The organism is Pedobacter cryoconitis, from assembly GCF_001590605.1.
Taxonomy (GTDB): domain Bacteria; phylum Bacteroidota; class Bacteroidia; order Sphingobacteriales; family Sphingobacteriaceae; genus Pedobacter; species Pedobacter cryoconitis_A.
Genome location: NZ_CP014504.1, coordinates 2,018,332 through 2,133,674 on the forward strand (window position 1 = coordinate 2,018,332; position 115,343 = coordinate 2,133,674).

Genomic DNA, 115,343 nt, shown 5'->3' on the forward strand with positions numbered 1-115,343 from the left:
GCTAGCCATTTTTCCTGGAATCATCTTCCTATTTACACTGATCCCCTTTATCCCTAAACGAATAGGCTTTCAAGATCAGCTAATGGTCTTGTTACAACTGATCCTTCCAGCACAAGCCTATAAAGCCTTTGAAGCCACCCTATCAGAGATCATTAAAATACAAAACGGGAAATTACTATCCTTCGGTATCATACTGTCTGTGTTTTTTGCCACCAATGGCATGCATAGCCTGATGAACGCCTTCAACAAGTCATCACTAGTCGTAGAAACCAGAACATGGCTTAAACAGCGGCTTATAGCTTTAGTATTGACCTTCGTTCTTGCCGTGTCGCTGATTATTACTATTGGCGCGATGACCCTTGGAGAAATTGCACTGAACTATATCAATAAAGGCCTGCACATCAAAGGACACTTTATCGCTTATATCATTGACATATCCAGATGGGCACTGCTCGGGATTCTGTATTTCGTGACCATATCTATCCTTTACCGGTACGGCCCCGCTAACACCAAGAAATGGAGATTCTTTAGTCCCGGTTCCTGGCTAGCCACCATCCTTGCCTTTTTAACCATCTGGGGATTTTCATTTTACATCAACCACTTTGGATCATACAATAAAGTATACGGCTCTATCGGTACACTAATTGTAATTATGATCTGGTTATACCTCAACTCTCTGATACTTTTGATCGGATTTGAGCTGAATGCCAGTATGGATCTGACAAAACGCAGCGTCAGAATCATCAAACAGCCCTTTAATTTGTTCAAAAAAGGCAGTTAAAAACGTATTAAATATTTTTTTCTACCTCAGCATTAACCAGTTATCAATTTATTGTTAAAAAATCAACACCATTGTTTGCAAAATCAAGCCGTATTTGTACTTTTGTCGCGGAGAGTTGGCAGAGTGGTCGATTGCGGCAGTCTTGAAAACTGTTGACTTGTCAAAGGGTCCGCGGGTTCGAATCCCCCACTCTCCGCACTTATGGCATCTAAACCATACAAAACCCTGCAAATCGTAAGTTTGCAGGGTTTTTTGTTTTAATTGAAACCCAAATTACTCATTAAATCCCAAAAGAATGGGGAGTGATTCGGTGAGTAAATTTTGAACAGGTAACAACTCACCAAGTTTCATATATCATTATGATATTGAACAGGTTATAGGATTGAACATCTTGATTCACAGTAACTGCAAAGCTAAATTTGTTTACTCTTTAATGTTTAACATTATGAAAACCAATTTCAGCCTGCTCTTCTACATGAAGAAGCCAAAAAACTACTTAAAAGGCGTTGCCCCTATTTATCTGCGCATTACCGTGAACGGACTTCGTTCTGAAATTACTACCGGCCGGAGCTGTGAACCTTTACGCTGGAATTCTGGTGTAGGAAGGGCTAATGGTAATAAAGAAGAGATTAAGTCTCTGAATACTTATCTAGATCATTTACAAATCAAAGTTTATGAAGCCCACAGTCAACTAATTGAAGCAGATGAAGTCATTACTGCTGAACATCTAAGGAATAAATTTCAGGGCAAGACTGAGAAGCAGATTACGCTTATTGAAGTTTTCAAGGATCATAATTACAAAATGGAGTCGCTAGTAGGTAGCGAGTTTAGTAAAGGTACAGCAGAACGTTATCCCACTTCATTAAAGCATACCTTAGATTTTTTGAAATGGAAATATGATGTTGAGGATATTGAAATCAGGAAAATAGATTACACATTCATTTCAGAGTATGACTATTATTTACGTTCTGTTCGTAAATGCGCTAATAATTCTACTGTAAAATACCTCAAAAACTTTGGTAAGATTATCCGAATTGGCCTTTCCAATGGATGGCTAACCGTAAATCCTTTTTTAAATTATAAGCCCAAAATTAAAAAGATTGATCGGGTTTATCTTAATCCAGAAGAGATTCAACTGATAACTGAAAAGAAGATGGCTACTGAAAGACTTACCTATGTCAGAGATATTTTCCTATTCTCCTGTTATACAGGGTTGTCATATATAGATGTCAAAAATCTAAGGAAAACAGATATTATAAATGGTATAGATGGAGAGAAATGGATTTCTATAAAAAGGCAAAAGACCAATGTGCCTTCCCGTATCCCATTATTGCTTACTGCCTCTACCCTATTAAATCAATATCATGATAACCCAATCTGCTTAAATAACGGGATGATATTCCCTGTATTAAGTAATCAGAAGATGGATAGTTATTGTGCGCCCGTAAAGGTTGCGTAATGAATGTCTCTTTAGCAAGAGACTAGACTAGGTTCCAAGTCTACTCCCGACCGACTTATCTGGAGGGGAAACCTGATAGGGAGTGTAGCATGTCGGTTTACAGCATGGCCGCTTTAATTGCCAAAGGCGAGTGCATTGCTGGGGAGAAAGACAGACACGAGGATGAAGCCTATACTGGTTGAATGATAGTTCAGTGGGGCATGTTGAACCTGTGACGAAAGGCAGTTGTATTGTCACACCGTAGCTATCTCAATTGACAGGTAGCCTTTGAGAGCATAGAACACCGCTACGGCACAACCGCAATAAGCGGAGAAAAGAACGAAAGTCGCATCCGACAGTCTGTCGCGCTAACAGTCATTACGAAGCTAAACGGGGATTTCCTAAGTCGGGATGCCCATATATAAAAAAAAAAGGGCTATGTATAAAGATACTGAATACCCGATATGGAAACGGAGCTTCCGTAGTAGTCCGAGCAGGGTAATACCCTGTACATGGCGAAGGGAAGCAGTTGTCAACTTAATACAAACTAAGGAAAACGTGTGAGACGTATGAGAGATCCAGTGCAAGTATTAAACGCTTTATGCGAACATAGCAAAGATTCGGGCTACCGTTACCAAAGGCTCTACCGAATTCTGTTTAATGAGGAAATGTTTTTCATCGCCTATCAGCGTAAATATGCCAATCAAGGTAATATGACGCCGGGCACCGACGGCAGAACCGTCGACAGAATGAGCATTCACCGCATTCAGAAACTTGTGGCAAGTCTGAGAGACGAATCGTATCAGCCTCATCCTGCCCGCCGGGTGTATATACCCAAGAAGAATGGAACGAAACGCCCGTTGGGTATTCCCTCTTTTGAGGATAAACTCGTGCAGGAAGTGGTACATATGATTCTGAAAGCCATCTATGAGGGGCAATTTGAAGACACCTCACATGGCTTCCGTCCCAACAGAAGCTGCCACACGGCATTAAGGGACATTAAGGTTACATTCAAGGGAACACGATGGTTTATTGAGGGCGATATCAAAGGTTTCTTTGATAATATCAACCATAATGTAATGATCGATATCCTCAGAGAACGTATCTCTGATGATCGTTTCCTGCGTTTAATCCGTAAGTTCCTGAATGCTGGCTATATGGAGAACTGGACATACAACAATACCTACTCAGGAACACCGCAAGGCGGAATCATTAGTCCTATCCTGGCTAACATCTACCTTGACAAGTTCGATAAGTATGTAAAACAGTATGCAGAAAGTTTCAATAAAGGCAAATCACGTAGACTAACCACTGAGTATCAGCGTAACCGGAATCAGAGAAATGCATTACGATGGAAACTGGAAGCGGAAACGGATGAAAACAGCAAAGCTGAACTGAAATTGAAAATGGCCGAAATGCGTACGGAAATGCTGGATATTCCAGCAACAAGGGACATGGATGACACGTTCAAAAGATTGAAGTACATAAGGTATGCTGATGACTTCCTCATCGGAGTAATCGGCAGCAAGGGAGAATGTGAAAAAATCAAAGCTGATATTACCACTTTCATGAGTGAAAAACTCAAATTGGAAATGTCTGAAGAGAAGACTTTGATTACCAGCGCACAAGAACCCGCAAAATTCCTTGGATACGAAATCACTGCACGCCGGTCCATGGACCACACGCGTACACGATGTGGACTACAGCGCCGTCCGTGGTCAGGAACAATTGTCTTAAATTTATCTTACGAAACCGTACTTAAGCGACTTCAGTCCTATAACGCTGTGCTTATCACACAAGTAGACAGGAAACAAACGCTTAAGCCATCGTCTCGCAAGTATATGGTGAATAGGCAAGATGCAGATATCATGGCGCAATACAATCTTGAATTGCGGGGATTCTACAACTACTATTCCATCGCAGACAACATCGGCTATCGGGGATGGAAGTTCAATTACTTCATGAAATATAGCATGCTCAAAACGCTCGGCCGTAAGCACAAAAGAACTGTCGGACAAATACTTGAGAAGTATAGAGACGGGACGGATGTGGTCATCCCCTATAGGGATAATAAAGGCAACGCGAAACAAAGAGTGTGGTATAATGGGGGATTCAGATGTAAACGCTTCAAAGACATCTACGAGGATAATTATTACGACAAGGCTCCCAATACCATGTATCTTCCTGCCCCCACACTTGTGGAAAGGCTCAGAGAGAGAAAGTGTGAACTTTGCGGTGTAATGGGAGACCTCGTGATGCATCACGTACGTAACATTAATCAGCTTAAAGCTGATACCAAATGGAATGCAGTGATGATCAAACGCCATCGTAAAACACTCGCAGTCTGTCAAGGCTGTGATGCATTAATCCATAAAAGCTATGATAAGTAAAGTTATGTTGACAATGGAGAGCCGTATACATGGAGACATGTACGTACGGTTCGGGGGCGGGTTAGCAGAGACTTACCACCGCAAGGTGGCAAAGCGCTGTTGGCCTAGCCCACTGAAGGAGATAGCAGATTTTTGTGGTATTGACAAGCCAGTAACCTTTCATACTGCCAGACATACTTTTGCTACAACGATAACTTTACTAAATGGGGTTCCAATAGAAAGCGTGTCTAAAATGCTAGGACATACGAATATTCAGACCACGCAGCATTACGCTAAAATACTTGATATAAAGGTTGGAGCTGATATGGCGCTATTGAAAAAGAAATATGCTGTGATTTAATTTCCTAACTACACAATATATAGTCCCAATTAGCGCTTTAGTATATGAGAGCGTTAATTTAGATGAGCGGAAATGGTCGGATTGATCATTTCCGCTTTCTTATTTAAAAAATTCTTTGTTACTCCTTCGAGTGAACTCAATTAAGGGTTATTTAGTAATAGTCTTTTTCTTAAGGATTTCACCTGATATAGGCTTATCAGGGAAAAAATCTTTAATCGAGCATTGGAGTATTTCAGCAATTTTATTCAAATGGTTGATATTATATTTATCCGGGGTCTTACTACTCTCCACGTTTCCTACAAATTTTGAACTTAATTCCATACCCGCAGATAAATTACTCTGACTAATTTCTGCCTTCATTCTTATCTCCCGCACTTTATCTATCACGTATTGCTCTATTTTGGATATTTCGCTCATATTCTACGAGCTAAGTAAACTATAAAAGAAAAATAAATCACCCTGATATAGCAGGGTTTGTTCTTTTTTTTATCTATATTCGATTATGAATTAAACATAACAATAATATATTTTTAAGAGTCTTACGGTTACAAAATCTGACGCCGTTAACGTAGGACAGCAGAGTAATGCCATATCTATGCGAAGATGTGCTATATTTGCGCATTGAGATAGATGTGGGATCTGCTGTAAATCCATGTTAACGTAAGGCGTCAGAAACTTTAATGTAACCATGGTTGGCGGATTCCACATTTATCATTTTCGCCAATTTCAGACTCATTTGAATAGTTTATTAACTATAAATGAGATGATATATGGAAATGTACCCCCTATCCCCGGCAGATGAACATGCTTTCTATTTTAAGACATTCGTCAAATCACTAGTCCAAAAATTCGAACCCCAACAAGTTTTCTGCTTTTCAAAAAAGAGCCTATTAACGCAAACCGATGGTTGTTTTTTAGACTTTAGGACTGATCACAGTAGCAATTACTGCTTACTGATCGTAACAGCGACCAATACCCGGATTGATCATGAAATCCAGGAATTTGCCAATGTTCATTATAAGTATGGCGTAATTACTATTCTTTGCCACGGCAAAGAAACTATTCTAGAGGCGATCAAGGCCAATAACAGGTTCTTCATTACGGTATATAGTACCGGACATCTGTTGTACAGCCATGACGGTATGACCGCGCCAGATTTCCCGGTTAGGTTTACCCCTACACAGGCCGGGGTAAAAGCTAAGAAACAGTTAAGTCATCGCATACCTTTAATTGAAGGCTTCCTGACTGGCGCCAACCAATGTCTGATCAACGGGCAATACAATGTTGGTATTTTCATGCTCCATCAGGCCGTAGAACAATCCTGCATTGTACTGATCAGGGTTCAAATGGCATACCGTTCAGAAATCCATAATTTAAAACGTCTTTTAAACCTCTGTAAATGCTTTTCCAACAAGCCTTTTAAAACATTACTATCAGGAACCTCTGAGGATGAAAGGTTATTTGAAATTTTGATTAAAAGCTATTCGGAGGCACGTTATGGTGATCATTTCTTTGTTATAGCCGAAGATGCACGGCAGTTGTATGATAAGGTTACCGCTTTTGTAATCCTTGTCAAAGCGATGTGTAAAGCGAAAATCCAGAAACTGGAAAACGATGCCGCTTTATATAAAAGCATAGCGCAGGAAAGTGAGGCTATACATGGATAAGCCGGATATAGAAGTTTCACTTTGCAATAAGCAGTTCTTAATGCTCCCTTTTGAAAAAGGAACCAGAATCCTGCTGCGTAAAACAGTTGATCGGTATGCAAATTTAGATTCATTGCGGTTACCTAAAAATCAAGATCAGGTGCGTGTAGTCTCTTATAAAGGTGGGATCTTATTACTGGCTGTAATTGTACCGAAGGCAATAGAACAGCGTGTATCTATCAAGGTTACAGAAGATTTTCTACTGGTCAGTTATAGTTCACATCAGGGTGAAAAATATCTCAGCTATTATGCCAGTTTATCGTTGAACTACCTGCTGTGCAAGGGTGATTCGGCAGATTTCCAAGAATTTTATTAAAAGCCACCCGTTATGAAAATTAAGAAAATTAAAAAACAATTGAACTATCAGCCTAGTGGCCTGACAGCCGATCAAATGGAAAATCCATTACGATTGATGTCTTATTTTTTTGCAGACTTTCCCATCCATGAGACAAGAGACAATTTATGGGAACTATACAAAGCCTGGATTTATCATTCCGCAGCATATAGAGATGAAGACTTAACAAAAAATATGATGTGCTTTTATACCCAGTTCCTGGAAATGGTCAATGCCTGTTATGTCTATGCTGAAATGACAAAACCTAAAAAATGATTGATGAAACGAATTAACAAGCAACAAATCATAGTCCCTTTAGAATTTAGCGTGGCATGTGCGATATATAAAGTGGAGATGGTGGAAGTATTACAGGTTTTCGCCGACCATGTAACCCTATATGATACCATGCGTGAGGATTATTGTGAAGGGTTTTCAGAGGCCACCAGAACCGTTGGTTCTTATGTAAGGACAAAAAGGAAACGGCCTGTGCAAAGTAAAGCCATGAAGAATTGCGGCGCATTACTCATATCCTGTCTATCAAATATTAAAGTATTGGCCACAAAAAAGGCTGGCATGACCGTTGTTAAAAGAGAGAAAACCCGCCCCCTTGTCAACGTGATTTTTGAAGCAATGGAACGGGTTTATACCATTTCAGATACCTTATACCTTGATGAATATTCCGCTATCAAATTGAACAAAGATTTTTGCGTACTCTGTGAAGCTCATAATTGTTATCCCAAGGAATTTCTGGAATATTTTATGGGCAGAATTTCAGCAGCAGATGCCCATGCCCATAAAGGGTTAAAGATCAACTATGATAATTTTACTTTCTCTTTGTTCTCCAATATAGCAGAAGGTTTTGGAGGAAATGAGCCGAAAGCCTATCGATTAACAGAACCCGAACTCAATTTCTTTGGGAGAATGGAGGAATTACATTTAGGACTCTACATCATACGTGATCTGGAGGAACGCACAAATATTTTAAGAGAGATTTACCTCGCACACTATCTGGCTACCACTCAAAACTAAACTCACCTTTATGGAAACAGCAATTAACGTTACCCTACCAGAAGACTTTTACATACTTTGTAGTATTTACCAGATCAAACCAGAGGTGTTTATACAGCAATTCATCAATCAGGTTTCTTTTCCTTCTTATTTTAGTAATCCGACTGGAAGCGATTGCTGGGCAACCCTCTGCTTCCTCAATTTCATTGATGTGGAGAGTCCAAAATTTCAGGTGAATGAAGATTTGGAAATTCACTACCTAACTTTATTCAAGAAAGCGATCAGGTACAACCTTGTTACTAGCCCAGAGGACAAAGTTAAAGCTGTAAATAGTGGAAGAAAAGTTATCAGGCATTGGTTAAAAGCAGTATTAGCCGACCGCACCAAATATATAACTGATAATTTATAACAGAACAATCATATGAGAACGAGAAATAAAACAAGGGACATTTTTTCCATAGAAGCAAAGCGAAAACCATCGGCTATGTGCAGAGGGGTTTTCGCAGGCCGCATTGAGCGGGGGATTTTTCACAAATAAACTCATCAACTATCGGCTTATTCCCTGACTTTTCTTTTTCTTTTTTCTTCTTTTAGCTGCTTCATCGGCTGGGTTAATATTTAAACCCGGATCAAAAACTGGTTGCATCAATATTTCAAGAAAGTTTGTTACAGTTTGACCTATACTGTTAATCATTTCCGGTATGCTATGAAAATGGCCATCTGACACCCTGTTAGCCAATTCACCTGCTAAAGATTTTGAGTTAATATTCGACTCTGCCCCAAGCATTAATGTATCTAGTTGTTCACGTTGTGCCAAAGTACCATTCTTATGGATATTTGCATAGGCCATAGTATCGTTTAATTTGCGATCAAAGCCAAAATGCTGATCAAAAACACGTTCTCCTGATTGTTTAAAAGCAACACGGTCAAATTGGCCTAATTTTTTAGAATGCTCAATATTCTTCCCTTTTGATGTGTTCATAGGACTTAATTTGATACGATTGCTTATATCCTTTCGACTTACAATAACCTGAATGTGCATCTGTTCACCCACTTTAAGTTCACCCCGCTTTTTAAGCCCCTGTACAACTTCTTTGTCTTTGTAGCTATAGTGACGGTGGTTTTCTAGTTTTGCGTACCACAGCAGATCTTTTGAACTTTCTATTCCCGACCGTTTGAAGTTTCGGGCATATTCATCCATGATTTTAATAGTATAAGCTTTTAATTGTTCTTTAGCTCCCAACTCTCCATACTGCTCTTTCAAATACCGGATTTCTTTCTGGCTGGGACTAATATTGATCAAGAAGAACTTAGCATCAACCTTACTCAATTTGGCAATGTTATTATCCAATTTCCGGCAGACTTCATAGGGTTCAATATTCTGATGATTATGATTAAACCAATATTCTGCCTGGTCATTAGGATAAAATCTATTCTCCTTTTCCAGGTAATTAACCAACCCGCTACTGCTTCCTTTATTGTTAGCTATAGCACTATCGGTGATATTCAGGTACATAGTTATAGCGTTATAGGGATGAAATTTGTTTATTTATTTTAAGGATCAGCTCTTCCTTCTCTTTGCCAGAAGTCATCAAACCAAAAGAGTCTCTGACTTTTACATAGCTTTCAAAAATATAAACAAACTCTTTTTTCAATTTCTCTTTATTGTCCAGCCTGACATGAATTAGCCTGATAAGTTCATCCAGTTCTAAAAATTTGTTTATTTGCTTTTGCTGGTTGCCTAAAAGCGTGGTGTTATGATTTATTATATGAGTATTAAAAAAGTCTATTAATGTCTTTTGAGAGGTAATCATCTGCCTCACATCTGTTTTAATTGGAATCAGTAGTTCAGTTTCTTGAGTTTTGATAAAACCGATATATTCTTTATGACTCTTTAGAAGAGTATTTTTCAATATTTCATCATTCAAGTCTAAAGGATCTTTTTTGCTCTTATAAAAATAATCGACCATTTGTATGAACAGCAATCGTTTAGGTCTTCCTAGCTTTAAGGCTGTTGTCAAAAATTTAGCATCTACGGATGCTGGGTATCTTACGGATTTTGTATTTAGATCTTCCATAGTTCGTAATTTATATCTGTTGATCAATATTGCTGTTGATCGGGATAGCCATCTAACTGTTTGTATCGATAGTCAGGATACTCACGAGTATCCTATTTTCTTTTGTTTTAGTACAGCCGGTAGGCAAAAGGATACCCGGAGTATCCTTTAAATACTGTTTACAGCGCAAACAGCAAGCAAAGTTGGGCACTGCCCAACTTCCGCTTGCTCCTTTTCCCGAAGAAGGGAAAGGACATAACTTGCAAGGAGCTTACCCCTCATGATCTGCATCAAACTCATTTAATAAAGTAACCTGACTAGCCAGTCTGGGATGATACGAAGGCTGGTAGTCAATATATCCATGGCTGACCAGGGCTTTCATACACTTGTGATAAGTAGCAAAAGAATGAATTGCGGAATGCTTCATTAGCTCCCTCCTGGAAACCCGGAATGGATTTTGGCACAATCCTTTGGTATAACACATGAGTATGGCCGAATAAAGGCTGAAGTGTGATTGGTGGAAACGATTGTTCCTGCTGGCCAGTTTTAAAAAGCTGGTGAGTTGTTTTCCTGTATCCATCATGAGTTCCCGATTTCACCTAGCAACTGAACAATATCTGTGTAGGCATAATACAATATACCACCTACCTTTTCGTACCGTAGTATTCCCTTAATGCGTAAGTTTTGAAGTGTACCGGATGAAATCTTTAGCAGATCTCTGACTTCGGAACTGCGAAGCCATTGTTTGGGTTGCACATCCTCTGATTTGATGGCCTGTTTAATTTCCTGAATAAGTTCGGTCTTGAACTTTAACAGTTCTTCCTTTGTTAGAATCTCGATTTGCATATTACCTCCGTATTAAGTTTACGAAGCAAATGTGGGCCATACAGCACCCGAAACCATGACCACACGTCTAGCCTGGTCATGTGCAAACTCTGAACCAGTTGTTATTTTTTCGTTCCTTTTACAGGTACGATTTTGAAAAGCTTACGTTCTAATTGAATAGAAGTCCCTTTTACTGGCTCATCATCCTTTTTGCTCACGTAATAATTACGCAAAGTTTCAACGGATATATCATTACCTCCATGAGAGAAATATTTACTGATCATTCTGGGATAAGCAACTTGATGATCGTACTTTAAAAGATTTCCACCACTAGGCACTTCCAACTTTTCTATTTTTTGGAATAAGTCAATCACTGTGGTCAAGTAACCTTCTTTGATCCAAATCTTTTGAGATACTTCATACAACTTAATTTTATCCCATCGAGCTTGAAGTTCTTCAATCTCTTTCTTTTGCCTCTGAATGATCTCTTCTTTTTCAGCAAGAACAATATGGGCTGGCCTGGCATTCCATTGATCAATGCTATTTAGGTATTTCTGGAACTGCAGTAATTTTTCGATCCTAAATATATGTCTATCATGATAATACGAGAAAGGATCTTCACCTTTCAGCTTATTAATTCTATTTTCAACAATTCCCCATACTTTAACAAAGAACGTCTCTTCATTACAAACATTGTTTTCTAATGCATGCGACAAGTGATACTTATAAAACGCTTCAAACTCATCTTCATTAACCACCAATAATTTGTTCAAAAAATGATTGTCTTCATATTTCTGCCAAAATCCAATTGGATTACCTATATCATAGGGATGGGGTGAGAAATCAAAAAAATTACGGGGTTTGAAATTGCTAGTTTTCATTGGAGAAATTCTGATTAAAACGAAATTAAGATTTTTCAAAAAAAATAAATTATAATTATTCCCTTACAATCGACGACTTGAGGCTTAATTGATGCGATTTTTAATCAAATAAGTTCTGTTGATGTTTTTTTGATATTATAAATAATCTTTAAACCAATATAATAACATTTTACCTTGGGAAGGTAAGAAAGTGTGTTACGAGAAGTTGTTATAGATATATTGTATTTTTAGCGCTGACCAGAATTAACTCAAATCAATGAATGTAATACTAAATAAAGGACAGAAATTCTCCCACGCCTTTGAGCTGAATTATCTTGCTCAGGAAGGAAACATCTATATAATGGATAACCATTTAGCAGCATTTTGGTGCTGGAGCAGAGAACTTGACCCCATAAAAAGCTACACATTGATGCATATAGACAGGCACAATGACTTAAACGATGCTTTGGTAAAAGAAGCATTTCATCTCTATAAAAACGAAAAGTTTAAATCCATGCCAATTGAAAAAGCAGTGGCCTTGAGAGTAAATGATGATCAGATGTTAATGTGGAATAACTTTATTGAACTATATAACGTATTTAATCCATACACGTTAAAAAATTTCGAGTTTGTAACTCCAGTAAAGTTGCCAACAAAATACAGGCATTTAAAAAACATCCCACTAAAAAGCTGGATAAATAAAGAATTTACGGTACAAGAGCTTTTTGACCAGCAAAATCGAAAGGCACAGCCTAAAGTAATCAATTTGGATATAGATGTCTTTTTTGTCGAAAGAAGCGGAAAGCATAAAAAAATACTGACCGATAATGAACTGAAGTCCTTTGCGGAGAAGATCAGACCATTGATTGATAGAGCCGCATTGGTAACGATAGCGTTAAGTCCAGAATGTTGTGGTGGTTGGGAAAACAGCATTTCTATGTACAATAGCTTAAATAAATATCTTAAATTAAGCCGCAATCCATTATCAATTTAACCGAACAGAAGCATAATTTAGTACAAGTATAAGTAATAGAAAGACAATTTAAATGAGCATAAACGAAGAAAATCCAAACCAAACTTGGATTAGGAAGCCTGATCTAAATAAGGTTGTGGATGGTATTTGGGAATTAGGTTTTATATATCAATCCGGAAAAGTTTACATTATGGATAATCACTCAGGTGCAGGCTGGTGCTGGCTCCACCATTTAGACAGTCAACAAAAATATGGTTTCTTCCATATTGATACTCACGACGACTTAGTGAGTAATGAAGCTCCAGCATATATGCGGTCTCTTTTGCTCAACAAAGAAATGACGATTGACGAATACTGCTCTATTCCGACTGATATGAAAGGAAGTGCTGATGTAAAACCCTTATTTCGATTTGATAATTTCATTGCGAATCTAAATCACGTATTTCCTGCTTTCTTCAATACAAATATATTCAGCATAAATGAACCACGACAAAAGGTCCCTCCTGGATTTAAAGTCAATCGTTTCATTGAGCCAGAAGTCCTTTTGGATTTATTTCCAGCCATTTTAAAAAGCGAAGCGCAATGGATTATTGACTTAGATATCGACTATTTTTTCCAGGAAAAAGAGAACAACGATTATGTTCAGTTTCTAGATAATGATTACATCGACGAACTATGCGAAAAAATCTGCATGGCAAAAGATAGCATTGCAGTAATTACGATTGCAATGAGCCAGTATTTTTGTGGCGGATGGAAAAATTCAAAACGAGTAACAGAAAGAGTAGCAAAAAACCTTGACATTTCAATTGACCTCCCCGAAGATTATGATGAATGAGTTTGCCCCCTCTTTCACTTCTTCTCAACAAGTTAGTCTTTCACCCCAAGGATTTTTCTGAAATCATCTTTTATCTTCGATATGATTGATGGAAACTCCTTAATAACTCTTTCTGAAATAGCATTAATCTTGTCCAAATGTATTTTGTAACCTTCACCAGATGCACGATCCAGTTTTAGGAAACGTCGGTTGGAGTCGAAATCATAAGCCTCAGACCAATACTTTTCTAAAATTTCATCCAATTGCGAAGTGGACTCCTTTGAAAAATATAACTTCTTGGGAAGATAGAAGTTTTTAAACTCGTCAAAGGCCTTGTTAAACCGCTCTACTCTAGCGACTTCTTCCTTTTCAGCATCGCTATAAATCATATGAAAAGTCCTCGTGTAATCCACCATCGCGCTATGAAGCTCAACAAGGTGTGCATATAAGTCTCTTATGACACCTGCTCTTTCAAGGTGTAAATGTGAAAACTGAACCTGAGATTCCTGCTTAATGCTATCAAGCTTGGCTTTATGTGCTTCCAGATCCTGAGCTAGTAAATGTGTATAGGCGATATTTTCCTGCACAAGGTCTTTCTTTACGACCTCAATTTCTTTGCTCAGATCGCGATCTATAACATATTTAATTAGGCTTTTAATTAGAAAGAGCACAACTCCGACTATTATAACGAAAGCGCCGTTGGTAATTGCAAGTTCAATGAGTTTTTCTTCCATGCTAGATTAAATTGATATAATATATTTCTAAAGTGAGACAATTAAAGTACTAAAGAAGTTAATGCCTCAGTTATTATCTTTGATTCTTTAAAGTCTAACTGATCAAGGCTTTCGTAGTGGTCAAAAAAAAGCACACATGCATTTAATCTCCTATTTTTTGATGATGGATAAATGATGCCATCAATTTTTCCATCGGGTGTCTTTGCAAAAGCAAACCTGAAATACTCTGTAATTACCTGCGTCGGCACGTATTCGATATGCTGGAGTCCGTCATGTGCAATGGGTTTTGCAAAATCATCTAAAAATTTGTGCAAAAACTGAACTTTATCGAACAACTCCCACCTATCTTGATCAAAAGCACTTACATAGGGGATTTTACTCAAATCGATCAACTTAAGGTTATCTTTCGGACAAAACTCCGCTAGTGTAAAGTATGGCCGGGATACATCGTCAATCTGCAAAGTTTCCAACTTCGATATTTTAGGATCAAAAGCACCATAAAACATCGACACTCCTGCTGGGCTCATTCTATTTGGAAAAGTAGCATATTTTATATCAGGAGAACAGATGTGCCTAGCTTCAGTAACATCATCTATATTAATGTGTTGGCGACATCTGTAGATTGGTGTGCCTGCTTCAACTATAGTCAACATTCGTTGTTTACGTATGTCAATTGCCAACTCCATTAAAAAACTTGCCACACTTATCGCTCTGCCTCCCACCCTAAGACTATCTGCAGAATTGAACAAAAACCGAGATTGATGTTTTACGATATGTTTAAAGTGGAGCCACCCTTCGTATTTAAAGTCTGACCGTGCCACTCCTTCATCTGCCCATGCACTAGAATGGTCAAGGCTATTGAAAATATCATCCTGTAATTGATCATCTTCTACAGAAAGGCCCAGGTTCTCCAGCATTTCCCATGGTCCATCATAATCCCCCAAATAACCTCCTTCGGCTGATACATAAGACATAAAATTGGCTGGGTCGGTATAAAAGTGGGTCAATGCATCAGTTAAAAACTCCATTAACGCATCCAGGTCGACAACGTTCTTCTGTCTGCCACAATAATCACATTTATCCTTTTCTCCATTACGTTTAATGAAGCGTGAAATGGCGTAGTCATCAACATGCGAAGCGCAAACCTTTTTATCAGGCACACTGGATAAGCCTCGTGACCAGTATTCCATCGCTTGTTCCATGACTCCGCTCATATTTCAATTTTTGCCGTTTCCATTTGGTGTAAAAATCTTAAGTCCTTCTTATTTGAAATTCATAGTTGCCTCTTAATAGCTAAATCTTCTGCACTTCAATCATGTCATTACTTTCATCAAAGCGAAGTTGTCTAAATTGTTTAATGTACCCTTCAACTCAAGTTGTCAAGTGCAAAATATCCGCTAAAGGCGATAAAGAGATTTCATTTGCCGCTGCCAATGTTGGAACATTAATAAATAAACGCTCCCTTGATCGGCTTGCTCCAACATAATAAACCCTTTGTTCTTCACTACTTAAATTGGGGTTTAATAAAAATGACAGATTACTTTCATGGTTAATCACCATCAATACATTATCGAATTCATCGCCCTTTGCCTTATGTATCGTCCTGCTCCATGAATCATCCTCCGGAATATTAATAAAATCTGCTACCTGATCATAAGTATAGCTGTCATAAAAGTCTTTAATCGCGCCAGCCCTCATCCCACTTAAACTAATGTCTACTGCTGATTTAACAAGTTCATAAAACGCGAAAAGGGGCTGGCCTCTAAAATTACTGTAACTAGAGAGCAGTAAGCTAATTTTAGCTAAGGCAACTTTTTTTTGTTCATTTCGATCCTTGATTGAATAGTAGTTTTTAGACATCTCCTGGATCGATTCCTTAAATCTCTTCTGTCTGCCCAATTCAAGAGCCTTCATGCTCCTTAATGCTGTATTTCTCCTATCGCCATTACTATCTTTTATATTCCATGCATCCAACAAGTTAATCGCGAGCAAGCCACTGTTCGACTGCCTTCGCAGTATGTTCGATGTGGTGTTATCGCGACTGAGTGACACAAATTCTTCACCAGCACAAACCTCAATTACGTGATTAAATGCATCTTCAACGCTGCCAACAAGTATTTTTACTGACGCACCATCTACATTTCGAACTGGATCCTGCTTTATATCTGTTCTGATCCTATTCAGCAGGCCAACCACTTGGTTAGAGCTTCTGCGATTATCCTTAATCAAATAGTTTACCATGCTTGGCGTTGAGAAGCCAGTAAAAAGATCTGGATTAGCACCTTGAAAGCTGAAAATTGATTGCGCACGATCTCCGATAACGCCAATCACAGTACCTGTTGTACTTATCATCTTAACGATCTCCGTCTGAATTGGACTAGTATCCTGAAATTCATCTATGAAAAAGTACGGAAACTTCGCCCTTAGAACAGTAAGTATAAAAGGAAACTTTTTAAGTAACAAAAATGTGAAATACAGAACATCATCATGATGCAGTATTCCCTTCTCCCAAAATGTTTTTTTATACCCAAAAAGATCAGTAGCGAGTTTGTCCAGGCAATTGGTTTTGGAAAGATTCACTCTACTGCCAGTTTCAAGGTGAAATGCCTTGCCGTTATCAATTGATATTGCTATACCACTTTCTTCAAGTTTATACCCTAACGACTGCAGCCAATTTCCTATGGCAATTAGATTTTGATTTAGTTGTGTTAGCTGGTTGACTGTATAGGGATGTCTCAGGCTCGAAACATTAGGATGTCTCTTTATCCAGTCTACAATTCTGCCTCTACTAATGTTGTGATCATCATGCCCATCCATTTTTTTAACATTGAACCCATAATAGTCTGCAATAAAGGCCATATATGGTCTAATTATGTGCTTATATAAAAAGCCATGTATCGTACTGACCTCAACGCGATCCGCAACGAAATCCAAACGTTTCACAATAGTGTCAACCGCAACATTGGTATAAGTGATACAGGCAATTTTTTTATAGGATCCAAGTTTATCTGAGTGCTGCAAAACATTTTTGATATGATTTACAAGCCAATGGGTCTTACCAGCTCCTGGGCCGGCTGAAATCTTAAAATCTTCGTTAATCGGAATTAAGGAATCTGAAGCTATGCCGATCATACGCAAAGGTGTGTTAGACTGTCAAAAATATATTTAGGCACGACAAATTTCTGCTTTAACGGAGTTGGGTTGGTTACATCATCATCAGCTGGAGCATGTTCAGGAAGCATTAGATTTTGTTCAAGAATATTTGCAAGTTCTAATGCATTTTCTCCTTTTCCTACTGAATTCAGATACCTTGATGCACAAATAGCTTTCTTTTTATCATCATCCGACCAACTTGTGGTTATTTGTGCTTTTAGCGATTTTTCGACACGATCGTTTTCATCACTTTTTCGCAACTCATCATACATTAAATCAATTGAAACGCCACCTTTGTATAGCTCTGATAAATTGATTAGCTCATCTCTATTTTGTAGCCTTTCCGTAAATAAAATGTTGTTTTCTAAATTTTCCAGACAGAGTTCATACTCGAATGTTTTACCTTTTTCGTGATTCTGCCCAAAAAAGCGGATATTACCATGGGTTGCATATAATGTACATTTATCATCAATATGATTTTTATATTGATAGTTGGCAGAATCTAAATCCATTTCATAGGGGTAGCAACTTGTGAAACTCCCACCTGAGAGCCTTTTACGCTCGGGATCCCTGTCTTTCAAACAAACAATTTGCTTTGGCGCGGTAAAAGGTTTATTCGCATCAAACATGTATAAAAAGTAGTCGAAGAAACGACCACCCACCGGAATTATTGCGGTATGATAGTCCTCTAAATTCTTCCCACAATACTTTGCAAGTGTAGGCAGAAGTACTTGTTCAGCAAGCCCCTCTACAAATACAATATTCTGGGCGAAGAGCATGTCAGACCTTGTTGCATCTAAAAATCGTTGCACGTAGGCTTTCGCTGTCCTACCTTCAGCGGTATCAGGAAAAGTCTTACCTGGGTAACCAACGGATACAACACCTTTTTCATTATGTAAACAGATAATCTCATCCAAAGAAACGGCCGAAGTTATTTGAGTAGAATGAGTCGTAACAAATATTTGCCTTACTTTTCTCTTGTCTTTATTTTCTTTTAAAAATTTGAGAAACTTATATTGCATAGCTGGGTGCAAATGTGCTTCCGGCTCCTCGATTGCCAAAACAGGAAATATCTTTGCGTTACTCCCTAAATAATTTCCGTCAGAATTTACCTGCATTTTGGCCAGCAACAAAGACATAAAGATTAAGTTGTTATATCCTAATCCATTATGGGAAGCTGGAATTTTGATATCCAATGCATCATAGCCTATTATTAATCTCAAGGCGGAATACATGTCAACGTCAGAAATTGCGCCGTCAAAATCTGGCTTTGCATTGTTAAAAGTTGCACCCGTTTGGTGGGCATAAGCTAGAATGTGCTCTTTACCAGCGTGCATTCTTCGTTGTAATTCACCTATCAAAGCATCTGCATTTGAAGAGAAAATTTTCTTTAAATCTTTAATCTCTTTTTGCTTCTCGGTCAAACTTTTTTCTGTTTCACTAGCAGATTTGATTTCATAATCCATAAAGAAATCAAGCACATCTCTCAGCATTGTATTTCTACCAGTAAACATGTCCCGTTCCACATCTCGTATTGCATTCAAAAACTGAAAATCGAATTTATTGAGTGATTCACTATCAGCAACAACCTGCAAAGTTGGGTCACCACCAAAAATTTTATATGTGTAAAAACGCAAAAATTCATGCTTGATCATCGACCAAGCTTGATCCTTAGTGGTCGCATGGACAAGCTCTTCTTTATAGTCAATAAATTTCTCAACAGGAAGATAAAATCTATAAGTCAGCTTTGCCTCGTAGGGGGCTTCCAGCTTTGTAAGCCAATTGGCAACCGTTACCAGATCATCACTCGCTAAGTCCTCATTCACACTCTGAACAATATCAAGTGAAATCGTGACAGATGGAGGATTGGCCTGTAGGTCAGCTAGAGAAAAATCTTTTGAAAAATCATCTACTTCAAGTCTACGGGAATCTTCACTACTAATCAACAAGCCTATTGCTCTTAGTAAACTTGTCTTTCCGGCATTGTTGTGACCAATAATCACATTGATTCCATCGTTGAAAAGAATTTCATTTTCAGGAAAATTACGAAACCCATTTAAGGTTATTTTAGAAATGTACATTTTATGAGCGTCTATTTGATTGCGACTAATCTACAATTTTCATCTCTAAAAAAAACAAGAAAAAAACCGTAAAATTTCATCAGGCTACAAGTTCCATCGAACATCTTCCTAAATCCAAATATCAAGAAGAAATACACTTTCTGCGATACGATTATTGAGTTGTATCTGAAGTTACGGTCTTACAATTCCCTGTCTACTAAGGCTCATCAGAGTTTCCACTGAGAGAAATGACCTCCAATGCATTTTTCAATTCTTTTAAAGTTCCAAGGGATAGGTAGTTAAAGTCTGCTTCCACCTTTAACGAAGGCAGAGGTGGCAACCAAGTTATATTATCCCCTATTTGAAGACCATCAATTGCTAAAGGAACACTTGTATTTGCATTTACTTTCCAATTATTTATGGCATTTTGCCTAGCCACTGTCATATCATGAATGATAGGAAAATTTCGATCACTAAACAAAGAGGAAATTACCTTGGATTCAGGAAGCTCGACAATATTAAAGACTTTCAAAATTTTAGTAACATAGTCCCAACCTTCTGAAAGATATTTTTTGTCCTTAATAAAACGACCAATTTGACGTAGTTTAACTAATGCCCCCTCTCTATTTTCCGGTAAAATTAAATCAGCAATTTGAGAAGAAAACTCCAAATAACTTTTATCATTTAACAAATTATCAAATAACGCAACCATTTCGTGCGGAGTTTGTTGCTTAGGAGATTGCAAACCGGTTACCTGAAGATCAACATATTGATTTAAAACACCTTCTATTTCAGAAAGCACAATCCTAGTATTGGAATCTTTAGCTATCTTTTTCAAACTCTGCAACTTCTTTTTGAAGAGTGGTAGATTCAGATTGACCTGAACTCCATGATTAAAGCCAAATGCAAGTTTTTTGAGTTCTGAATGAACATGTTTAATAGCAGTGATTAGTGCTTTTGGAGTTCCATTAAGAAATTTCAATTCTTCATTTTGATCATCATAGGTCACTCTAAAATCATTACGCAAATGATATAAAATCCGATTAACATTTTCAATTTCATTTTGATCATCTATTACTACAATGCGTTTTTGCAATAACAATGGCATTCTGTCCAAAAAATTAACCTCTGCGGCTGATTTTGGCATTACTATTTTTACAACACCATAAGAAATATATTCCTCAAGCATATAGCCAAGACAGGAATAATCATTGGCTATTACAACTCTTTCTGTGGTATTTTCCACACCAATCCTAGCTATTGGCAAGCGTTCAAAAAGTATCATTCCCTGTTTCATTCTTTCCAGTTTCTATATGTTTTTGATTAAAAAATATTTTTTTAGGAGTTCTAGCCTTCATCACCCCACTCAAATATTGGATCTTTTCCGTGAGTTTCACTTTTGATTTCCCAAATTCTTTTTTGAAAATGTTTACGAGGGGCTTCAACAAACTTAATTTTATGTATCGGTAAATTGTGCAACATGCGATATTTAGAAAGAAATCTGTTACTCGTTTTCTCCCAATCTTCACCTAATCCTGAAATATAGTTGTGGTAAAGTAATATCTGTTCATCGTTTGACATCTGTGCACGAAGTATTTTAAGATATTCTCTAGCTTTTCGATAGTCAAAAATGCCTTTTTTCTGTTTTTTGACAACAAATTTTACGGTACTAAACAAATGCCTGTAGTAATGAGCTAACCTAGACTCATGGCCTGTAAATGGAGCGTACTTTATGTGCAGATCAATTGTTTTCCATCAATTGTAAAGTCTTTTTTGCCACCAAAAGTTTCCTTATGCTCTTCCCTTATAGCCTTGAGCTCTGTTTTGCAATGTTGAATATAATCTTTGTGTTGATCATATCCTGGCAATGATGAGAAAGATCCAAAAAAGAAAAGACGATAGGCAATTTCATAAACATCTTGATATGGTACATTAAATTTCACTGCATAGCTCACACAAAAATTGAAACAAGCATTCAGCTCTTTTACCATTGCAACAAATACCTTTCGTCCATCAACAACTCTTTCTATCTGTGTTCGTGTAATGGTTTCGGTTGCTTTTGCATCTCCTTTTACAACTGAAGTAGCCATTAGGTAACTATAGCCGGAAATTTTCATTTCATTGATATTTTCCTTGTGCAGTCGTATCATCTCAAAATATTGTGACTCAAATTGCTGAATCCGAAACTGCTCCCTTACTTGATTATTAGCTCTTAGTTGCGCCCAAAAGGCTATGAAGGTAAGAAATCCGGCCATAAGGGCTATGAAGGGTGCTGTTGTTCCCCCAATGGCATCTCCAATTTGACCTGTTGTTTCAGAGTTAAAGTGTTTTGGATGATGGATATTTCCATAGTATTCGAAAATTGTCCATAGTGAGAGGTTTTTAATCCAGAGCCCTGCACACACAAATAGGCAGAACACGGCTATCGGGATACCCCAATAGTATAATAGCTTTTTCATTTTCCGTTTTTATATGTGATAATATAATTAATACTAGAATAGAAAATTAAACGACTTGATTAAAATCAATTCCTACGTTTATCTAGAGATTAAAAAGTTTAATTTGGGTATACCTTAAAAATGCTCTCCATATTCTAAAATATCTGTTGATCATATTGTGGCCCAAATCACAACGATGAGATATTCCATCCAGCAGAAAAGAACACTTACACTTGAAAAACTGACAGAAATACTTAAAAAAGATCACCGCTGTGTGAAGCCTTTTGAAAATTATTCATTTGCCTCAGCAAGCACGCAGGAGGATTTCACGAATACTAAATCAGTTTTTTTTATATAAATTGGAACAAATAGCTTTTTAGTTTCCATTTTTTTTGATTTTTAATCGTTATTGATTGGGTTCATAAGTATTAGATATATTGGTTTGTAGGCGCCTCCAAAAAAACTCCGCATTGGAGCATTATATCTGACTTCCTCCAAAATTTTCTGAAAAGAAAACCAGTCCATCTTTTTTGCTCGCTTCAGGGTGGTCTGCGCATCTAAATTCAAACTGCCAACAAATAGAGGGTTTTTCAAATCGTCAGGTGAGTCAATATCCAGCTTAACAATAACTTCAGACCCGATTGATGACAATGCAGTCCAATATGTCTTCGAAGATTCAGCTATGTCAACAATAGTATGTATCAATGGAACTCCCGTTAAAACAGGTATTCCTTTTGGGATTAGTATTGTGGATTTTTCAAATAACTCCTGGTTGATCTTGAAGATAATATGCTCATTGTCCTTCGAATTGACCTTCGGTCTTCTTGGATAAAATGAGATGATATTGAATTCTTTTCCTTCAAACCTTTTCCCTGTCAACTGCCCACCTTCCCTCGTTATCCAATAATAGAACGGAATAACAATGGCATAATGCTCCTTCAAAATGTTTATAAGCTTAGGCAACAGCAGGTATTCCACTGTCCTCTCGTTCATAAAGCTTACATATCCCTTTGTATTAAAATCAATCCCAGTCATATTCCAAACTTTTAACAATATGATGAGTAGCCTCTATACAATTCAATCTCGTGTCATCAAATATTGCAAGATTAAACCCTCCAAAATTCATAGCACTTCTATATTCTACTGCATGAAATCCTAATGATTTTATAAACTCGCAGAGAAATTGGGTTGGTAAATAGTCCAGATGTACGTCTTGCTTTCTCACGGGCCTGGAAAGCTCACTTTCCAACCTTTGAAGATATGGTCGAAATTTAATGAATTCCTCTAAAGAAAAGCCTCTGTCCATGACCTCAAAAGGGCCGAAATCAGCTATATTCTTTAACGAAACAAGACTAATAGGTTCTGTAAGGACAAACTTGCCTATGGATATCCCTTCGTGCAATGCTACTCTAGTTTCATAAAGGGTAGTCTTGGCCGTATCAGACACATATAGGTATGGAATACCAACCGGATTTGCACGACCAGGCGTAGCACTTTTCTGAGGGGGCTTACCCAATTCTTCTACATGTAGAAGTTCATCTGATATTCTAGCACGATAAAATTCCTGACCAACAGGATAGGTAATCGCTAGTCTTTCAAATATCGATTGCAATTCGTCTGTATCAATTTTTTCGCTTAAGAAAAACCTATTTTTTTCCTTGATCTCCTTGGAAAAAGACTCCCATCTAATGCCAAAATCAGTTGTTGGATCATCATCAGATACAAGAGCTAAAAACTCAACTGGCTTTTCTAGATATTCTTCTGAAAAAAAAATCCCTTTCTGACCTATCTGATTTAGAAGGAGTTTTATTTCTTTGCTTTTAAGTACTTGTAAATCAAAAAGCTTGTTCCAATAAGCAGACATATGTTCATGCAGTCGATAGGTTTGGCCATTTTCAAGAGATCTACTTGGCTTGTTGGAGGTGGTATACAAAGCAAAAAGTTCATCAAAATCTGCTTCGAGTTCCTCGCATTTAACCAAAGCCACGTTCTTAGTCTCACAGAAATCACAAGTGCCAACAAAAGTTGAGATTGCCACAATCCTGTTTTTCAATCCTTGATCTGAAAAACAATTTACGCAACAATTCATACTGTCTAATGTAAAAGGGTTTGCACAAGCTCGATATGGTGCATTATTGATAGCTTTTTTATAATCCCAAGACCAGGAAATGCTCCTCTATCAAAATAATCCCTAAACTGCATGACAGCAAGAGAATTAATGTTATTTATGTCTACAAAATCGATTAGTTTAGAAAGAGCTTCGTAGAATTTTCCGGCAGTATCACTTGCATCTTGGTTGCTATCGGAAATAAAGCGTCTGATCCTGATATCTTCACTGCCGGGATCCTTGTAAGTCAAATGTATAACTACAGCATACGGCAGCATACCACCTAAGATATAATCCGCTCCTATTGTTAAGTAATCTGAAAATGCAGTAAATCCTTCATTGATATAATGGAAATAATCATTTGAAAAAAACTCATCCTCAAAATCTTCATAATCGACATTTCGTTTTTGCTTAACAAACGGATCGCTAATAAACCCGATACTTCCAGCGGGAAATCCTCTCCGCATTGAAATTACATGATTAACGTGCACGATATTGTGGACAAGGTTTGTGGAGTTTGCTATCTGTTTCAATTCAACGCTGCTAGCAATCTGATTTAGATGTACCAGACTATAACCATCGTCAAGAAAATTAGTCGCCTGAGCTTTTTTTAGCAGTTGGAAATCTCTTTCTGTCGATATTAAGAAAGTAGGATTGACATTGCTAATACCTTCGGTCTTCAGTTTCTTTATGAAATCCACGATTGGTTGTGGTACCTTGCTGAGGTCCCCATGTTCCGGATTCACGATGAGCTGTACATCCACTTGTGTCCGAGATAATGATTTTATTGCTGTCTCTACAGTTTTAAGATCTTTTTTTACCGGCTCTATAATTGGCGAAATCGTATTGGCATTAATGGGCAGTTCGTTTAGTTCCCTGAGAGCGAGAAGTTCAAATTGCTTGCCCCTTAAAAAGGGTAAGTACATAACATTAATTTAGATAAAACAATTTAATCTTTTGGTTAATGCAATATAGTGATTTTGATCGAGATCTGCGTTATAACAACAAAATTTCAGATACGAGGGGATTGCCTCGTCTAAGGTAATTTCATTGCTTTCTTTACAGATACGCTGTTTGATTATCTTTAGGAATTCGATATGAACCGTTTGGACAGGAAATGATTTTGCTATTCTACAGCATTCAGTAAACATGTGAACGGGTTTGGCTATTGGTATTGAACCGTTAAGATTTCTTACAAGATTAAGATATTCGTCTTTTCGAAGCGACTTAAGCATTATTGTTGAGTCGAGTCTTGAATGGTCAGGTGTTGCCGTATATATTGTGTCTATATTCCCATTCTCCGAGAACACCATAATGCCAACATGTCGATCTACTCGACCCAAATATTTTGCAAGCATAGAATGATGCACCACTAAGTAAACTTCAGTAAAAGCTTTGAAATAATCATTCACTTGATTTTGAAGGCGTTCTGGAGTATCAAGTTCTGTCTTGATTTCAAAAACTTTGTTTGTACCGTTAACAACAATCACATCAGCCTTAGAAGTTCCAATCTTAAATTCATTGAGCAAAATAGTTTCAGCCAATGAATGCTCCCTCAAAACATAAGAATTTAAAATTGCAGTCTTGTAGATATATTCGTGACGATAATGAGCTAGGAGTTGTTGATACCCCAAAGAAAGCATTTCTGAAAAACTGGCCCTGCCTTGAACAGTAACACCGTTTTTATTCAAAAGTTTTTTTAATTGTCTGCCATATACTTTGGAAGTATCATTATCCATCAATCTTTGAAGGCCCGCATTCGAGATCAACTTGGACAAGGCATTCAAGTTTGACAATGAAATAGTGCTTACGTTAGACATCTTACAAAGATAACAACTGTTTAATATAATTGAAATATTTTAATTGACCAATTTGTTATTTTTTACTGAAATCGTACCGATCTCTTACAGCATTCTCCCTTTTGTAACGAGTTGTATCCGATTCATTAACCTACCAATCCTAAGGTGACTGATTTACGCCTCCTGTTTTTTGACAGAGTTAAATATGCGTTTGTACGGATTTCACGTCTGTATAATAAATGTTAGCCTAAAACTTTGATTTTACTGAAAATACTTCTAAATTTATTTTATAGCATTTGCAGCTACAAAAAGAAACAAGACTGGTGAGTGATTCGGTGAGTCGCCAATTACAAACCCCTCCGAAACCATATTAAAGCGGGATTTTAACTCTGGGTACAATTCCCCCACTCTCCGCCAAACAAAAAATGTCATTGAGCGAAGCGAAAAGCATTTTTGGTTGAAGCCTCCCCCAAAAGGGATCAGCGAGAGTAACGAGCTAATCCACATTTGAGAAAGACCTTTGGAAAAAGCATCCCACCCTGCGAACGGAGCGATAAAAACACCAGACATATTAGTAATACTATCTCTATTACAACAAGAATTTCATTAAACTCAGGACTCATTGATTCATGAAATGTATAGCGTGTTCGAATCTCTTTTCCCCCCGCTGAATGGGATTCCATTAAAACGAAATGAGGCTGCTCCTGAAAAGCAGCCTCATTTCGTTTAATAATCATCTAATAAAATTAAATTCAGTTTTCCTAAGTGTTCAAAGTATCTTTTGATTAGATAGGGTATTAGGTTAGAACACCCTGTTTTAAAGTGAATATAGGTCATGACAAGACTAAAAATTCATACACCCATTGATCAACCAATTTGCCTAATTCTTATTATGCGAAAGACAGTTGCGGTTTTTTAAATTATGCTCCATAAAAACCCCAAGTGGCATCCACAAACTTACTCCTGCAAAGTATTTCTAGATAAATAAAGTTAAAGTGTTATGCAAAGAAGCAATTAATCACAGATATTGGTCATAATAGCTCCCCCGCAATTTAATATAATTATTTCCTATCATGTTTAAATGTATTATTGGAATAATGTGTGATATAATAGTATTCTACTGAAAAATACATTCAACATGCAATCATTAATAAACCCAAGACCGTATTTCGGTGGGTGCTGCTATCGGTAGCTTATAGAAAAGCCATACCATGTTTGCAATATTGTGTAATGATTAAAATGTAACAGTTGCATCAATATAAGCATGGTAAGCATTTTAACCTTTTATACTTGATAAATTAAATATCAGAGTCAAACCTTGTTTAAGCGCTCGATCTTTCAAATGGCAAGTTCGAATTGTCCGGTCTGAATAAAAAAATAGTGAATTTGGAAAAAATGCAAAAAGATGGATGGTTTGAGGTTAACTCTGGGTTATAGTATATCTGCCTCCAATACATCTTTATATTTCAGCGTAAAAGTCATTGACCTTGCTGTAGGAACGTTATTGGAAGTCCAAATTGTTCCTCTGTACCATGAGTTTTTTACGGCAATTCACAACGGATTACGTTCACCCTATAGAACCAGGGATGCCAATTAGTATGCGATGACTACAGATAGTATTGTCAACAGCTCCCGGTAATCGTAGCCACTAACCATTGTTTCTGTTAAAAGCTGAACAGTATGCTGGTCACGGGTGTCCGAAAGGGCAGATTCTAAATGCTTACTTAAAATCCCTTCCTCCTCATTTATGGTATACAAAACGATCAGTGTTGATAATATTCTGCTATTCACGTCAGTTTGCCAAACATTTGTTCTCTTTAATTTGCCGTACCGTCTTATCAGCAAATTCTTGGCAATCAGATAGCGGTAATAAAAAATTCTTATCTGTCTTGGAGTTGCCCCTTTGTATTTAGCAACACTAACTCTTAAAATATCGATTTCCTCATCGCTGAGGGATTTTGCGGTTTCAGGCTCAGCGAAAGGAGTCGGACTGGTACTGGTTTCTGTATCCTGTAAGACATCCGAATTCTCTAAATATTCTGTGTGGTAATCGGGTTCATCATAACTGGTGTAGTCTTCATTTTGCATTTGCTCAATCTGATAGTCTAAGGCGTCCTGCAAGTGTTGTGCGGTTCTAGCACTCATCATCTTTGATTCGGCATCCAGAATATCTTGCAGTTTAGAAACCGCTTCTTTTTCACGATCTAGTCTAGTCAATTCCACAAGAAATTCATCAGAATCCAACTTGGATAAGTCACCTAGTTTAAAACCTGCAATGAAAAGTTTGTCTATATATTCATCTGTGATTTTATTAAGTGATTTTGTATGTTCAGCATCTTTTTTTTCAATCGCAATAAGCGAATTATACTTCATCTTGATTGCCAGCTTTAACATTCGTTCGTCTATTGCCGCCACTACTATTATTCGTTTAGCAACTTCTGGATCCTCCAAAAGCATCCTTAATGAATCTATAATTTGGATTATTTTGGCTTCACTACAACGGTCTATATCTTCAACAAAAAGCACAATCTTTCGAACTTTTAGATCGTTTTCGGGTATCCAGGATTTTAGTAAGGTTAATGTCTCCTTCTGGATTTCAGCTTGGACTCCCAGATGTTCTTTAAAAGATTGTTTCACCGCATATTTCAAAAATAGATCTTTCGCCTTTACACTATATTCTTTTTTAATTGTAGTGTAAAGGGCATATAAGGTAACCGAGCCGGTGAAGATAGCACCTAATGAATTAAAGCTAGCCTGCGCTTTGCCTTCTATCAGTCCTAATAACTGTTTTCCTAAGACAAAGCTGAATATTCCTGCCGAGAGAATAGCGATGAATTTGAAAATAGGCCAAACACCCTTTCTCTCAAAATTTAGGCAAATCAGCCTCTTACCACTCACAACCTTCGACCAGAATTTCCATTTGCATTCGGGTTTGAAATAGGCATCAGAAATACATTCATATAAATATGCCCAGGTCGCAGGGGTGTCCTGATATTTCCAGGCATGGAACTCAACTCGGACAAATGTTTTTTTAGCCGCAAGTTTTTTCCATGTGTGCTCTATAAGGAATGTTTTACCACGTCCCCATTTCCCGAATATTCCAATCATTGAACCCTGCTCAGCTGGCATAATTTGAATGATTTCTGCTAGCTCTTCAGCTAAATCGTCAATACCCAAAACCCCTTCAATTTCCTTCTTGTCCCTAAATGAGATGTTTGATTTCTGGAAATATTGTTTAGCTGCTGAACTTTGTATTACAGAATCAGGTTCTGAAGGAATTTCTGCTTTTATGATTGGAATACCACCGAGTACATCAAATAAATCTTTCAGTCCGACAAAATCTAGTACATCCAACTCCTTCTTGCCGGGAAAATGCCTTAGGCCCGGAACTAGCATGCTCTGGAGCAACGAAACCTTTGTCGTTTTACGGAAAATAGCGACAGTTTTTGTGATGTTGAAATGATTTGTGTGGACGTTGGGGCTGACCATACATAAAATATTGGGGTCACCGGGATTGTCTTTATAGGATACCACATTTTGCAGCCTAACTGCTTCATCCATATTATTTGAAATCGTTGATGCATAAGCTCCATTGCCTCTCTGCTCATTTATGATTTTAGCAAATTCTTCAGCGAAAAAGATATTTGGACAATAAACAATCGTTTTACCGCCCTTGATCTCGCCTAACATAATTTTTGCCGCGTTCTCCATATAGCTTTTGGAATTGATGATTGCCTTCTCTGTTACCTCCGGGCTAAATAGACTTATTTCTTGTTTGAGGTCTGAAGGAAGTACAGACATCTGCTTTACCACAAAGGGCTTAAAAAAATAATCATCCTCAATAGCAGTCTTGAGTGTATACTCATAAATTGGAACACCGAACCGCTCATTATTTTCTTCTGCGTGGTCCAAAATTAAAATCTGGATCGCATCTGGATAAATATCAAAGAGTTCATTCAGACTTGAAGAATTTGCTCCGCCACCCATTACAATGATCAAACCGAAGTTTTTCCCACTCGCTTTTAGTGGGGGCTCTACTTTTGATAATCCCAGGAGTGATAAAATGGTGATTTGGGCGTGGTCGGCTGTATCAGGCTTTACAAGTAAATTGATTCCAATGGGAAGGTCATCGAATTTAAATGCAGATGAAAGGTCATACTGTGAATCCTTTGATCTGGTAACCACGAGCACATTACCCGGAGCCTTATTGTGACGGCCCTTTAAATAATCATGTACGATATTTACAGAAACACCGGTTTTTCCGGTTGCTGGCGGCATTACAAAAGCAAAATGCTTTTCGCCTTTTTGTATTGCTTCTAGTGCTTTGAAGACAGCTTGCTTTTGATATGGATGTAAGTTTGAGACGTTCATTTTAGATATTTACTAACTACGAGTATAAATATTTGGCAGGTCAAAGGTGGCGATTAACTGGAATATTTTCTTTTGTTATTCAGAAAAAAGAAAATTTTCAATGCCTTTAGGATTAGCCAGAACCTTATTAGCTGAAACCAGTCTATGAATATGTGATAAAAATTGAATGGCAATTTCGTTGGTCTCTATTATTTCGCCAGCTATGATCTCAATTTTGCGACTTGCCAATTGCCTTTTTTTATCACTATGAACGACAGAACTCCTAAAGTCATTGATTTTTTTACAAAGCGCAAAAATCTGTGAAGCGGAATAGTTTAAAAATGGTTCTTGTTTGACTAGCAACGCAGCGCGGGTAGCCAAGCGATAACCAATCTCCTATTTACTATCTGTAGTAAGAATACTTTCCAGAGTAATTGCAATATCAATAATAGCATCGTCATGCCGTATGTTTAGGCACTCCTTGTTTAATCTATTACTTGCCAGATCAAGGTTAGGAGATACTTTAGCTGCGTGAAGCATGTTTGAATCAAAAAATCTTTTGATGAACTAATAGGTTCTGATGCTTTTTCCCAACCATAGTTTTCAAAATATGCAGGGTAATTTTTTTCGCTTGTGACAAAAGTTTGGGTGATATCCTGAGAACTGGAACCATGATGGAAAGTATTCCTGATTTCATGCAGCAATATATTCATATGGATCTAAGTAATGACTTAACCTTTGATACAAGCTATACTGATCTACTTCGGGAGATATATAATGAACCTGCGATAACCATACCTAAAATCGGTAAACGCCCAACTTTTTAATCAATGGAAATTGCAAAAGAATCTCGTATGAATATCTTATAAATTTAGGCCTATCAGCCTCTGACAAGGATTTGCATTAAGTTAATTACCTCCAGCAGCAGCTGATTAATGACCGTTTCATAGAACGGGCAGATACCCGTAAGTTTAATTGAAAATTTTATAGCGAATTAAAGACCTTTTTTACAAAATTTAAATAAGTTAAATTGCTTGAAATCATCAGGAAGATTATTGTCAATAGTTAGAAGATTTATGTTGTTTTTTATCGATAATCTATTCTGCCCCTTAGGTCTTGCTACAAGATGAAAAAATCGATTATCAAATGAACCAAGTTGTGTTTTATCATAAGAATAAAAACCCTTTTTTGCCATTTTTACAAAATCAGCAAGGTACATATCAACATCGTTGGGATTAAGATCTATTAAATCAACCAAGTTTGGATTAATTTCTATTTCAAATAATGATGGCAGACTCTCCACAAAAATAGAAAATGCATTATTATTAATGTCGTTTTCGGAAATAACCTTTGGAAGCGAACCACCAGCCGATGCTACATGAATATATTTTACTCTATCCTTGAAAAACACATCAATATCTAGTGTTTGTTGTTCAATTATTGAATATGCCATCAATTGAAAGTTTTTTTACAATTTTTACATTTAGGTACAACCTGCATTGTTCTAGGTCTCAGCGCTTTTGAGAAATTAATTTTATAAATTTCGAGAGACGGTCGCTTCTCTAGAATTTTATTAGCAGAATTTACTTCTGCGCAACAACCTAGGGTATTTCCATTTACTATTGTATATAATGTCCCTAGTGATGTTAGCCTATTCCTAAGGGATTTCACTAGTACACCTGGTGAAATTGGTCCGGATTTATCAACTACTTTGATATGAGAAAATTCGGCTCCCACAACTACAGAAGGATATTGGCCCATCCCTCTTAAACTTAAAGCATAATTTTTATTTTTATTTTCTAAAAAAGATGATGTCATATTAAATTGTAAAACATAATATAGTTCTTGAAATTAAGAAAGCTAAATTTAATTATTTACAACCATATAGAAGCCTTTTCAATAAAATCTAGAAAGTATTAAACCAGTTTTCTCCAATATAATAAAAATAGCAAAAAGCGGCTTATTGAAACATATTTATACTCTCTTTTATTTAAAAATTTGACCTAAGCCGAACTCGTGAAAACAACATGCGGCTTTGTAACCCTCCCTTTTCCGAACCGGTTTAGGATGCGAGAATTCAAATTTATATATTAATTTTCGTTTTTATATGGGACAAATTAGCATTTTGAGTAGAGTCGCGGGAGTATGACCGTATTGAAGATATCCAGCACGCGGTATGTAAAATAAAAGCGTTTGAGAAAAAATGGGAATAGCAAAGCTAAGATATACAAATCCAAATAGAGCTATCGCAATTCGTTCCCCATTTTAAAGAAGGGGAACGATTACTATGGAGCTGATCTCAGAATGACTTTTTATGTCTGGTCTAAAAATCTACATTTACTAAATTCCTATATTGATTCTGACTGGTTTAATAGAAACACAATTGCACACATATAATTAACACTAGGCTTCAGAAATGATAATTTTAAAACTTTTTTCATTTCCAAGGTAAAATGTTTTAAAATTCAAATCGTCAAATATTTTGTCTCCATCGACTGAAAATATAGAACGAAGTACACTGTCATCATGTGTAAAATAGAAATTGTACTGCTGTATTTTGGGTTGTTGTCTAGCTTTCAGAATATTGACTAGTGCAGCCTTATTAGGCAGACCATGTGCATTTTCGCCTGTCACTGAAATCACATAGTTGGAACACCGGATCATTCGATATAGAGCCGGACTGTTATTGGCAGCACTACCATGATGGCTAATCTTAACCCAGTCACAAACCAGCGGATTTTTTTCAGAGTAACCTAATGAAATTAGACTTTCAGATACTACGTCCGGATGTGAGTCCGCCAACCAAAGAATTTTGCAATTGGGATAGTCTGTAAGTATACCAATACTACTGCCGTTTTCAATATTATTATCCTCTTTAGTACTTACCTGCAGCAACTCTGCTACCGTTAAGTGGTAATCCCTCATTGGGGAAGCCGTTGCCTCGCTCGTCTGCTGCTCCTCGTTCCATTCCAAAGGTACGCTAGTATGTTTGTATTTTTCTTGCAGCCGTCTCAAGCTTTCCGCTCCCGGAGAAAGCACTTTGATCTTAAGCCCGCTAATTTCAAAAAGCTGACTTCCGCTTACCACAGGGGTAGGACCCCAAGTAGTATGTGCATTTAGATATTCGGTCAATTGATCACCTTGCCGGATACTGGATGGATAGCCGACCAGCTTATTAATCGAATCGCTTACCTTCGGTAATAGTCTTGGAGAGTTGTACCACCACTTTTCTACAATGTCAGGAAGCAGGTTTGCTTTGATCGCATTCACATAACCGATGGCACCGCCAATATGGTCGTCATGGATATGCGAAATGATCCATAAACTTATCCTTTCTCCCCGCGAAGCAATGGCGGAAATCTCGTCACTTAGTACCTGCCTGAAGCTGCGCTCCACACCCGCATCTATAAAAACATGGCAGGGCTTGTGCCGCTCGTCTAGAAAGCTGATCCTTGCCGCATCAGCACAACCACATCTGTAGAAATGAACCTCCATGTTACCAGTTCCTCATCTTCATACTGCCACTGAGGTTTTGTCCTTCAAAACAGTAAACGCCGCTCAACGATTTACGATAATCTTTCAAGTGGTCACCTTTTGCAAAAGAATTCTTCTCCCCCAAGAACACCCAAAAAATCTCCAGTTTGTTCCGCTCCAGATAATTTAAAAAATCAACTTTTCGGATCATGACCCCGTTCACGCTTTTATTGGTCATGATAACTTCGCCGTCCGAATTCACAAAATCTCCATCCATGCGGCCGAAACGCAGATTCATTCCTTCCATAATCATCTTACAGGGCATCTGAAAATAAAAATGAGCGCTGGACTGATCCTGGCTCAATTCACCGACAGCATATTTGTTGGTCAGCACCACCTTACAGCCCGCTTCTTTAAATTCTATCCATTCCTTACTGCCTTTTGCATTTTGTTTACTGATCGGTGACCAATATTGTTCCCTTGCTAACATATCTGTGGTCGCATGATCCTCCGGAAACCTGCGTCCATGAAAGTTCTCATCTTTTAAGGCTGAAACCACCTTTTGCCTATCTTTTTTGCGTACCAGGTAAGCCTGAAACATATACCAGATCTCTCTGCGTTCAGATCGGTAGTTGTCCTGACCGACTTGTTTGGGTTGTTTCCATGTATAACTTAAATTAAGGTGCAACCAGTCCGTCCCGACTGGATCTGTTTTCTGTATACATTTCGCCATATCAGGCAGATCGGCAGTGCTCCTCGCCCAATCGGCAGGTAACCTGTTCCAATATACGTATTTTTCCATGGCCCACCATATCGCTTTATGTTCTTTCAGCCCGAAGTCTTTATCTGGGTATTTCTCTCTTTTATCCCTCAAAATAAAAGAAGGATCAATGTTCCTTAGCATGAATTCCCATGGTCCCTGATAATAGTTTCCCTCATCGTCATTAGCCCAACTTTCCCGAAATTTATAATTGTCAGTGAGCATCGCCAGAAGTTCAAAGAAAGCAATCCATTGATATTTCTTGCCAATCCGGTCTACACGTGTATTGGTACGGTGATCAGTATAGTCATCATGTATTATATCATAATTTCCATGAATTTCCGAATCATAACCCAGTTCAAAAACACGCTGAACAATCCAGCATTTGTAAGGGGTCTTTTTCAGATGATTGGTCGTTCTGCCTTTTATCTTAAGCTCCATGTCCCAGTGAGGAAGTACAGTACTTTCAAGAAAGGTCACCTGTTGCTCATTCATCAGTCCATATAGCTTGTCACGGAATTCTTTATGCCAATGATCAAAGTCATCCCAAAGCTCTTTTGCCTTTTCAGGACCTAAACTGGTAAAAAAATTTTTTTTATGATCTTCAGTGGTATGTACGATATCGTAAAACTTCTTCATGTTGGTCAGTGTCGATTTCCCTCCACGTGGCAGACTTTTTTTGAAAGCTTCCAGCTCTGTTTTAAAGGTAAAGCGGACAGGTACCAGATTCTCTAATGCGCTGTCAATTGTATAGCGCGAAAAATCCCAGGACATTACCGAAAAATGAATTTTGTTATTGGCCCTGCCATACCCTTGCTTGTAATTTTCACCTTCCCGGTCCAGCTCATACTGTTTGATATCTTCCTTAGTCGGTAGCCGATCAGGAAGTTTACTGCGGTAAGGTGGACGTATGAGTCTGATGTCCACTTCCAGAGGCACTTTTTTATAAATTGCATATTCTACGATATTGCGGGCATAATCGCGTAAAAGCAAATGTTCAGGAGGATTGCCACCTGAAAAAATGATTTGATAGGTGTAAGCTGCCAAAGCGGACAAGGTATCCGCATCTTCCGAACGCAGCGCACAACCGTAAGCTACTGCATAAATACGTTCAAGAATATACATGTCGTCAATATCCTGAAAGGCCTTCATTGTAGCCAGCATGGCCTGCGGGTGATCCTGTAACAAGTTAACCAGTGCTTTTGTAGCCTGGTCGCGCAAGCCATGATGCGTAGAGGCCAGTACCCAGCAAAGTGTTTGTCCAACCAGTCTCGCGGTTTCATGATCGGTTTCTTCGGAAATGCCATCCTGCCAAGCCCATTCAATCAAGCGCGTAAGCGGGAAGGCCACATTCTGATCATTAGTTCCATAATACCCTTGCATGTGATCCTGCCAGTAACCATCACGAGTCGCCATGTTGTTTCGGGACATCACCAGATGAAAACGATCACTGTTAAATGGATGACCCTTAACTGCGGTGACTTCCATCACAAAATGAAACCAATTGCCCAAGTCCATATCAAAATGACCGGAATCATTCACCCAGCTGACAATCTTTTCCGCATTGATGCTGCTAATGTCACGCCACTTCAAACTATCTACCACCCATTGATTGAACCAGTTATAAATATTATCTCTTCGTGATTCTTTTTCATCAAATACCCAGCCGAACACTTCGGTCAGTTCCAACCCGAAGGTTTCCGGCATCAGTACAGCCAAAGCTTCTAGTAGACCCTGGTAAGACCAAATCCCATCCTCGGTCAGTTTTCCCAAAGTATTTTCTTTTCTGCCCGCTACCATCACCTCCTCAGCAGATCCATAACCGGAAAGTAATTGACGTGCCACATGGTAGTCGCCGAAGCGCTCAAAGGCGAAATACACCACTTCATACTCCTGTTCATCCCCATATCTTTTGATCATCGAGCGGATCAATACGCTTTCTTCGATCAAATCTTCCAGTAATTGCGGAAATAAGGGGAAATGTTCATTAACAAGCGAATACGCTTCTTCCAGCGTCAAGTGCCGGTAATTTTCTTTTTCAAAGGATCTCAGCGCATACAACTCCAGCGCCTCTCTGATCAGATTGGGACGCATCCCATACGCACTCCGTTTCCGCGTGAAGGTTTCGCTCAACGACTTGGTGTAATACTGGAATATTTTCGTTAAACCCTGGAATCCCTGAGGAAATGTTTTATCTGCTGTGCTTTGGATGCTCCTGCAAATGAGCTGAAGAAAAAGAGGATTACTGTATTCCGGTGCCAGGATTGGAAAATTAGGTTGGTGGATTTTGTAGTGCTGGCAAAATAATTTCAACGCAGCATACTCATTGCCTTTAAAGCCTTCATGCTTTAATATCCGGATTTGGGTATTGTCCTTAACACTAGCAGGGATCACCACATTCCAGTAGGTACTCCTCACGGTCAGTGCCAGACCAATGAATGGATAATCCTTAAAATCGTGGACAAACCCCGCCAACTCATCAAACCACAAATCTTTCCCCGCCCCCTCATTTAACGCATCAATCATGAACAGCACTCGGGATCCAAGCTGTTCACCGATATGGTTCAGCGTAGTCAGCAATTCATTTTTAGAACAACTAAGCTCCAGTTGACCCAAGATATTGGTCCACACGTTCTGGTTTGGCTTAAACAATTGGCCTAGTAATAAAATAGTTGGCAAACGCAGTTGAATCCTGCTTTTAGCCACATCACCTAATAAGTGCGACTTACCTGATCCCGCCTCACCTTTGATTAGTAGTACAGCATTAATAGAAAGCATCAGGTCAAGTTCGTAAAGTCCATTCAAAAGTTCACGATTGGTTTTTTGCATCTGCCGCAAACCTGAAATTTCCGACTGAAAGGGTTCATTATAGTCGTATTTAGCCTGAGATCCTTTCTCGGCGGCCTTTACTTCAGACCGTAACTTGTAAAAATCAATGATGGTTTCCTGTGCTTTCTTATCGAACCCTTCCACCAATACCTCAACATGTTCGGTCTCTATTTTGCCCGTAGGAGTCCAGTCAATACTAGCAAACCAGCTGCGTATCTCTTGATCTATTTCCTGGTATTCCTGATCAATCACTATAAACTGCTGGTGCGCGGCTGTATGATAATGCGATGCGGTCAGGTAACTGTCGATCACTGCGGAAAGCCTTCGCCGAAAATCCAAATCCTTTGCCAAGTCACTGAAACGCATGGCAATTGGCAGTCTGAAATTCATTTCTTCGCTAAATCGGGGGCCCAGGTTGCGAATAGCCTTGTCCACATGCACTTGGAAATATTCACTGCTCAGTCCATGCTCCCCTAAAAACGTAAATTGAATTACCGGAAGAAAAGCATGTTCCAGCATCGCATTCATCACATTCAGGTATTGGCAATAAATCACTTTTCCTGCTTCCAAAAACCTGCTGAATATTCCCAGCAGGTATATACGCCCGTGGTTTACCAGAAAGACACCACTGCCGGAAAATCCATCTACCCTCGAACGTGCAGATTCCGGTGTACTGAAGTCCTGCTGCAAATGGAGCTGGAATTTCCTCACCACCGGCATATCCTGAATCCAGATAGGACTGATTGCCACCAGTTCCTGTCCTAAAGTTGCGCTGGGAAACCCCTTGATGAGAAAATTTTCCGCAGAATTCCGTTCATAAATCGGCTGTATCTCAGCCAAAATGCCTGTAATTGAAAATACGTCGGCTTTGTCCAACACCAGAATGGCCAGATCCAGATCAGCATCTGCCGAAACAAGCTCATAATTAATGGTATGAACCACGCTCTTGTACTGATTTTCAGCCTGACTGTATAGCTCTATTGTGATATCTCGCCTGGATTCTGTAAAATGATCCTTATCTTGATACAGACAGTGCGCTGCGGTCAATACGTACAATTTGTCCTGTAAAGATTTCGCTGTGTATATTATTCCGCTACCTACATAATAACCATGATCAGTATCCTTTAACCTGACGGTATGATTCGTTAATAATTTATCCTGTTCCTTGGTCATTGTCTTTTTTATAAAATGAACCAATCTTTACTTCAAAGTGGTAAGATACATCCCATTTGATTTTGGTATATATAATAAGATCCTATGGATTTGCTATCGTTTCTATATTCGCCGATCAGTTCTTGCCTGAGACCAGCAGCAGCGATACCATAAATAAGCAATATAGAAAGTAATGGTATTTTCATTTTGGCAGGAATTTACATCAAATTGCAAAGTTACGTTTTGGTGCTCTACGTTTATAATAGACTAATATAAGTATTAAAAAACTTCTGATTCAATTAGAGCTTCATAACATCAGTTCAAATAAAATCTCCCACTGCGTGTACTTTACATGGTATGCTAGGCCGAGACTGAAATTTATAACTTGTTACGCATAATAACCTACTCGAAGTCATAAACCGCATCATCCAGCTTTAAACCACTGTATAATTTCAGTTTGTCGATATAATAATCCAACTCACGGGTTAGGTTTGACGCCCCCAGCTTCATTTCCATTTCAGCTTTGATCTGTCATAAGCTCCCAATAACCACATTCATTTTCTCTCTTTGCTTAACAATTTCATCGTAGGTGATTCCCGAATAGGTTTCTGTAAGTATTACCTTTTTGTACTTGGCAAGTTTTTGGCAGCATTCAATTTTGTCCTTCATTTCCCTAACAATTTTGAAACCCGCCAGATTCGCAGTTTTTAACGATGCTTCAAAGTTATCATCCCCAATATCATCTCTGTTAATAGTTATGATTTGTTCTTTTCTGATCCGCGACAAGTTAGGTAGAATAACCTGTAATAACGCATTCGTAAAAACCCTTTTTTATTGGCGGCCTGTGTAATGTAACAGTGCAAGTCTATGCTCATATCGAGTACAGCCCCAATACATTTCCTGTTTTCGTTCTTTATGAAATAGAGCCGATAGCGAGATACATCCCCAAGTTTTTTGAATTCATTTCCTTCCACACAACTCTATACTCAATATTTCCCGCGATAGGATGTGATGCAATAAATGCTTGTGAGTTTTTTCAGTTGAAGTGATCAATGGTCGACTGGATTGTTTTATCTGTCATGTCTATATATTATGTTTAGCGCCCGAATAATCAGAACAAAGGTTTGAAGGAAGCCAATTAGTGAGATTGCGGACGCCAGTCCTTTTTTTCTCCTGGCCAATCCGCAGGTAAACCGAGTATTTCGGCGATTCGGCGGCCTTCCGTAACGGCTATGCCGTCTGGGCCGATGCGGTTCGCATGTAGGCCGAGCGCCTTTAGATATAGCGGGTATTCAGCAAGCGGATGAAAATAGATCCAGTATTTTGCCCATACGAGGTTCGTTGGTGTCAAATTACTGACCAGCACTGCGCTCACCCGAGTATGGATCGCCTTTCCTTTCCAGAAAAAGGAACTCTCTGCAGCAGCAGGTATCGCTCTTTCACCATTTAGGATCGCCGGGATATAATTCCGGTACACATTGCCGAAAAGAGCATCCTCAATATCATATTCATCTACCGGCAGTGCCGTCAACGCATTAATGGCGATCAGGAACGGTGCGGTGATCTTGCCATATTTGGCTGCTTTGCGGCGGAGCGCATCCGCGATGACATGCCCGAAGCCACCTATATGGAAACCTGTGGTGGTGACGCCGATCGCTCTTGCCTTTTTTTCGCGTGTTTGAGGCGGCTTAGGGATAAGTTGCAGTACCAGCCTGAACTTAGGGTCCTCATAGCTGAGCCCCGGCAAATCGCGGAACTCCCGGATCGTTCCTGCCGGCATTGTATCAGGGTCGATCTGATTGATCTCAATTTCCAGCTGTGCCCTGATCTTGGTCAGGGGTGGATAGCTGCTTCCTTTGAAATGCACTTCTACCAGTTTAAGATAAAAACTGGGGCAGTCCATCTGGTTGAGAACATCGTAGAAATAATGAACTGTATTTTGCCTGTTTTCTTCCTTGGCCGATAAGCCGTTCGTATTGATACATTCCAAAAAAAACTCCGCGGCACCGGACACCCGGAAATCACAGCGCTTAGTACTATGCGATAAGATCGGATGAGGCTCAAGGCTGCAACCCAAGGCCGCAAATATAGTGTACAGGGCCAATTCATAAAAAGCCGCATAGAACTCGCTACGAAAGCGCCTCGAAAGTTCTTGACGCTCGGATTCGGGATAAGCTTCCAGCCAGCAGTTAAGCAGTAGCCGTACATTTTCAAAGGCCGGCCCGTCACAGCGGTCGTAAAACACAAACGGGTCTTCAGTATAATGCATCGGCGTGGCGTCCGTGCGGTACTTTTCAACAAATAGTGGTTCAGTCATGGCAGGATAGTTAATTACTGGCAAAATAAACGAATACGGCAATGGTTGTTAAAGAAGTCGCGTGCGACCGACAACAGCACGTAAGCTTCGTTGAGTTGGACAGCATAACCGCTAAACATCGCAGAATAACCAGAATGGCTTGCTTCCCATTGCCGGAAAGTGATCTTCAGTTCCTCGGCTGCGGAGGTCAGGCCGCCGATCACCGGGTCATCAGAACCGTTGGCATGAATAAAGTTTTTCAGCAGTAAGATGATCGGCTCAACGATGCGGGTATAAGACACCTTAGTATCGCCGGGGTGTTCCTTCATCGCAGCACCCCAGTCCCGCCTGATCGCTTCGGCATCCCGGTCCAATTTTAGCCAAGCTTCCCCTCTACTTGCTGCTTGCTGGTGCAGCGCCAGGTTCAGTTCTGAGAACTTGATAAATTTCTCATTCCATTCGTGCAGTAGGTCGCCTGCCGAACTGTAATGCTCCTCATACTTGGCTGTGATCTCTGACTCCTTTTTATCCAGAAACTCTAAGGTGCTGACCATTTGGTACAGGTATTTGTTTTTCAGTTTGTCATCCCCCGAAGCATTTGTGATAAAAGTTTTGATCATAAGCCTTAATTCAACAGACGAAAGTTTTTCCGCGAAGATGTGGTTGAATTTAAAGCCCTGCGCGCCGATATCATTCGCCGTGGTCAGCCTCGCGCTAAGGTCGTCACAAGCCCCGGCTAGCAGTTCAACCGGGCGCTTCAGGTGTGGGATCCAGGCCATAAAAACTGCTTTAAGGTGTCGTGTTTCCCGCCGGCGTTCCGAATTTCCTTTTAGCCAGTTCGCCAGCAAGCCCAGCATAAATACGGTCAAAGTGACTACGGTAGGAATCAAATACTTCAGGATCGCGTCATTATGCAATAAGTCAGGTGCGGAAAAATGAGCAAGAGCAGTGGTTATCATGACAGTTTTTATATTAAATTGTAAATGTGCTTATTTTGTAATCTACAAGTTAACAAAAAAACTAAGCCTATTAAATTACAACCACCCAGGTTGCAGCAAAAGACGTTTCTCCATAATTACTCCGCTTTGAGAAACCGGAAAGTGATAATAATAATCATCAAGAATCATCTCAATAGTTAACCTGGTTCTATGATTTGTGAAATTTATCCAATTCAGCATTGCGTAAAGGCTCTTAGTTGTTTGAAAATCATTCCCTTTGGGTGGTCTTATTTTCTTGATATCAGCAATATTATTAGCAACCCGCTCTTGAAAGTGATTTCTCACATTGCCTGATATTTGTGGAGAATCCAGCAACCTGACAATTGTTTGTGCAAAGAATTCAATACTCTTCATTTCCGATACTTTAAGCCCAGACAAGTCACTGCTTCCTAATATCCGAAGTACCGTTTCATGAAAAACACATATATCATTGTAATTGTATTTAGCATTGATTGAATCAATTGCTTTTAGCTCATTAACAGAGCCCGGCTTATTTAACTTTTTCATACTCGTTTTGATTTTAAAATTTAAATGAATCTTTAAAAATTGAGCATCGCTGATTACAAAAACTTAAACCAAGCATCTTATTACAAAACCCAACTTTCCATTAATAATATTTTCGACGAACTATTTATCTATAAATTCATAAGTATCCCTTAGCTGATCTACAAAACAGCTGAAATAAGCTTCATAATGAACTTTAAGAAATAACATTCGATAGTTTGTTTCACCAAATAAAGCCAGAATTTCACAATCCATCAGAGAGTTTAGCAAGTGCATTTTCCTGGGATTCATACATGATGCTACAAAAAAAGACGCATTAAAATAAGAAGGTAATTCATACAACTTACCACCTATCCTAAAACGAAGTTCAAGTTTATAGTAATCTGATTTCTCTTTCCACAAAAAACATAATTCAGCCTCTTCATTGCTAAATGTACAAGGTGACATACCCGATTTTACAGGTTTTCCTTTGATGTTTCTCATACCATAAGTAAAGTGATAATGCGTATATCGCCTACTCTGTAACAATGGAAACGCTTCATGCCATAAGGTAAAAACCTTACTAAAATTAGCCTTATTTAGTTTCTTGAATTCAACTCTCCTACTTTCGCTATCCTTCTGTTTTGGATATTGAACAGGCGATAATTCTCCCATTAAAAAACAAATATCTTTTAAAGCTTGCTGTTCAGCAGTAAGCTCCCGATCTGGTAAATCCTCTGGTTTTAAAATATAGTTATTAAACCATTTTACAGATATTTTATCCTTACTTGGAATCCCAGTATAAGATATTAGAGATGGAACGTGATTCGTATGCCACTTAGAACTGCGCGTATCCAGTAAACAGTAACCCATCAACTGCTCCTCTGTTGTTAATGCTTCCGGTATTATATCAGCAGTTTTCCTCCTGATCATAACTTTATCCCGTTTAACCGCCGGCAGATACTTCACCGGTTTACACAATCCACGATATATAGTCTTTAAAATGACCTTTATCCCTCCTTTAGATTTTGATGTTGTTAAAAACTTATTTTGCATTTTGTCATCAAAAAAGTCCGGCCAATAATATTCATCAAAATCACATTCATCAGATGCCCCTAATAAATCGCAGAGTGCGAAATAAGCATAACGACCTAAATAATTTTCATCAGTATCTACGCTGCAACTAACTAATAATTCCAGAGGCTTTACCTTGATGTAAACCATTTCTTCCGCTTCCTCTCCTACTATTACACCTACTACCAGCAACTCATTCACAAAAGAGATTTTTCTTGTCTGTATGCGTAAATACGGATGTTTAGGTTTTCTGAAATCTGAGAACTTGTTTAACGTATTAATATCCAATTTAAAACTGTCATGCTGAAAAGGCAATCTGAAAAAAATCCCTCCTTTTTTGGACAAGGTGTTTGTGCTAATCATGGTTTGCGCGTACATATAATCCGGTTTTAGTTTCTATTACCAAATCTCGGGTTATCGAATGCCGTAACCTACCAATCTAAATTGTACTTTACCCATATCTAAGTGTAACTTACCATCTGGAAATTAATTATATTTGTTCTATGGAAACAGCTACAAAATCCAACAAAGTGCATATAGGAAGAAAGATTAGTCGCATTCGTGAAATCAGGGGTATAAAACAAGATTTTCTTGCTGGTGAGCTGGGCTTAAGTCAACAAACTATTTCAAAAATTGAGCAAAGCGAAGAGATCGAAGATTCAATGCTTGAGAAAATTGCGGATGTTTTAGGCGTGAGTGCTGAAGCTATAAAAAACTTCAGTGAGGAAGTTTTGATTTTCCATATTCAGAATATGAATGACAATTCAACCGCTTATGCTTATAACTACCAATGCTCATACAACCCATTAGATAAAGTTGTTGAGCTTTACGAACGCTTACTAAAAAGCGAACAAGACAAAGTAGAAATATTGAAAAACAGCAAATAGTTAAACCCTTTTTAAAAAATGCATAAAACCTAATTTTTGACGGTTCTTTTATTGATATTCTAAAGTTGGTTTTTGAAATTTCCCCAAATATGGAACGAGTAAAACAATCAATTGATTTTGGAAGTTCCAAAATATTCTTTTTATAGAGTTTGGTAATACTGCTTGAATTTAGCTTTCTTATTGTGTATTTCTGGTTAAGAACTTAGTAAATATGGCAAATACAGCAATTAGCGACAGACTATACGATTACATTAGTTATGCCGATGAAAAGAAGGTGAAAGCGATATATACGATGGTGGAAGAAGAGATTAATGAGCAAATAAACTTTTGGGAAGATAAAAATTTCTTAAAGGAAATTAATATGCGCCTTGGTGAGTATGAGTCTGGTAATGTTAAGACATCAACCTGGGAACAGGTAAAACAAAAAGCTAAAATGTCAAAGAAAGGTTAATGGGATATAATATCCTGTTCCATCCTGCTGCCAAAAGTGAATACACAAAAGCTTATCAATGGTACTAAAAGCACTTAGAGGGCTTAGGAGACCGTCTTAGTCGAGCCGTCGAAAAGCAGATTAAAGTCATTTCAAATAATCCAGAACACTATCAGATTAAAAAGCGCAATTGTCGAGAAAGCAAGGTAGATGTCTTTCCATACATTATTGTGTATAAAATTTATCAGAAAACTAACGATATTTTAATCGTAGCTGTATTTCACACAAGCAGGAAACCCGTTAAAAAATCTCGTAAATAGACTAAGTAGCGCTAAATTTAATAAAACAACTTGCATCTGTAATGACTACAACGCGCTCAAAGGGTTAGACATTTATGAAAAGCAAAGTCCACATTAACCACATTATTTCTATATTGAACTTTCAGAAAAAGCGTGAATGCCTTCCTAATCCCTATTATTTATCAAAAACATTCCATTTATTCTCAGACAATTTCATTTTAGGAGCTTCCTCAAAAACCCCGTCAAACAAACTCAGTAAAACTTCAGTTTTACAACTCGAAATCTCATCAAGCTTTTCCAAAATATTAACATGCGCGTTTAATACTTTGCCATTAACCACACTTATCTCATATGATGCTTCAATTCTAAAAGAATAACTCTGAGGATTAAGTTTTACACCATTTATACTTAACGTACTTAAATGACTACTATTAGTGATTCGGCTATTCATCTTCAAATTTACAACATCTTTGTTCCTGGAAATTGCAGAACCCAACATAACATACTCAATAGTCACATTTGAGGACAGTCCAGATTTGCAGCTATGCCCCGAAGTCTGAGAACCTTTTCCAGAATCAGCAAAATGCTTAAAACTGTAAACCTCTGGCAACATAAGCAGGTAATTCCAATTATTTCTTAATGCTTCATGAGTATTCAATAATCCTTTTTCATAACTAACTGTAAATCCTATCCGCTCACTATCCGTAATAAAAAGATTAGGTACCAGATCAGTCTTCGCCTTTTCCCAGTCACTCAGCAATACCTCCTTATTACGTATATCGAATAGCTCTCCGTTAAACCTGCGTGCAACCTTATAAAAAGGAGAAATTTTAGCAATTGCAGTAAGATCTTCGACAGAATTTTCAAGCGACTTATTTGCCGTCTTAATTAAAACATCCTTCAGCTCTATAGTATTTATAATTTCATCAGATTTTATTGACTGATCAAACAGATATCTGCACTCCATCGTATAACCAGATGGATCTTCATCCTGAACAGATAACATTTCAGTCTTGACCTCTACTTTATATTCAGCACTAAAGCTTTTCAAGTTTAAGAGCTCTTTATTATAAGGTTCACCAAACAGCAAGGATCTTATTGACATATTAAATTATTTATATAAATAAAACGTATTTCATATCAATCACCTTTCCCCCTAAGTCTTTCAATCAGATCTTGCTGGACACTAACCCATTGCTCATATTCATCACTTTCCAACCATAACTCCCTCAATTCAGAATGTCCTGGAAAATGTAGAATTTTATCAACTACTTTAATTGCCAATTGAGTTAATAATTCCCAGTCTATAACTTTAGAAAATTTGTTATCTGCAATCTCCTTTGGAAAATCTTCACTCTTAGCACCTTTCTGTGCGGCAACAATTTCAGCTGCAGCCAGGGCTTCAAAGCTTTCATCACTGTCAATAAACTCTTCCTGATCCACAATAAAGTGAAACACTTCTTTTAACCTATTTTCAGATGGCTTAGCTAAGAAATCATTTAGCCAATCAATTGCACCGTCATTTTCAAAATTTCTATTGCCCCAGGCTCCCATTCTATCAAACAGCTATGTTATCATAAAAACGCGCTAAATCAAAACCTTTTGACTTAGCTAACTCATAATAGCTCAAATTCGGATCAAGATCAATCTGTGCATATATTTTATTTCTTAAGTCAGGAAAGTACATCAAATCACGATCTTTTATGTAGACCGGTCTTCTAAATTCCACATCAATCAAATCTGCCCTATCTTGCAAGAACAAACATGCATCTCCAATTATAGCAGGCACGGAAATAGAAGATTTTAAATTTACACCTAAGGCGGCTTCATTTGCTATTTTCGTATGGACTGACAATTCGCCTCTGTCGAGTACCATACCACCATTTTTATTGTTAATATGTTCTGGAAACTCCACTTTTGTGTAATCAACTTTTTCATGTCCAATAATGCCCCAGGGTAAAATATTCATATCACCATTGATATTTCTCGTAAAAACTCTTGGGATGAGAACTTCGGTAGAAGATAATTCAGGTTTGTCATTGATTCCGGTATACATTTCAATCAATTGACAACCATTATGGCTCATGGCTAAATATGGATAATAGTCATCCTGATGACTATTAATATCCACTACCTTATGATATTGATTATTAACATCAAACAGAACTCTACCAAAAACAAATTTATTCTTGGTCCGTGTTTCCAAATAGAAAATATCTCCTGGTTTTAATTGTGTTTTCTTCATCCTTATGGACATTTTATAAGTTTACTAAAATATTCAAATTTCGCCTTGCTTAAAGCATTTATTTTATTCCAGATTGGCATTCCTTTTTGCAGTTTGGAATTAAGTAATTTAATATAATGCTGCTCCATTGTGGCAGTTTGAAATGCGTTCCATTTTTTTCCACCTTCAATCACCTCATAATCTAACTTACCTTCTTTAATTAATTGATTTAATCCCTTTTCAACAGCGTGCTGTGAAGCTCTCTTCTCCATCCCCTGAACAGTCTTACCAACATAATAGGTTTCATCTGTCACCGGATCGAAGTATCTATAAATATCTGTAGTACGAATTGTTGGATCATTATAAACCGAATTTGGGAACTTAGGTCCAGGGCCATTATGAACCAGAATACCTATTTCTCCGACAAAATAATTATGAACCTCTTCAACTTCAAAGTTAAAAGTATCACATTCTTCTTCTATAAGAAAAATACTATTTATACTATATTCCTTGTTATTTAAGCCAAGCACCTTCATTCCCACTGCTAAATCGCCAGCTTCTACCCACTCATTTTCACTTTCTACCCATATCCTGTGCTTACTTGTACAGCGGATAAACTCATTTTCTATTCCAATCTGAAGGATTCGTTCTGTTGAATTTTTAAAGACAGCAGGCACCTTACGTACTACCACTTCTCTGCTTTCAAAACTGTAAGCGAATACCTCATCCCCTTTCTCAAGTAATTCAATTGGAATATCTCCCAAAGGTGTTTTAACCTTTGTTCCAGCAACAAAGCAATAAATAAATTTGCCAAGATCATCCCAGGTTTTTGCTACTCCCTTAGCCGCATTTTCCATTAATTCTTTTACACAAACAACATTGTGCACAAGAAAGCTCTTCTCTCCAATAAAGTAAGTATTCCAGCCCTCTACTTCTATATTAAAAACAGTAACTAACTCATAAGATCGCTCGTCACCCTCACTATTAACAATTTCCGGTTGCAGTATTTTATCAAATTTATAGACAACCTGCTGTACAACTGCTGCTTTACCATTAAACAACTGAACCGTATCTCCTTGTTTTAGTAAACCAGCTTCCTTCCATTCACTATTGGCATAAAAAGGATGTTCAGGAGTGGTATTAATAATTTCTCCGTCTATTGTCAACTCTACAATCGTATCTGCCTGCTGTTCAAAAACATTCAGTATGCTTTTTAAGCCGGTTTCGCCAGTTTCCTCGTTGTATGACCAAACCTCATCACCACTCACAAGCTCTTCTATATTTTTTGTTCCATTCGCTGTCTGGACTGGTGTACCGGCCACAAAACATGCCTTAGCAATACAAAGTCCAGCCTCTCTTAATGAAAACTCAGATACGGTAGTCGCAAATTTTTTCACCAGTAATAAAGCTGCTTCTTTTGCTGCTATAATTCCTGCTATTTTTTTCAGGGTCATCTTGCTCCCAGCTTCAGCTACTCCTTTTGCTCCACCTTTCATTGCGCCTATAATAAGCTCATCAGCACCTAACGTACATACATCAAGTACAACCAAACCAAGATTCCCGGCAGCTTTCCAATAATGTTTAGTTTGAATCGAATGAACATAATCCCTTCCACTGCCCCAGACCGGTATAAATCCTTCCCAAAATCCAGATTCTCCTACAGATTTCCTTTCCAGATCATATTCGTCGGAGGCTTCATTTGCTGCTTGATTAGCTTTACTGATTTCATCAAGCGATTCTTTTGATAAGCTCCAGGACAATGGAAGTTGACCGCTTGTTATAAATTTGATTTCACTCGAAGGATCAATGGCACAGTGGAGACAGCTTTTACCAATCAATGGATGGGATCCGTTAACTTTCACCTTATCATAAGTATCTGTCCAAACTGTTGGAATGGGATGACATGGTTTTTGAGTTGTAGTACACATTCCATAGTTAGGGATATTCACCATATAGGTTTTATCACTATCTGTTGCTACTAATAATTTTTGTACATGGGTCGTGGTGTTAGAAGTAACATTAATTGGCATTACGCCCGCTCCTTTGTTACAGTGAGTAAGCGCACCAGTCACTATATATTCTAAATCGTCCATAGAATAATTTTGAGAGTGTTAAAATATCTGAGTATCGTGAGAATGGATATTAATCTGGGTATCTGCCTCTGCATTGATGGTTCCCGAAGTTGCCTTTAAAATGATATCCTTAGCTAATGCCTGAAGCTCAACATTACTCTCCAAAGCTTTAATTATAATATCTTTTAAATTTGCAGTAAGCAGGATATTACGCTCAGCTGCTATTAAACTAATATCCTCAGTATCAGCTGTAGCTTCAATACTCTTTTTGGCACTAACTACAATCTTACCCTCTCCACTTCCTTCTTTTCCGTTTTCATCTACGCCTGGTTGTGCATTCAAAGTAATGCTGTTCCCTGCATTAACAACTAAATCTGTGGTATTAATGGTAAACGTATTCGGAACAGAAAGAGTTGCACTTCCATTACCATGCATCTTTAAAATATTCCCGCTTGGATCTTTAACAGTAACACTTCCCTTACTATCATCCAATCGAACCATACAGCCACTTCTGGTGATCAGACTTTTAATTTTATTTCCTTCATTACCGCCGCTTCCATTTTTACCATGAAAAATACTTCCTATAACAATAGGTCTGGCTATATTACCTTCTTCAAATGCAATGAGTACCTGATCTCCTTTTTCAGGAATAAAGACAAAACCCCTGTTTTTATTAACCTTATCACTGCTTCCGGCATCGGGCGTAATGACTCTCAACCATTCTGTATCATTATTTGTCTGACAAGCCCATTTAAATTTCACTTTTACACGTCCTTGACCTTTAGGATCATTATTATCCACCACATTAGCCAATTGCAGATCAGGATTAGGCCTTATATAATCTTTAAATAATAAACGATCAGTTGTAGAAACCAGCCCTTCAAAAGAATTAGCATAGCGCCCACGCTCATCAATTGTGTGATTAACAGAAGTGATTAGAAATTTACCAAGACTTTCAGTGGCAAAAGAAATCCCTTGTTTTAAACTCATGGTAATTTCTACAATTGACCCCAAAGCTACCTGTGGATTATCGCCAGAACCGCTTATTTTCAGGAGTTTACTGATATTTGCTTTCTCTTCATTATCAACGTGATTTTTAATATCACTCCCACTATCAACCCTGATAGATGTTGGCTGATTAAAAGTTTTACTGTATATCTTATTAGAGGCATTTATTGCATGGATCAAATCTGCTCTCCCGCTAGCATTTCCGGTACTCTCACTTTGCAGCATTTCATCCTGCTTGGGATTATAAGCGAATCTTTTATTTTTAATTGGTGCTACTTCCATTCCATATTGCAGGCTATGGACATCTCTTCCATAAAACAGGGGAATTTCCTTTTGCTGATCGGGCTTACCGAAATTAAGGTTCATACCATCATAGAAAAACCATTCGTAATATTCACCACTCAAACGGTTCAGGAATTCAAAATCACTCTCCCGATATTGGATTACATAATCAATAGGATTTTTACGGGTTGCGTTGGTTATAATCCTCAAATCATTTACTGGCGTATCATGAGTAGCCATGGAAACAATTTCATTTAGTGATTTGTCCAAATAAGAGCCCAGATCAGGGCCCCTGTCAATCAATATAGTTGGACTATACCCACTGACTACTAAAATACCATGATAACCGTTGCTTTGCGTAAGTTCTACTTTAGTGACTATCCCAACAAAGTTTTGCAGAGGTTGCATGATATACCCTATTGATGCACTTAGAGTTTCTCCTACAAAGTCACGACTATCATCCAAAGTAATCAGCCCAGGTAAACCCAGCTGATCATGGTTAAACTTAAGTTCAAAATAATGATGAGCGTTAAATTTTTGTTTAAGCGAAAAAGAAGTAAAATGCGTAATAGCTTTATTACCTATGTGTATTTCCTTTATTAGATTTATTTCCATGATAATAAAATTTACCATGAATATATTTGTTTATTGCTTAAAATTATTTTTATTACGTCAACCGGGTTATTATACTGGTATACAGTACTATTATCGATGTATTTTACATTAAGAAAGCATAAAAATAACTACCAATTCTATGGAATGAAAAGGAAAAATAAATCAAAACACATTGAAAAAGAAGGCATTACTGCTATAATTGATATTAGTCACTTATTACTCCTGTAAAAAAAGTCAGAGCAGATTCATTATCAATCGGCTTCCAATTAGTAAGTTCAATGTGTTTATTCTTCCCTTCTTCAGTATGATTGATTTATGGAAGTCAGATTATGCGTAACAATAAAACTGGCAAATACTATTCACAACCACTTGAAGATCCAAAAAATGCAGATAAAAGACGTGCAAAGGTAGGTCTACCTCCCGTTGAAGAATATGTAAGCCAATGGGGCATTAAGAGGAGTATTGAACAGTATGGTAAGAACCTGTCTGAAGATCAGACAATAGTGGTTTAATAATGAAATTCCGCATTTCAATGTGACGGAGGAAGTTTTATATAATCCTCAATCGGTGGCTGAGGTTTCTTGGGCTCAGATAAATAAGCCCTTGTGACTTTCATAGTCTTTCCATCAGGCTCTATGAAAAAAAACTTGTGCCTATCAATCTTTTCTTTACCGTATTGAGCAACAATATCTATCAACTGAGTGATTGAAATAGTGTTGATTTTACTAAATGACTCAATAGAAATGTTTTTTACATCACCAGAACGATCACGGCGTGAGAAAAAGACTACATCAGTATTCCATGGGTAACACTTACACTGTAATATATATCCTTTATATTTTACGTCTGTTTCAATTTTAAACATTCTATCTTGTATAGGCACATTAGATGTATCTAATTTATAATATACGGTATCTAATTTTTCTTTCTTGTTTTGTGCTCCAACCCTTTGAAATGAAACTAGCATCAGGCCAAAAAATAATATAATATATTTCATCATTTTAAAAATTACGACCAGGATTAGGCAGGTTAACAATCGAAACTAGCTGAAATTTATTAAAGTCATTTAATTCAGTCTCAGAATCTGTCCAATGAGCTAACTCATGAATGCTATTGAACAATAAACTTCTTGTAGCACTACAAACTTATGTATAGATACCTCCTACACCATAATTCTAGACATAATTGCCATTAACTATGGCATTATGACTAAAGATATGCCAGTATCCTGATTAATAAATGTATTAGCAGATGTGAAAGTTCCTGCTGATGCACCATCATTATAAATTACAAAGTCCTCTAATTTCATGTTATCAATTTGTGAAATTCCTAAACTTGCATATCCACTTTGCTCTAATGAGAAATTAACGCTGTATTGATGATATTGACTTCCGTAATATGGAAGTCCATCCGCACTTTCAACATCATAAGCAGTTGTCGTTTTTGTATTAGCATTTGAAATTTCTTTTAAATTATCTGATTTTACAGTATCAAAGAAGTCTTTAAAGACTTTGATTCCATGAATATTTGAAATTCAGCTAAAGTCAAAAAAGTTTTTGTGTTATTAGATGTGTATTTATTTGTTAATTTAAATTGTATTTCGAAGCAATTCTTTGTGCATCTAAATCTTATTTTTTTGACAATTTGGCTTTTTTGACAAGAAAATAAAAATATAATCATGCCGAAGGCAATGATAATTGTAATTTCATATAAAGAAATTTGGATATTTCTCTATATGAAATTATTAGTAATTGAACCTCTTAGAGAAAAAGTAAACTACTCTTAAAAAGATTAGTATGAAATTAACTAACAAGAGACCTTCAAATAAATATAGACAGAATTGGTAAGGAAACATTAAATGATTAGCCTTTGCTACATTCAAAGCCACAACAGATACAAATAGTAACACCAAAGTTAACGGTAAATAGGTTAAGAGCCTGCGAAATTTTGAGATGTTCATGATTTATAATTTAGCATTTCTCCAAGTTATACATTAACTTCCAATAACCAAATAGTAATTAAGGTTAAGAGTTAAAATTTCATACTATTCACGTAAAAACATTAAAGCAGATTTATTATCAATTGGCTTCCAATTAACAAGTTTAATATGCTTATTATCCCCTAATTCGTTATCATTAATTATCTCAATATTAATGCCTTTTAATTGATCTCCTTTTTTATCATCGAACATTTCAGAAAAAGGTTTAACAGCCCCATTATTTGAAATATAAGTAGGATTGCTAATTGCATAATCCATCGTTTTAAGGAATTCCATAAATTTATAAACCAGCTCTTTTTCTTCTTCTTTACTCCTGGCCCTCTTAATCTGATCCCATTGATCATTTAAAATTCCATTCATATTTTTTTTATTTGAAATGGAGCCAGACTCTTTCTGAACACAAGAAGCTGTGAAAAATAAAACAATTATATAAACGAATACTGTCTTCATTTTAATTGATATTTTTTCTCTTAGTCCTTTTTACATTCATTGTATAAACACAGAACGATGTGAGATCCTTAATTTTAACTGATCAATTTTTTAGCCACTGACCGAAAGCATATCCTTTTTGCATCAGAAATATTAGAACAAAAAGAACAACTATTACTGATAATGTGTTTCTTGCGAAATCGGACTTAATAAATGGAAATAAGTTCATATTTAGGATTAATTATGTTTAAAAACAACTAAAATTGCGGTAGTTACGAATGCTATAACGCGGCTACCTAAGCACTAATAAAGTAGCCATGTGAAGCAACTAATGCTGGTGTACTGCTACCATTTGCATCAACTAATTCACTGCCGCTAAGTTCTACAGTATTAAATTTTTGAACATTGAGCTTACAGATGACATAGTTTCATTCTGACAGCCATCAAAGAGTTTATTGTTTTTGTCTTCATAATGATTGAATTGTTAAACATTGCTTACTCTATAATCAGTTTTTCAGCGACCACTGTTAAATCAAATTTTAGCGATTATCTTAACCATTGACCAATTTATAACCCCAATTGTCCCATTTGCACAACACTATATACTAAAGATATAGATAATATAGCAGCCAGTGTAATCCCACCGTTTACATTAACCAGTCACCTTCGTTCAGTTTTACGATAATACGTTTTACAAACCGGAATCGCAATATTTAAGTTGACATTTAGTTAAGCTGCAATATTTTAATATTAGTCACCTATTACTCCTGTAAAAAAGCAAAGTAGAAAACTTTGTTCATAAAATTCTATTTACCAGTAATCACCTTACGGTGTTCTATTCCCCATTCCGATAGATTATTAATGATGGTCTTTAACGTTAAACCATATTCCGTTAATTGATATTGAACAGATATAGGCTGCGTATCTAATACGATTCGCGTCACCAGTTTATTTATCTCCAGCTCCTTTAATTCTTTACTCAACATTTTGTTTGATATCCCCTGTACATCATTCAAAATATCAGAAAATCTTCTTTTGTTATAATAGCAAATAGAGGAAATGATGGAAATTTTCCATTTTCCACTCAACACGTCCATCGCATCATGAACGGCCATGATCTCTTTTTTATGCCCTAATTGGCATTCATTTTCTGTCATAAGTTACTTGGTTACTCAAAAGTTACTGTTACTTTTCGTTACAAAGTAACCTAAATAAACTTACCTATTCTAACTTTGCACTATAAAACTTTAAAAATTTAATCATGGACTTTACAAATAAAAACGTTGTTATTACAGGTGGAACAACCGGAATAGGGCTGGCAACAGCAAAAGCATTTATCAACGCAGGCGCGAATGTTTGGATTACGGGTAGAAATGCCGCCAATCTGCAAAAAGCAACTGAAGAAATAAACAACCCGAAATTGTTTACTGTAGTATCGGACACTTCAAAACCCGAAGAAATTTCTATCCTGGAAAAAGCAGTTGCAGAAAGTGGAAACAAATTAGATGTTCTTTTCCTGAATGCGGGAATTGCAACATTTGAGCCAATAGAACAAGTAACTGAAGCAAATTTTGACGCACAATTCAATACTAATGTTAAAGGGCATTTCTTCACATTGCAAAAGTTACTTCCCCATCTGGCAGATGGAGCATCGGTAGTCTTCACTTCTTCATCGGTTGCCTCAGCTGCAAATTTGGGAACAAGCGTATATTCTGCAACTAAAGGAGCATTGAATAAAATTGCTCAAATTGCAGCAAATGAACTGGCGGGAAGAAAGATCCGTGTAAACATCGTTAGCCCGGGACCTATTCTAACCCCAGGTTTAGAAAATGCCCTAACCCCAGAAGCAAAAGAATATTTAACTAATGCTACAGCAATGCAACGGATTGGTGATCCTGATGAGATTGCAAAAACAGTGTTATTCGTGGCTTCTGATGCTGCAAGTTTCATTACAGGAACAGAGATCACTGTAGATGGTGGTTATCATAACTACTCATTAAAATAAGTGATAATAACAGTATTCAAAATATAAAGGGCAGACAAAATGTCTTTGTGGGAGTGTAAAGCGAACTGTGTCAACATCACTTCTTCTTAGGTGGGGGCTTCTTCAGCCCCCACCTAAGAAGAAGTCGCCGAAGGCTTTCAATCGATCCCCAAATTTAATATACAATTGTGACATTGTCAATCCCCAGTTATGCATCGGCATTGTCCATTTTTTGGACAGGTCTTTAAAGGCCAGATACACGAGTTTTAGTAGCGCCTGGTCAGATGTAAATGCGCCCTTTGTTTTGGTGACTTTGCGGATCTGGCGATGCATTCCTTCGATTGCATTGGTAGTGTAGATCACTTTTCTGATATCCGCCGAATACTCGAAATAAGTGGATAAATTAGTCCAATTTTCCATCCATCCTTTTACCGATAGCGGATATTTTTTACCCCATTTATCTTCAAACTCCAGTAGTTTTTCATATCCCTGTTCTTGGTTGTTGGCTTTGTAGATCGGTTTTAGATCAGCTACTACCGCCTTTTTGTCTTTTTCTGGCACATAGCGTAAACTAGTGCGGATTTGGTGCACAATGCATAACTGAATCTGGGTTTTAGGGAAGACGGCTTCTATAGCCTCGGGGAAGCCTTTTAGACCGTCAATACAGGCGACTAGAATATCTTCCACACCGCGTTGTTTCAGATCGGTGAGTACAGAGAGCCAGAATTTAGCACCCTCATTTTCTGAGAGATAAATACCGATCAGATCCTTTTTGCCATCGCGGTTGACACCTAGGATATTGTAAACTGCCCGGGATTCGACACCACCACTACCACGCACCTTATAATGCATACAGTCCAGAAATACAAAAGGATAGACAGCCTCCAATGGTCGATTTCTCCACTCATTCATTGCGGGAATGATCTTGTCCGTAATGTTGGATATCTCGGTTGCAGAGATATCCATTGCATACATTTCTTTCACATAATCAGAAATATTGCGGGTACTCATGCCACGGGCATACATAGCGATCACGTTATCTTCCAGTTCTTCGGTAATGATTAATTGCCGTTTAGGAACGATCTTAGGCTCAAAAGTCCCGTTACGATCCCGACTGCTTTCCAGTTCGAAATGGCCGGACTGAAGACTGCGTACAGTCTTCTTGGTCTTTCCATTTTTGCGGTTGCTTTCTCCAGAAGATTTACTTTCTTCCAGATGATTATCAAGCTCACCCTCAAGCATCGATTCCAATAGGTGTTTCAACATTGGAGCGAATACACCGTCGGTGCCACCCATCTTTTTGCCTTGATAAAGGCCTTCCATTGCTTCTTCTTTGAAGCGTTCAAAATCAAATGGTTTTTTACTTTTTCCTGTGTCCATAAGTTGGTACTAAATTACTTATTCTTACTCTTTATTATCAAGAGTTGACACAGTTCAGTTTACAGTCTCAGGACAGAGATTGTTTAAAGTCAATCAAAGCCTACCTACTTTTTTTTATAATGTGTAATCCTCTCAGAATATTGGACTTTATATATAACATCAACTATAATTTGTTCAATTTACTAAGATTCTTTGTTGGTGGAAATCTATTCTTCATTTTATCTCATCCCTGAATTTACTTTCCATTAAGCTCATCACATCTTCTCTTCTGTAATAAAGACAGCCAACAATAATCACAGACTTCAATAACCCTCTGCTTCGCCATCTTCTTAAAGTACGGTCGCTAATTCGGAACATAGATTTCACATCATTGGTATCTAACAAATTTCTTTCATGAGCAACAAATTTCTCCTGCTTTTTCGTACACATCATTTCAGCCAGGACATTTATCAACAGATTCACTTTATCGTTCATTTCCATATTCACATGATTAAATTTTAAACTATTTGAATTATTCAACGATTGTTAAATAGTCACGTTAGGGAGGAATAATCAAAAAAGTATTTATAACTCTTTTGCAGAATAAATTTGCGTTTTTCAAAAGAAATAGGCTTAATAATACAGTAATTCAATAAATATTATTTATCAAAAGGAAAACACAATATCTTATTTAACAAAAATTAACACTAATCAACTTTTACCCAATCAGCAATTCTATAAATAGTCTTGATATGTCTCTTTTTTCTATAAACCCCATCACCTTCTCTGCTGCCCAGAATATTCGTATTACCTTCTACACTATTTACCCAATCTCCTTTTTGATTAACGATCAACCAAACATGGGCTATTCTTTTTAATTTAACAAAGTATATACCCAGCAAATTACCTGGTAAGGCAGAACGTGCTAAACGGGATGAAGGGAAAAGATCTGGTGTCCATCCTGATCGTGGTTTATCATATCCAGCCTGTGCAAAAACCCAGCTTACAAAACCTGCGCACCAGGGCTGCCCTTTTTTCAAACTTACACTGGTCAAATAAGTCTCTACACGAAATCCGTCATTGTTTCCAGTTATTTCCCTCACCCCTATTTCTTTTTCCGCAATACGAACAAGAAGCTCTCTTTTTTGACACTCCAGAACATTGAAGCTACATTTGTTATTTAACAGATTGCGATCAAGCAAGCCGAAGCCGCTAATAATAACAAAGCAAAGGATGCCCAGTAAAAGCCTAATTGTTGCCATGACGGTAGAAAATTAAATTGTGAAACCATAAATGTTAGAGCAGGTAATTTCATCAGTAGCCAAAACCATTGTAATAACCACCACGATAAAGCGGTTATTAAAAGAAAGCTAATCATGCTCAATAAAATCAATAGCCAGATACTCTGATCTATGCTACCTACCCTTTCATCAAACAAGTTGAGAAACCTGGGCGCAAAGCACCATATTAACAGCAAAACTGCGAGTATCATTCTGGTTTCCGATCTTTTTAAGGAGGTATTGACAACCGGTAATAATTTAATTATCCCCGGTAATTCTATAGTTTTTATATTCATCACATTCTAAATTTTAAGAATTTATCAGTTATTAGCAGTCTTATTATATAAACCGGCAAACTCGTCAGCTTGCCGGTTTATTCAAATCCTAGGCAATAGCTTTGATAGGCCCCAGATAAACACTAGTACTTACCTTTTTACCATCTAAAGAAGAAAAGTAAAACCAGCAATGTAATGTGTTACCGACGATAGTTTTAGACAGCATACGTCCTTCTAATTTACCAGCGGTTCTGACCACGGTTGATGGAATTAGAAAATAATCCTTCGTTTCATCGTAAATTATTATAGTAGCTCTATCCGTAGAACGCTCCAAACGTTCATCTTCTGTGTTAAAATCCAAAGGATCATAGGCCCAGCTGATGGCTACTTTACGGCCTGAAACTGGCACTGCTAAAAGGTCTTGTGGACTGTCCAACTTTCCAAGAGTCAATTTTAACTTAGCATAATTGATCGTAAATAATGGAGAAACACCTGAGATAGCTTCCATCAGATTGAATTTAACCGCTTCATTCATCGGGCCAGACAGTTTGTTGCCAGATTGGTATCCTTTACTCACAACCTCACTAACAGCCCCTAAAAAACGGGTTATTAAGCCAAATTTATTACGTTGATCAATTTGTGATCTGACTGGTGGCTTACTGGTTTTTTTGGGCAAACTTTTCATTACATCCAACGTACGCCACCTGGCACCGATTACTGTTCCTACTTTTCCTGAGAATCCACCAAGGACCCCTGTTCTAATCTTTCCCATTTTCTTTAATTTTAAATAATGAATTATTCTATTAATTCAAGTCAATCGCATGCCGGCCGCTTAAACTCGTTAAACGAAAGTATATCAATAAATTAGCTAAAAAATAAATTGACCGCAATAGTCCGTTATTGTCCGCAATTGACCGGATTTGACCGGATTTGTCCAGTACTGAAAAAGCATTATTTATCAAAAACAGGATTAAAACAAGAAAGGCCCTCCGGTTAAGGAGAGCCTTTGGTAATAGCTTTTGCAAGATTAACCAAAATTCAAACCCATAAAAGCTATGATAAGTAAAAGTATGTTGACAATGGAGAGCCGTATACATGGAGACATGTACGTAGGGTTCGGGGGCGGATTAGCAGAGACATACCACCGCAAGGTGGCAAAGCGCTGTTGGCCTGGCCCACTCGTCTTCTATTAACAGTATCTTCATCTTAAATCCCCTATTGTACTCGTTATCCCTTGGTTGCAAATTTACTGAAAAACCGTCAGCGCAAATTTACATGGGAGAAAAAATACATTAAAACAATAATCTTTTACTGGAAACATCAGCGTATTGGTAATTATAAATAAAATTGTTATTTTTACGTAAAGCACTGCTCTCAAATCAGATAAGGCTTATGCTTCTTGTTTATTAAATTAAAAAACTATGAACATCATCCAGCTTAGCCTGCTCAAAAACTCCGGTTGCGGAGGTGGTTGTAAATTTTGTGGATTGAGTAAAACTGAAGCCACTGGCCGGGAAGCCATCGTGACAGCATCAGATTTCCAAAAGGTATATGATCAGGCCAGTGCCGCAGAAGCCCGGGTCGAACTGGTCTTTCAAACGGCCGGAGCCAATGTGATTGAAGTCCTGAATTTCCTGCTGGAAATGGCGGAAGTGATCAAAAGAAATTCTCATGTGGATTTAGCCATCAACCCCGGCATTTGTACACGCCCGGATTTTTTCGACCAGATTGCCAATCTCGGCATAAAAAGATATAGAAACAATTTAGAATGCTCCAGAAAACTGTTTGCTGAAATGGTTCCTAAACGACCATTGGCCCAGGACGAGAAGTTAAAATCGCTATTACTCGCAGCAGAGGCTGGACTAGCTGTAGATACCGGATGGCTTTGTGGCCTTGGTGAAACGGAATCAGATGTAGCAGATATGATGAACCTGCTGGAAATGGCCAGGCCAGATGCCATCACCCTCAACTATTTTGATCCTGGAGAAAGCGCAGAGATATTCGTCCATACGATCCCTGCTCCGGAACGCGGACTCGCATACATCGAGCTGCTACGTGGCCGCTTTCCTGATGTGGAGTTGACTTTAGGAGGTGCCTATGATTTGTGGCTTGGCAATCATCTGAATAGGATTTCTAATATCGACGGTCTTTATCTGGGCACTTTCTTAGACCATGGGCTGCGCTCAAAATCCTGGAACGCCAAAGAAAACCTAGGATTTGTTAAAGCCGGATAATGCCTGGTACATCTACTTTTCCTATAGCCGTTGATGTCCTGATCATTGGTGCCGGACAGGCGGGACTGGCCATGAGCTATTGCCTGAAGCAAAGAAACATCCATCATATTTTACTGGAGCGTGGGGAGATTGCCCAACGCTGGCGCTCAGAAAGCTGGGAGTCATTACGGCTCCTGACCCCTAACGACCAGACAAATCTACCCTCCTGGCCTTATCAGGGGGATCAGCCGGAAGGTTTTATGCGGGTTTCAGAATACATCTCATTTCTGGAAGACTATGCCCGATCATTTGATGCCCCGATTCTTAGTGGAACCGCCGTTGAATCGGTCAGTAAATCAGGTGATCAATTTTATATTCAATCCGCAGCGCATTGCTGGGCCGCAAAAGCAGTCGTCATCGCCACTGGCCATTGCTGTACGCCCATTATTCCTGAATATTCAAAGCGATTAAATCGGGACATCCATCAATTTACTGCTGGGCAATACTTAAATCCAGGACAGCTTCCAGCAGGCGGAATTTTGGTGGTGGGTGCAGGTGCTTCAGGGGTGCAAATTGCAGAAGAACTGCGCCTTTCCGGACGGGAGGTGACGCTTTCTGTTGGCAAACACCGTCGCCTGCCAAGAAGGTACAAAGGAAAAGATATTCTCTGCTGGGTAAAAGAACTCGGTATTTTCGACAAGCTCATTGATTCCAGCTGCGTTCCTGACATCCCTGCGCCCCAGTTGATTGGTTCGGAAGATGCTCATACCATTGGCCTGGACACGCTGCAAAATCTAGGTGTAAAGCTGACTGGTCGGATTGCAGGGATTGCCGATTCCCTGGTCTCTTTTGAAAACAATCTGGCAAGCGTGGCGAATCAGGCAGATCGGGATATGTATGTGATGCTAGAAAAAATAGACAGTTATGTAAATGATGATCAGCCGGGTTTTCAAAAGATATCCCCTGTTTCGGTGCCTGATGCTTCCTTACATCTGGACCTTAAATCTGCGGGAATTAACAACATCATCTGGGCAACGGGGTACCGTAGGAACTATTCCTGGTTAAATCTAAATGTATTCGATCCGCAGGGGGATATTAAACACCTGGGCGGGATAACAGAAGAACCTGGATTGGTGCTGATTGGCATGCGTCGTCAGATTCGATACAACTCAAACTTTATTGAGGGTGTTGGAAAAGATGCAGAATTGCTAGCTGATCACCTAAAAAAACACTTATCGTGATGAGGAAAAACCTGCGTAGATGTAGCATTGCTGAGCTCGGACAAGCGCTTCGCACAGGTCGGCTGAGCTGTGTTGCGCTTGTAGAAAGTGTATTGAGCAATATAAAGGCACAAAATCCTTACCACAAAGCATTTATATTGATCTTAGAAGATCGGGCGTTGAAAGAGGCTATGAAAGCACAGGCTGAGCTGGATAATGGCCTGGATAGAGGTCCCTTGCATGGGATTCCTTATGCAGTAAAGGGGATTTTTGAGGTAGAAGGTGTAGCAAATACTGCCGGAATGGACTACTCATTTGAACACATCGCCTTATCAGATGCAGCATCAATAACCTTGTTAAAAGAAGCAGGCGCTGTGCTGGTCGGCATTACAAACACCAGTCCTTTAGCCGCTACGATACTCGGAATCAACCATGTTTTTGGTACGCCACATAATCCCTGGAAAAGCGCTGCTTATATCCCTGGAGGGTCATCTAGCGGCGCTGCGGTTGCAGTCTCCGCAGGAATGGTTCCTTTTGCATTAGGCAGCGACACTGGAGGTTCTATTCGGGTACCCGCCTCACTATGCGGAGTAGTTGGGTTTAAGCCTACAAAAGGCTGGCTTAGTACTAAAGGCGTATGGCCTTTGGCACCAAGTCTGGATACGATTGGCCTGATTGGCCGTACTGTAGAAGATGTAAAGATGGTTTATTCTTGTCTTCACAACAAAAATACCGGGAATGGTTCCTTAAAAAACGACGCCCAGATTCACAAAACAGCGCAGCAAAAACCAGTTAACCACGATATACGTATTGGCTGCTGCTCAACTATTTTCCTGGATGATACGGAACCCGAAGTCATTACAGCGCTGGAAAAGTCTATAAAAATCCTTTCCAATCTAGTCTTTACAGAGCCAATCCTAGCAGCTCTTAAACCGCGTGTTTCAACTATTGAGATCCCTGCTATACGAGCATTGCGGAAAATGATGAAGGAAACGAGTTTCATCGCCTCAGAAGCCTATCCTTTACACCAGCGAATCATTGAGGATCCCAACATCGATTGGGTATTAAATTGGCTGCAATCAGCAGCCAAACATTCAAAAGAAGACACTCTGAACATTAAAAAACAATACAGAAAGATTGCAAAGCAGTTGTCGCTCAGTCAGTATGATCTGGAGATTCTGGTTGTGCCTGCTACGCCAATTCCTGCAACATTACTAGCCGATTGTGACGCCCCAACCCCGCATGCACAGCTATCAGCCATTTATTCAAGAAATACATTGATGGCAAATCTTGCGGGATGGTGCAGTATTTCTGTACCCTGCGGATTGACTAAGGATGGCTTGCCAATAGGTCTCATGCTTTGTGCTGATGCTCAAAATGAAGCGCTCTTGATCAGTGTTGCAGCAGCTTTCGAACAAGCTTCAGGATACCAATCAATGGTACCAAGTACAAAAACCTATCTTACATCAGGCAATACATTTCAATAAAAAAAATAGATAAATTATCACAACCATTAGAAAACAAAAGAACTATGTCTATTAAAATATCGGAAAACAGCGCAAAAGCAAAAGCAGAATACGAACAGTATCTTGGCCTATTTCTTCGGGAGAGTCCGGTCACCAAACGTCGTGGCGAACCTGGTGTTGCCGATCTTTTATTCGGAGATCCTCATGGACATTCCTTCCCGGAGATAGCGGAAATACTACATGCCCAGGTCGACATGAGCCATAGTCAGGGGTTCAAATATGTGCATCATATCGAAAGCTCCAGAGCAGCTGCTGCAAATGCGCTATCCCAGCGGTCAGGAATTAACTATGCGGCCAAGGACTTGTTTTTTACAACCGGCGCTTTTGCTGGTTTATCCTGCTGCCTTCAGGCCTTATGTGATCCTTTAACAGAAGTGGTTTACCTGGGACCACCTTGGTTTTACTATGAACCTATGATCAAATCGGTCGGTGCAATCCCTAAAGCAGTAGATTTAAATCCGGAGGACTGGAGTATTACCATGACTCAGTTTGAAGCTTCTATTGGACCTAAAACCAGTGCGATACTTCTAAATTCCCCTCATAACCCAACAGGAAAGGTGTTTTCCGTTCAGGAGCTTTTAGAACTGACTAATATTGTGGCGGCTGCGAGCAGAAAACTCGGCAGAACCATCCCGATCCTTTCGGATGAAGCTTATGCCCGTATTGTTTTTGAATGCAGTCATGCACCTAGTCCGGCAGCGTTCTACCCGACTACAATTAGTATTTACACCTATGGAAAGACACTTTTAGCGCCAAGTTTGAGAATTGGCTATATGGCACTTGCCCCTGGTTTCCCGGAAGCAGAGCAAATGCGCAGGGTACTTGATGCGCTTCAACCCATCTCCGGATGGCAGCTTCCAGGTTGTATTTTACAACGTGCAGTACCACATTTGGAAAGCTTATGCGTAGATATTGCACAGCTTAAAAGAAGACGTGATCGTTTAGTCGAGGCTTTAAGGGAAGGAGGCTTCAAAGTGATCCCTTCGGAAGGCACTTTTTATATGCTGATAGATAGTCCGGACCCTTCTGACGAACACTATTCCAGAGTGCTGGAAAGTCGGAATGTACTGGTTTTACCCGGTTCCACGATGAGGATTCCAGGCAAATTCCGGGTTTCTTTAACCGCCTCAGATCAGATGATCGCACAGGCATGCGAAGTATTCAGATCCGGATATTAAAATAGCCGTAAAGCTTAAAATATTCAGGCTTTACGGCTATACTTTAACAGAGCTATAGTTTAACAGTTTTATGCGGATCCCGATCCTTATTTCTTCTGATCTATTTTATTTCTTTTGATAGGCTTTCACCACCTGGTCTATTTTTCCAAATATCGAATGGCCTTCTTTATCATTCATTTCAATCTCAATTCTGTCTCCAAAAGACATGAAAGGTGTGGTGGCTTTACCATCTTTAATGATTTCCAGGCACCTTACCTCTGCTAAACAACTGGAACCGGTTGGGCTTCCCTGATTGGCTACTGTTCCCGATCCGATGATCGTTCCAGCGATCAATGACCGTGTTTTAGCGGCATGCGCGATTAATTGTCCGAAATCGAATACCATATCGACACCCGCATCCGGCGAACCAATCAATTTTCCATTTAAGGTAGAGCGCAATGGAAGGTGTAATTTCCCATCACTCCATACGCCTTCTAATTCATCTGGCGTCACCACTACCGGTGCAAAGGAAGTCCATGGTTTCGATTGATAAAAACCAAATTGTTTCGCCAATTCATCAGGAATCAGGTTTCTCAGGGTAACATCATTAAGGATCGTGATCAGTTTAATATGGTCGAGTGCGGATTTCGCGTCTGTTCCGGCAGGAACATCATCTGTAATCACTGCGACTTCTGATTCAAAATCAATACCCCAGGCTTCATTCTCGACTTCTATATCATCATTTGGGCCGATAAAAGCATCGGAAGCGCCCATATACATGAGCGGGTCTGTCCAGAATGTTTCAGGAAGGGCGGCATTTCTAGCCTTTCTTACCAGCTCCACATGGGTAACGTAAGCGCTTCCATCTGCCCAATGATAGGCTCTTGGAATTGGCGCCATCACTACTTTAGATGAAATATCAAAAACAGCTGAATCACTGCTATTTGCGTTTAAGGAATCATAGACATTTTTAAGCTTCGGTGCTGTTTCTTTCCAGTTGTCGATGGCGGCTTGCATGGTGGCTGCGATCTCAGGAACGGCGACTGCTTTGGTGACTGCTTTGTTCACCACGACCAGTTGTCCATCCCTGGTCTCATTAAATATGGATGCTAATTTCATTTATAGGTTTTATCAAGAATTTACAATCTTTATTATCGGAGGATAAATATCATAAAAGATTGTCAAATAGCATAATTACCAAACTCGACAGGATTAGAGCGTTGCCAGAATTTGGTAATTACAGGGATGTTTTGCGGGATTTAGGCAATGAGAGCGGCTAAGTTTTCAACTTTTACTATCGCTCCTTCTGTTCTCCATACCTCATCAAATTTAAACTTGTAATTTGCAGTGTTTTGGTTCTTCCCATCCAGTGCGATTAAAATAGAACCAATCAGGGTATCCCATTCATAAACACGAAGAGAAATAATGATTTGGCCATTCAGGTTGTGGATGGATCCATTTACGATAAAATCTTTGAGGGCTCGTTTGCCTGCAGCAAAGGTTCCTGTACCTGCTACCCGGCCACGTTCGCCAGCAAGATGTAAAACAATAACAGGGGCATCACTAGTTTCAGGCTCCTGAACACTTCCAGCAGAAACTACTAAGCGTTGTTGATAAGGTTGTTCTAAAAATTTCATAGTGTTAATTTGTTAAATTATTTATACTCTAATATATGGATAATTAACTTCCAATAAAAATAAACACAATTACCTGTATTTAAACTTTTTGAATACAGATACATGATATTTTATTTTAAGATAAAGACATCGCAGAACGAGCGCCGTAAAATCCGTCGCTTCTCTCGCTTCCAGGAGAAAATCCGCTTTATATTTGCTCTTGCTCGCGGATGTCGTCTATTAAAAAAAGTAAGCCTCCGTACTTGGTACTGAGGTTCGATTTAATGGTGATTATGATTTTCTTTACCATGTGTTTTATGTTTAAATCTACGTTCAAATTATATGTTTTATTTTACGCTCATTTCTAGTTTATGATCTACTCATTCAGGCCTCACATAAGATCCCTGCATTCATCAGACTCAGTCTGATATGTACTGCCTTTTCCACTGGCATCCTCGATGACCAGCTATTCACCATGTCCCCAAACACCTGTTGATGACCGATCCCAAGCAGTAATGGCGATATTTCCACTTCAGCATGAAGGCAATTGATACAGTGATACCTGCCTTTAAAATGACACAGGTTAGAAGACCGATCCAATGCGTAACAATAAAACTGGTAAATACTATGTACAACCACTTGAAGATCCAAAAAATGTAGATAAAAGACGTCCAGAGGCAGGCTTACCTCCCATTGAAGAATATGTAAGCCGATGGGGGCATTAACAGGAATATTGAACATTATAATAAGGACCTGTATCTCTATCAATTGACATACCTGAGATAGCTTCTTTCAGATTGAATTTAACCGCTTCTTCATCGGGCCATACAGTTTGTTGACAGATTGGTACCCTTTACTCACAACCTCACTAATAGCACCTAAAAACTGGTTATTAAGCAAAATTTATTAACGTTGATCAATTTGTGATCTGACTGGTGGCTTACTGGTTTTTTTGGGCAAATTTTTCATTACATCCAACGTACGCCACCTGGCACCGATTACTGTTCCTGCTTTTTCTGAGAATTCACCAAGGATTCCAGCTGCTGCAAAATTAACCGAAGTTCAAACCTGGCATTTCCATCCATGAATGATTATCCTGATTGGTAAAAGTGCCGGGACTTAAGATTGCATCGCATATGACTGCGGGATTAAATGATTTACTATTTAACAAGGTAATACCATTATAGAAACTGAAAAAAAGTACAGCGATACTTAGACAACCGTCTGGAATTTTAAAAGAAAAATCAATCAGATTTATTAATTCTTCGTTTTTTTTAAGGGTAATGCTATATTTTTCCGGATTAAGAATTCTTTTACCATCTTTCAGCCGGATTAATCCGACTACGAATGTTAGTTTGCATTGAGTTGCATGCTTTGGAAAACGCAATTTTGGCGCGTTATCTGACTCATCATAAACAATCTTCATAATTCCCTGATTGAGTTCGATTTTCGGTTTTAAATTCAAAATCTTTTTTACAGGAGATTTAATATTAAATTCAAAACCGGCTAAATTACCAAAACTGTTTCGCTTAAAAAGGTATCCCTTTTTTGTGGGATTCTCACATGCTTTAAGGGCTGTAGTCAGCGCACTGGTGAATCGAAAAGCATAACTTGTTTCGTTCATTCCACCAAGCGTATTATGAAATATGCCTCTAACATGTTTTCCAAGCATGCTACTTTTACCAAAATTCTCTGATGCCTTTTTGGTTTCCACTGTTTGTTTCATTGTGCCTGGCACAGGTCTTTTTGAAACAACCTGTACCCCATTTACTACTCTAAAAATGAAATCGCCCAGGATTCCCTTTAAAAATTTACCGTCGAAAGTTGCCATAAATATTTGTTTTTTCATCAATGTAAAGCATTTTTGCTAAAGAGTATCATCCTAAGCAGGCAATGTCCATAATTGTCCGCAGCTGTCTGCAATTGTCCGTAGTTGTCCATGTTCTGGTCAAAGGAAAAATTATAAAGTTCATCAGTCTTCAACTAGTCATGCTTTGTTTGTGCCTGAGTGGTGGTCGGTGTAAGACCAGGCTTTAAACAGCTTTTAAGCGTAGGTACTCCAAGTCTTTTCAACTAGTTGTTTTTACTTGGACTTGCCATGCTCTCACGTTACTTCAGCATTGCTCTTACCCTAACGAGTACCCGACCAGTACTCAGGCAGTACCCGGATGTTGCAGGTCAAAAACATTAGTTTGATCAGGATGACTTATATCAAGTGTGAGGGTTTGAAAACTGGCTTTCCTGAAGTTGTCGACTTCAATAAATTTTAAAATTAATGTTCTTCGATTGCCCGCGTTTTTGGCCTTTTAAATTTTAAGGTTTTTGGGAGGAGCTCACATTTGAATTCTCGTCTTCTAAATCAGTTCGAAAAAAAGGGAGGGTTATAAAACTAACATAGCGGTTTTTACTCATTTGCTTTCTGCCGCCTTTAATTAAACGAATGTCTGAACTCCAAAGGCGAAAAATTTGTCTTTGTCTTGAAAAGCTTGCTAAACGATTGTGAATGTTCAAAGCCCAATTCATAAGCAATTTCCGAAACGGAAAGATTTGTGGTTGATAATTTTTCTTTAGCTTTTTCTATGATTGCGTTCTGAATGTATTGTTGTGTATTTAGCCCTGTCAATGAACTCAACATGTCACTCAAATAGCGTTGCGATAGCTTTAATTCTGTACTGATATATTTCACTGATGGCAAGCCGTTCTTCAGACTGTTTTCTGCTTCAAAATAGCTGTTTAAAAGTTCATCCAAAGAAGTTATGATGTCGTGATTGATTGCTTTCCTGGTGATGAATTGCCTATTGTAAAAGCGATTGCTGTAATTCAATAACAATTCTATTTGTGAAACCAACACATCCTGGCTGAAATTGTCAATATTGTTTTCTAACTCGTTGGCTATAGTAGCAAATAAATTGGCTATGATTTCTTTTTCTTTTGCCGATAGCAATAAGGCCTCTGAAACATCATAAGAGAAAAATCCGTATTGATTTATTGTTTTTCCTAATGGATAATTCCGGATAAAGTCCGGATGAAAATACAAAGCGATACCTTCATAGCTTTCTATGTCTTCCGGTGGAAAAACAATTTGTTTTGGCTTCAAAAATGCTAGTCCGCCCTCTTCAAAATCGTAATATCCCTGTCCGTATTTTATGTGTCCTGTGAATGTAGGCTTAAAGGAAATCTTGTAAAAATCAAGACTTACTTTTTGCCCTTTTGGAAACATTTCAATCGAAACATTATTATAATTAACCAATGTAATCAGTGGGTGCAATGGCGCAGGAAATCCCAACACCCGCACCAATTGTGATATACTTTTAATGTGACTGATGTTAGCTTGTTGTTGCATTTTTCGTTTACGAATTTAATCAATTTTGTTTTGACGGACGAATAACAATATCGCCAATTTCAACATCGTCAGGTTGACTTATTGCATAAATTACAGCATTGGCAATGGCTACGGGATCTATGGCAATCTGTTCCATTCCTCTTTGAATAGCTGTTTTCATTTCTTCGTTTTTTATATTGTCAGCAAAATCTGTTTTCACAAATCCGGGCGAAATGCCTGTAATACGTATGTTTCCGTCTGACTCCTGGCGAAACGCTTCTGCAATAGTTCGAATGGCATTTTTAGTTCCTGCATAAACGCCCTGCATTGGGACAATCTTTATTCCTGAAGTTGAAATAATATTGACGATATGTCCGGATTGTTGTTGTTTGAAAATCGGAATTGCAGCCGCCATCCCGTACAAAACACCTTTGAGGTTAATGTCAATCATTTCTTCCCAATCATCAATATCCAACTCGTCAATACGGCTTAATTGACTGACACCTGCGTTGTTTACAATGACATCTAGTGCTCCGTATCTCTCAACTGCTGTATTTACAAACCGGACTAAATCGACTTTATTCTTTACATCAATTTTAGCATAGGTGGCTTCACCACCTGTGCTTTTAATTTCTTCAACAATTTGTTGTAATTGGCCTGTTCGCCTTGCACCCAAAACAACCTTTGCACCGTTTTTTGCTAATTCTATTGCAATGGCTTTTCCCATTCCACTACTTGCACCTGTAATAGCAACTACTTTTCCTTTAATATTTTGCATTGAGGTCAGCTTTTTATTTGTCTATTTGTTTTTCTAAAAATTCAGGATAGCGGTCGCCTGCAAGTGTAATTCCATTTACCGTTGTATCAATCTTTGCAAGTTCATCGACTGTTAATACAATATTTATACTGCCAATGTTTTCCTCTAAACGATGCAATTTTGTAGTCCCGGGGATGGGTGCTATCCAAGGCTTTTGAGCTAACAGCCAAGCTAATGCCAATTGGCTGGTTGTAATATTTTTTTGTCGGGCAATTTCTGAAAGCGCATCTACTAAAGCCAGGTTGGCCTTTATGTTTTCTTCGCTGAAACGAGGAATAATGTTTCTTCTGTCGATATCCTCTAATTTTTTGTTTATTATACCTGTGAGGAAGCCTTTGCCCAAAGGACTGAATGGAACGAAACCAATTCCTAACTCTTCTAAAGTAGGTATAATTTCATCTTCTGGCTCACGCCAAAACAATGAATATTCGCTTTGTAATGCTGATACAGGTTGAATTGAATGTGCTTTTCGGATAGTTTTAGCGCTTGCTTCCGATAAACCGAAATATTTCACTTTACCCTCTTGTATCAGGTCTTTCACTGTTCCTGCAACATCTTCTATCGGAACATCAGGGTCAACTCTGTGCTGATACAGCAAATCAATATAATCTGTTTTTAATCTTTTTAGAGCTGCTTCGGTTACTGCTCTTATAGTTTCAGGCCTGCTGTCTAAACCTACTGCTGGTCTGGCATCTTTACACCCAAATTTTGTGGCTATTACTACATCTTTTCTATAAGGCTGTAATGCCTCGCCAACAATTTCTTCATTGGTGTAAGGCCCATAGGCTTCTGCGGTATCAAAAAATGTAATACCTCTTTCAACGGCGTTGCACAGTAGTGTGATGGCATCTTTTTTATCAAGACCTTTGCCATCCAAAAAGTTTAAACCCATACAGCCAAAGCCTAATGCGGAAACTTCTAACCCGCTATTTCCTAATTTTCTCTTTTGCATAATTATTTATTTAATTATTTCTAAAACTGACTTAAATTTCTAGTACAAAATTCTTGATTGCCGCGCTATAAAAAGTAGTTGGATTGGTAATTGTTGTAGTCAGATTTTCAAAAGTTTTTTAAACACTATAAATTAGTCCGCTACTTTATCTAACGATTTGATGGCTGTCAGATCATCGGCAGACAACTCAAAGTCAGATACATTGAAATTTTCATCTGTGCTGATTTCGGAATAACCATGACTTCTTTTTGGATTATTATCAATAATACGCCCCTTAATTACCTGATATAAAGTCTATTACAAGAATCAGCGTTAGCACATGATAAAAGTGTTATTGCCGAGGTTTCATCTGTTTAGTTTTTACATACCTAATACATTGTTTATCTGACGGTTTCTATTAGATAATTAATGCATTGTCCTCCTAACAATAGAGAGTAATTATTCTTTATATTTAACAAAATCCGCTTAATTAAATCACTGATTTAAAATCAATAATGACAGATCACGCGTATTCAATTTATTTATAAGCAAGTCATATACCCTCTCTCATAATAATGAATCAAAAAGGAATATACAGAATTGATATTCAATCAATCAGAGCGATAGCTGTTATATCAGTAGTTATTTTTCATTTTAATAAATTTTTATTACCAGGTGGTTTTATTGGAGTAGATATTTTTTTTGTGATTTCTGGATATTTGATCACATCAATTATTATAAAACAAAAAGAGAACAATACCTTCCGTTTTAAAAAATTCTACCTCAACAGAATTAAAAGAATTGTCCCTGCTTATTTGTTTTTACTGTTGTTTGTTACAGTCTGTACCACAATATTATTTATAGGTAAAGACTTTTCGAATTTCAGAAGTATTTTAGCAAATTCCATCATATTTAACAGCAACAATTATCTACCTGTTGCAATTAATGACTATTTTGGTGCCAGGGCCGAACAAACGCCGCTATTGCATACCTGGACATTGTCTGTAGAAATGCAATTTTATTTGATGCTACCTATTGTTTTGATTTTCTTACCTGGAAGATTTAATAAGTACATTTTTCCAATTATAATTATATTACTTACTGCATATGCAGCCTATAAAATCCGGCTTGGGGACAAGCAAGGAATGTATTTTTCTTTATTAGCCAGAATCCCGGAATTTCTTTTAGGATCTGTAGCGATTTTATGGAGATTAGAGGAAAAAACGTCAATTAGAATGCGTAATATTTTAAGTTTGACAGGTATTACAGCAATAGTCTTCAGCTTTATTTTTATCAGTGAGGCCTCAGATTTTCCTGGTTTTTTATCTTTAATACCTTGTGTTGGAAGCTTATTTATTCTAATATCATGTGGAAGCTGGTTTAACAAGATCATTTCTGCAAAACCAATAGTATATATTGGAGAACTATCCTATTCAATTTATTTATGGCATTGGCCAGTACTTGCTTTTCTTAGATACTATTCAGATAGTTATATTCTAAATTTAAATCTGACAATATTTGCGTTAACAGCTATTGCATGCCTTTCATGGCTATCTTACAGGTTCATCGAAACTCCTTTTAAGGATTTAAAAGAAAACAGGAAATTCTTTATATTTTTCATACCACCCGTTATTTGTCTGATTTCATTAGGCTTTTTATCAAAATCTATTAATAGCAAAATATTTATTACTACAGATGAAGTCACATCACCAAATGCATTAGGACTAGAAAACCACAGTAAAGGAGATAGAATTATTATCCGCGGAGATACAAGTAGTGCTAAAGAATTACTTTTAATTGGTGATAGCCATGCATTACATCTCAATCCTTTTTTTGATGTCATAGGTAAAGCCCACAATTTTAAATTTAGAAGTATCACGTACGATACATTTATTAACATCCCTACATTCGATATAAAGAGCACTCAAAGCTCTATACTCCAAATTGATAACTGGAATAAACAGCAGAAGATATTAAAGCCTATTATTAATAAGTCTAAAATTATTGTTATTGCAGGGCTTTGGAAAGATAAAGGCCAGGAAGAGATTAAAAGTCTTGAAAATTTTTTCAAAAAAATCTCCAAAAATCAACAGCTTATAATTGTTTCAGACGTCCCTCATTTTTCTGGAAATCCAATTAAATATCAACGATTTAAATATTTAGGGTTGCCTGTAATTAATTCTTTCAATGCGCTATATGATAAAGATGATTATAAAAGGCTATTCATGATCAAGAAAAAATATCCTAATGTTCATTTTCTAGATTTGAGGAATAGTAAGCTCTTTAAATTAAAGGATTTTCCGTTCTGTAATGGGACTTGTCTATATTATGACAATAGTCACTTGAATGCTATTGGATCTAAATTATATGGTAAAGCTGAAGATAAAAAAGTGATGGTATTATTAGATCAATTATTCAAACAAAGTCTTTAGTTACCCTTATCAATTGCCTTCCTGATAGCCCAAAGGGAAGCTTACTGGCTAATTTAAATATTAAATTACTGGCGGTCTAAAAAATGGAAGCTCCTTTCTTGTAAAATAAATAAAATTAAAGGGGGTAACATGACCTGTATTTTATATTTAAAGGAACAGGAGCCGAATTATTTAATTTTTACTAGTGGAAATTTAATAAATAAGTAGTAAATTATCCTGGGCAAAAACCCATATGAATTGTAGATTGTAGCCAAAGTTAAATAGTTAATGGCCTGGAAGGAATTTCAGGCATTAATTGACTATAAATAAGTAACCAATAAAACCAAATATGATTAAATTAACCAGACATTTACGCATTAGAGAAGTATTGCTGGTCGGTGCTTCTTTCTTGTGCAGCACCCCTATTTTCTCTCAGGGAATCGTGGCATCAGCTGCTCCGGGTTTTGATGTAGCAAGCACTTCCATAGCACATGGTCAAATAGATACCATAAGTTACTATTCTAAAACTGTCGGTGTCAACAGAAAAGCCATAACCTATACCCCGCCTGGGTATTCAAAAAACAAGAAATATCCTGTTTTATATCTGCTTCATGGTATTGGAGGAGATGAAAAAGAATGGTTAAACGGAGGTAAGCCCCAGGTTATATTAGACAATTTGTATGCGGCTGGCAAACTGGAACCGATGATTGTTGTGATGCCTAACGGACGTGCCATGAAAGACGATCGTGCTACCGGCAACGTGATGTCGCGAGATAAGATCGAAGCATTTTCTACTTTTGAAAAAGATCTGCTCAATGACCTGATCCCATTTGTAGAAAAGAATTTTCATGTGTATTCAGACAGGGAACACCGTGCCATCGCCGGATTATCAATGGGCGGAGGGCAATCTTTAAATTTTGGTTTAGGTAATCTTGATAAATTTGCCTGGGTTGGCGGATTTTCATCAGCTCCTAATACAAAATCACCAGAACAATTGGTGCCTGATCCAAAAAAGGCAAAAGAAATGCTGAAGCTATTGTTTATTTCGTGTGGTGCCAGTGATAATCTGATCGTAAATAGCAAACGTACCCACGATTATCTGGTAAAAACTGATGTTCCGCACATTTATTTTATTGAACCTGGATTTCATGATTTTAAAGTATGGAAAAACGGATTATATCTATTTTCTCAGCTGTTGTTTAAGCCGGTAGATCCTTCTACCTTTTCTAAATATAATGTTACAGATAGCCAGGCCATCAAGTAACATGAATATGATTCACCCTATATCTGTTAAACTATAAAAAACAATGAGTAATTATTCTTTGAGTACCAGGGTCTGCAAAATCGCAATCGCAATATGTTTTTTCTCTGTACAAATAAATGCGCAGGAAAAGCTCTATCCAAATACATTTCCGTTGGATCAGGTTAGTTTGACGAACGGACCTTTTATAAAAGCCAGGGATCTTAATATTAAAACACTGCTGGAATACGATGTAGATCGTATGTTAGCGCCATACCTGAAAGAAGCTGGTATTCCTGTGAAGAAAGCAAGCTATAAAAACTGGGAAGGATTAGATGGACATATCGGGGGTCACTATTTAACCGCCATGGCGCTTAATTACGCATCTACAAGGAATGCCGAGTGCAAACGCAGAATGGACTACATGGTTGCAGCACTCAAAGCTTGTCAGATCAAGAACGGCATTGCTTATCCTGACTGGGGTGTTGGTTATGCAGGTGGAGTTCCCAATAGCCGTGAAATATGGCCGGCATTTAAAAAAGGAGATTTTAAAGCTTACCGTACTGCCTGGGTTCCATGGTACAATGTACACAAGATGTATGCGGGATTAAGGGATGCTTGGTTGTATGGAGGTAATCAGGATGCGAAAGACGTATTTTTGAAGTTTTGTGATTGGGCAATTGAGGTAACATCAGCACTATCTGAAAAGCAAATGCAAGCTATGCTTGATACAGAGCATGGGGGAATGAACGAAGAATTGGCAGATGCCTATCAAATCACCGGCGACAAAAAGTATCTGGTTGCTGCAAAGCGTTTTTCCCATAACCAGCTCTTAACCCCAATGGCAGCGGGCCAGGATAATCTGGATAACAAGCATGCCAACACACAGGTGCCAAAAGCTATTGGATTTCAACGCATAGCTGAACTGAGCCACGATGACCAATATACGAAATCCAGTAATTTTTTCTGGGAAACAGTCACCAGCAACCGTACGCTTGCATTTGGTGGGAACAGCAGACGTGAGTTTTTTCCGAGTACAGCAGCCAGTGCAGATTTTGTGAATGATGTGGAAGGACCTGAATCCTGTAATACCTACAATATGCTTAAACTTACAGAGGGCTTATTCAGGGAACAGCCCGATGCAAAGTATGCCGATTTTTATGAGCGTGCATTATACAACCATATTTTATCGACTCAACATCCTGAGCATGGAGGATACGTTTATTTTACGCCGGTAAGACCAAGGCATTACAGGGTTTATTCTGCGCCAAATGAGGCCATGTGGTGTTGTGTAGGAAGTGGCATGGAGAATCATGGAAAGTATAACGAGTTTATCTATACGCATACCAAAGATTCATTGTATTTAAATTTGTTTATCGCTTCAAAATTAAACTGGAAGGAGAAAAATATAGCGTTAAAACAAGAGACTTCTTTTCCTGACGAAGAGCAGTCTACACTGACCATTACAGCAGGATCTGCAAATTTCACATTGATGCTGAGGCACCCATCGTGGGTAAAAGAAGGTACTATGCAAATTCTGATTAATGGTAAAACAACACCCTATAAAAAACTTCCTTCCTCCTACATCGGCATTCAGCGAAAATGGAAAAAAGGGGATGTGATCAAGGTAATCATGCCAATGCAAACTACAATCGAGCAAATGCCAAACGTTCCGGAGTATGTTGCCATTATGCATGGTCCTATCATGCTGGCTGCAAAAACAGCAACGGAACGATTGAAAGGATTGGTTGCGGACGATAGCCGTTGGGGGCATATTGCTAGTGGCGAGAAGCTTCCTGTTGACAAAGCACCTATCATTATTGAGGATAACACATCAGCAATTCCGGGAAAGATCGTCCCTGTAGCCGGGCGTCCGATGACTTTTGCATTCGCCAATGAAAAAATTATAAATTCAGAGACATTGGTGCTCGAGCCTTTTTATCGTATTCACGATGCCCGGTATATGGCCTATTGGATGAGGTTAACTCCGGCACAGTATGTTAATTACCTGGATTCAGTTGCAAAAATAGAAGGCGAGAAACTGAAGCTGGATCAAAGAACTGTGGATTTTGTAGCACCAGGCGAACAGCAACCAGAAGTTGATCATGCCTTACGTCAGGAAAACTCCCGTACCGGTAGCAATGCTGATGAATTCTGGCGGGATGCCAATAACGGAGGATATTTCAGTTATAACATGTCCACTCAGGGACTTACTGATTTATCACTTAATGTCAGGTACCAGTTTGCCACAGTAGCCGGGAAAAAGTTTGAGATTTATGTTGATGATCAGAAGCTTAAAGTAGTTGATCATATTGATGAGACAAGGAAACATGGTTTTTATCATGAAGAATACCTTATTCCAGCAGCAATGCTAAAAGGTAAACAACAGGTAAGAATAAAATTTCTTTCGGTTTCGGGAAGGGATACAGCCCCGGTTTATCGTGTCAGATTGGTTAAAAATAATTAGGCACCATTTAAAATAATATAGTAAATAGATTGATCAGTCACGCAACAACAAATGTTATGTAAATTTACATAACATTTGTTTCTTAAGTTATTTAATGCTTATGTTTGTTGTGTAATTTTACATATATGAATGATCAAGGTTTTATTAACGAATTTTATAAGCTCCTCAACCCTGTAGATCCTTGGATTGGAGAAACAGACAGTTTAAAAGCACTTTTCGAGACCAAGCTTCAACAATATGGATTGACGACCAACCAGGCAGAAAAATTACTGTCAATGCAAAAAAGAACACTTGAAGGTATATTGGATAGATCTGCAAAAAGAGTAGATGTTGTGAGTTTGCTCAAACTAGGACAGTTTTTAGGATTGAATACAGATGCCTTATTTAAAATCTACCTCAAGGAGGCCTCACATGATATCGTTGGCGAGCTGGAAGATGCAAAAAGGAAAAGTTTTATCGTTTCGAATTTTGACGTCAAAAACCTTCATAAATCCGGCTTTATCAAATCAAAGAGTGATTTTAATGAAATTGAAAAAAGGATCGTTAATTATTTCGGGCTTAACTCAATTTACGAATACGCAACAAAAAGTTATATACCGGCTTTCAGTAAAACAAAAAGAAGTGCAAACCTCTTGATGAAAGAATTCTGGGTACGTTCCGCATATTCACATTTTGAAAAGATTAACAACCCAAACTCCTTTAGCCGCGAGGCATTAATTGACTTGATTCCCAAAATCAGGCCTTATACAATGAATGTTGAATCAGGTTTAAAGACCGTTAGTCAGGCTTTGTTTAACGCCGGGGTAACCGTAATCTACCAGCCGCACTTACCAACTACCCAAGTGCGGGGAGCTACTTTTGTGATTAACGGAAAACCAAGTATAGTACTTACTGACCTAAATCAACGCTACGCCAGCATCTGGTTTGCACTCATGCACGAGTTATACCATGTGTTGTATGACATGGAAGAAATTGAAAAACAAACATTTCACCTGACTGGAGAGCCAGATTTATTCCTTTTACAGGAAGACCAGGCAAACGACTTTTCCCGGGAGTATCTATTTGGCAAAGAAAAAGTCAAATATATAAGGGCTTATATTGATAGTCCAGTCGTGGTTAAGGAATTCGCAAAACAAAATCAGGTTCACCCTTCATTGATCTATAGCTATTATTGCTTTGACATTGAAGCGGAGGGAAAAGGTGGCTATTGGGCAAAGTACGCTAACTATCAACCCGACATAAAAAATGCACTTCGGGAACTTAACGTCAATACTTTTGATAAGGATAGTATCGACGACACCATTAAATATTTAAATGACTATATTTTCAACATCTAACTATGGCAAAAAAAAACGTGAATACCGGCAAAAAGTCTAAGGCGGAATTAGCCAAGGAAGAAGAAAAACTCAGAATACTAGCTAAAACTGATGAAGTTAAGGGTGAGCAGCTTGTATTTACTATCGATGGTGAGACCAAGACGCAGCCGGAAATCAAAGACTTCAGTATACTCAACACCGAAAATCCAGAACAGAAATTTGATCTCTATTACAAAGGCATACAACGGTTGTTAATTAGTAATCTGCCAAAAGGAAAGTTCCATAAAATAGCCAGAAACTATATCTACGAAGAAAAAAACACCTTTTTGACTCGGGGTAAGCGGATTGATAAAAAAGGAATTCGTGGAGCCGATGGCCGTATGGGCTACATAAGTGACGCAGAAGAAATGCTGCAGATCGTAATGGACTGGATAATGCAGAACGGATCAATGGTTGAGTTATATAATATTATAAGGGATTTGAACGTCAGCAAGGGCTACGGCACTCCCCAACCCTAAGTAGAAGCTCGCACCTTATTCCAAAACCCCGCTTTTTGATAGACTCAGAAGACGGGGTTTGTTTTTATGGAGAATTGACTATAAATACCAGACACTTTCATTCCATAAAACGGAAATTTTAGGCAAAAAATAATCTGAATCATCACCTGTGTTATATCATCAAATAAACAGGCATCCAGGATACTTTTCCTGAAGCTGCAATTAAAACGTTCTATATATCCATTTTGCAGTTTTGAATTAGCTTGTCCGAAAATTGGATGAAGACCAAATTTGCGCAACGTTGTTTCCCTTTACCATTCAGACAGATACCATTTTCATAAAATTTAAATTTTGTTGTAAGAAATTAAAAGAATGGCTTACTAATGAAGAAAAGAACCGAATATGAAAAAAGCAATTTTAGTTTTCACCCTGATTTTAAATGTGGCCATTTCTGCATATGCAAGTGTTTCGAATGAACCTTTTAAAGTACAGGTAAGTGGTAAAGGGCAACCGATGTTATTTATACCTGGCGCAACCTGTAGTGGTGAAGAGTGGCAAAGTGCAGTAGCGCATTACAATAAAAAATTTGAGTGTCACGTTTTCACACTTGCTGGATATGCTGGTGTTCCTCCAATGATTGAAGGTCCGTATCTAAGCAAGTTCAAATTGGCCTTAATGGATTACATCAAAACCCGAAAACTTAAAAATGTCATTCTCGTTGGCCATTCCATTGGTGGCTTTCTTGCACTCAATATTGCAGCTGAAATGAAAGATGGATTGAGCCAGGTTGTTGTAATCGATGCAATGCCTTTTTACGCGGCGGCAATTAATCCTGCTGCTCAAAGGAGTTTTAAGGAAAGCCAGGCAATAAAACTTCTGGCGCAATACAATGAGATGAGCGACGCAAAACTCAAAGCCTACCAGTTAAACGTTGCCAAAAGCTTATGTGCGGATTCAACAAGATGGGAAACGATCGCGACCTGGGGAGCGCAATCTGACCGGAAAACAATGGCCTATACTTTTACTGAAATGATGAGTGATGACATTCAGGACAAAATTGCATCAATAAATGTCCCGGTACTGGTACTGGCTGCTTTTAAAAAATCTCCGAAATATATTGGTTTTACCCGCTCTTATGTTAGCGGAGTATTCCAAAAGCAGTATGCGAAATGTAAAACCTGTACCATTCAGGTAAGCAACGACGCCAGGCATTTTATAATGTTTGATGAGCCACTCTGGATGTTAAACCAAATGGATAATTTTATCACTAAATTATAAAAGACACTGTGCAACAGAACAATCGCGATCAGCAGGAATTCTTTAATGAATTAGTCAGGGCCAATCATGCGAGTATTTATCGGATTTGCAGAGCCTATTTGTATAATGTTTCTTATGCCGACGATTTATATCAGGAAATCCTTTATCAGATCTGGAAAAGCATTCAAAGTTTCAAAGGAAAATCGAAAGTAAGCACATGGATTTACCGCATCGCGATCAATACTGCTATTGGTTTCAATTCCCAAAATAAGCGACATGATCATTTGTCCATTCCTGATGCCTATCAAATGCCTGATATCGAATATATTCCGGAAAAGATGGAACAGGAAGCAAAACTGGAAAAACTCAGATTTTGTATTAGTCAGCTTGCTGCGCAGGACCGGCTTATCATCTCGCTTTTATTGGAACAGAAAAGCTATAAAGAAATCGCTGAGATTACTGGTGCAAGTTTAACCAATACAGGCGTAAGAATAAACCGGATTAAAGAACGATTACTTAACCTAATGGAGGATAAAAAATGACAAATTTCGAGGAACTTCAGCATAGCTGGCTTTCACAGTCAATAGAAAAAAACACTACAGATAATATCACTCCCATTTTACAAGATAAATTGGAAAAACATCAGCGTAAACTCCGGAGGTCTAACCTTTTCATGAGCGCCGGCTTCGTACTTGCAGGATCAGTAATTGCCTGGGTTTACCTGACCTACCACCAGCAATACCGTTGGCCTTTTGATGTAAGCATTGGTTCGGTCATTTTCCTCATGGTTGTTTTTGCGGTTTTAAGCTGGAAAAGTTACAGCTTCCGGAAAGATCAGCGTGACGTAGCGGGCATCGATTACCTGGATAATCAGATTGGAAAACTGAAATGGCAAAAAAAAATGCTAACCAGTTATGTATGGGTGTATACTGTATTATTATGGCTTGCTATGGTTGGTTATATTATAGAAGTTACAAAAAGAGGCAGTTTGCTTTTTACCTTTACCGCTCTGGCCATCACTACGATTTATATTGCAGGAGTCTCTATATGGAGCAGGTTTTATAAACAAAAACAACAGTTGAATGCTATTGACGAACTGCTTAAAAACTTTGAACAGATGCGTAACGAAATTGGATAGGTGATTTAAATAAATGAAATTAATTTCGATCATGTAAGGAATAAAGTTTACTATCCAGCGCTTTTAACTGTAAAATTTACGATTTCGACTATGCGATCATCTATCTCATTTACGCTATTTCTGATCACTTTTAACAAGGGGTAAGTCACATCGTATCCATCCATTTCCATCAGATTAAGCATGCCTTTGATTGTTGCTACCGGTCTGCGAAATTCGTGGGACTGTATAAATGCAATATGGCCGAGTTTACGCTGCTGGGCTAAAGCGGTTTGCTGAGAGGCTATTCTTTTGGAAATGTCGATGGAATTATAAGATATGCCGATAATTTCACCGTCGTTGTTTCTGGCTGGATCATAACTGGATATGAACCAACCGGAGTATACGCCAAAATTATGTAAAAGTTCCAGTCTGATACTTTCTCCTGATAAAGTAAGCCTGCAATTCTCCATAAAATGAACCATATATTCAGGATCAATAAACTGTTTAATATCCATGCCTGGATGAATTTCAACATTATAAGCCTTCTTGATTAAATCTTTAACTGCTTTATTACAGCAAATGATGTTCAGATCCTTATCCAGCAATAAGTGATTGCTCCTAGTGCTTTCAAAAAATGAATTCATTTTCAATTCAAGCTTTTTGGCATTCACATATTGTTCTTTTAAAAAGTAAATATTGCTTTCAAAATCCAGCAACTGGATAACCTGTTTAGCTAAGTTTTGCAGCATTTTTGTCTGGATTCCGGTAAGTTCTCCTGGATTTTTATCAAAAACACATAAACTTCCCAGTGTTTGTCCGTCATCAGTGGTTAGCGGTGCACCTGCATAAAAACGGATACCGGCCTCTCTTGTTACCGCAGCATAATTTTTAAAATTAGGGTCCAGTTGCGCATCTGGAACAATCATTATATGCTCGCTTTCTACTACGTAATGACAAAAGGATTGATCCCTGCCAGAGCTGGGTATAAACCGGTCATTAAACAGAACATATTCTGTATCCTGACCTATTAGCGTGATCAGCGCGTTGGGTACGCCGCAGATATCTGCAGCTAGCTGGGCAATTTCTTTGAATTCTTCCTGTTTATCAACCTGAACCTTTAGAAATCTATTTACCGCCTCCAGTCGTTTTAATTCATTATATGGCATTGAAAAGCGTAGTTTAATTAATGATTACTTATATGGAAGAGTTTAATGAGGAAGGCACATGCCCAATGTTGCGTTCGTCTGATAAAATAATTAAACTCCCTTTGTTCAAAAGTTCATTACATGCTTTTTCAAGTAGTTCAAACTCTATGATACCATCGGGATAGCCTTGCTGTTTCATCTTAAACATTGCGCCTTTGATAACTTCAAGAGGATGATGTAAGTCAGCTGAGAGTATACGATCAATCTGACGAAGAGATTCTCCTTGTTCTAAGACCGTTTTTTCATCCCTTACCATTTGTGTAATATCAGTTGCACTATAAGTAACACCTGTAATGGCACCCATCGAATCAAAAGCAGGCTCAAAAATAAGCTGCCATGGGTTATTTCCTTTTGATGGATTGATGATGGCTTCAATATTGACATTTTCTCCCTTTAATGCGCGTTTACAATTCCTGATGAACTCCTCAACAAATCCAGTTTCAATATAATCATCCACCTCCATACCTTCTGCAATGGTGAGCTGGTAGTTGCTCCTGAGCAAATTGACCATGGCGTTGTTAAAAGAAAGTACACGCAGTTGAGTGTCCAGCAGCAAATGGCAGCAACCTGAACTTTCAAAGAAAGAGCGGAGCTTAATTTCTTCTACACGTGAAAATTCATATTGTTCTTTCAAGAGCTGCAGGCTGGCATCAAATTCCAGCAAGCGGGTAACCTGGCGGGCAAGCCGGTGCAGCATCTTTTGCTCAATGGTTGTCAGTGTTTTAGGCTGTATATCATACACGCATAATGTACCTATATTATAATCATCGTGGGTAGTTAGTGGTGACCCTGCATAAAAGCGGAGGTGAGGGTTCTGAACTACAGACGGATTATTCTTCACCCGCTCATCTACCAGTGTATCGGGAATAATCAACAGTTCTTTTTGTATAACAGTATACTTACAAAACGTATCAGTAAAAGAAATTTCGCTATGATCAGTACCGGCTTTGAATTTGATATGCTGCGTCTGATCATCCATAAATGTAATCATCGCTATCGGTACATTACATATATTGGCTGCCAACTCGACGATTTGCTGCAGTTCGTCCTCTCTATCAATCTTCCTATGCAAAAAACGATTTACTGTATTGCCCGTATTTAATATACTATCTGACATATCTTAATTCCTGTTTAGTAATCATAAGCCCACAATGGTGAACTAAATTTTATTAAACATACGTAAGCTCTCTGCAAACAGTTTCTTAACAAACCCCAAAACGAGCAGGATCAATTTTGCTGCGAAAAAACAAGAAGAGGAACAAGAGGCATTAAAACCAATAGGAATAAAGCAGGATCTTAAAAAACCCGCCCAATTATTAACTGTATAAAGCGTTTTTAAATCTTTTGGCTAATAGGCCAGTTGCTTGATTAGGATCAATTTCTCCAACAATGATACCAGATCTCCCATAAACTTCATGGAGTACACAATTTCCAGAAGGGTCGATTAATGAACTGGCTGATTCAGGATAAAGGGATGAATAATTAACGCTGGCAAAATAAATCGTATTTTCCAAAGCTCTCATCATCATTGCTTTTTCATAGTATGGATTGCTTTTATTGCCCCATTCCGTTAGCTTTACTCCATTCGTATTACTTCCGGAAAAGTGAGGATGAAAAACGATCCGGGCACCGTTTTGTGCAGCCCACCTTACTGATTCAGGATAACGAAATCCTTCATGGCATATAGTTATACCAAATTTGACATCTTTAATTTCAAATATAAATCTATGTGTACCCGGTACCCAAATAGTGTCCTCTGAAGGATCTAGTTGGTTTTTAGTTTGATAACCTAATATTTCACCTTTTTCGGAAACAACATAAGCCAGGTTGACAAGTTGTTTATTAATATACCAATCCATAGGAACAATTATGGCAATTGAGTTCTCAGCCGCAATTCTGCACACTTCGTTTAATGCCCTCTCCAGGTTTGCGCTGGTCTGGTCTGCTTTTGGATAGCCCATACCTGGATATCCTGGAAGATAAGATTCTGGAAAACAGATTATTTCAGCATTCATATCAGCTGCTTCTATAGCCATCTTCTCGAGTGTCTGTAAACCCTCATTCATATTTTTCGGAAATGGAGGGGAAGCTAAAGCTATTTTCATAAATAAGGATAATTTAAAAATTTAGTGAAACTTATAGATAAGCTGTTAAACAAGATTATAGCACCCTTGCAAATTATAAAAAAAGCTCCTTTTTTGAGGTTTTAAAGTTATTTTTAATTCTATTTAAAATTCCTTCCTCCATAAAACACCTCTTTTGGACCGTCTTCGCAAATTTGCGTCTTCTTCTTTTGTGTGGTTCCCGGTGCCTGATCAGCCCCTATTTGTTGTATAAAGGGAGAAATATAGCAAACATTGGAGATCAAAAACTGTTATCAATCTGTAGTATAAGTATTTTATATACCATATAGCGTTTGCAACCCATGATGAAACAGACCAGGAAAACCGTTTTTTTCGCAGTATTGCTCTCGATCGCTCTTTTTGCTCTGGGATTCTTTACTTTTGACAATTTTATCTTTTTAGTACTTCCAAAAGCTGAAGGGGTATCTTATGTTGTTACAGACCTTGATAGAGAATTATGGACAGCATTGTCTTTTTCTCTGGCAATTGGCCTGATGCCTATTTTGGTATTGGTAACCTGGGTATTAGCTCCCATTGTCAGGGGAAATAAAAAATGCGCCAGTATAATGATAGTACTTATAGGTATGGTTCTGGCAGTTTTTGTAAGAAAACAGATGCTCAGTTCATATTTTACCGGAGTTTCAAAAAACTTCAGTTTGACTCCTGATAAAATAGATATTGGTTATCTTATCGATCAAACGAATTTTGAATATTATATGTTCTTGGGAGGCTGTATGGGATGCCTGATTTCTTATTTTTTACTACGGGAAAAAAGAATACAGTGATAGGTTGAAAAATTAAACTCTCGTGCATTCCACTATAGCGCGAATTCTTTCGTCAAGGACATTGGTAGCTTTTTCCATTTTTTGTAGTGAGCCATAATTTTCGAAGTATCCCTCCATTTGAAGCAGTGCTAAAATCCCCTTAATATTGGCCACGGGTTTACGTAATTCATGAGATTGTAAAAATGCCGTTTTCGTCAAACTGTCCTGGTGACTTAACAGCTTATTTTGCTGTACAATACGATCTGTAATATCTGTTGAATTATAGGAAACACCTATAATTTCTCCATCAGAATTTTTTGCGGGGTTGTAATCAATATCACACCAAATCGACGTACCTCTAAATTGCACCAATCTTTCATGCCTCACCTGTTCACCAGCCAATGCCCGCTTACAATTGGCTATAAAATCTTGCATATAAACTTTCCCGACAAAGTCCGTAATCTTCATCCCCTTTTCAATAGTGATATGATATTCTTTATAAATAAAATCTCTCAACCTTTTATTAAAAGCCAGGATAATGTACTCCCGGTCAATGATAATATGTTCGGAGGTAGAGCTTTCAAAGAATGATTTAAGTTTGACCTCTGTTTGTTTTGTCTGGATAAACTGTTGTTTCAGTAATACCAGTCCAGATTCAAACTCAAACAAATTAATCACATGCCTGGCCAGCATCTTAAGCATTTTTAAATTAACAGCTCCTATTTTCCCTGGAATCTGATCGATTACACAAAGACTCCCCAAATTGTAGCCATCTTCTGTAGTTAATGGTACTCCTGCATAAAATCTGATATTAGGATTCCCGGTTACCAGTGGGTTATGACTAAACCGTTCATCGTTTAACGCATCTTCTACAACGAAAAAATCAGGTTCCGAAATGGTATGATTACAAAAAGCATCTACCATGGGCATCTGCTTAAAGTCAAGGCCCTGATTGAATTTAATATATTGCGTATCTTCACTAATCAGAGCTATCAATGCCGTTGGTGTACCACAAATCTCAGCAGCTGTTTTTACAATTTTCTGTAATCTATCAGCTACACTGATTTCCAAAGTAAGATATCTATTAACAGCTTCCAGACTTTCAAGTTCTCTCAGTGGCATATTAATTATTCTTAAGTAACAGTTATAATCTTTGCTTTCTTTTCCTTCAATTCTGCAACAGCCAATTGGAGCAGGTGAAATTCTTCCACTTCGCCCGTTGATATAATCTTTTTGATTTCTTCCGCTTCCTGAATGATCTGATCAATCGGCTCGGCAAGATCATTTGCCTGGATGTCATTAATCTTAATAATGGCGTCAGCCTGGTTATTAAGTTGCCTTTGATTGCTGACACTGCTGGTGATGTCTGTGGCATTGAGTGAAACCCCGAAAAGTTCACCATTGGAATCTAAAGCTGATTCATAGATCATATACCAGCAGATCATTCCTTGGGTATAATCCAGGTGGCGCTCTACTTTAATCACCTCACCTGACAGTGCCCTGTTGAAGTAATCAGTAAACTCTTCCAAAAAGGATGCAGGAACATAATCTTTTATACTTATCCCTTCTACAATTTGGGGCTGATCATTTGCAATTATGAAATTTGCCATAGTTTGGTTAAAGGCTATTACCTGCATATTCTTGTCCATGAGTAAATGGCAAGAACTAGAGCTATTAAAATAAGTTAACAAAATACTGGCATTTTCATTTGACTCTTCATACTTCTCTTTTAAAATTTGCAGGGTTACATCAAACTCTAATAAGCTAGTAACTTGCTCAGATAAACTACGTAAAATCACTTGCTGAAAGTGAGATAATGAATGGCTTTCTAAATCAAAAACACAGAGCGTACCAATGGCATTACCTTTTTCACTGATCAGCGGCATGCCTGCATAAAATCTTAAATAGGGACCGGACTGAACAAAAGGGTTATCTAAAAACCTGTCATCCCTGATGGCATCCTCAACCATATGCAGGTCACCATAATTAAGGGTATATTGGCAGAAAGTGTCATTATAATCAACCAGATCAATATCAGCTCCGGTATGGAATTTAACAAATTGTGTTTCACCATCCATTAAAGTAATCAAGGCAATTGGTGATCCACAGACCTCAGCAGCAAATTCCACAATTTCCTGCAGCTCCTTTTCTTTACTTATATTTAGTTTCAGAAAACGATCAACATCGGCCAACCTTTTTGGATTATAGCGGTTCATATGATAATAGTCAACAATAAACAATATACGAATTATAGTAAAATCTGAATTTCATTTGTGGTTAATTTTTTTCTTTTTTTAGCAACACAGAAAAAATTAATCACCTATTGCCCGATTGTCTCAAAACAAGTCAGTAAATATATTTATTTCTTCAGTTAACTCCTGTAGCAGTATATTCAAATCAGGTTGATCTTTAATCATTTCCACTTTCCTTGCTATTTTTGCCAATCTGGGCAAACCTGCCGAAACAGCAGTACCATATATTTTGTGCCCTTGTGCAGAGGCCTCTTCAAGTGAATTCTTTTCTACGGCCTTTCTAAGCACGGCTAAAGATCCAGCCAGTTGTATTTTGGTCAGGACGATAATTTCAGCAATAACCACCTGATTATCTCCAATATGTTTTTTTAAGATATCAGGATCGAAATGTGCTAACTCATTTTTTTCCGTCTGTGACTCAGAAATAGTATTAATTACACTGATATGCAGCCATTTCTTAAGAATTTGTACAATCGTCTCCTCCACTACAGGCTTAACTACAAAATCATCCATTCCTGAAGCAATACAGCGTTCACGCTCATTCTTTACATTCCCGGCTGTCAAAGCTATAATTGGGGTTCTGTGCTTACTTTTCTCCAATTTCCTGATCTCAACCGTTGCCTCATATCCATTCATTTGTGGCATTTGTACATCCATTAAAATGAGGTCTGGTACGGTCTTATTAAAATGCGCTAAAACCTCAATTCCATTTTTCGCCTCTATGACCTCCGCATTCACAGCCGCCCTTTCGATAATGATTTTGGCCAGCATCATATTCACTGGATTATCATCAGCAACCAGGATCCTGAGTTGTGCTGTTGTTATGATTGGATCATCATCCTTCAATAGTAAAGGGGATGTTTTTTCCTTTAATTGGATACGCGATAGCAGCTCATAAAATTCTGTCATCTTAACTGGTTTGACCAGGCGGGAATTTACTTTCAATTCTTCACATCCTTTTATAATTTTTTCATCGTCCGAAGAACTGAATAGTAAAACAATGGGTTGTAAAATTTCTGTATCATTGAAACTTTCCCTGATCTGGCGTATCGTATCCAGACCATCCAGATAAGGCATATGATAATCCATTAGAATAATATCGAACTTTTCACCTGATGCCAGTATCTGCAAAGCTTCAAATCCATTTTTTGCCTGTCTGCTATTGATACCTTTATACAATAACATCTGTTCCAGGATCACTCTGTTATTTAAATTATCATCAACAATTAATGCATTTTTGAGCATGCTGATGTTTTCCCATTCTTTAGGTTCACCTTTTTCACATTTCAGCCAGATTTCAAAATAGAATTCGCTTCCTTTTCCAATAGTGCTGGTCAATTCCAGCTTGCTGTTCATCAGCCCCAGGAGTTTATTGGTAATCGCCAGGCCAAGGCCAGTGCCACCGTATTTTTTCGTAGTGAACCCGTCTTCCTGGGCAAAAGCTTCAAATATCTTGTCCTTTTTATCCTCTTTTATTCCAATACCTGTATCTCGTACTGCAAATCGGATCAAGGACAGGCCTTCCTGCTCCTTTACAACATCTATTTTAAGTTCAATTTCACCCTGTTCTGTAAACTTTGCGGCATTCCCTAACAAGTTGATCAGTATCTGTTTTAAACGTATCGAATCAGCCCAAATAAATCTGGGCAAATCATTGGAGAGATTGAGCAGCATTTCCAGGCCTTTCATTTGTACCTGATAGGTAATTATATCGGTAGCCTGGCCACTAATCTCATAAATATCACACTCCTCAACGTCAAGTTCGAGTTTACCTGCTTCTATCTTGGAAAAATCGAGAATATCATTGATAATACCTAGCAAAGCAGTCGCCGATTGATTGACGATAGATAAATATTGTAATTGGGTATCTGTTAGCTTTGTTTTCAAAACCAGATCTGTAAAACCAATAACCCCGTTTAAAGGAGTCCTTATTTCATGGCTCATATTTGACAGGAAATCTGATTTTGCCACGCTGGCTTGCTCAGCAGCTAATTTAGCCTGTTCCAATTCATTTCTCTGATTAACCGCAGCAGTAATGTCCTGAGTAAATATGATCATTCCACCAATGGAACCATCAGCCTCTGACCAGGGCCGCATTTCCCAGTTGATAAATTCCTGATTGCCAAATCCCTTACCCAGATAACGGTCTTCTTCCATCCTTTCTATCGCCCCTTTTAAGATACGTTGATGCCGCTCTATGCCAGCCGCTGTAATAAAAGGAAAATGAGTATAGTATGATGTTCCAATGATCTCCAGTCCTGCAAGATTATAATCTTCCAGCCATCGGTTGCTCACGGCAATATAGTTCATGTGTTTGTCAAGCATTGCCACAGCCGCAGGGGCATGAGCGGCAAAAGAACTGAGTAACACCCGTGCGCGCTCGGCCCTTAGTTCTATTTTCTTTCTCTCGTCTATATCCTGGAAAGACCCATATAATCTTTTACATATCCCATCCTCGAAAAGAGCGTTTCCTATTGCTTTTACCCAAATTTCTTTACCTGTAAAAGTGGTAATTTGTATTTCTATTGCCCATCCCTCCCCAGTTTGAATGGCCAAATCAACTGCTTTTAAAATCCGGTCCCGGTCTGTTCCCTCTTTATAATAAAGGACAGCAGTTTCCATATCAGGCTCAAATTGCTCAGGAAGCTCATGTATCTCCCTGGTTACTGTCGTCCAAAATAATTTTTGCGTGGAAAGATCAAGTTGCCATCCTCCCACTCTTGCCACTTTATTAGTTTGCTCCAGCATTTCGGTTAATTGAACCAAACGTTCCTCCATAGATTTACGTTCCGTGATATCCAGCGCATTAGCAATCACATAGGCAGGCCGCCCAGCTATATTTTCCAGCACATTATTAAACAATAATGTGCGAAGTGAACCATCTTTATGCCTAACTAACATTTGTCCGGAGCCATGACCGGATTGCTCGATTTGAAGCAGATATGCTGTTAGATAGTCATGTCTTTCTTTAGGAACAACATCAAATAGGCTCATTTGCTCGATCTCTTGAATGCTGTAACCCAAAATTGCAGCACCAGCACCATTAACAGCAATAAATTTTCCGGCAAGGTCGTGTGTAGTAATCAATCCCTGGGAATTTTCAAACACGGCCCTCAAATTGGCTTCTTTTTCAGCTAGTTTTTCTTCATTTGCTTTGATGCTGCTTATATCGCGGCCAACGGCAAAGAGGTTATCGGTATTCTTTTCTGGAGTAATTACCCACTGAAATATTTTATAGGTACCTGTTGAAGTGCGTAGTCTATGCTCAAAATTGACAATCGAAATCCCTTTTTTCAACTTTTCCATTTCATTTTTAGTGATTTGGAGGTCTGCTGGATGAACTAGTTCAAAAATATTCTTTCCTAAAATATCATCTTCATGCCAGCCTAATAGATTTTCAAATGCTGGATTTATTTTCTTAAAGTAACCGTCTGTACCAGAGATACAGATCAGGTCATTAGACAATAAAAAAAGCTTCTCAAAATTTCGGAGTTCCTCTTTCAATCTGCGATCTGTAATCAATTGCATGACCTCCACACTGAGTAAACGAAGTGCTTCCTTTTGTTGTGCATTTAATGCGTTAGGTTTTCTGTCAATCACACAGAGCGTCCCCAAATTATATCCCTTAGGATCAATCAGCGGGTAACCCGCGTAATATCTTACATGTGGTTCACCGAGAACTAAATCATTATCCTTAAACCGCTCATCAAGTGTAGCATCATGAATTTCAAACAGGCCATTATCCATAATGGTGTATTGGCAAAACGCGAGTTCTCTGGAAGTATGATCGATTTCCAGGCCTACTTTAGATTTGAACCATTGACGGTCCTCGTCCAGCAGGGTAATCAGCGAAATGGGAACTCCGCAAATGTTAGCAGCAATGGCGGTGATCCTGTCATATTCCTCTTCAGATAAAGAATTGAGTATTTCATAATTCTTCAACGCTTTCAGGCGTTCATTTTCGTTTTCAGGTATTGGAAATTTCGCCATTTCGTTTAAGAATTTGATGATCTAATTTAACGAAAATTGATAATAATTGTATCCTAAAGGGGAATTTACGTAGTTTTACCCAAAGAGAAACTTTAAGTTATAATTTATTAGAATTACTATAGGGCCTTATCAAGAGGATAAAAAAAAGAAGCTACGCAGACTTCTTGAATTAATTACGCTCTGGATTACTGGATGTAAATTGCCCAAAATGTGGCGCAGCTGATTATATTTCCAAATTTCCAAACTTTTTAACCTGGATAAATTAATGTACTAAGCTAGAGATATTAATTAAAAGAAGTCCTGAATTCTATTGGTGAAAGGTTAGTTTTTGTTTTAAACAAACGACTAAAGGACTGTGGATGCTCAAATCCAAGTTGGTAAGCAATTTCTGCTATTGATAAATTAGAAGTTGACAATTGTTCTTTCGCTTTTTCCATGAGCTTATGATGGATATGCTGTTGTGCGTTTTGCCCAGTTAAAGAACGCAGCATATCACCTAAATAACTAGCTGACAGATTCAATTGTTCTGCAAGATATTGTACCGTAGGAATGCCCTGTTTCAATGATTTTTCATGATCAAAATAATCTTCGAGAATAGCTTCCAATTTTTGAAGCAAGTCGTTGTGTACAGCTTTACGGGTAATAAATTGACGTTTGTAAAAGCGATTGCTATAATTTAATAACAGCTCCACCTGAGAGATAATTACATCCTGACTAAAATCATCTATTCTACTGTTTAGTTCGTCTTCAAGAATTTTGAAAACAGACATAATTGTGGTTTGCTCCAGAGCTGATAGCTGCAGCGCTTCATTGGCGGCATAGGAAAAGAACGCATATCGCCTGATATTCTTTGCAAGAGAATAGGAAAGGAAGAAATCAGGATGAATAAGCAATATATAACCTGCTTTAGCATTACCTTCCGGAGCTTCAAATACTTGGTTTGGCGCTGTAAATACTAAACCTCCTTCGCCAAAGTCGTAATAGTTTTGTCCATATTTTGCTTTACCGCAAAGACTGGTCTTATAGGCAATTTTGTAAAAATCCATAACAATTGAATCAGGTAGTTCATTCGCTTCGTACTTCATACTGGCGATATCAATAAAACTGATCAGCGGGTGCAAAGGCTTTTGCAGCCCAAACACCCGGTGGAAGTCCGTTAGAGATTCAAATTTGTATACTGTTTTCTCGCCTCTCTTCATATCAGGATTTTATAGTATTATAAAGGTAAGTATTACCAAGGGGTTATAGGTTATGATATACTTGTGCAAGTTCATTTGCATAGTCTGCAAGTTTTCCTTTACCAAAGACAGGCCTGTTTTTGTTATAGTCTTCGTATAAGCTCCCATTTCGTTGTGCCGCTTGCATGTTAATAAATCCATTGGCGATCCACTCGTTCATACCAGCGTCTAACATTTCGCGGTGCATTTGTTTGTCAGCAATAATGATCCATTTCAGATCCGGTTTCCCTATGGCGTTACCTATAATCTGAGCAATCTCATTGGGTGAAAGCTCTTCGCTTGCGAGGTAATGCACGGTTCTGCCATTGAAAGGTTTTTCCATTTCTTCAGCAATTGTTAAGGCGATATCAACGGGCGATACCCAGGGCTCTTTTTGATCACCACCATAACTATTAAAAATGGCACCTTTTGTTTTGATAGCTGGAAGATATCTGAATGTATTGGTGAAGAAACCTGGTGGTCTCATAAATTTAATGGAAACGTCTTCAGGTAGTTGTTTTAAGATATTCTCTACGTTATGATGTAGAAAAAGGCTACCTGTCCCTTGGTTTGTATGCGCACCAATACTACTCAAATGCACGACTTTTTTAACACCAGTCTGTGCGATAGCATCTTTATAATTATTGCCGATCTTGTTAAAGGCCTCTACAAAATCAAAATCCTTGTCAAAAATGCTACCTATACCTTCCCATGCTTCCATGAGGTAGACAATATCTGCTCCCTTGAAACTTTCCGACAAAAACCCGGCATCCTGAAACCTGCCAATTGCTGCTTTTGCGCCTAATGCTTCTATTTCTGGCTGTCTTTCTATTTTACTGGTAATTACTGTAACTGAATGTCCTTTCTTTACCAGCTCTTGTGTTAATGGTTTTCCGATGTGCCCTATCGAACCTGTAATGACGATGTTCATATGCTTTCTTTGTTTATGTGGTTACAAAGATGATCGCTGCACAATAAGCCTGGGTAACTGAATTCAGGAATTTCGTAACCTAAATCAAGATTTGATTGAACGGGAGTACAAGTATAGGATATATAGCAGTATGGCTATTTATTCAAAATTTTCAAAAACTAAACAGTTTCATAAATTACTGAATTTAGTTCTTTTCTATATTGTGAAGCAGTTTTACCAGTAAATTCTTTAAATAACTTGTTGAAATGACTAAAATTATTAAATCCACTTTCATAACAGATATTTGCGATACTGCTTTGTTTTTCAGCCAAAAGTTTTGAAGCATGTACAACACGGTACTCATTAACAAAAGCAGTAAACGTTTTTTTGGTGATTTTCTTAAAATATCTGCAGAAAGAGGGCACTGTCATACTTGCCATCTCAGCTACATTTTCTAAACTTATTGCTGTCTTGAAATTATCTTTAACATAATTGAGAACCATATTAATTCTATCATTATCCTGAACCTGTGTTTCGAGTGAAAATCCGGAAGCATTTAAAATTCTATAATCGGCAGAGTTTTGAAGTTCTTTTAAAATGGCCAATAGTGCTAACAGTCTTTCAAAAGGTAATAAACCCTCCATTTTCTCTATCTGTTTGCCAACAACTTTTTTGATTTCATTTCCAAAAGCAATTCCTCCTCTGGCCTTATCAAAAAGTTCTTGCATCCATTTTGTTTCTTGTAAACTTAGAAACCCTGCTCCAAGAAAATCTGGTTTCATCTGGATGACTGTTTCATTCTTGTTCCCGGTATTGTAATCAGTAAAGCCACAATGTGGGAGATTGCTTCCAATTAATATTAAGTCTCCATCGGTGTAATAAGATATATGACTCCCGATTTGTCTTTTTCCAGCTCCGCCATTTACAAAAACCATTTCGATTTCCTCGTGGTAATGCCATACATGAGCTTTGTTATTGGAATTCATTAAATATTTAGAATAATAGAAAGAGCTTCCAAAAGAAGACTCAACTACCTCGTATCCAGGCTTTATTGCTTTCATATTTTTTCAATTATTAAATCAAAAATATACTTTATTATGAGTTTTAACAAGAAAAAACACATATCAATGTTAATATAGCATAACTATTGGAAAATATGCAGTCAATTATGCTAACTCATTGTCAATAACTTAGACCCATCAAATAATTACTAACTCTTCTAAAATTAATGATATGAAAAATTTACTCAAAATTAGCCTGATAGCTACTATCCTTTTTACCAGTGTAAATACATATGCAAATAATGATGACCTTTCATTAAAAGTCAACAGTGCAGATAGAAAAACCATTCGTATTGCTATCAATCAGACGCAAGATATGAAAGTAACTTTCTATGGTCTGAACGATGAAGTCCTATATGAAAAACAAGGTCATGAATTAAGCGGATCCACCAAAACTTACGACTTAACTGATTTTCCTGATGGAAATTATATCATGAAATTAGAAACGGGTTTAAAATTTGTTGAATATCAAATTAACATTGAAAACAATAAAGCTTCACTTTCTACTGCCTTAGATAAAGAAGCCTTTAAACCCGTGTTGACAAAGAAAGATGGAGTGATAACCCTTAATTTAGATTATACAAATAAGGCTCCGGTTGAAATTGCGATTTTCGATGAATTCAACAATCAACTTTACACGGATGTTTATAACGATTCATCAAAATTGGTTAGAAAGTTTAATGTTGGCAAAGCCCTTTCTAATCAATTAACTTTTGTTATAACTTCTAAAGATCAAGCGTTTAACAGCACGATAGATGTTAGATAATTTTTCTATTGGATTTGCTTAGTCGTAATAAGTAGCCATTAAATCATTGGCCACATTGCCGATCGCACGGCTTCTGGTCATCTTTGCCATCACGACATGATTCTACCCTCGGAACAGTAACAAGCCCAGGTAGCACATTCTCAAAATAGAGGAATATGCTACCTGGGCTTGTTACTGTTCCGAGGGTAAAATTTAGCTTATCCAGGGCCAATAGTTTTTTAAAATAGATTGGCATTATGACGATTACAATGTAACGGATAGTGTGCCCCTCCGTAAAACGTATGGTCGGGTTCAGGTTATTTTATTTAGTCTTGAATTTTCAATATAGTTCTTTATCGGAAAATTTGAAATCCTGTATTTTCGGTAAGGGTCTGATCAAAACTATTTTTTTTCTTTTATTTAATACTTTCTTTGAACCTAACCTGTCGTCAGTTTCAGTTCTAAGCCCGGTAATTAAGTTAAATTTAGTTTCTGTAAATATTGTATGTTCGTCAATATACCCTTTGGTTGCATTATTAGTTATTTTCTTTACATTAATTAATTCAAAATTTCCATGGTGATATTTGAAATCGTAAGTAATATTCCCTCCTTTAATTTCACTCCACATTGTTAAAATCCCTTTTTCAATAAAGAAATTTGGAATTTGGTATTCATTATGTTTTCCTTGATTTTCAATGGGATATTGTGGTTCAATTATTTTGGTGGAAGATACAGCTAAGGTTAATTTTCCATTTGGATGAGACAGGAAAATTTGTAATATTAATGGCCTTGTTTCATTTATTGTATCCATTTTCACCATTATTTTGTCCATTTTACCATCGTTATTTAAGTCGCCCTCTTCTTCTCTTACTTGATAATTATAATTGTCTTTATTTTTAATGTTTTGAGCGAATAAATTCATTTGAGATGCAATCAAAATGAATATAAAGCATAAATAAATGTTCTTCATAATTTTAAGTTTCTGAAACCGAAGGGTAATTCATAAATATACGAACATATTTAATTTGAGTAATTTTCCTCAAAGTCCAAGCTTCTGGTACAAGGTGTTATTGCCGGGATTTTATCTCCGGTAATTCTAACAAACCCGGCTAAGTGCCGGGTTTGTTAGAATTGAAATTCATCCTACAAAAAGAAACTATACCCCAACCTTTCTGTTTCTCCAAAACATAGCATCTGGCCATCTCTTTTCTTCTTTGTAATATTGAGATTTAGTACTGGTATAATCATTGTATATTTTTTTCAAACCTTCATTATAATTGTTAATGCTATTCGCATCTTCATCCTGATTTATAATAGCCAGGGCCCCATTACAAGCAGAACTCATAGCAAAGCCGATCCCCATGGAAGAAATAGGGTCAAATGAACAGGCAGCATCACCAATTGCAATAAAGTTTTTAATTTTTGTAGTATCTGTAAAGTGAGAATAGGCATTTTTTACCCAAGGCTTTTCAAAAGCCACTGTTCCTGAAACCTTATGTTTCACATGAACTGTAGCTAATAATAGTGCTGTCCAGTTTTCAATTTTATTAATCTGCTTCTTTTTTGCATTATCAGCATCCGTAAATAATGATAAAACTATTTTTTTTCCTGGTAAAACGGCATAATACCACCAACCATCTTCCACTGTTTCCAGGAAAAAATCTTGCGCTAAATCTTGTTCTTCCTGAAATTCAAGAAAGGCTCCAACCGCTACTAATTCGTCATCTTTTGTGATATTTGCTTCCAGGTGCCTTGCTAAATGAGACTGTCTGCCTGTAGCATCAATTAAATAGCTGGAGTTAACGATAAATTTGCCTTCTGTTTGGTGATTAATATCTACCTGCCATCCTTCTTCTTGAGCTTGATATGCTGTACAACGGGTATCGGGCAAAATAACAGCGCCCTTATCACTGGCCTTTGATAACAAAGTCAAATCAAAAGTAGATCGGTTAATCTGGTAACTATCAATATGTGTACTGCTTATGGAATGACGTTCAGTGATTTGCGAACTCCCCCAGGCTGCATTACTACTATACCCTGGCAGAAAGCAATCATCTCCAAAATCAGACTTATCTAATCCTAAATAATCAAGAAGATCAAAAATACTTGAACTTACCTGTTCTCCTATTCTTTGACTATTCAAATCACTCTGCTCTACAATTGTAACACTTAAATCGGAAAATTTTAAAATACTTAAAGCAGCAGAGGCCCCTGCAGGGCCTCCACCAACTATAAGTACATCAGTATCAAATGTGTTTATCATGAGCGCTATCTTCTAAATTTAAATCTCACTTTTGATAATTCTTCACTGATCTTTATTTTTTTGAAAGGATGATAGGTAATGGTATTGATACTACCAACGCTTAATGCCTTTAACGATATATTTTCAGTAGTTGCAAATTGTTCTTTTCTTCTACGGCGGGCTTTAGCTATATCAAGATAAAATATGGGTGTTTCAATTTCTATAGCTTGATCATCTACATTCAGACCATTGTTATCATATTTCAATTTCACCATGATTTCACTTATAAGTGGCTTCTGACTCGTATAGAAATCGTGACCGCGTTCAGTCTCCAACAGGTAAGGGAAGCCAGCATTATTAGCGTTCATGTCTTTAACAAACCCTAATGTGTCCCAAAATTCAACCATTTGAACATAACTATTGAGGCCTCTTTGATAATTCATTTGACGTCCGGATTCCCAGTTGCCATTTTCATGAAATCCTTCTTTAGTTAATTCTCCGATTAATACATCCCATGGACTTTGCGGAGGCCACCAGTAACTGTAATAAACAGGTGGGGTTGGAATTCTGTTAATGATTTCCCCTTTACTGTCTACAATATAATCTTTAACCTGAGTTGGATTGGTAAAGTTTATGTTTTGTACCGTACAATTAAAGAAATCAGCCTGCCAGGGACAAGCCATTCTTTTGGTCAAATCGCCAGGCTCACATCCACCGCCTAAACATTCGTCCCTGGTCACGGTTAAAAACCCTGTTTCCTTCCCTACATTGAAAAGCTTGTCATATTTAGCAATGCTGTTCTTTACTTTCAGGGTAAATGGTAGGTTTAAATTATAAATAATCTGATTATGAACATTCCAGGTCACTTCAATTCCCGGAGACATGGGCAAACCGATGCAATTTCCTACACTAATCGTATCTAAGGCCGGTACAATTCCCTCCCAATGCTGGTCTGGCTTCAAATTAAATTTGCCGTCTGCCCATTGTTTTAGTAAAAATAACTGCGTTTCAGTAAGCGCTAAAAACTTTAAAGGATTCTCATTCCGTACCGAGTTAGTACCTGAATTTAATGGCATCAAGGGAAATAGATCTCCTTCTTTAACAATTTCTTTTCCGTCTTCAACCGTTAGGTATTTGTTTTGATCCTTAAATAAGTATTCCTGAGGATATTTGTCCTGAGGGTATTTAGCGCTATATTTTTCTTCTTTCTGGATGATTTTATTTTGATCCAGCTGATCAAATTCCTTTTGAGTATAGGCTAAAGGATCTGGATTTTCAATAGGCGCTCTTGTATAAGGATCAATACCCCTAAAGTAATTGAATACTTTTTGGCGCGTTGCATTGGCATCACTGGTGTTCTTATTGATTTCATAAAAATCCAAACTAGCTAAATTGGCCATGGGCTGAACATTCGCTACCCATTGATAGCCTTTCATTCTATCAAAAACAGGCTTGATGTCTCTCTGGAAATTTGCTTCATAATCCGGTTTAAACTTGCCTTTATCAAATAATTCAGGTATAAATCCTGGACTGTTTCTAACATAAACATCAAAAATACTGTCGCTTAAAGTACTTATATTGACAACTTCAGGAGCAAAGTCCGGAGACCCGACAATACACCATGCAGCTATCGATTCTACCTTATTATCTGTATAGGTCACTTTGCAGTACACAGGGCCATCGGAGATGTCATCATGCCATTGGTCACCACCTCCAAAACCAGTTAAACTGGTATCACCGCCTGTTCTTCCAAAACCACCAAATACGATTAACCGACCTTCAGCATCGGTAAGAATACCTCCCAATGACTCAACTGGCTGGCCATATTTTACTTTAGCCGGGGGAAACTGCGCTTCAGTATAGTTAGCTGGAACCGATTTTTTATCAAACTTAAAGTTAGACTCTATAGGGTTTGTTTCTTTCAAAACGGTAATTCTTCTGGGACCATAATCAATAAATAATGATTGTCTGTTCTTGGTAAGATCATTATTTCTTAAGGGAACATTCCATGCTGCATAACTATTCTTATCACCAAATAATAAATTACCCTTAAGTTCGTCAAATTGATACCACTCAGCTTTTTTATTAGCCAGGTGTACTGTCCATTCTATGGATTTAATGTCTTTTCTGTTTATGGTTATTTCACCAGTTTGGTCATAGATTCTGAAAGGTTGTCCTTGTTTTTTAATAAGTCCTTTGCTATCCTTAAATTTCCGGATTTTTTTATCGGTGATTTTTCCGCCTTCAAATTCTAAAGGTATACCTCCGGTTTTGTCAGGAACAATACAAAACTCGTTTGGACTATTTCCTAAACGAGCAACTCCAATTGTTGGATGAATTTTAATACTCATGAGCGTTAATTAAGGTGATCTCCTACTCATTTGGCTTTTCGGAATACGCCCCGTTTTTGAAATGGCAGCTGGACTCCATTCTCCATAAGAAACTTATAGACAAAACAATATAAGTCAATTATCTATATATCAGTCAGATTGTAAGTTAAATCAGGAAGAGTTTTCGCTATTGAACAAATTGAATAAACTGTTCTGGTAAACCAGGTTACCAGAAAAATTAGTATAAGTGTCGGAAGCCATCAATTATCCTAAAGGAAAAGCAACGGCACAGCTGGGCAAGTCAATAATTTGAAAGTTGTAGCTTATAAGGAGAATCAAGTTCATGTCAGAATTTGGAAATTAGCAAACTAGCCCGCAATTAGTTTCAGAATTACGGTACAGAACTTTTCCCAAAACAAGTTGTTAGCTATGTTATGAGCTGAATCTGCTCCTAAGCCTTTTCTAATTCCTGCCTGCACATTTGGTGCCAGGCACGGCCAGAGCCAGGCGAGAACTGATAGAGAGTCAGCGGAACAAACAATATAATCAGAGTCAGACTCCACATCCTCCTAAAATAAAAAAAAAGTCCAAACACGATACCAGCAAAAGTTGTTGCTATCCATAATTCAGTTAAACTAAATTGATGTTTATGGAAAATCAGGAAAACGAAATGGAACAGAAAGAAATCATTAACCCGGAACAGTTCCAGGCAGGACGTGCAGCCGAAGAGGAAAAGTTGCAGCAGGAAGATGACTCGGAGTACACCGAAGACGAAATTGAGTTTGCCGACGGAGAAGGGACGCAACTAGACGAAGAAATTGATGTCCCGGAGGAACAGGAGCTGGAAGACGATTTTGAAAGCGACCTGGATGGCGATGAATTTGGCCAGGAAGAAGACTAACAACCATTCTTTGCCAGCCAAAAAAAAGAGCTACCTGATGGTAGCTCTGGAATAAATGTTGTGAAGAATTATTTAATCTCAATTTGACGGCTCACGATCTTAGCTTCTTCTCTTTTTGCAATGTTGATTGCTAGAACACCATCGTTATAAGTTGCCTGAATTGCGTTTTCATCCGCGCTTTCAGGTAAAGTAAATGAGCGAACAAAAGAACTGTAGCTATATTCACGCTTGACATAATTTCTTTCTGTTTGTTCACTTTCTTTATTCTTCGTTACAGAAATATGCAATATATTCCTTTCCAGGTTTAGTTTGAAATCTTCCTTTTTAAGCCCGGGAGCCGCTAATTCAACGTGATAGTCATCTGCAGATTCACTGATATTAACTGCAGGCACTCTGGAATGCATACGGTCTTTAAAAAATGTGTCATCGAAGATAGAATCAAAAACATCACCATAGCCTGACACTAATGATTTTTTTTTGTTTTCTGGATTAAATTTAACCAATGTCATGGGTTTTTCCTCCTTAATTTGATTTAATGATTAAAACTATAATTAATTAAACTAATGAACTTGTGTTCAATAATACTATTACAACAGCAATGCCAAATGTATTTTTGCCTCTGTAAGCTGAAAAAATTGCAACATCACTGAAAAATTTTCAGTTTATAACTGTCAAATATTCTGAAAATATTGGCTGTTCTTGATTTTTTGTCACTTTTATTATTCTACACACTTTTGTTTATTAGGGTTGCTGTGCTAACTCAATTAAATATTGCTTTCTCCAAAGCCCTCCCCCATATCTGGTTATTTCCAATCAGATCCAATTACCCGATGACAAGGAATCAAAATAGTAATTTTATTTATTCCGGACAGGCCAGATGGTCAGCGCATTTCGCTGAAGCTGTCAAATCAGGATTTGAAATAAATTCCCAGCGTATAATCTTTCATGAAAAATATTAAAAGTGACAACCAAATTAGCAAAGGTTATCTGAAAAGAGTAATTGAAATGTTGCCCAAACTATGGTAGTTAATAAGTTCTTTCCAAAACAATCAGAGGACATTCAGGTTTACTAATACACAATAAACCGAATAATAATTAAGAAAAATGGGTAAGAATACAAAGATCACTTTAAAAGGCATATGGGAAATATTGAAAAATTCTATTGCTGGCTTCAGCGACCATAAGGTCACTAAGCTAAGCGGCTCGTTAGCTTATTATACTGTATTTTCGATGGCCCCCTTATTAGTAGTAATCATATCCTTGTGTGGTATTTTCTTAGGGCAAGAAGCTGCGCAGGGACAAATATATGGTCAGCTTGCCGGTTTTATGGGCAAAGAAACTGCATTACAACTCCAGGAAATTGTTCAAAAAGCTGCTATTAACAATAAAGGGACAATCGCATTTATTATCGGAATGGTTACTTTGCTAATTGGTGCGACTACTGTATTCGCTGATATTCAGGATTCAATTAACACCATTTGGGGACTGAAGCCAAAACCAAAGCGTGGCTGGCTAAAGATGCTTCAGAACCGTTTTCTCTCTTTTTCGGTCATCATAAGTTTGGGATTCCTGTTATTGGTTTCTCTTGGAATTACTTCAATTTTAGATGGATTTAGCTCCAGATTACAGGCAAGGTTCTCCGATGTTTCTGTAGTTCTATTCTATATTCTTAATCAAGTCGTTACTCTTGCAGTTGTCACATTGATTTTTGGTGTAATTTTCAAAGTATTACCCGATGCAATTATCAAATGGCGGGATGTAATCTATGGTTCTTTAGTAACAGCAGTTTTATTCATGCTGGGTAAATTTGGTATTTCTCTATATATTGGGCAAAGTGATATTGGCAGCACTTATGGAGCCGCTGGCTCACTTGTAATCTTACTTCTTTGGACTTATTATTCCTCAATTATTCTTTATTTTGGCGCGGAGTTTACTAAGGCATATGCATTAATGTACGGTCATGAGATTCATCCCTCCCATTATGCTGTAACGACAAAAGAAGTAGAAGTGGAAACCGGCAACAATTCTATTCAAGATAATGCATCAACTTCTGTCCACCCATTTAAACCATCAAATTAATCTGCAATGTCATCATGATTATCGGCTTGTGTCATAATATCAAATATCACTTGGTTCAGCTGGTCTGCGGAAGTTTTCAGCATCGACAGCATATTTAAAAATTCTTCTCCCGGCATATCTGTAGCTGTTAAAAGTTGTACGAGCCCCATAATATTTGCCAAATGCGACCTTACTCCGTGTGACTGTATCCATGCGATCTTCTTTAGCTGCTGATTTTGCCGGAGAATCCTTTCCCGATCTATTCTTGCTTCGGTAATATCTCTTGAAAAGCAACTGATGGCCGAAACATTATCCTGTTGATCAAACACTGGATTAAAGCTAACCTCTTCATAAACAGGATTCCCATCTTTAGTATCTGTCCAGATGATTTTAAAGGAGTTGCCCTCCATCGCCTGGCGGTAGTAAGCGTTCCAAATAGCCAGCAAATCTGCCGGGTAATCTGCATCAGCCAATTTATCTTTCGCCCTGCCAGTAATTCCAGCCATTCTATCACGGAAGGCGCGGTTGGCAGATATGATTTTAAAATCTGTATTGACCATGCACGACTTATAAACATGGATACTAATCCATCATACCCCGTATACTTATTAAACCATTTTAGAAACTAATTTTTAATGTATACTTTGCTAAATGAACAGAACGCTAAAATTTATTTTTAATCATCCACTTACGAGAAACAATCGCTTTTCTGCAATTATTAATTTGTTCAAATGGCAGATTTTTTCCAGGGTTATCAATTTTCCAATTGTATACCAGTTTACGGAAAAAAGTAAGCTTTTAGTTTGGAGGGGCCTTACTGGTGCGACTGGTAATTTTTATTGTGGACTACATGAGTTTGAAGATATGGCCTTTCTGCTTCACATACTAAGGGAGGATGATCTATTTTTGGATATCGGGGCTAATGTCGGCAGTTATACTATGCTGGCTTCTTCGGAAATCGGTGCAAAGACTATTGCATTTGAACCGATACTTAAAACATTTAAGATCTTTAGTCAAAATATAGCAATTAATAGCATTCAAGATAAAGTAGAGGCTTTAAATATTGGCTTAGGTAGCTGTAAAAGCGTTTTAAAATTTACAACATCTTTTGATACGGGGAATCATGTTAGTAGCCCTGGCGACACAGAGATTACAGAAGTAAATGTGGACACTTTGGATAATATCCTTTCTGGCAGAAGTCCTTTATTGATGAAGATTGACGTAGAGGGTTTTGAAACAGAAGTGCTAAATGGCAGCCGGAATACTCTTGAAGATAAGTCACTGAAAGCAATTATTATTGAGCTTAATGGTTCTGGTGACCGATATGGTTTTGATGAAAAAAATATTCATTTACTTCTTTTAAATCATGGTTTTAACCCTTATAAATATGATCCTATGGTTAGGGATTTGACTGTAACGGCTCCTGGTGGACATCATAACACCTTATATATACGTGATCTTGATTTTGTAACGGATAGATTAAAAACAGCGAGAAAAATTAAGGTGAAAAATAAAGAAGTGTAAAAGATTATAGGGGGTAAAACCAAACTTCCAAATATTAAAAACGGAAAAATCAAAAAAAAAAGGCCTTTACAATAGTAAAAACTGTAAAAAGAACTAAAAAGGTTCAGGGTCAAGAACAAAAACGAAATTTCCAAATCATCATTTATCATCATTCACTGTTAATTAAACCCGACCCGCCCAGTCGGTTTTATTTGTTAATGATAATTCGACCCTGAAAAACCTAGTTAAATAGTGATTAAACAAGGATAAAGAGTTCTTTATAAATCATTAATTGCAATTTAAAAGCACACTAGTTACAATCAATTACCAAATCAGATAGATAAAGAGCCTGAAAACGGACAAAAACCTTTACAATACGCATTTAAACACCGTTTAATCTGCTCAAAGATAGATTACAGACATAGATAAGTCCTGCTTAAATGGTTTAAGTAGGACTTGTTTTTTGGCGTTATTTATTTAGATTATTGCTGAAAACAGCTGTTTTTTTGTCAATGGGTGTACTATTGGGTGTACTAGACTTGCATTTAAAAACACAACAAATATCAGATAATTCAGTTAAAGTACCCTTTTTGCGGTAAAAATGTTTCGAGTAGCACCCGATAATTATTACATACAATAAGCATAGATAACTATAAGTATTTGTATATCTAATATTTAACCCCAGTGCAGAAGGTAGCCGGGTGGATGGCATTGCAGTTGCATCTTCATCGGCCACTCAGCGGATTGTTCAATTGCAAGTGAATGATGGCGCAGTGATCAGTAAGTTAGGAACAATAACAGTGCCGGCAGGTGCTGGTACCAACGGGTCTGTGTCCAGTGTGTCAGGATTAAACCGGGGCAATTTACCGTGATTGAAAATTGACAGTAATGGAAATCCTTACATCAATTTAAACAATGGAATGAACTTTGAAGCAGCGATATTAGCCACACTTGCCGCAGGCGAATCAATAGAATTCACTGTGTTTGGCGCAAACTACGATGCGTAATGAACAATAATGGCGATGGGTTATCACCCAGTTTACGGCCTCAATTAGGTGTAGCGTGGAATAGGGCGTTACCCGCCCCTTTTGGTTTTGACAATGGAGTACAAGGATTGGGAGTTTACAGAAGCTCAAAAAGCAGAAATCACAAATTTAGGCGGGCAATGGTTTCAAAGTGCTGATGCGTTTCTATTGTGGATGCAGGGATAATAGTTCAAAATTTTTCTTCATTATCGTGCTAAATATGCACATTTGATTGAACTGTCTTATTTTTTAAGAATGCGCATAAAACAAATTGATATACTGCGAGGAATAGCAGCTCTCTTAGTTACTATTTTTCATTTGACTGGAAGTGCCGGTTTGTCAAAAGCAACGGCATCGTATGGTTCTTATGGTTGGCTTGGAGTACAAATATTCTTTGTAATAAGTGGTTTTGTACTCCCTTATAGCATGTACAAGACCGGCTACAACATATCTAGTTTTGGTACATTTCTCATAAAAAGGATTGTAAGGGTATACCCTCCTTATCTCGTTGCAATAGCCATTGCAGTTGCAATGGCTATTGCAACGGGTAGAGAATTGTTATATGGAATCACTCTTTTGTCTCACTTTCTTTTTTTAAACGAGCTGCTTGGCCTGCATAGTTGGTCACCTGTATTTTGGACATTGTTTATCGAATTTCAATTTTATATTCTGATTGGAATTTTGTTCCCTATCGTGGTTTCTAACAACTATAAATCATTGGCATTCGTTTTTGTAATGTCAATTCTTTCTTTGCTGTTTTCACGGTCAATTGTAGTGTATTGGTTTCCCTTTTTTGGTTTAGGAATACTTATTTTCAATAAGTATTTTACCAACATGTCATTAAAGATGTTCTGGTTCGGTATAACTACACTGACAGTGTTAATTGCATATGTTCATGGAATATCACACGCAGTCGCAGGGTTGTCGGCAGTACTGTTTATACTCTTTGTTAAAGCTGACCAGGAAACATTCTTTAACCGAGCCTTATTTGGCCTTGGCAACATAAGTTACTCTTTGTATTTGGTTCATTGGGAACTTGGTAGGGCAGCTGTAAATATTTCTAGGCACCTTCCGTTTGTCGGCAGCAATGAAGTAATTAAAGTCCTAACCGGATTAGCATTCTCTATCATTTCAGCATACATATTTTATATACTTGTCGAGAAGCCGTCTGTTAGATATAGTTCAAGAATCAAGTATAACACTCGTTTAATTTCAATTAAAAGGGCGTTTAAACGAGCGTGATTTGTGGGTTAAAGCGCCGACAAGTTAACTAATAATGTCCCCATACTATGCCCATATAAAATATAATTTCCTTCTTTTATATGAGGCATGAGTTGATTCAAAAGATCATCTACCATTTGTTCAACTTTATCCAACAAACTTTCTTTAAAACGATTACCTCTTCCAGGAAGCTCCAAAGTAATCCAATCTAATTTTTTGGGAACATGCTTCTCAATACTATTAAAACTATATTTATTACCTCCTGCAAATGGGAGAGCTATTACCTTATTGTTCATTATCATTAAATTTAATAATTGTAGTATTTCGTAAAATTTCAAAAGATTTTAGTGTCGCATATACACCTCTCCCGCACCCTTGGTTACAGCTTCTTTATATTTTTTTAGTCACTTTGACTTATAATATATCAATATAAAGATTATGTAAGTTTAGCATTTATTTTAATTAATAACAAAATATAATTTCTTAACAATCAACACAATAGGCGTGTAAACAGAAAATTTACAGCTAAATGAACTTTAATGATAGGTTTTATTATCATTTGTTTAAGTAAATCCGTAGTTAATGAGTGTTTAAACCTTCGCTACAATTTTTGGTATTGCTTTAGATTGATATTGGTCAGCCGGATCATTTTTTTCTATCCATCCTTGGTCAACAAACATTTTAAGCAATAGCTCTCCTAATTTTCCTCCAATATGATTATAACAGGCTTTCGCAGGTTTCTTCTTTTATTTTATTTTTCATCTCCAGACTTTTTAATTCCACTATCAGACACAAATTATTTTAAAGGATAATACAATAAAATGATTGATGTCATTTATTAATAAAAAAAATCTTACCACCAACTAAGCTTATTCAGAAATATTTCCACCCAAAGCCCTGAAAAGGTTGATCAATGTGATATAGGAATCACGCTTTAAACCCACTTGCTCGATTTCCGAATTCAACATACTTCCTTGCGCAACAATCACTTCCAGGTAGGATGCATATCCGGCAAGATAAAGATCGTTGGCTGTTGACAATGCAGTTTTCAATTCCCCGACCTCGCTCGTTTTCAATTGGTAAGCACGCTTGTAATTATCAATTGCACTTAATTGGGTAGAAACTTCCTGGTATCCTTGTAGTACTGTTCGCTGATAATTGTAAAAAGCACTGAGCTGTGCTGCGTTTGCAATGCGGTTACCGTTCTTTAGTGCCCCTCTATTAAAGATCGGAGCTGTTAATCCACCTAATACACCAGAGGCCAAAGATCCCGGCGAAAACAAAAGGGGTAACTTAAAGGAATTTATTCCACTGTAGGCATCTAATGTGAATGAGGGCAACAAAGCTTTACGCGCCGCTTGAACATCTGCTTTCGCCGCTCTTAATTCCAGCTCGGCCTGTTTTATATCCGGTCGGTTCAAGATTACCCTAACAGGTATACCTGCGTAAATTTGATCAGGCAGCACCCTGGTAATCGAAGAACTATCCCTTTTGATTGGAGCAGGAAACCTTCCTAACAAGTTGTTTAGTTCATTTTCGGTCTTTACAATGGCTTGTGTAATTTGATATGAACTGCCTTGTGTAGCCATCATTTGTGCTTTGAACTGGCTAACAGCTAATGATGTAGCCCTCCCCCCTGCCATTTGAGCCTCAATAATTTCAACACCTTTTTTTTGAAGCGCAATATTCCGCTTTAAAATTTCGGCATGTTTATCCAGGGCAATCAATTCAAAGTACAACTGAGCAACCTGTGCGACCACCTGGGTACGGAGCCATTGCTGGCCCATTTTTGTAGCCAGGTAGCGCGAGTATGCAGCCTCTTTGCGCTTTGACAATTTCCCCCAGATATCAATCTCCCAGGAACTTCTAAAACCCATAAAGTAATCTGGTGTGGGAGTTGGAATTTGCTGATTGGTACTCACATTTGGCGAAAGGTTGGTGTCATAGTTCCCCACTCCATTCATCGTATATTTCCCAAACCTGTCCAGGCCTGCGGTTATACTCGTATTTAAACCTGGCAGCATACTGGCTTTTGCAAGTTTTAAATTTGCTTCTGCCACAATGATCTGTTGCATTTCGGATTTAAGTTCAAAGTTAGTATTCAGGGCGGTGTCAATTAATGAAACAAGTTCCCGATCAGTAAAGATCTCTTTCCAGTTCAACAGGTGCTCAGGTGAATTTTCAATGCGATTAAATGCACCGGGCATGGTCTGCATTTTGGGCATGACTACAGGTTCCATGCTCTTGCACCCCGTAAAAGCTATCAAGGTGGATAACAAAAGTATTTTATAGCAGAAGGTGGTATTTTTATAGCTTAATCTCATTACGCGTTTTCCTTATTATTTTCAATAACTAATTTTGGTTTCTTTTTACCTATTGACGCAAAAATTGCATATAGTCCTGGTATAATGATGACTCCGAAAAGTGTTCCGATCAGCATACCGCCTACCGCAGCAGTTCCTATGGAACGGTTACCTACAGCACCTGCACCAGTAGCAATACAAAGCGGTATCAACCCGGCAATAAATGCAAATGAGGTCATTAAAATTGGCCTTAGTCTGGATACAGCTCCGGCTTTTGCGGCCTCTGCTACTGTTGCGCCTTCTCTGCGCTTGAGCTCGGCAAACTCGATAATCAGGATTGCATTTTTTCCCAATAGCCCAATGAGCATGACCAGTGATACTTGTGCATAAATATTGTTTTCAAGCCCTGCGAGCTTTAAGGTGAAAAAGGCACCGGCTATACCTGCAGGAAGTGAGAGCAGCACCGGTAAGGGGAGTAGAAAACTTTCGTATTGTGCAGCGAGCAAAAGATAAACAAATATAAGACAGATGATAAAAATGTAAATTGCCTGGTTCCCCGAAAGGATCTGTTCCCGGGTCATTCCAGACCATTCGATGCTGAAGCCACGGGGAAGTTTTTCTTTGGCGGTAGCCTCAACTGCAGCAATGGCGTCACTACTGCTAAAATCGGCCGAAGCATCTCCATTGATCATCGCCGAAGTATACATATTGTAACGATTGATCTGCTCTGGTCCAAAAACTCTTTCCAGCTTTACAAATGTAGAATAAGGAATCATTTCACCCCTATCATTTTTAACGTGCAACCGTAAAAGATCATTAGGTTTGCTACGGTATTCCGGATAAGCCTGAAGCATTACCTTATACATTTGACCGAAACGGATAAAGTTAGTGGCATAATAACTACCTACTAAAGTTTGCAGTGTGCTCATTGCGTTGTCTATAGAAACACCTTTCTGTGCAGCCATATCCTGGTCAATATGTATCATATACTGCGGAAAATTTGGATCAAAACTCGTAAAGGCTCCTGAAATTGACGGATGACTTCGCAGCGCTTTTAAGAATTCATTGGTAACCTGGGCAGTTTTATTCAAGTCTTCACTCTTGTTCTTATCCAGGAGTCTCAGTTCAAATCCACTGGCATTTCCAAAACCAGGTACAGTTGGCGGGGCAAAAAATTCAATCGAGGCATCACTGATTCCCCTGGTTTTTTCTTTTAATGCTGAGATTACTTCCGTTACTGTTTCTTTTCGTTTATCCCATGGGGCCAGATTAATCATACCCATACCGTATGATGCTCCTGTTATATCACTCATCAGACTGTACCCCGCAAGTGTACTTACATTTTCTACCATTTTAAGGCTGCGCGTGCTTTGTTGTATCTGATCCAGTACTTTTTCTGTTCTTTCTACGGTTGATCCTGGTGGAGTGGTTACATTTACATAGATCATTCCCTGATCTTCTGTCGGAATAAATCCAGACGGCAGTATTTGACTTCCTGTCCAGGTAGCGATACAAAAGAAAAGGAACAGACAAATAGTAATAGGTTTACGTCCAATGATATAGCCTATAAGGTGACTAAACTTCTTTTCTGTTTGATCATATCCTTTGTTAAACAGTTTGAAGAATCTGCCCATCAGGCCCTTACCAGCAGTGTTTCCTTCCTGGTGTTTGAGCATAATTGCACATAAAGCTGGTGTTAACGTTAATGCATTAATTCCAGAAATGACAATGGCAATAGCTAGTGTAAGTGAAAACTGCCGGTAAAAAACACCCACAGGTCCTGACAGGAAGGCTACCGGAATAAATACAGCAGACATCACCATGGTAATAGCTATGATAGCACCACCAATTTCTTTCATTGCAGCAATAGTTGCCTCCATTGGCGGCAGGTGCTCTTCGCTCATTTTCACATGCACAGCCTCTACCACAACAATCGCATTATCCACCACAATACCGATTGCCAGAACAAGCGCAAACAGCGTAAGTATATTGATGGAGAAACCCAATATTTGTAAAAAGGCCAAAGTACTAATGAGCGCCACTGGTACTGCTAATGCAGGAATCAGGGTACTTCTGAAATCTTGTAAAAAGATATATACCACGATAAATACCAGGATAAAGGCCTCCACAAGTGTGCGGAGTACTTCATGAATACTGGCATCCAAAAAACGGGAAACATCGTAAGCAAAATTATATTCCATTCCTGGTGGAAAACTGGTACCTTTTAATTCGGCCATTTTCTCCTTGATATTGTCAATAACCTCACTGGCATTTGAGCCAGGCCTTTGTTTAATCATAATCGAGGCAGAAGGCTTGCCATCTGTTTTGGAGACCATATCATAACTTACGGTCCCGAATTCGATATCCGCTATATCTTTTAACCTAACTAAAGCACCATTTTTTTCAGCTTTTAAAACAAGGTTTTCATAGTCTTCCTTGCTGTTAAATTTTCCTGTATATTTTAAAACGTATTGTTTTACTTCAGTTCCTTTTCCAGAATTTTCACCGGCAACACCGGGTGCCGCTTCAATATTCTGTTTACGCATGGTGCTGATGACTTCATCTGCAGATATATTATGAGATAACATCCTGTCTGGCTTCAGCCATACCCTCATAGAATAATCTCTGGCACCCATAATATCTACAAAACCAACCCCATCTATGCGTTTTAGTTCTTGAAGAACATTGATATCTGCGAAATTGTAAATGAATTCCTCGCTCATATCTTTATCATTACTGGTCACATTCAGATAAAGCAACATACTGTTTACTTCCTTTTCTGTAGTTACACCCGCTTTGATAACTTCTTCTGGTAGTTCATCCAATACCGTAGTCACCCTGTTCTGCACGTTTACTGCAGCCTGGTCGGGATCTGTTCCAACATTAAAGAAAACTTGTATTAATGTTACGCCATTGTTGCTGCTTACAGAGTTCATGTAAGTCATTCCAGGAACACCATTGATGGCTTTTTCAAGCGGAGTAGCGACGGCTTTGGCACATACTTCTGCGTTTGCTCCATTGTAACTTGCTGTAACGACTACGGATGGCGGAACAATATCGGGGAATTGCGTAATGGGCAGCGAAAAAAATGCGAGCACACCCAGCAGAATTAAGGAGAGAGAGATAACCAGTGACAATACTGGCCTTCTAATAAATGTTTCAACCATTTTTCTTTAATTATAAAATGCAGCAGCTTACCCTGTGTTATACAAGGAAATTAGCCAGGATGATATGTTAGTTGTACTATTTTTTTGCGGAAAGGCTATTGGATTTATTAAATACCGGGGTAATGGTAACACCATCTTTGATATTCTGTATACCCTCGTAGACGATATTTTCGCCAGCTTTTAGTCCGCTGCTTACCACATAATATTCAGCAAGCTTCATTTTAGGTACAAAACTTTTCATTTTCACTGTATTCTTTTCATCAACCACAAACACGTAGTTTTTGTCCTGAATTTCAAAGACAGACTTTTGAGGTACTAATAGGCTGCCTTCCAGTTTAGATATCAATTGCACTTTACCAGAAGCACCGTGTTTGAGTATGCGATCTGGATTGGGAAACATTGCCCTGTAGGCAATTGAACCAGTGCTTCCAGAGAAACTGCTCTCCTGCGTTTGTATTTTGCCTTTGAGCGGATAAGTATTACCGTCTGAAAGTATCAGTGCAGTTTCTGCATGTGTAGAAAAATGTCCCTTACCGGTACGCATAAATTGAAGATATTCATTTTCTGAGATATCAAAATAGGCATACATATTACGGCTATCGGACAATGTTGTCAATAGTGCTCCTTCACTCACCAGACTACCAGTTTTTAAAGGTATACGGTCTATAACACCTTCAAATGGTGCGCGGACGGATAAATAGGAAAGTTTTTGCTTGGCATCATCAATGATTGACAAGGCTTCGCTCGCTTTAGCTTCAGCTTCTGCAAGGCGGGCCGTTCCCAGTGTCAGTTCTGATTTAGATATAACTTTTTTATCTACCAGAGTTTTAATCCGCCCGAGTTCGACCTCGGCAATCTTTACGGATGAATTAGCGCTGGCTAATTGTGATTTAGCCTGGCTTAGCTTAATCAAGTATTCTTTGTCGTTCATTTTAAAAAGCAGCTGTCCTTTTTTTACTTGCTGCCCTTCATCAACCAGTATTTGTTCAATAAAGCCTTGTACTCTGGCCCTGATTTCTATATTACGGACAGCCTGAATGTCTGCAACATAATTAAGTGCAAGAGCGGTATCAACTATTTTTAATTTGACAACAGGGATTTCCGTTAATTTCTCCTCCTTAGTTTTGGCGCTGTTAGTGGAGCATGCCTGGGTAACTACCATCACAAATATGATGAATATCCAATTTAATTTCATTAAGTATATATCGTTATTATAAGTACTGAAGCTTAGCTATGCGCCGGGCATATTTCATCCGCGATGCTATATCAAAGCTTCGTTTTTTCGTTTCTAAATTTCATACAAAGTACTGGGCCAGCCCTATAATTGTTATAGAGTGATTCAGTATACCTCCTGTTTTCAACAGGAGAAAGAATAATTTTAATGAGAATCTAGAAGACCGAAAGCCTGTATAGGAAAGATAGTTGCTCCGAAACGAAATAAGGAGATTCGTAATTCAGTTTAACAAATGAGTTCAGATACCGGATATACTGTAACTCTTTAACATAGGGAGAATGGTCGTCATTTCCCTCTATCAGATGTTTAAACTTTTTGCGATAGCTTGTAACTTTTCCTCTTACTGAGGAAGTAGTTTGACGCAGCAGGTCATTTTGATGGAAGAGTATATCTGCCGTGTTAAAACTTGACTGCAAAATCTCCGAACGCAGAGATATTTTTTTTGTGACCGTAGTTTTAAAATCACCAGTACTTATTACAAGCAAGAGCAGCGATGCAAGAAACCCAAGGCTCCACATTCTTGATTGTTTATACCTAAATATGATTTTAAAGTCCATAGATACTTAATCGTGTGTCGCAAATATACAATCCTTTGCCCCGCAAATATAATTTGAGTTGTAACAGACTTGTAACAGTAGCCAGATTATCTGTCGGGTGCTCCTGGCGGGTAATAAAATTCTTCCCTTCCAGTGTTCTCAATACCTTTGATACCATCATCTTAACAATAATCATTCTACAAAAGGTATAGTAAAATAAAACACACTCCCTATGCCTAAATTACTATTTACCCATATTTTCCCTCCATGCCTCAATACAAAATCAACTACAAGATTTAATCCAAGTCCTGTTCCTTTTTCTCCGTTTGTACCATAAGTAGTATAATTTGATTTACTGTTAAGGAGTTCCAAAACTTTCTCTGCTGGAACTCCAATCCCATTGTCAGCTACAGAAAAGAGCATATCATTTCCTTTTTTTAATACATTGATAGTTATTTCTCCTCCAGTATGTGAAAATTTGATAGCATTGGAGAGTAAATTTCTCACTATAGTTTCCAGCATTTCTTTATCTGCATAGATGCCCAGTCCTGGCTCTATTTGGTGTACTATCCGAATAGATTTCTTATTGGCCATTGGCAACACATTATGTGCTGATCTTTCTATAAGATTTGAAATATCAGCAATTTCCACAGGATGAAAACCAATCGCATTAAATTGCGACTTTGCCCAGATCAGCAGCCCTTCTAAAAGTTCATTTGCATTCGATAATTCTTGCTTGATCATAGAGAGATGCAGGTGAATATCATCAACTGAAATTAAATAAAGATCAGCTAGTGTCATTTCTAAAAGCTCCAGACTACTTGAAATTGGATTTCTAAGATCATGACCAATAATGGAAAGAAGCTTGTTCTTCTGCTCATTTGATGCAGTTAACTCCAAATTCAATGCTTTCAATGCATTCTCCTGAAACTTCCTGGCTGTTACATCTCTCATACTACCTTCAGTGCCAGCAATCCGGCCATCTTCTAAAATTAATCTGGCATTCACAGATACATATCTTAATTCCTTATCTGCTGTTTTTAGTCTAACCTCAAAATCGATTACTGTTCCAT

At 37.9% G+C, this 115,343-nt stretch carries 100 protein-coding genes, 1 tRNA gene and 2 pseudogenes (2 of these 103 only partly in view); 36 read left to right on the plus strand and 67 right to left on the minus strand.

The features are described from left to right. From AY601_RS08625 to AY601_RS08645, 5 genes and pseudogenes are all read left to right on the plus strand, one after another. Positions 1-781 carry the 3' portion of a YihY/virulence factor BrkB family protein gene (locus tag AY601_RS08625; RefSeq protein ID WP_068399290.1) on the plus strand. 185 nt of this gene lie to the left of the window's left edge, so only the last 781 of its 966 coding nucleotides appear in the window; its start codon lies off the left edge, out of view; the stop codon is at positions 779-781. Positions 782-890: 109 nt separating this feature from the next. Next, positions 891-977: transfer RNA gene (locus AY601_RS08630), tRNA-Ser, on the plus strand. A gap of 249 nt (positions 978-1,226) precedes the next feature. Continuing rightward, positions 1,227-2,240, plus strand: coding sequence for a site-specific integrase (locus AY601_RS08635; RefSeq protein ID WP_068399293.1), 1,014 nt, complete (start codon positions 1,227-1,229; stop codon positions 2,238-2,240). Between the two features lie 548 nt (positions 2,241-2,788). Next, on the plus strand, positions 2,789-4,609 hold the full coding sequence (locus AY601_RS08640) for a reverse transcriptase/maturase family protein (protein ID WP_068399296.1): 1,821 nt from the start codon (positions 2,789-2,791) through the stop codon (positions 4,607-4,609). A gap of 112 nt (positions 4,610-4,721) precedes the next feature. After that, a pseudogene (locus tag AY601_RS08645) lies at positions 4,722-4,949 on the plus strand (tyrosine-type recombinase/integrase); the annotation flags it as partial. 147 nt (positions 4,950-5,096) lie between these two features. Here AY601_RS08645 and AY601_RS08650 read toward each other — a convergent pair. Then, positions 5,097-5,366: a helix-turn-helix domain-containing protein gene (locus tag AY601_RS08650; protein WP_068399299.1), complete on the minus strand. Its 270-nt coding sequence runs from the start codon at positions 5,364-5,366 to the stop codon at positions 5,097-5,099. A 353-nt stretch (positions 5,367-5,719) separates the two neighbouring features. On the opposite strand from AY601_RS08650, the gene AY601_RS08655 reads away from it, so the two are divergent. The 5 genes from AY601_RS08655 to AY601_RS08675 are packed head-to-tail and all read left to right on the plus strand — an operon-like array spanning position 5,720 to position 8,406. Continuing rightward, positions 5,720-6,616 carry a HEPN domain-containing protein gene (locus AY601_RS08655; RefSeq protein WP_068399301.1) on the plus strand — a complete coding sequence of 299 codons (897 nt, stop codon included), beginning with the start codon at positions 5,720-5,722 and terminating at the stop codon, positions 6,614-6,616. Then, complete coding sequence (locus tag AY601_RS08660) at positions 6,609-6,971, plus strand: hypothetical protein (RefSeq protein ID WP_068399305.1); 363 nt, start codon at positions 6,609-6,611, stop codon at positions 6,969-6,971. Before AY601_RS08655 ends, AY601_RS08660 begins: the two co-directional genes overlap by 8 nt. 12 nt (positions 6,972-6,983) lie before the next feature. Then, positions 6,984-7,265: a hypothetical protein gene (locus AY601_RS08665; protein WP_068399308.1), complete on the plus strand. Its 282-nt coding sequence runs from the start codon at positions 6,984-6,986 to the stop codon at positions 7,263-7,265. Between the two features lie 3 nt (positions 7,266-7,268). Continuing rightward, the gene (locus AY601_RS08670) at positions 7,269-8,018 is read left to right on the plus strand and encodes a hypothetical protein (RefSeq protein WP_157287789.1); all 750 of its coding nucleotides are present in this window, start codon (positions 7,269-7,271) and stop codon (positions 8,016-8,018) included. A gap of 10 nt (positions 8,019-8,028) precedes the next feature. Next, on the plus strand, positions 8,029-8,406 hold the full coding sequence (locus AY601_RS08675; protein ID WP_068399318.1) for a hypothetical protein: 378 nt from the start codon (positions 8,029-8,031) through the stop codon (positions 8,404-8,406). A gap of 138 nt (positions 8,407-8,544) precedes the next feature. Here AY601_RS08675 and AY601_RS08680 read toward each other — a convergent pair whose 3' ends face one another. The 5 genes from AY601_RS08680 to AY601_RS08700 all read right to left on the minus strand — a co-directional run bounded on the left by AY601_RS08680 (position 8,545) and on the right by AY601_RS08700 (position 11,760). After that, positions 8,545-9,513: a DUF5712 family protein gene (locus tag AY601_RS08680; RefSeq protein WP_068399321.1), complete on the minus strand. Its 969-nt coding sequence runs from the start codon at positions 9,511-9,513 to the stop codon at positions 8,545-8,547. A 10-nt stretch (positions 9,514-9,523) separates the two neighbouring features. Next, positions 9,524-10,075 carry a BfmA/BtgA family mobilization protein gene (locus AY601_RS08685; protein ID WP_068399325.1) on the minus strand — a complete coding sequence of 184 codons (552 nt, stop codon included), beginning with the start codon at positions 10,073-10,075 and terminating at the stop codon, positions 9,524-9,526. A 250-nt stretch (positions 10,076-10,325) separates the two neighbouring features. Further along, positions 10,326-10,637 carry a hypothetical protein gene (locus AY601_RS08690; RefSeq protein ID WP_068399328.1) on the minus strand — a complete coding sequence of 104 codons (312 nt, stop codon included), beginning with the start codon at positions 10,635-10,637 and terminating at the stop codon, positions 10,326-10,328. After that, positions 10,634-10,900: a helix-turn-helix domain-containing protein gene (locus AY601_RS08695; RefSeq protein WP_068399330.1), complete on the minus strand. Its 267-nt coding sequence runs from the start codon at positions 10,898-10,900 to the stop codon at positions 10,634-10,636. The genes AY601_RS08690 and AY601_RS08695 overlap by 4 nt, the downstream gene beginning before the upstream one ends. 101 nt (positions 10,901-11,001) lie before the next feature. Further along, entirely contained in the window at positions 11,002-11,760 is a 759-nt protein-coding gene (locus AY601_RS08700) for a hypothetical protein (protein ID WP_068399333.1), read from the minus strand. 256 nt (positions 11,761-12,016) lie between these two features. Between AY601_RS08700 and AY601_RS08705 the strand changes: the two genes are divergently transcribed. Beyond that, positions 12,017-12,733: a UPF0489 family protein gene (locus tag AY601_RS08705; protein ID WP_068399336.1), complete on the plus strand. Its 717-nt coding sequence runs from the start codon at positions 12,017-12,019 to the stop codon at positions 12,731-12,733. A gap of 52 nt (positions 12,734-12,785) precedes the next feature. Further along, positions 12,786-13,547 carry a UPF0489 family protein gene (locus AY601_RS08710; RefSeq protein ID WP_068399340.1) on the plus strand — a complete coding sequence of 254 codons (762 nt, stop codon included), beginning with the start codon at positions 12,786-12,788 and terminating at the stop codon, positions 13,545-13,547. Between the two features lie 32 nt (positions 13,548-13,579). Here the strand turns inward: AY601_RS08710 and AY601_RS08715 are convergent, their stop codons facing one another. The 7 genes from AY601_RS08715 to AY601_RS08745 form a co-directional block, all read right to left on the minus strand. Next, complete coding sequence (locus AY601_RS08715; RefSeq protein WP_068399343.1) at positions 13,580-14,260, minus strand: hypothetical protein; 681 nt, start codon at positions 14,258-14,260, stop codon at positions 13,580-13,582. Positions 14,261-14,301: 41 nt separating this feature from the next. Then, a complete protein-coding gene (locus tag AY601_RS08720; RefSeq protein WP_198163651.1) occupies positions 14,302-15,462 on the minus strand; it encodes a HEPN-associated N-terminal domain-containing protein in 1,161 nt (386 codons plus the stop codon). A 169-nt stretch (positions 15,463-15,631) separates the two neighbouring features. Further along, positions 15,632-17,392, minus strand: coding sequence for a UvrD-helicase domain-containing protein (locus tag AY601_RS08725; RefSeq protein ID WP_068399349.1), 1,761 nt, complete (start codon positions 17,390-17,392; stop codon positions 15,632-15,634). Beyond that, positions 17,389-19,494 carry an ATP-dependent nuclease gene (locus tag AY601_RS08730; protein ID WP_068399352.1) on the minus strand — a complete coding sequence of 702 codons (2,106 nt, stop codon included), beginning with the start codon at positions 19,492-19,494 and terminating at the stop codon, positions 17,389-17,391. Before AY601_RS08730 ends, AY601_RS08725 begins: the two co-directional genes overlap by 4 nt. 196 nt (positions 19,495-19,690) lie before the next feature. Next, positions 19,691-20,770, minus strand: a complete 1,080-nt coding sequence (locus tag AY601_RS08735; RefSeq protein WP_068399355.1) for a hypothetical protein — start codon at positions 20,768-20,770, stop codon at positions 19,691-19,693. A 50-nt stretch (positions 20,771-20,820) separates the two neighbouring features. Beyond that, entirely contained in the window at positions 20,821-21,219 is a 399-nt protein-coding gene (locus AY601_RS08740) for a putative phage abortive infection protein (protein WP_084359169.1), read from the minus strand. Then, positions 21,204-21,932: a hypothetical protein gene (locus tag AY601_RS08745; RefSeq protein ID WP_068399361.1), complete on the minus strand. Its 729-nt coding sequence runs from the start codon at positions 21,930-21,932 to the stop codon at positions 21,204-21,206. The genes AY601_RS08740 and AY601_RS08745 overlap by 16 nt, the downstream gene beginning before the upstream one ends. 175 nt (positions 21,933-22,107) lie before the next feature. Between AY601_RS08745 and AY601_RS25615 the strand changes: the two genes are divergently transcribed. Continuing rightward, positions 22,108-22,269, plus strand: coding sequence for a hypothetical protein (locus AY601_RS25615; protein WP_157287791.1), 162 nt, complete (start codon positions 22,108-22,110; stop codon positions 22,267-22,269). 41 nt (positions 22,270-22,310) lie between these two features. On the opposite strand, the gene AY601_RS08750 is transcribed toward AY601_RS25615, so the two are convergent. From AY601_RS08750 to AY601_RS08835, 14 genes are all read right to left on the minus strand, one after another. Next, on the minus strand, positions 22,311-22,946 hold the full coding sequence (locus AY601_RS08750; protein WP_068399364.1) for a hypothetical protein: 636 nt from the start codon (positions 22,944-22,946) through the stop codon (positions 22,311-22,313). Then, positions 22,933-24,000: an RES family NAD+ phosphorylase gene (locus AY601_RS08755; protein WP_068399367.1), complete on the minus strand. Its 1,068-nt coding sequence runs from the start codon at positions 23,998-24,000 to the stop codon at positions 22,933-22,935. The genes AY601_RS08750 and AY601_RS08755 overlap by 14 nt, the downstream gene beginning before the upstream one ends. Before the next feature lie 5 nt (positions 24,001-24,005). Beyond that, complete coding sequence (locus tag AY601_RS08760) at positions 24,006-24,944, minus strand: sce7725 family protein (protein WP_068399370.1); 939 nt, start codon at positions 24,942-24,944, stop codon at positions 24,006-24,008. Between the two features lie 9 nt (positions 24,945-24,953). After that, complete coding sequence (locus tag AY601_RS08765) at positions 24,954-25,757, minus strand: sce7726 family protein (RefSeq protein WP_198163652.1); 804 nt, start codon at positions 25,755-25,757, stop codon at positions 24,954-24,956. 1,653 nt (positions 25,758-27,410) lie between these two features. Then, complete coding sequence (locus tag AY601_RS08780) at positions 27,411-30,188, minus strand: P-loop NTPase fold protein (protein WP_068399384.1); 2,778 nt, start codon at positions 30,186-30,188, stop codon at positions 27,411-27,413. Between the two features lie 75 nt (positions 30,189-30,263). Continuing rightward, positions 30,264-30,548 carry a hypothetical protein gene (locus AY601_RS08785; RefSeq protein WP_068399387.1) on the minus strand — a complete coding sequence of 95 codons (285 nt, stop codon included), beginning with the start codon at positions 30,546-30,548 and terminating at the stop codon, positions 30,264-30,266. A 613-nt stretch (positions 30,549-31,161) separates the two neighbouring features. After that, positions 31,162-31,620: a hypothetical protein gene (locus AY601_RS08795; RefSeq protein WP_068399393.1), complete on the minus strand. Its 459-nt coding sequence runs from the start codon at positions 31,618-31,620 to the stop codon at positions 31,162-31,164. Further along, a complete protein-coding gene (locus tag AY601_RS08800) occupies positions 31,620-31,985 on the minus strand; it encodes a hypothetical protein (protein ID WP_068399396.1) in 366 nt (121 codons plus the stop codon). Before AY601_RS08800 ends, AY601_RS08795 begins: the two co-directional genes overlap by 1 nt. 585 nt (positions 31,986-32,570) lie before the next feature. Continuing rightward, a complete protein-coding gene (locus tag AY601_RS08805; protein ID WP_157287794.1) occupies positions 32,571-33,662 on the minus strand; it encodes an MBL fold metallo-hydrolase in 1,092 nt (363 codons plus the stop codon). A 1-nt stretch (position 33,663) separates the two neighbouring features. Continuing rightward, positions 33,664-38,403 (minus strand): AVAST type 2 anti-phage system protein Avs2, encoded by a 4,740-nt coding sequence (gene avs2, locus AY601_RS08810; protein WP_068399402.1) that lies wholly within the window; start codon positions 38,401-38,403, stop codon positions 33,664-33,666. A gap of 1,117 nt (positions 38,404-39,520) precedes the next feature. Next, positions 39,521-40,699 carry a hypothetical protein gene (locus tag AY601_RS08820; protein ID WP_068399408.1) on the minus strand — a complete coding sequence of 393 codons (1,179 nt, stop codon included), beginning with the start codon at positions 40,697-40,699 and terminating at the stop codon, positions 39,521-39,523. Between the two features lie 14 nt (positions 40,700-40,713). Then, entirely contained in the window at positions 40,714-41,637 is a 924-nt protein-coding gene (locus AY601_RS08825; RefSeq protein WP_068399411.1) for a hypothetical protein, read from the minus strand. A gap of 75 nt (positions 41,638-41,712) precedes the next feature. Then, positions 41,713-42,183 carry a hypothetical protein gene (locus AY601_RS08830; RefSeq protein WP_068399414.1) on the minus strand — a complete coding sequence of 157 codons (471 nt, stop codon included), beginning with the start codon at positions 42,181-42,183 and terminating at the stop codon, positions 41,713-41,715. Between the two features lie 120 nt (positions 42,184-42,303). After that, complete coding sequence (locus tag AY601_RS08835; RefSeq protein WP_157287796.1) at positions 42,304-43,434, minus strand: hypothetical protein; 1,131 nt, start codon at positions 43,432-43,434, stop codon at positions 42,304-42,306. A 302-nt stretch (positions 43,435-43,736) separates the two neighbouring features. Between AY601_RS08835 and AY601_RS08840 the strand changes: the two genes are divergently transcribed. The 3 genes and pseudogenes from AY601_RS08840 to AY601_RS26330 form a co-directional block, all read left to right on the plus strand. After that, complete coding sequence (locus tag AY601_RS08840; RefSeq protein ID WP_068399420.1) at positions 43,737-44,120, plus strand: helix-turn-helix domain-containing protein; 384 nt, start codon at positions 43,737-43,739, stop codon at positions 44,118-44,120. 211 nt (positions 44,121-44,331) lie between these two features. After that, positions 44,332-44,571 (plus strand): hypothetical protein, encoded by a 240-nt coding sequence (locus AY601_RS08845; protein WP_068399424.1) that lies wholly within the window; start codon positions 44,332-44,334, stop codon positions 44,569-44,571. Positions 44,572-44,669: 98 nt separating this feature from the next. Beyond that, positions 44,670-44,870 (plus strand): annotated as a pseudogene (locus AY601_RS26330) (type II toxin-antitoxin system RelE/ParE family toxin); the annotation flags it as partial. Positions 44,871-45,024: 154 nt separating this feature from the next. Here the strand turns inward: AY601_RS26330 and AY601_RS08850 are convergent. The 8 genes from AY601_RS08850 to AY601_RS08890 form a co-directional block, all read right to left on the minus strand. Further along, positions 45,025-45,954, minus strand: coding sequence for a hypothetical protein (locus AY601_RS08850; protein ID WP_068399428.1), 930 nt, complete (start codon positions 45,952-45,954; stop codon positions 45,025-45,027). A gap of 35 nt (positions 45,955-45,989) precedes the next feature. Next, complete coding sequence (locus AY601_RS08855; RefSeq protein ID WP_068399431.1) at positions 45,990-46,403, minus strand: DUF4259 domain-containing protein; 414 nt, start codon at positions 46,401-46,403, stop codon at positions 45,990-45,992. A gap of 4 nt (positions 46,404-46,407) precedes the next feature. Beyond that, a complete protein-coding gene (locus tag AY601_RS08860) occupies positions 46,408-47,094 on the minus strand; it encodes a hypothetical protein (RefSeq protein ID WP_068399434.1) in 687 nt (228 codons plus the stop codon). Between the two features lie 2 nt (positions 47,095-47,096). After that, the gene (locus AY601_RS08865) at positions 47,097-49,166 is read right to left on the minus strand and encodes a polymorphic toxin-type HINT domain-containing protein (protein WP_068399438.1); all 2,070 of its coding nucleotides are present in this window, start codon (positions 49,164-49,166) and stop codon (positions 47,097-47,099) included. 18 nt (positions 49,167-49,184) lie between these two features. After that, complete coding sequence (locus AY601_RS08870) at positions 49,185-51,050, minus strand: type VI secretion system Vgr family protein (protein WP_084359530.1); 1,866 nt, start codon at positions 51,048-51,050, stop codon at positions 49,185-49,187. 529 nt (positions 51,051-51,579) lie between these two features. Then, complete coding sequence (locus tag AY601_RS08880; RefSeq protein WP_157287798.1) at positions 51,580-52,050, minus strand: hypothetical protein; 471 nt, start codon at positions 52,048-52,050, stop codon at positions 51,580-51,582. Positions 52,051-53,094: 1,044 nt separating this feature from the next. Further along, a complete protein-coding gene (locus AY601_RS08885) occupies positions 53,095-53,499 on the minus strand; it encodes a hypothetical protein (RefSeq protein WP_068399450.1) in 405 nt (134 codons plus the stop codon). A gap of 785 nt (positions 53,500-54,284) precedes the next feature. Beyond that, positions 54,285-54,635: a winged helix-turn-helix transcriptional regulator gene (locus tag AY601_RS08890; protein WP_068399453.1), complete on the minus strand. Its 351-nt coding sequence runs from the start codon at positions 54,633-54,635 to the stop codon at positions 54,285-54,287. A gap of 104 nt (positions 54,636-54,739) precedes the next feature. Here AY601_RS08890 and AY601_RS08895 point away from each other — a divergent pair, with 104 nt between their 5' ends. Further along, positions 54,740-55,483 (plus strand): SDR family NAD(P)-dependent oxidoreductase, encoded by a 744-nt coding sequence (locus AY601_RS08895; RefSeq protein ID WP_068399456.1) that lies wholly within the window; start codon positions 54,740-54,742, stop codon positions 55,481-55,483. A 102-nt stretch (positions 55,484-55,585) separates the two neighbouring features. Here the strand turns inward: AY601_RS08895 and AY601_RS08900 are convergent, their stop codons facing one another. The 4 genes from AY601_RS08900 to AY601_RS08915 form a co-directional block, all read right to left on the minus strand. Beyond that, positions 55,586-56,842 (minus strand): IS256 family transposase, encoded by a 1,257-nt coding sequence (locus tag AY601_RS08900; protein ID WP_068399459.1) that lies wholly within the window; start codon positions 56,840-56,842, stop codon positions 55,586-55,588. A gap of 213 nt (positions 56,843-57,055) precedes the next feature. Next, positions 57,056-57,322, minus strand: coding sequence for a helix-turn-helix domain-containing protein (locus AY601_RS08905; RefSeq protein WP_068399462.1), 267 nt, complete (start codon positions 57,320-57,322; stop codon positions 57,056-57,058). A gap of 206 nt (positions 57,323-57,528) precedes the next feature. Further along, positions 57,529-58,083 carry a peptidoglycan-binding protein gene (locus AY601_RS08910; protein WP_198163653.1) on the minus strand — a complete coding sequence of 185 codons (555 nt, stop codon included), beginning with the start codon at positions 58,081-58,083 and terminating at the stop codon, positions 57,529-57,531. Between the two features lie 402 nt (positions 58,084-58,485). Further along, the gene (locus AY601_RS08915) at positions 58,486-59,148 is read right to left on the minus strand and encodes a DUF6266 family protein (RefSeq protein WP_068399465.1); all 663 of its coding nucleotides are present in this window, start codon (positions 59,146-59,148) and stop codon (positions 58,486-58,488) included. Positions 59,149-59,797: 649 nt separating this feature from the next. On the opposite strand from AY601_RS08915, the gene AY601_RS08920 reads away from it, so the two are divergent. From AY601_RS08920 to AY601_RS08935, 4 genes are read left to right on the plus strand one after another with little or no spacing between them, the layout of a single operon-like run. Then, positions 59,798-60,610 (plus strand): radical SAM protein, encoded by an 813-nt coding sequence (locus AY601_RS08920; RefSeq protein WP_068399468.1) that lies wholly within the window; start codon positions 59,798-59,800, stop codon positions 60,608-60,610. Continuing rightward, positions 60,610-61,830, plus strand: coding sequence for a flavin-containing monooxygenase (locus tag AY601_RS08925; RefSeq protein WP_068399471.1), 1,221 nt, complete (start codon positions 60,610-60,612; stop codon positions 61,828-61,830). Before AY601_RS08920 ends, AY601_RS08925 begins: the two co-directional genes overlap by 1 nt. Further along, positions 61,830-63,296 carry an amidase gene (locus AY601_RS08930; protein WP_068399474.1) on the plus strand — a complete coding sequence of 489 codons (1,467 nt, stop codon included), beginning with the start codon at positions 61,830-61,832 and terminating at the stop codon, positions 63,294-63,296. The genes AY601_RS08925 and AY601_RS08930 overlap by 1 nt, the downstream gene beginning before the upstream one ends. A gap of 44 nt (positions 63,297-63,340) precedes the next feature. Beyond that, entirely contained in the window at positions 63,341-64,513 is a 1,173-nt protein-coding gene (locus tag AY601_RS08935; protein WP_068399476.1) for an aminotransferase class I/II-fold pyridoxal phosphate-dependent enzyme, read from the plus strand. Between the two features lie 105 nt (positions 64,514-64,618). Here the strand turns inward: AY601_RS08935 and AY601_RS08940 are convergent, their stop codons facing one another. The 7 genes from AY601_RS08940 to AY601_RS08970 all read right to left on the minus strand — a co-directional run bounded on the left by AY601_RS08940 (position 64,619) and on the right by AY601_RS08970 (position 71,199). Next, the gene (locus tag AY601_RS08940; RefSeq protein WP_068399479.1) at positions 64,619-65,611 is read right to left on the minus strand and encodes a fumarylacetoacetate hydrolase family protein; all 993 of its coding nucleotides are present in this window, start codon (positions 65,609-65,611) and stop codon (positions 64,619-64,621) included. A 140-nt stretch (positions 65,612-65,751) separates the two neighbouring features. Continuing rightward, positions 65,752-66,129 carry a hypothetical protein gene (locus AY601_RS08945; RefSeq protein ID WP_068399482.1) on the minus strand — a complete coding sequence of 126 codons (378 nt, stop codon included), beginning with the start codon at positions 66,127-66,129 and terminating at the stop codon, positions 65,752-65,754. A gap of 363 nt (positions 66,130-66,492) precedes the next feature. Then, the gene (locus tag AY601_RS08950; RefSeq protein WP_198163654.1) at positions 66,493-66,759 is read right to left on the minus strand and encodes a hypothetical protein; all 267 of its coding nucleotides are present in this window, start codon (positions 66,757-66,759) and stop codon (positions 66,493-66,495) included. Positions 66,760-67,159: 400 nt separating this feature from the next. Then, complete coding sequence (locus AY601_RS08955) at positions 67,160-67,957, minus strand: hypothetical protein (RefSeq protein WP_068399488.1); 798 nt, start codon at positions 67,955-67,957, stop codon at positions 67,160-67,162. Between the two features lie 579 nt (positions 67,958-68,536). Beyond that, positions 68,537-69,451, minus strand: a complete 915-nt coding sequence (locus AY601_RS08960; protein ID WP_068399491.1) for a helix-turn-helix domain-containing protein — start codon at positions 69,449-69,451, stop codon at positions 68,537-68,539. A 19-nt stretch (positions 69,452-69,470) separates the two neighbouring features. After that, positions 69,471-70,208, minus strand: coding sequence for an SDR family oxidoreductase (locus tag AY601_RS08965; RefSeq protein ID WP_068399494.1), 738 nt, complete (start codon positions 70,206-70,208; stop codon positions 69,471-69,473). 13 nt (positions 70,209-70,221) lie between these two features. Continuing rightward, a complete protein-coding gene (locus tag AY601_RS08970) occupies positions 70,222-71,199 on the minus strand; it encodes an aldo/keto reductase (protein ID WP_068399497.1) in 978 nt (325 codons plus the stop codon). A 554-nt stretch (positions 71,200-71,753) separates the two neighbouring features. Between AY601_RS08970 and AY601_RS08975 the strand changes: the two genes are divergently transcribed. The 8 genes from AY601_RS08975 (at position 71,754) to AY601_RS09010 (ending at position 81,504) form a co-directional block, all read left to right on the plus strand. Then, positions 71,754-73,610, plus strand: a complete 1,857-nt coding sequence (locus AY601_RS08975; RefSeq protein ID WP_068399500.1) for an acyltransferase family protein — start codon at positions 71,754-71,756, stop codon at positions 73,608-73,610. Between the two features lie 328 nt (positions 73,611-73,938). Further along, the gene (locus AY601_RS08980; RefSeq protein WP_084359173.1) at positions 73,939-74,853 is read left to right on the plus strand and encodes an alpha/beta hydrolase; all 915 of its coding nucleotides are present in this window, start codon (positions 73,939-73,941) and stop codon (positions 74,851-74,853) included. Between the two features lie 43 nt (positions 74,854-74,896). Beyond that, positions 74,897-77,296 carry a glycoside hydrolase family 127 protein gene (locus tag AY601_RS08985; protein ID WP_068399503.1) on the plus strand — a complete coding sequence of 800 codons (2,400 nt, stop codon included), beginning with the start codon at positions 74,897-74,899 and terminating at the stop codon, positions 77,294-77,296. A gap of 125 nt (positions 77,297-77,421) precedes the next feature. Beyond that, entirely contained in the window at positions 77,422-78,633 is a 1,212-nt protein-coding gene (locus AY601_RS08990; protein WP_068399506.1) for an ImmA/IrrE family metallo-endopeptidase, read from the plus strand. Positions 78,634-78,635: 2 nt separating this feature from the next. Further along, on the plus strand, positions 78,636-79,130 hold the full coding sequence (locus AY601_RS08995; RefSeq protein ID WP_068399509.1) for a hypothetical protein: 495 nt from the start codon (positions 78,636-78,638) through the stop codon (positions 79,128-79,130). A 381-nt stretch (positions 79,131-79,511) separates the two neighbouring features. Next, a complete protein-coding gene (locus AY601_RS09000; RefSeq protein WP_068399512.1) occupies positions 79,512-80,387 on the plus strand; it encodes an alpha/beta fold hydrolase in 876 nt (291 codons plus the stop codon). An 8-nt stretch (positions 80,388-80,395) separates the two neighbouring features. Next, positions 80,396-80,908, plus strand: a complete 513-nt coding sequence (locus AY601_RS09005) for an RNA polymerase sigma factor (RefSeq protein WP_068399515.1) — start codon at positions 80,396-80,398, stop codon at positions 80,906-80,908. Next, on the plus strand, positions 80,905-81,504 hold the full coding sequence (locus AY601_RS09010; RefSeq protein ID WP_068399520.1) for a hypothetical protein: 600 nt from the start codon (positions 80,905-80,907) through the stop codon (positions 81,502-81,504). Before AY601_RS09005 ends, AY601_RS09010 begins: the two co-directional genes overlap by 4 nt. A gap of 50 nt (positions 81,505-81,554) precedes the next feature. On the opposite strand, the gene AY601_RS09015 is transcribed toward AY601_RS09010, so the two are convergent. The 3 genes from AY601_RS09015 to AY601_RS09025 form a co-directional block, all read right to left on the minus strand. Continuing rightward, entirely contained in the window at positions 81,555-82,649 is a 1,095-nt protein-coding gene (locus tag AY601_RS09015) for a GAF domain-containing protein (RefSeq protein WP_068399522.1), read from the minus strand. A 28-nt stretch (positions 82,650-82,677) separates the two neighbouring features. Then, positions 82,678-83,805, minus strand: coding sequence for a GAF domain-containing protein (locus tag AY601_RS09020; protein WP_068399524.1), 1,128 nt, complete (start codon positions 83,803-83,805; stop codon positions 82,678-82,680). A gap of 199 nt (positions 83,806-84,004) precedes the next feature. Next, positions 84,005-84,793: a carbon-nitrogen hydrolase family protein gene (locus AY601_RS09025; RefSeq protein ID WP_068399527.1), complete on the minus strand. Its 789-nt coding sequence runs from the start codon at positions 84,791-84,793 to the stop codon at positions 84,005-84,007. Positions 84,794-85,113: 320 nt separating this feature from the next. Here AY601_RS09025 and AY601_RS09030 point away from each other — a divergent pair, with 320 nt between their 5' ends. Next, on the plus strand, positions 85,114-85,596 hold the full coding sequence (locus AY601_RS09030; RefSeq protein WP_157287800.1) for a hypothetical protein: 483 nt from the start codon (positions 85,114-85,116) through the stop codon (positions 85,594-85,596). A 12-nt stretch (positions 85,597-85,608) separates the two neighbouring features. Here the strand turns inward: AY601_RS09030 and AY601_RS09035 are convergent, their stop codons facing one another. The 6 genes from AY601_RS09035 to AY601_RS09060 all read right to left on the minus strand — a co-directional run bounded on the left by AY601_RS09035 (position 85,609) and on the right by AY601_RS09060 (position 95,005). Further along, positions 85,609-86,697: a GAF domain-containing protein gene (locus tag AY601_RS09035; RefSeq protein WP_068399534.1), complete on the minus strand. Its 1,089-nt coding sequence runs from the start codon at positions 86,695-86,697 to the stop codon at positions 85,609-85,611. An 11-nt stretch (positions 86,698-86,708) separates the two neighbouring features. Beyond that, positions 86,709-87,791 (minus strand): GAF domain-containing protein, encoded by a 1,083-nt coding sequence (locus AY601_RS09040; RefSeq protein ID WP_068399537.1) that lies wholly within the window; start codon positions 87,789-87,791, stop codon positions 86,709-86,711. Positions 87,792-87,911: 120 nt separating this feature from the next. Next, positions 87,912-91,817 (minus strand): PAS domain S-box protein, encoded by a 3,906-nt coding sequence (locus AY601_RS09045; RefSeq protein ID WP_068399539.1) that lies wholly within the window; start codon positions 91,815-91,817, stop codon positions 87,912-87,914. Between the two features lie 284 nt (positions 91,818-92,101). Continuing rightward, a complete protein-coding gene (locus AY601_RS09050; RefSeq protein WP_068399542.1) occupies positions 92,102-93,016 on the minus strand; it encodes a helix-turn-helix domain-containing protein in 915 nt (304 codons plus the stop codon). A 43-nt stretch (positions 93,017-93,059) separates the two neighbouring features. Next, entirely contained in the window at positions 93,060-93,965 is a 906-nt protein-coding gene (locus tag AY601_RS09055; protein ID WP_068399545.1) for an NmrA family NAD(P)-binding protein, read from the minus strand. Between the two features lie 158 nt (positions 93,966-94,123). After that, on the minus strand, positions 94,124-95,005 hold the full coding sequence (locus tag AY601_RS09060; protein WP_068399548.1) for an AraC family transcriptional regulator: 882 nt from the start codon (positions 95,003-95,005) through the stop codon (positions 94,124-94,126). 172 nt (positions 95,006-95,177) lie between these two features. Here AY601_RS09060 and AY601_RS09065 point away from each other — a divergent pair, with 172 nt between their 5' ends. After that, on the plus strand, positions 95,178-95,771 hold the full coding sequence (locus tag AY601_RS09065) for a hypothetical protein (protein ID WP_068399551.1): 594 nt from the start codon (positions 95,178-95,180) through the stop codon (positions 95,769-95,771). A gap of 319 nt (positions 95,772-96,090) precedes the next feature. Here AY601_RS09065 and AY601_RS09075 read toward each other — a convergent pair whose 3' ends face one another. The 3 genes from AY601_RS09075 to AY601_RS09085 all read right to left on the minus strand — a co-directional run bounded on the left by AY601_RS09075 (position 96,091) and on the right by AY601_RS09085 (position 100,343). Beyond that, the gene (locus AY601_RS09075; RefSeq protein ID WP_157287802.1) at positions 96,091-96,720 is read right to left on the minus strand and encodes a hypothetical protein; all 630 of its coding nucleotides are present in this window, start codon (positions 96,718-96,720) and stop codon (positions 96,091-96,093) included. A gap of 186 nt (positions 96,721-96,906) precedes the next feature. Then, positions 96,907-98,013, minus strand: coding sequence for a lysine-epsilon-oxidase maturase LodB (gene lodB / locus AY601_RS09080; RefSeq protein ID WP_068399560.1), 1,107 nt, complete (start codon positions 98,011-98,013; stop codon positions 96,907-96,909). A 5-nt stretch (positions 98,014-98,018) separates the two neighbouring features. Further along, positions 98,019-100,343, minus strand: coding sequence for a LodA/GoxA family CTQ-dependent oxidase (locus AY601_RS09085; RefSeq protein WP_068399564.1), 2,325 nt, complete (start codon positions 100,341-100,343; stop codon positions 98,019-98,021). A gap of 628 nt (positions 100,344-100,971) precedes the next feature. Here AY601_RS09085 and AY601_RS09090 point away from each other — a divergent pair. Then, positions 100,972-101,223, plus strand: coding sequence for a hypothetical protein (locus AY601_RS09090; RefSeq protein ID WP_068399567.1), 252 nt, complete (start codon positions 100,972-100,974; stop codon positions 101,221-101,223). A gap of 68 nt (positions 101,224-101,291) precedes the next feature. On the opposite strand, the gene AY601_RS09095 is transcribed toward AY601_RS09090, so the two are convergent. After that, the gene (locus tag AY601_RS09095; protein WP_068399570.1) at positions 101,292-101,732 is read right to left on the minus strand and encodes an Hsp20/alpha crystallin family protein; all 441 of its coding nucleotides are present in this window, start codon (positions 101,730-101,732) and stop codon (positions 101,292-101,294) included. 595 nt (positions 101,733-102,327) lie between these two features. Here AY601_RS09095 and AY601_RS09105 point away from each other — a divergent pair. After that, positions 102,328-103,302, plus strand: a complete 975-nt coding sequence (locus tag AY601_RS09105) for a YihY/virulence factor BrkB family protein (protein WP_068399576.1) — start codon at positions 102,328-102,330, stop codon at positions 103,300-103,302. Here AY601_RS09105 and AY601_RS09110 read toward each other — a convergent pair. Beyond that, complete coding sequence (locus tag AY601_RS09110; protein WP_068399581.1) at positions 103,299-103,841, minus strand: PAS domain-containing protein; 543 nt, start codon at positions 103,839-103,841, stop codon at positions 103,299-103,301. The genes AY601_RS09105 and AY601_RS09110 overlap by 4 nt on opposite strands. 91 nt (positions 103,842-103,932) lie before the next feature. On the opposite strand from AY601_RS09110, the gene AY601_RS09115 reads away from it, so the two are divergent. The 3 genes from AY601_RS09115 to AY601_RS09120 all read left to right on the plus strand — a co-directional run bounded on the left by AY601_RS09115 (position 103,933) and on the right by AY601_RS09120 (position 107,051). Continuing rightward, positions 103,933-104,805 (plus strand): FkbM family methyltransferase, encoded by an 873-nt coding sequence (locus tag AY601_RS09115; protein WP_068399585.1) that lies wholly within the window; start codon positions 103,933-103,935, stop codon positions 104,803-104,805. A gap of 851 nt (positions 104,806-105,656) precedes the next feature. Continuing rightward, a complete protein-coding gene (locus tag AY601_RS26200; RefSeq protein WP_257722238.1) occupies positions 105,657-105,791 on the plus strand; it encodes a hypothetical protein in 135 nt (44 codons plus the stop codon). A 273-nt stretch (positions 105,792-106,064) separates the two neighbouring features. Further along, positions 106,065-107,051 carry an acyltransferase family protein gene (locus AY601_RS09120; protein WP_068399588.1) on the plus strand — a complete coding sequence of 329 codons (987 nt, stop codon included), beginning with the start codon at positions 106,065-106,067 and terminating at the stop codon, positions 107,049-107,051. Between the two features lie 8 nt (positions 107,052-107,059). On the opposite strand, the gene AY601_RS09125 is transcribed toward AY601_RS09120, so the two are convergent. The 7 genes from AY601_RS09125 to AY601_RS09155 form a co-directional block, all read right to left on the minus strand. Beyond that, positions 107,060-107,326 (minus strand): thioesterase II family protein, encoded by a 267-nt coding sequence (locus AY601_RS09125; protein ID WP_198163655.1) that lies wholly within the window; start codon positions 107,324-107,326, stop codon positions 107,060-107,062. 573 nt (positions 107,327-107,899) lie between these two features. Then, a complete protein-coding gene (locus tag AY601_RS26030; RefSeq protein WP_232324722.1) occupies positions 107,900-109,270 on the minus strand; it encodes a TolC family protein in 1,371 nt (456 codons plus the stop codon). A gap of 83 nt (positions 109,271-109,353) precedes the next feature. Continuing rightward, the gene (locus AY601_RS09135) at positions 109,354-112,500 is read right to left on the minus strand and encodes an efflux RND transporter permease subunit (RefSeq protein ID WP_068399594.1); all 3,147 of its coding nucleotides are present in this window, start codon (positions 112,498-112,500) and stop codon (positions 109,354-109,356) included. Between the two features lie 76 nt (positions 112,501-112,576). Beyond that, on the minus strand, positions 112,577-113,695 hold the full coding sequence (locus tag AY601_RS09140; protein WP_068399597.1) for an efflux RND transporter periplasmic adaptor subunit: 1,119 nt from the start codon (positions 113,693-113,695) through the stop codon (positions 112,577-112,579). Between the two features lie 194 nt (positions 113,696-113,889). After that, positions 113,890-114,291 carry a hypothetical protein gene (locus AY601_RS09145; protein WP_068399601.1) on the minus strand — a complete coding sequence of 134 codons (402 nt, stop codon included), beginning with the start codon at positions 114,289-114,291 and terminating at the stop codon, positions 113,890-113,892. Further along, positions 114,281-114,466 (minus strand): MarR family transcriptional regulator, encoded by a 186-nt coding sequence (locus AY601_RS09150; protein ID WP_068399604.1) that lies wholly within the window; start codon positions 114,464-114,466, stop codon positions 114,281-114,283. Before AY601_RS09150 ends, AY601_RS09145 begins: the two co-directional genes overlap by 11 nt. After that, positions 114,463-115,343, minus strand: the 3' portion of a protein-coding gene (locus AY601_RS09155) for a PAS domain S-box protein (RefSeq protein WP_068399607.1). The gene runs 1,327 nt beyond the window's last position; 881 of the gene's 2,208 nt are visible here — the last part of the coding sequence; the start codon falls outside the window, past its right edge; it ends in the stop codon at positions 114,463-114,465. Before AY601_RS09155 ends, AY601_RS09150 begins: the two co-directional genes overlap by 4 nt.

Coding starts and splice junctions, on each gene's coding strand:
- AY601_RS09125 (WP_198163655.1), bottom strand. CDS start 107,326: ATGAACAATAAGGTAATAGCTCTCCCATTTGCAGGAGGTAATAAATAT.
- AY601_RS08760 (WP_068399370.1), bottom strand. CDS start 24,944: ATGTACTTACCCTTTTTAAGGGGCAAGCAATTTGAACTTCTCGCTCTC.
- AY601_RS08885 (WP_068399450.1), bottom strand. CDS start 53,499: ATGAAGACAGTATTCGTTTATATAATTGTTTTATTTTTCACAGCTTCT.
- AY601_RS08715 (WP_068399343.1), bottom strand. CDS start 14,260: ATGGAAGAAAAACTCATTGAACTTGCAATTACCAACGGCGCTTTCGTT.
- AY601_RS08850 (WP_068399428.1), bottom strand. CDS start 45,954: ATGTCAATAAGATCCTTGCTGTTTGGTGAACCTTATAATAAAGAGCTC.
- AY601_RS09055 (WP_068399545.1), bottom strand. CDS start 93,965: ATGAACATCGTCATTACAGGTTCGATAGGGCACATCGGAAAACCATTA.
- AY601_RS08860 (WP_068399434.1), bottom strand. CDS start 47,094: ATGAAGAAAACACAATTAAAACCAGGAGATATTTTCTATTTGGAAACA.
- AY601_RS08985 (WP_068399503.1), top strand. CDS start 74,897: ATGAGTAATTATTCTTTGAGTACCAGGGTCTGCAAAATCGCAATCGCA.
- AY601_RS08930 (WP_068399474.1), top strand. CDS start 61,830: ATGAGGAAAAACCTGCGTAGATGTAGCATTGCTGAGCTCGGACAAGCG.
- AY601_RS08990 (WP_068399506.1), top strand. CDS start 77,422: ATGAATGATCAAGGTTTTATTAACGAATTTTATAAGCTCCTCAACCCT.
- AY601_RS08680 (WP_068399321.1), bottom strand. CDS start 9,513: ATGTACCTGAATATCACCGATAGTGCTATAGCTAACAATAAAGGAAGC.
- AY601_RS08665 (WP_068399308.1), top strand. CDS start 6,984: ATGAAAATTAAGAAAATTAAAAAACAATTGAACTATCAGCCTAGTGGC.
- AY601_RS09085 (WP_068399564.1), bottom strand. CDS start 100,343: ATGAGTATTAAAATTCATCCAACAATTGGAGTTGCTCGTTTAGGAAAT.
- AY601_RS08700 (WP_068399333.1), bottom strand. CDS start 11,760: ATGAAAACTAGCAATTTCAAACCCCGTAATTTTTTTGATTTCTCACCC.
- avs2 (WP_068399402.1), bottom strand. CDS start 38,403: ATGACCAAGGAACAGGATAAATTATTAACGAATCATACCGTCAGGTTA.
- AY601_RS08865 (WP_068399438.1), bottom strand. CDS start 49,166: ATGGACGATTTAGAATATATAGTGACTGGTGCGCTTACTCACTGTAAC.
- AY601_RS09035 (WP_068399534.1), bottom strand. CDS start 86,697: ATGCCACTGAGAGAACTTGAAAGTCTGGAAGCTGTTAATAGATATCTT.
- AY601_RS08890 (WP_068399453.1), bottom strand. CDS start 54,635: ATGACAGAAAATGAATGCCAATTAGGGCATAAAAAAGAGATCATGGCC.
- AY601_RS08720 (WP_198163651.1), bottom strand. CDS start 15,462: ATGGAACAAGCGATGGAATACTGGTCACGAGGCTTATCCAGTGTGCCT.
- AY601_RS08800 (WP_068399396.1), bottom strand. CDS start 31,985: ATGACATCATCTTTTTTAGAAAATAAAAATAAAAATTATGCTTTAAGT.
- AY601_RS08965 (WP_068399494.1), bottom strand. CDS start 70,208: ATGCAAAATATTAAAGGAAAAGTAGTTGCTATTACAGGTGCAAGTAGT.
- AY601_RS08650 (WP_068399299.1), bottom strand. CDS start 5,366: ATGAGCGAAATATCCAAAATAGAGCAATACGTGATAGATAAAGTGCGG.
- AY601_RS08925 (WP_068399471.1), top strand. CDS start 60,610: ATGCCTGGTACATCTACTTTTCCTATAGCCGTTGATGTCCTGATCATT.
- AY601_RS09145 (WP_068399601.1), bottom strand. CDS start 114,291: ATGGACTTTAAAATCATATTTAGGTATAAACAATCAAGAATGTGGAGC.
- AY601_RS09120 (WP_068399588.1), top strand. CDS start 106,065: ATGCGCATAAAACAAATTGATATACTGCGAGGAATAGCAGCTCTCTTA.
- AY601_RS08780 (WP_068399384.1), bottom strand. CDS start 30,188: ATGAACGTCTCAAACTTACATCCATATCAAAAGCAAGCTGTCTTCAAA.
- AY601_RS08995 (WP_068399509.1), top strand. CDS start 78,636: ATGGCAAAAAAAAACGTGAATACCGGCAAAAAGTCTAAGGCGGAATTA.
- AY601_RS08725 (WP_068399349.1), bottom strand. CDS start 17,392: ATGATCGGCATAGCTTCAGATTCCTTAATTCCGATTAACGAAGATTTT.
- AY601_RS08705 (WP_068399336.1), top strand. CDS start 12,017: ATGAATGTAATACTAAATAAAGGACAGAAATTCTCCCACGCCTTTGAG.
- AY601_RS08920 (WP_068399468.1), top strand. CDS start 59,798: ATGAACATCATCCAGCTTAGCCTGCTCAAAAACTCCGGTTGCGGAGGT.
- AY601_RS08670 (WP_157287789.1), top strand. CDS start 7,269: ATGAAACGAATTAACAAGCAACAAATCATAGTCCCTTTAGAATTTAGC.
- AY601_RS08710 (WP_068399340.1), top strand. CDS start 12,786: ATGAGCATAAACGAAGAAAATCCAAACCAAACTTGGATTAGGAAGCCT.
- AY601_RS25615 (WP_157287791.1), top strand. CDS start 22,108: ATGAGATATTCCATCCAGCAGAAAAGAACACTTACACTTGAAAAACTG.
- AY601_RS09025 (WP_068399527.1), bottom strand. CDS start 84,793: ATGAAAATAGCTTTAGCTTCCCCTCCATTTCCGAAAAATATGAATGAG.
- AY601_RS08695 (WP_068399330.1), bottom strand. CDS start 10,900: ATGCAAATCGAGATTCTAACAAAGGAAGAACTGTTAAAGTTCAAGACC.
- AY601_RS08675 (WP_068399318.1), top strand. CDS start 8,029: ATGGAAACAGCAATTAACGTTACCCTACCAGAAGACTTTTACATACTT.
- AY601_RS09040 (WP_068399537.1), bottom strand. CDS start 87,791: ATGAACCGCTATAATCCAAAAAGGTTGGCCGATGTTGATCGTTTTCTG.
- AY601_RS08685 (WP_068399325.1), bottom strand. CDS start 10,075: ATGGAAGATCTAAATACAAAATCCGTAAGATACCCAGCATCCGTAGAT.
- AY601_RS08855 (WP_068399431.1), bottom strand. CDS start 46,403: ATGGGAGCCTGGGGCAATAGAAATTTTGAAAATGACGGTGCAATTGAT.
- AY601_RS08635 (WP_068399293.1), top strand. CDS start 1,227: ATGAAAACCAATTTCAGCCTGCTCTTCTACATGAAGAAGCCAAAAAAC.
- AY601_RS08690 (WP_068399328.1), bottom strand. CDS start 10,637: ATGATGGATACAGGAAAACAACTCACCAGCTTTTTAAAACTGGCCAGC.
- AY601_RS08915 (WP_068399465.1), bottom strand. CDS start 59,148: ATGGGAAAGATTAGAACAGGGGTCCTTGGTGGATTCTCAGGAAAAGTA.
- AY601_RS09115 (WP_068399585.1), top strand. CDS start 103,933: ATGAACAGAACGCTAAAATTTATTTTTAATCATCCACTTACGAGAAAC.
- AY601_RS09030 (WP_157287800.1), top strand. CDS start 85,114: ATGATGAAACAGACCAGGAAAACCGTTTTTTTCGCAGTATTGCTCTCG.
- AY601_RS09020 (WP_068399524.1), bottom strand. CDS start 83,805: ATGTCAGATAGTATATTAAATACGGGCAATACAGTAAATCGTTTTTTG.
- AY601_RS08970 (WP_068399497.1), bottom strand. CDS start 71,199: ATGCAAAAGAGAAAATTAGGAAATAGCGGGTTAGAAGTTTCCGCATTA.
- AY601_RS09010 (WP_068399520.1), top strand. CDS start 80,905: ATGACAAATTTCGAGGAACTTCAGCATAGCTGGCTTTCACAGTCAATA.
- AY601_RS09095 (WP_068399570.1), bottom strand. CDS start 101,732: ATGACATTGGTTAAATTTAATCCAGAAAACAAAAAAAAATCATTAGTG.
- AY601_RS09065 (WP_068399551.1), top strand. CDS start 95,178: ATGAAAAATTTACTCAAAATTAGCCTGATAGCTACTATCCTTTTTACC.
- AY601_RS08820 (WP_068399408.1), bottom strand. CDS start 40,699: ATGACTGAACCACTATTTGTTGAAAAGTACCGCACGGACGCCACGCCG.
- AY601_RS08845 (WP_068399424.1), top strand. CDS start 44,332: ATGGCAAATACAGCAATTAGCGACAGACTATACGATTACATTAGTTAT.
- AY601_RS08900 (WP_068399459.1), bottom strand. CDS start 56,842: ATGGACACAGGAAAAAGTAAAAAACCATTTGATTTTGAACGCTTCAAA.
- AY601_RS08755 (WP_068399367.1), bottom strand. CDS start 24,000: ATGAATTGTTGCGTAAATTGTTTTTCAGATCAAGGATTGAAAAACAGG.
- AY601_RS26030 (WP_232324722.1), bottom strand. CDS start 109,270: ATGGAACCTGTAGTCATGCCCAAAATGCAGACCATGCCCGGTGCATTT.
- AY601_RS08730 (WP_068399352.1), bottom strand. CDS start 19,494: ATGTACATTTCTAAAATAACCTTAAATGGGTTTCGTAATTTTCCTGAA.
- AY601_RS08640 (WP_068399296.1), top strand. CDS start 2,789: ATGAGAGATCCAGTGCAAGTATTAAACGCTTTATGCGAACATAGCAAA.
- AY601_RS09060 (WP_068399548.1), bottom strand. CDS start 95,005: ATGAAAGCAATAAAGCCTGGATACGAGGTAGTTGAGTCTTCTTTTGGA.
- AY601_RS08905 (WP_068399462.1), bottom strand. CDS start 57,322: ATGGAAATGAACGATAAAGTGAATCTGTTGATAAATGTCCTGGCTGAA.
- AY601_RS08750 (WP_068399364.1), bottom strand. CDS start 22,946: ATGACTGGGATTGATTTTAATACAAAGGGATATGTAAGCTTTATGAAC.
- AY601_RS08825 (WP_068399411.1), bottom strand. CDS start 41,637: ATGATAACCACTGCTCTTGCTCATTTTTCCGCACCTGACTTATTGCAT.
- lodB (WP_068399560.1), bottom strand. CDS start 98,013: ATGATAAACACATTTGATACTGATGTACTTATAGTTGGTGGAGGCCCT.
- AY601_RS08945 (WP_068399482.1), bottom strand. CDS start 66,129: ATGAAATTTTTAGAACAACCTTATCAACAACGCTTAGTAGTTTCTGCT.
- AY601_RS09090 (WP_068399567.1), top strand. CDS start 100,972: ATGGAAAATCAGGAAAACGAAATGGAACAGAAAGAAATCATTAACCCG.
- AY601_RS08960 (WP_068399491.1), bottom strand. CDS start 69,451: ATGCAACAACAAGCTAACATCAGTCACATTAAAAGTATATCACAATTG.
- AY601_RS09105 (WP_068399576.1), top strand. CDS start 102,328: ATGGGTAAGAATACAAAGATCACTTTAAAAGGCATATGGGAAATATTG.
- AY601_RS08975 (WP_068399500.1), top strand. CDS start 71,754: ATGAATCAAAAAGGAATATACAGAATTGATATTCAATCAATCAGAGCG.
- AY601_RS08735 (WP_068399355.1), bottom strand. CDS start 20,770: ATGAAACAGGGAATGATACTTTTTGAACGCTTGCCAATAGCTAGGATT.
- AY601_RS08870 (WP_084359530.1), bottom strand. CDS start 51,050: ATGGAAATAAATCTAATAAAGGAAATACACATAGGTAATAAAGCTATT.
- AY601_RS08840 (WP_068399420.1), top strand. CDS start 43,737: ATGGAAACAGCTACAAAATCCAACAAAGTGCATATAGGAAGAAAGATT.
- AY601_RS09000 (WP_068399512.1), top strand. CDS start 79,512: ATGAAAAAAGCAATTTTAGTTTTCACCCTGATTTTAAATGTGGCCATT.
- AY601_RS08940 (WP_068399479.1), bottom strand. CDS start 65,611: ATGAAATTAGCATCCATATTTAATGAGACCAGGGATGGACAACTGGTC.
- AY601_RS08895 (WP_068399456.1), top strand. CDS start 54,740: ATGGACTTTACAAATAAAAACGTTGTTATTACAGGTGGAACAACCGGA.
- AY601_RS08880 (WP_157287798.1), bottom strand. CDS start 52,050: ATGATGAAATATATTATATTATTTTTTGGCCTGATGCTAGTTTCATTT.
- AY601_RS09045 (WP_068399539.1), bottom strand. CDS start 91,817: ATGGCGAAATTTCCAATACCTGAAAACGAAAATGAACGCCTGAAAGCG.
- AY601_RS09075 (WP_157287802.1), bottom strand. CDS start 96,720: ATGAAGAACATTTATTTATGCTTTATATTCATTTTGATTGCATCTCAA.
- AY601_RS09150 (WP_068399604.1), bottom strand. CDS start 114,466: ATGATTATTGTTAAGATGATGGTATCAAAGGTATTGAGAACACTGGAA.
- AY601_RS09050 (WP_068399542.1), bottom strand. CDS start 93,016: ATGAAGAGAGGCGAGAAAACAGTATACAAATTTGAATCTCTAACGGAC.
- AY601_RS08980 (WP_084359173.1), top strand. CDS start 73,939: ATGATTAAATTAACCAGACATTTACGCATTAGAGAAGTATTGCTGGTC.
- AY601_RS08935 (WP_068399476.1), top strand. CDS start 63,341: ATGTCTATTAAAATATCGGAAAACAGCGCAAAAGCAAAAGCAGAATAC.
- AY601_RS09110 (WP_068399581.1), bottom strand. CDS start 103,841: ATGGTCAATACAGATTTTAAAATCATATCTGCCAACCGCGCCTTCCGT.
- AY601_RS08655 (WP_068399301.1), top strand. CDS start 5,720: ATGGAAATGTACCCCCTATCCCCGGCAGATGAACATGCTTTCTATTTT.
- AY601_RS08795 (WP_068399393.1), bottom strand. CDS start 31,620: ATGGCATATTCAATAATTGAACAACAAACACTAGATATTGATGTGTTT.
- AY601_RS08830 (WP_068399414.1), bottom strand. CDS start 42,183: ATGAAAAAGTTAAATAAGCCGGGCTCTGTTAATGAGCTAAAAGCAATT.
- AY601_RS08745 (WP_068399361.1), bottom strand. CDS start 21,932: ATGAAAAAGCTATTATACTATTGGGGTATCCCGATAGCCGTGTTCTGC.
- AY601_RS08805 (WP_157287794.1), bottom strand. CDS start 33,662: ATGGAGGTTCATTTCTACAGATGTGGTTGTGCTGATGCGGCAAGGATC.
- AY601_RS08955 (WP_068399488.1), bottom strand. CDS start 67,957: ATGAAAAAACAAATATTTATGGCAACTTTCGACGGTAAATTTTTAAAG.
- AY601_RS08765 (WP_198163652.1), bottom strand. CDS start 25,757: ATGGATAATGATACTTCCAAAGTATATGGCAGACAATTAAAAAAACTT.
- AY601_RS09015 (WP_068399522.1), bottom strand. CDS start 82,649: ATGCCATATAATGAATTAAAACGACTGGAGGCGGTAAATAGATTTCTA.
- AY601_RS09135 (WP_068399594.1), bottom strand. CDS start 112,500: ATGGTTGAAACATTTATTAGAAGGCCAGTATTGTCACTGGTTATCTCT.
- AY601_RS09140 (WP_068399597.1), bottom strand. CDS start 113,695: ATGAAATTAAATTGGATATTCATCATATTTGTGATGGTAGTTACCCAG.
- AY601_RS08660 (WP_068399305.1), top strand. CDS start 6,609: ATGGATAAGCCGGATATAGAAGTTTCACTTTGCAATAAGCAGTTCTTA.
- AY601_RS08910 (WP_198163653.1), bottom strand. CDS start 58,083: ATGGCAACAATTAGGCTTTTACTGGGCATCCTTTGCTTTGTTATTATT.